We start from the raw sequence: 112,921 nt of genomic DNA, 5'->3' as shown, positions 1-112,921 counted from the left end.
CGCCGCGCGCGGCGGATCGCGGAGCAGCTGAAGCGTTTTGCGGCGATTGGCAGCGGCAGGCATTTTGTGCTGCCGCTGCAACTGAACTCCGACTATCAGCTGCGCGTGCATTCGCATTATCCCGGCATGTCGTCCGCCGCATTCGCGACGATCGAGAGCTTCGCCAGGGCGGGCCCGGCCGACAGCATTCTCGTGATAAAGCGTCATCCGCTCGATACTGGCGTGATCGACTGGCGGCGTATCCTCCGCGGCCAAGCGGAAGCGAACGGGGTTGGCGACCGTGTGCTCTATCTCGAGGGTGGCGATATCGCGCAAATCATCGAGGGGGCGCTGGGTGTCGTGACGATCAACAGCACCGTCGGCACGTTGTCGCTCGGCGCCGGGGTTCCGACCTATGTACTGGGCAGGGCGCTGTACGGCATCGAGGGTCTCGTCCATTCGGGATCGCTCGACAGTTTCTGGCAAGCTCCGACCATTCCCGATCCCGTGCTGTGGGACGCTTTTACCCGCGTATTGCGCGATCGATGCTTGGTCGCCGGCGGCCTGAGCAGTGATCAGGGCGTGGAGATGGTGATCGAGGGATCGGTCGCGCGTCTGACCGGCGCAAACATCCCGATCACGCTCAAGGCCGCAGCGGAGTGAAAGGCGACGACGTCGAGCAAGAAACCGTGCTCAGCCTGTCTCGACTGATGTCGCGGGTCTTGGTCAATCAGCCGAGCGGCGTCGACCGGGTCGAGTTGTCCTATGCGCGCGAGTTGATGCACCAGTTGCCCGACACGCTGTGTTTTTCGGGGTGGAACCCGCTCATCAAGCGATACGGTCGACTTTCGTCGTTCTGGGTAAGGCGCTATCTCGACCGCATCGAGGAACGCTGGACGATCGGGGACCGGCGGCCGCGCATCAGTCGCAAGATCGACGCATTCTGGTGGATGGTCGCGCTGTTTCCTCTGCCGGTTCCGCGCAGGCGTCCGTTTGCGCGGCGGGTACTCATTCAGCCTTCGCCGGACACGCTCGAACGACCGCGGTTGATGGCGCGCATCGTCGCGCGCGAGGGCGGCGCCTTCGTCGCGCTGGTCCATGACCTCATCCCGATCGAGCATCCGGAATATGCACGCCCCGGTGGCGCCGCGATCCATCGCACGCGTATGTCTACGCTGGCGCGACTGGCCGATGGGCTAATCGCCAACTCGCAAGCAACAGCCGACGGCCTGGAAAGGCTGATCCCGAAAGCGCACGCGCCGGCGATACGGGTCGCGCCGCTGGGAACCCACGAGGCGTTGCGTCAGGTGCCGCGCTTTGTGCCGCCGGCCGAGCCGTATTTCGTTTGCCTCGGGACGATCGAACCCCGAAAAAATCATCTTCTGCTGCTCAATATCTGGCGCCGTCTGGCCGATACCGGTAACGCACCTCCGCGGCTGCTGGTCATTGGCAAACGTGGCTGGGAAAACGAGAATATCGTCGACATGCTCGAACGTTGCCCGGCTGTCGCCGCCCACGTCGACGAGATCAACGGCATGGCCGATGCCGACGTTAGCGCCGCGCTAACCGGCGCCCGCGCCCTCCTGATGCCGTCCTTTGCCGAGGGCTTCGGCATGCCTGTTGCCGAAGCATTGATGGTCGGGACTCCCGTTATCTGCAGCGATCTGCCCGCATTGCGCGAGGCCGGGGGCGCGGCGCCGGAGTACCTCGATCCCCTGGACGGCAAGGGCTGGATCGACGCTATCCAAGCCTACGCGGCGAAGCAATCGACGCGACGCGACGCGGCCCATGCGCGGATCCGTGACTGGACAGCCCCGTCGTGGCAGGATCATATCTCGATGGTCCTGGCGCTCGCTCGCGAAGTGGCGCGTTAACGGGCGTGGCGGCGCGCAGCCGGGACGAAACGGCAGGAGTGATCGTCCAGGACCGGGCACCACCGCGAAGGATTTGCGCGCGCCGCGGTCCCGGAATGCGGTCGGGAGTTGGCCCGTCGCAATGCAATGCGCCGCCGCCTGAGACGAGTGCGCCCCGGGTATTGTTGCCATCATCCCGGTCTGCCGGTACATGCAGGATTCAACTACGGCGTCATAACCGCATTCCAGCGGGCGGAACGTTGATAGTCGCAAAGGAACTGGCCGTCTGTGTGTTGGCGCCTGGTGGGATTATGTAAGGGGAATACCACGTGGCGACCATGTTGAGTGGACCGAGCCGGCGGCGTTCTTACTCTGCGGTTACGGACTCGGCGTTGCGGACCTTACGCATCACGCATGACGGGCTTGCCGAACTCGCATCGGGCTTCGACGACGCTGCCTTCTCCACTGTGTTCGACACTCTGGTGCACCAGGTCTTCGACTTGAAAGGCCGCGTGATCATCACCGGCATGGGCAAGAGCGGCATCATCGCCCGCAAGGTGACGGCGACGCTGACGTCGACCGGCACGCCCGCGATGTACCTGCATCCAGCCGAGGCCGGGCACGGCGACCTGGGCATGATCACGGAAAACGATCTGGTCATCATGATCACCCGGTCGGGCGCCAGCGCGGAACTGATACCCATCATCGCGTACTGCAAGCGGTTCGCCATCCCCCTCGCAACGATTACCTCGCATGCCGACAGCGTTGCTGGTTCGGCAGCCGACCTGTGCCTCGCGCTTCCTGCGGTTCGCGAGGCGTGCCCCATCGCGTTGACGCCGACGACGTCGACGACACTCCAGCTTGTACTCGGCGATGCGCTCGCCCTTGCGCTGGTCGAGTTGCGCGGCTTTTCGGCCGACGACTTCTACAAATTCCATCCGAACGGACGCCTCGGTGCACAGTTGCTCAAGGTCGACGACCTGATGGCGACGGGCGACGATATACCGCACGTTGGCGCCGATGCGACGCTGCTCGACGCCACGACGGAAATGACGCGCGCACGCTATGGTAGTACTGCAGTGATCGACGAGAGCAACATGCTGCTCGGCGCGTTTACCGACGGCGACCTGCGTCGGGCGATTACCGGGGGGCACACCATGGAGGCGCGGGTCGGCGACCTTATGACGCGCAACCCCTTGACGGTCGCGCCAGGCGAACTGGCGTCGGAGGCGTTGCGTCGGATGCAGAGCAAGAGCGTCATGATGCTGTTCGTCGCCCAGGCCGGGCGGTTGGAAGGCGTGATCCACATGCACGATACGCTGCGCGCAGGTATCGCCTGAAACTCCTCATCGTCATACCGGCGCGTGCGGCCTCGACGCGGCTGCCGAGGAAGCCGTTGCGGCTGATCGCGGGGCAGAGCCTTCTGCACCGGACGATCGATCTCGCGCGCCGTTCAGTGACAGGCGATCCGCGCATCGTCGTGGCGACAGACGATGCAGGGATCGCCGATCACGCCGCACGGGCCGGCATCGAGGCGGTGATGACCGATCCGACGATTACGTCGGGATCGGGCCGTACGCTCGCCGCGGCGCTTGGTTTGGGCGCCGCCGAGGACTCGATCGTTGTCAACTTGCAGGGGGATGCGCCGTTCCAGCCGGTCGGTGCGCTGCCCGCAGTGATCGCGGCGTTGCGGGACGGAAGTGCGGACGTTGCGACGCCGGTGGTGCGGTTGAGTTGGGCGGCGCTGGATGCGCTACGGCTGCACAAGCAGGCTGCCCCCTTCAGCGGGACGACCTGCGTTCGCGATGGCGCAGGGCGCGCGCTGTGGTTTTCCAAGGCGATCCTGCCGGCGATGCGGGGTGAGGACGGCCTGCGGGCGGCATCCCCGATGTCGCCGGTGCTGCGCCATGTCGGGCTCTACGGCTATCGCCTGCCGGCACTGGAGCAATTCGAGGCGGCGGCGCCGACCGAGCTCGAGCAGCTCGAAGGTCTCGAGCAGTTGCGGTTGCTCGACCTCCATCTGACGATCGACGCGGTCGAGGTCGAGCCTGCGCGGTTCGACATATCGGGGATCGACACCGAAGCCGACATCACGCGCGCCGAGGACCTCATCGCGTTGCACGGCGACCCGTTCGGAACGTGATGTGCCGGATCATCATCGCGCGGCATGGCAACACGTTCGAGCCGGACGAGCCGCCGCGGCGGATCGGTGCGCGCACCGACCTGCCGCTGGTCGCATCGGGTCGCGCCCAGGCCACCGCGCTGGGCGCGCATTTCCGGACGCGCGGGCTGGTGTTCGAGCGATGCCTGACGAGCCCGTTGCTGCGCACGCGGCTGACCGCGGCACTCGTGCTGGACGGCGCCCCCTGCCCGGTCACGGCGGCGGACTGGCTGGTCGAGATCGATCACGGCCCCGACGAGGGACGCACTGAAGACGAAGTGCGCGCGCGGGTCGGGGCGGAGGCGCTCGCGGCGTGGGAGCGGGATGCGACGCCGCCCGTCGACTGGCGCGTCGATGCGGTGCAGCGGCGGGCCGCATGGGCAATGTGGTTCGGCGACGCGGCAGAGATGGGCGGCACGGTTCTGGTCGTCACGAGCAACGGTGCGGCGCGGTTCGCGGCACCGGGTGCGGGTCGGCTGCGGACCGGATCGTACGGCGAGGTGGCGATTTCCGCGGACGCGCCGCCGCGGATCGTCGCCTGGGATGTGCGGCCGTAACCCTCGGTCTCGCCGGACGTGGTGCGGCATACTCCCAACGTACTGGTTTGCGGCACGTTGGACCCCGGACCCCGTCCGGGATGACGCGGGTGGTCAGCCCTACCCCTTCGCCACGGCGTCGATCGCGACCAGCTTCGCCAGCAACGGCGCGATCCAGTCGAGCGGGAGCATGATCGGGCCGTCCGAGGGCGCGTTGTCTGGGTCGTCATGCGCCTCCGCGAACACCGCCGCGACACCCACGGCCACCGCTGCGCGTGCCAGCAGCGGCGCGAACGTCCGGTCGCCACCCGACGACTGGCCGCCCGCGCCGGGCGCCTGCACCGAATGCGTCGCATCGTACATCACTGGGTAGCCGGTCGCCGCCATGATCGGCAGCGCGCGCATGTCGGAGACGAGCGTGTTGTACCCGAAGCTCGCGCCGCGGTCGCACAGGATGATCTGGTCGTTGCCGGTCGACGCGATCTTCGCTGCCACCGCCGCCATATCCCAGGGTGCCAGGAACTGGCCCTTCTTGACGTTGACGACCTTGCCGCTGGCGCCGGCGGCGAGCAGCAGGTCGGTCTGGCGGCTGAGAAACGCCGGGATCTGGATGATGTCGACCGCTTGTGCCACCGCGGAGACCTGGTCGACCGCATGGACGTCGGTCAGCACCGGGCAGCCCAGTGCCTCGCGGACGTCCTCGAGCACGCGCAGTCCCTCGTCCATGCCGATCCCACGCTGCCCGGCGATCGAGGTGCGGTTCGCCTTGTCGTAGGAGCCCTTGAAAACGAACGGGACGCCGGCAGCGCGCGCATCGGCGGCAAGGCGGGTCGCGATCATCAGCGCATGGTCGCGGCTCTCGATCTGGCACGGCCCGCCGACGAACACGAACGGCAGCGCGTTGCCGAAGGTCACGTCGCGCACGGTTATGCCTTTAGCATCGGTCGTCATTGTTGCGCCTTTAAGAAACGGCGGACGAGCTGTCCGCGCCAGAGCCAGCGCCCGGTGTAGTTGAAGAAGAACCAGCCATAGAGCGTGCAGCCGACCAGCGTCAGGACCGCCATCGGATCGCGCTGCGCCCGCATGTGGCGGAACAGCGCCATGTCGGCCGCCCGTCGCTCGCGCTCGCCGCCGCCGCCGTTGATGCCATAGGCGTTGTCATGCAGCCTGCAGCCGATGTTGCGATTGAATTTCCGGTGGTCCAGAAAGTAGCAATAATCGCGCTCGCGCTCGGCCATCAGGTTCGATAGGCCGCGGGCATGACCGAATTCAAGCGCAGAATCTTCTACATCGGCGGGTTCGATCCGCGCGGCGTGCGGTTCTACTACCATCTGTTGAAGGAGCAGGTCGCGCGGTACGCGGCCAAGACCGGCGAGGACGTGAGCGTGTCGCCGCGGCAAAAGGCGTCGACGATCCGCAGCGACTGGAGCGTGCGCAACGCGACGCAGGACGTGACGACGGACTATACCTTCCTCCGCTGGGAGGACATCGTCCAGCAGGCGTGGATCAAGAACCCGTTGCAGCTGGTCACCCGCGGCGCGCGGACGTACCTCGCGCATATCCGGCACCTGGATTTCAAATGGGCCCGCGCGCTGCCCAACGGCCCGCTGGTGACGATGTTCTACCCGCCGATCCTGGCGGTGGTGATCCCGTTGCTCATCGCGGTGCCGCTGGCCCTGATCGGGTCGATCTGGCTCAGCTGGTGGATCGCGCTGCTCGGCGGCCTCGCGATCGGGATCGCCGCGGCGATCCCGATCCTCGGGTTGATCCGCGTGCCGTGGCTGATGCGGTTCTTCATCTTCAACAGCGAGCTGTGCACCGGCGAAGGCACGCCCGAACTGCAGGCCAGGCTCGACGCGTTCGCCGACGCGATGGACGCGGGCATCGACGGCGACGAGGACGAGATCCTGCTCGTCTCGCACAGCAACGGCTCGATCATCGCGATGCTGGCGCTCGACCGGTTGTTCGAACGTCGCGGCGGCACGCTGCCCGCGCAGTTCGCGGTGCTGACCTATGGGCATTCGATCCCGCTCGTTGCCGGGCGCCGCGATGCGACGACCTTTCGCCGGCGACTGGCGAACATTGCGGCACGCGACTTCCACTGGGTCGATGTCGGCTCACCGCCCGACGGGGCCGCGTTCCACGGCGTCAACCCGATGGTCACCGTCGCCATGGATCCGAAGCCGCGCATGGACCTGCTCAACCCACGCTTCTACCGCTTCTACGACGCGGCGAACTACAAGACGGGGTTCGCGAGCAAGTACGAGATCCACTTCGACTATCTGCGCGTCGGCGACCGGGTGAGCCCGATCGACCTGCCGAGCGTCACCGCCAGCCGCCGCCCGATCGCCGCCGCGGTCGCCGCGTTCAGGGACATCCCGTGAGTATCCGCTTCACGCCCCCCTTCCCCGCGCCGCATGCGAGCAAGTCGTCGTTCCTGCTGCGCTTCTGGCGCGGCTGGAATTCGTGGATCCACGTGCTGTTCGAGCGCAGCTACACGATGAAGATGGGCGAGATCCACACGCCCGCGCTCGACTTCTACCTCGCCAACGAGCTGCCGCTGGTACGCCGGATCATGGAGACCGAGTGGAAGCAGTTTCCGAAGCACGAGTTCCAGCGCGACCTGCTGCTGCCGCTGATCGGCAATTCGGTGTTCTCCGCGAACGGCCAGGACTGGGAGGACCAGCGCCAGATGGTCAACCCGGCGTTCGGGCATACCGCGCTCAAGACCGTGTTCCCGATGATGTCCGACGCGGTCGACGACCTGATCGCGCATATCCGCACGATGGACTTGTCGAAGCCGGTGCCGATCGACGTGCTGATCACGCATCTCGCCGCCGACATCATCTATCGGACGCTGTTCTCGGTGGTGCTCGACACCGCGGGGTCGCGCGAAATCTACGATGCGTTCCACGCGTACCAGAAGCATTCGCAGCGGGCCTCGACGCTGCGCATCTACGGGCTGCCGATGCTCGGCTTCCGGCGGCGCGCCGAGGCCGATGCGCGGCGGATCCATGCGGTGTTCGCGCCGATCGTGCACGCACGCTACGCAGCGACGCACGAGCGCGGCGAGCGCGGGCACGACATCGTCCAGTCGCTGATCGACGCGCGTCATCCGCAGACCGGCGCGGCATTCACCGAGGCGGAGGTGATGGAGCAGGTCGCGACGATCTTCCTCGCCGGCCACGAGACCTCGGCGAGTTCGGTCACCTGGGCCTTCTACCTCATCGCCCGCGACCCCGCGCTGCAGGCGGCGCTGCGCGACGAGGTCGAAACCGCATCGGGGGGCGCCCCCCTCGCCTACGAACACCTCCGCCCGATGACCCGCATCAACAACGTGTTTCGCGAGACCTTGCGGCTCTACCCGCCGCTCGCCTTCCTTACGCGCGAGGTGACGTGCCCGGTGCAGATGCGCGACAAGCACCTCGAACCCGGCGCGATGCTCGTCGTTTCCCCCTGGCTGGTCCAGCGCAACCGCGACAATTTTCCCGAGCCGCACGGGTTCGATCCCGACCGGTTCGACGATCCCGACCAGGCCTCGGCCTGCCGCCACGCCTATCTGCCGTTCGGCAAGGGGCCGCGAATCTGCGTCGGTGCGGGGTTTGCGGTGCAGGAGGCGAAGCTCGCCATTGCCGGGTTGCTCCGCACCTTCACGATCGAGACGGTCCCCGGCAAGGTACCCGAACCGGTCAGCCGGCTGACCTTGCGCGCCAAGGATGGCGTGCTCCTGAAACTCACGCCGATCGAGAAGAGGCGCGCATGAAGATCCTGGTCACCGGCGTCGCCGGGTTCATCGGCATGCATGTCGCGCAGGCGCTGCTCGCGCGCGGCGACCGGGTGGTCGGTATCGACAACCTCAACGACTATTATGCGGTCGATCTGAAGCGCGCCCGGCTCGCGCGGCTGGCCGGCGACTTCGCGTTCCACCAGGTCGATTTTGCGGATCACGCCGCGCTCGACAGCGCGATCGGCGGCGAGGACTTCGACCGCATCGTCCATCTGGGAGCCCAGGCGGGCGTGCGCTACTCGATCGACAACCCGCGCGCCTATGTGCAGTCGAACCTGGTCGGGCACGTCAACATCCTCGAGCTCGCGCGGGCCCGCCGCGTCGCGCATCTCGTCTACGCGTCGTCTTCCTCGGTCTATGGCGGCAACGAGACGCTGCCGTTCCGCGTCGAGGACCGCACCGACCACCCCGTCTCGCTCTATGCCGCCACCAAGAAGGCGGACGAGCTGATGAGCGAGACCTATGCGCATCTCTACCGCCTGCCGCAGACCGGCCTGCGCTTCTTCACGGTGTACGGGCCATGGGGCCGGCCCGACATGGCGCTCTGGCTGTTCACGCAGGCGATCCTAGAGGGTCGGCCGATCAGGGTGTTCAACCACGGCCGGATGCAGCGCGATTTCACCTATATCGACGACATCGTCGTGGGGGTCATCGCGGCACTCGACCATCCGCCGGCGGACGACGGCACCGCGAAACCCGGCGGCAGCGTCGCGCCGCACCGGATCTACAATATCGGCAATCACCGGTCCGAGGAGCTCGGCCGGATGATAGACGTGCTCGAGGCGGCGTGCGGCCGCGAGGCCATCCGCGACTATCAGCCGATGCAGGACGGCGACGTGCCCGCGACCTATGCCGACATCTCCGCGATCCAGCGCGACCTGGGCTTCGCCCCGACGACGACGATCGACGCGGGGATACCGAAGTTCGTCGACTGGTATCGAGGGTATGCTCGATCACTCGCCCTGAACCTGTTCCGAGTTTAACGGCGCGGCACGCGCAGTTTACCGCTATCTGCGTCGGCCGGCAATGCGCCGCGCTTTCCTATCGACCTGGGATACGAGGGGACGACTGCATGTGTCAGGGCGCCTTCCATCCATTCAGGACCGCCTTCAATCGATCGATAATTGTCGGTTGTTCGGTCTGGGCGGCATGACTTGCCAGCGTCGCGTCGCGTTGCGCGAGCTCTTGGGTCAGTTCGGCGACGGCATGCCTCAGTTCCGCTTCGACCGCGTCCCGTTGCGTGATCTCAGCCTGCAGCAGGTCCCGGGTTTTCAAAAGCTGCTGCATGGTCGCCTCGCGTTCATCCGCTTGTCCGGCCATAATGGCCATCCCCTCCGCATGCCTGCCCGCCATGTCGTCATTCAGCCGGGTCAGCGCCGCAATTTCCTCTGCCGTGGAGGCGTCGTCTTCGGCCTTGGCCGCATGTGCGGCGTTTATTTGTTGCTGCAGATCTGTAGCGCGGGCGGTTGCGTCGTACTGAGTCCGCACAAGGGCGTCGCGCAGCGTTGCTATTGCCTCATCAGCAAGCCGGGCTGCATCCTGCGCCGTTGCCACCTCTGTGGCCAGAGCAGCCTCCAACTCGGCTTCGCGCGCCTGCGTCGCAGTCAGCAGCGCAGCACGCTCTTCCTCGTGACGCTGTTCAAACTGCGCTAGCGTGGCAGCATATTCGCGCGCCGCGTGCTCACTGGCATCGGCCAGACCGCCTGCATGCTGGACCAGCGCCGTCTCACGACCATGCCAGTCGGCGCGTGCGGCAGCCGCCTCCCCTTTGACTCTTGCGCTCTCGGCTACCTGTGCAGCGAGCGCCGCATTGGCCTCGGCATACTCGCGTTCGAGCTTGGTGTTGGCGTCCGACAGCAGCGCGATGTCCCCCATCTTCGCATGATAATCGGCGTTTAACGCGGCGAGTTCGGCCGTTCGTTGCTCTAGCGACTTGGAGAGGTCAGCCACCACGCGATCGGTCGCATCGAACGCCCCATGGAGCGCCGCTATTTCCGCTTCCCGCTGATCAAGACACGCCTGCGTCGCCAGCCGCACCTGCTCAACCTCCGCCAACCGCTGCTCGGCGTCACGACGATGGATTTCAATTTCTGCGAACTTTGCGTCGCTTTCGGCCTTGGCCGCATTGGCGGCATATATTTGTTGCTGCAGATCGGTAGTGCGGGCGATTGCGTCATTCTGAGCCTGCGCAAGGGCGTTGCGCAGCGTTGCTATCGCCTCATCGGCAAGGCGGGCTGTATCCTGCGCCGTGACCACCTCCGCCGCCAGAGCAGCCTCCAACTCCGCTTCGCGCGCCTGCGCCGCCGTCAGCAGTGCAGTACGCTCTTCCTTATAACGCTGTTCAAACTGCGCTAGTGTGGCAGCATATTCGCGCGCGGCGTGCTCACTGGCGTCGGCCAGACCTCTCGCATGCTGGACCAGCGCCGTCTCGCGATCATGCCAGGCGGCGCGTGCGGCAGCCGCCTCACCTTCGACCCTTGCGCTCTCGGCTACCTGTACAGTGAGCGCCGCATTGGCCTCGCCATACGCGCGTTCGAGATTGGTGTTGGCGTCCGACAGCAGCGCGATTTCCTCCATCTTCGTACTATAATCGGTGTTCAGGGCGGCGAGTTCGGCCGTGCGTTGCTCTAACGACTCGGAAAGGTCAGCCACGACACGATTGGTCCCTTCGAACGACCCGTGGAGCGCCTCTATTTCCGCTTCCCGCTGATCAAGACATGCCTGCGTCGCCAGCCGGACCTGCTCAACCTCCGCCAACCGCTGCTCGGCGTCACGACGATGGGCTTCAATTTCTGCGAACTGCGCGTTCAGCCGCGCAACATCGGCAAGCTGCCCATGATAAAGCGCATTCGCGCGATCGACCTCGAGGCGGTGCGCCTCTACCCGGCCGTTCGCGGCGGCGACTGCCATCTCCTGTTCGTGCTGCAGGCGCTGCTCGATACCTAACATCAACGGCGTGATTGTCTGATCGAGATCGGAAAACCAGGTCTGGAGATCGCGGCTTACGTCGATATTTGGGATCTCTCCGACGATCGACGCATAGATGTAGTCAGATAGCTCGCTGATCGGCCGAAGATGCGGCGGGATCGGCGGGATTGTCATAGCATAGTTGTGCTTCAACGCCGGGCGAACGAATGCGTCCATTGCGGCATGCGCCTGCGCCGTCCGGTGCGGCAACTCGATCCGTAGCTTCGCCTCGATATCGTCGAGTACCGACGCTGGCCGGACGAGCACGTCGTCGTAGCGACAAAAGACCCGGTCGTGCGCGCGAGTCAGTAACTCGGCGCTTGCTACATACGCGCCCCACAGCAACAGTCCCTTGTCGAGCGCGAAGCCGTTTCGCTTGCGCAACGATGCTGCTGCCTCCGTTGGCGGACGGACGGTGATTACGAACTTGCAGCAATATCCCTCGGCCTCTAGCGCCTCTGTCCAGAGGTCGGCGACCAGCGACATGCGTGGCTCCTTCAGGACGATGGGCGAAGCGTCGCCATACTCTTCGCGGATGATGGCACGCGCGCCCTCCACGAACGGCGCCAGCGCAGCACGACGCGTGGCGTTTACGCCCAGTCCGAACGGCGAGTCCCATGTCGCATCAAAGGCCGCGAGCACGACATCGTTATAGTCTGCTACACGCTGAGGTTCCCAGTGGCCGGTTTCGTTGCCGTTTCCTGCGTGCATCAGTCCGTTCGGGAGCGTAGCGCCCGCCAATGACAGCAAGCGCGCCATGGCCGAGCTGCCTGATCGATGCATGCCGACGACGACGATCGCGATACGTTCTGCCATGACAATAGGGTCCCCTAATGCCGGCCTTTTTCGCGATCCCGCGGACTTTGTACACCCCCACCCTCAAAGGATTTTTCCAACCAAATCCATTGTATTCCTCAAATATTTCGGCTGTGCAACACGGATGCCGTCTTGGTCGAGGCATGGCGGTTTTCGAGGAAGGTTAGTTGCTTGAGGAGGCGGCATTGGCCGATCACCGGTGCCAGTACAGTATCGCGATATGAATCCGCATAGCTGTGCCGCCGTGCGACCGATCCTGTGAAGCAGATCGCAGCATTCGTAGTTCTGCGATGCGCTGCAATACCAACAATCATCGTTCGAAGGAGTTCGGCCGACCATAGATTTGCGGGAAGCTGTCTTCGACGGTCGGGCCGATGCCGGGTTCAGGCGACGTTCGGCGCCGCCCGTTTCGCCTTCAGCTTGCGCTTGAGTTCTGCCTTCCAGCCGCGCGCGCGCCACCACATAATGATCCCGGTCACCGCGAGTACCGCCGGCAGGATGCCGCCGGCGAAGATCACGACCTGCCAGACGATGCCCATGTCGGTGCCGTCGTGGATCCGTCGCATCCAGCGTCCGATGCCGCCCTGCGGTCGTGCCGGCGCCGCCGTGGCGTTGCCGGTGTCGTCGGCGATCTTGACCGCGACCGGGCGGCCCTTGGCGGCGAAGGTGACGGTCCAGTCGGGGGTCCGGTCGGTCGGCCAGGCGATGCTCTTGAGCGGCGCTCCCGCCGCCAGCGTGGCAGCGTGCGCGATCACGACGGCGAGCGGCTGCGCGGGAGCCGCCAGCGGTTTTGCCCGCGCCATCGCGGCGCGGTCGGGCATGCCGCCGCCACGACCGCCGCGCGGACGCGATTCGCCGGAAAGGCTGCCGAAGAATTGCGGGAACGAGATCCAGGCGCCGGTCAGCGACAGCACGAACAGCGGCAGCGCGATCCAGAAGCCGAACAGATAATGGAGGTTGGTATCGGTGTTGCGATGCCGGCGATAGCGCAGGCCCCGCGCCCATTTCCCCACCGTCGGCCACCACAGCCACAGCCCGGTGAAGCACGACACCATCATGACAACGCCGATCCAGCCGACGATCTGGCGTCCGACGCCGGGCACCTGCAAGCTGCCGTGGAGGACGTGGAGGAAGCGCACCAGCCCGCCATTGCTGGCCGCGACCTGCAGCACGCGCGCGCTCGGCGGATCGAGATAGACCATGGTGCGCACCGGCGGCCCGCCGCGAGGCGGCCCCGCACGGCCGGCCGGCGTCGCGGCGACGGTGACCGGGCCACCATGCTCGGGCATCGTGATCTGCGCGATCCGCTGGTCGGGCCCCAGGGCCGCCTTGGCCGCGGCGAGATAGACCGCCGGGTCGCGCGTCGTCGTCCCCGTCACCGCGTAGCGCGCCGGGTTGGCGATCCGGTCGAGTCCGTCGTGCCAGACCAAAGCCGCGCCGCTGATCGACAGCGGGATGATCAGGATCGCCAGGATCAGCCCGATCCACTTGTGGACCTGGAACCACGCCTTCCGCATCGCCAATGTGCTCATTGCATTCCCCCTTTTGCGCACCTGTCAGGCATCGGCCCATCGGCGCAGCAGATTGTGATAGACTCCGGTCAGCCTGACGGTGGTCGGATCGCCCTGCCCCTGCGCCGTCGCGACCGCCTGCACGCCCTGGTCGAGATCGAACAGCAGCGCGCGCGCGCCGTCGTCGCGGACCATCGACTGGATCCAGAAGAACGACGCGGTCCGCGTGCCGCGCGTCACCGGCGTCACGCGGTGCAGGCTCGACGCCGGATACAGGACCATGTGCCCGGCGGGCAGCTTCACGGTCTGCGGCCCGAACTGCGTCTCGACGACCAGTTCGCCACCGTCATAGCCGGCGGGATCCTCGAGGAAGAGCGTCGCGGACAGGTCGCTGCGGATGCGGAAATCGCTGCCGCGGCGGATGCGGACCGCGTTGTCGACGTGCAGCCCGAAATCCTGGCCGCCGGCATAGCGATTGAACAGCGGCGGAAACACCTTCAGCGGCAGCGCGGCGGCCACGAACAGCGGCGACCGGCCGAGCGCGTCGAGGATCAACCCGCCCGCCTCGCGCGCGGCGGCCGAGTCCTCGGGCAGCTGGTCGTTGCGCTTGGCGAGCGCGCTTTGCGGCCCGGACGTCACGTTGCCGTCGATCCATTCGGCGGCGTCAATGACGGCGCGGACGCGGGCGACGTCGCTCGCGTCGAGCAGGTCGGGGATGGCGATCAGCATGCGATCGTCCTACCGTCCGCCATCCCTGCCCGCAAATGCGCGCACGCTCCCCTCACAGGCTGTAGAAGAGGGTCAGCCGGAACGACCGCGCCTCGCCCGGCGTCGCCCAGCCATTGTTGCGGATGCCCGTATAGTATTTCTTGTTGGTGAAGTTCTGCACGTTCAACTGCGCGGTCAACCCCGTGCCGATAGTGTAGGACAGGAACGCGCGGTGCGTCAGGTAATCCGCCGAATGGAATACCGGCGTGAGGACCGTCGTCGGCGCGAGCGGCGTCGCCAGCGCGCTGTTGTTGAGCGCGAACGCCCCCTGATAGGTCAGGCCGTAACCGAGCTGCAGCCCGAACGGCAGCGTGTAGGTGGTGAACAGGCTGCCCGAATGCTTCGGCGTGTTGCCCAGCTGCTGGTCGCGCTGCGGATCGGGCACTGCGGCCGAATTGCCGCACGGGTTGGTGATCGTCGTCACCGAGCCGGCCGTCGTGCTGCGCGTACCCGGGTTGGCGAGGCAGAAATCGGACACGCTCTGCAGCACCTTGGCGTCGAGATAGGTGTAGTTGGCGAAGATCGACCACGCCTTCGACACGTTGCCGCTCGCGCCGAGCGCGATGCCGTCGACGCGCGACCGGCCATCGGTGACGCCCAGCGTCGTCACGATCGGGTCGTTGGTCGCGACGCGGTAGTTGGTCCGGTCGTTGCGGAACAGCGCGGCGGTCAGCTGGAGCTTGCGCCCGAACAGGTCGGCCTTCGCCCCGATCTCGTAATTGACCGCCTTCTCGGGCTTCACGGCGCACGGATCGACCGTCCCGGCCGGCGCGCCGCCGATCGCGGGCGTGCCGATCAGCGTCCCGCAGCCGAGCCGCACCGTCGCCGAGGTCGGCGTCGTCGAATTGCCGTAGGAGGCGTAGAGGCTGACGGTCTCGACCGGCTTGAAGTTGATCCCGCCGCGGTACGAAAACAGCGTCTCGTCGCTCGTCTGGTTCAGCCCGCGCGTAAACGCGCCCAGCGTCTCGGGCGCCACCGAGAAGGTGTCCGCGCGGAAGATCCCCTTGGCGTGTTCGTAGCGCAGGCCGAAATTCGCCTCGATCTGCGGGATCAGCTTGATCGTGTCGAACGCATAGATGGCCGCATTGCTCGTGCTGCCCTGCGAGCGCCCCGCCTGGATGAAGTTGAACGGGCCGGTATAATCGGTGTTCGGGTTGGCGAGGTCGATCGGCGGCTGGGCGACCGTCGCGCCCGTGGCGGTGCGCAGCGTGTTGCCGGTGACGATCGTATAGTCCTCCTTCGCGAACGACGCGCCGAGGACGAACGTGTGTTCGAGCCCGGCCGTATCGAAGACCGCACGGAAATCCGTCTGGTTGTAGAGGATCTGGTTCTCCTGGTTGCGGACGAACCCGCGCGGGCCGCTGGGAATATAGGATCCGAGCTGCTGGCCGGGCGCACAGGCCAGCGGTGTCGTGGAGACGCTGGACGTGGCGATCGGCTGGAACCCGTTCGACAGGCAGAACCCGTTCGGGTTCGGAGCCTGCGGCGCGCTGGTCAGCGAATCCTGCTGGACGCGCTGCCACCGGGCGAGATTGCGGATCGACACCGTATCCGAGAAGGCGTGAGCCACCGTCGCGGTCGCTTGGTCGACGGTGATGTCCTGGCTGTCGAGGTTGCGGATGCCGTAATAGCCCGAATTGTCCGCGCCCGGCAACGGCCCGGCATTCACCGCGTTGCGGAAATACGGCACGCCGTAGACCGGCGTGTTGTCGTCCTCCTGGTGCAGATATTGCAGCGTCAGGCTGGTCGGTCCGGAGACCCCGATGATCGCCGACGGGGCGACGGCCCAGCGCTTGTTGCGTTCGACGTCGCGGCCGGGGATGTCGTTCCTGTGCGCGACCGCGTTCAGCCTCACCGCGATCAGGTCGCTCACCCGGACGTTCGAATCGAGCGTGGCGCGGTAATAGTCGTCGGTGCCGATGCCGCCCGACACCACCGTCAGCGTTTCCGCCTGCGGCCGCTTGGTCACCAGGTTGATCGTGCCGCCGACCGACCCGCCGCCGCCGAACACGCTGTTCGCGCCGTTATAGACCTCGACCTGCTGCAGGTTGAACGTCTCGCTGCGGCTGTACTGCGCGCTGTCGCGGACGCCGTCGATCGTGATGTCGTTGTTCGCCGAATAGCCGCGCAGGTTGATGCTGTCGCCATAGCCGCCGCCGCCCTCGCCCGCGCCGAAGGTGATGCCGGGCACGGTCTGCAGCACGTCGCGCAGCGTCAGCAGGTTCTGCTTCCGGATCGTCTGGTCGCCGATCACGGTCACCGTCTGCGTCGTGTCGATCAACGCGCGCGTCGCCTTGGGGCTTTCGAGCGTGTTGGCCGGGATGATCTTGCCGTTGACGATGATGTCGTCGCGCTCGAGCCGGGCCTGCTGGTCGGACGCCGCCGCGCCGGCGCTCGTGGCCTTGGGTGCTTCGGCGGCGGGCTCAGCGGCGAACGCCGGGGCGCTGGCGATGAACCCGATACAGGACAGCGCGAGAAACGCAGGCGCACTGGCAGAGCGCGGCGACGTGGCGCGCGCGGACGATGTCAACATAGTCAAACCCCTTTGATCTGAGGGCTTGCTATTGAGAGTCGTTCGCACTGTCAACGCTATTGATAGCGATTCTCACTAACACGTGACAAACAGCCAGGTGCGGATCGCACTCGCCAGGTTCGGCGGGTCCGTCGCGAGGATACGGAGCGCGTCGATCTCGGCGACGAGCGCCGACAGCGGCAGGGCTTTGCGCGCCGCGGCGGCTTCCAGCGCCTGCCAGAACACGGGTTCGAGGCTGATCGAGGTCTGGTGACCGGCGATCGTGACGGACCGCTTCACGGGCCCGTGGAAGCCGCCGGCGGGGGCCGTGATCATGGCGTGCTCCCGACGATGCCGCTTCGGCGCGATACCGGGGGTTCCCCCGCGAAAGCGGGGGTCCAGGAGTCACGACCGTCTGCGTGCGTTACCCTGGGCTCCCGCGTTCGCGGGAGAACGGACCTAGTCGGCGGGCGCCGCCCGATCATTCGCTGTCGAACAGCGCCGCCAGCTGCTCGATCAGCGTACCGCCCAACTGCTCGACATCCATGATCGTCACCGCGCGCGCATAATAGCGCGTGACGTCGTGGCCGATGCCGATCGCGGACAGTTCGACCGGCGACTTGGTCTCGATCCAGCCGATGACCTGGCGGAGGTGGCGTTCGAGATAGCTGCCCGAGTTCACGCTCAGCGTCGAATCGTCGACCGGCGCGCCGTCGCTGATCACCATCAGGATGCGACGCTCCTCGGGCCGCGCCATCAGCCGGCTGTGCGCCCACATCAGCGCCTCGCCGTCGATATTCTCCTTGAGCAGCCCCTCGCGCATCATCAGCCCGAGCGAATTCCGCGCCCGGCGCCATGGTTCGTCGGCGCGTTTGTAGACGATGTGGCGAATGTCGTTCAGCCGGCCGGGCTGCGGCGGGCGCCCTGCGGCGAGCCAGGTCTCGCGCGACTGCCCGCCCTTCCAGGCGCGGGTGGTGAAACCGAGGATCTCGGTCTTCACGCCGCAGCGTTCCAGCGTCCGTGCGAGAATGTCCGCGCTGATCGCCGCGATCGAGATCGGGCGGCCGCGCATCGATCCCGAATTGTCGATCAGCAACGTGACGACGGTATCGCGAAATTCGGTCTCGCGTTCGATCTTGTAGCTGAGCGACAAGGTCGGGTTGACGACGATGCGCGCAAGCCGCGCGGCGTCGAGGATGCCTTCTTCCTGATCGAAATCCCACGACCGCGACTGCTGCGCCATCAGCCGACGCTGCAGCCGGTTGGCGAGCTTCGACACCGCCGACTGCAGGTGGACGAGCTGCTGGTCGAGATAGCCGCGCAGCCGCGCCAGTTCGTCGGCATCGCACAGCTCGGTGGCGGCGATCACCTCGTCGAACTGCGTCGTCCACGGCTTGTAGTCGAACGCCGTGCCCATATCGCCGAACGGACGATTGGGGCGCACCGGCTGCATCCCCTCCTCGCCGTCGTCGCCGGGTTCGCCGTCGATGTCCTCGGAAGAATCCTCCGAGCTCTCCTGGCTGTCGCTCTGTTCGTTCTGCTGCTCGGACTGTTCGCCGCGCGCCTCGACCTCGCCCTGGCCCTGTTCGCCCTGGTCGTCGCCCTCGTCGCCTTCGTCCTGCTGCTGCTCGTCGGTGCCCTCGTCCTCGGAACCGCCCTCGTCCGAACTTTCGGGGGCCTGCTCGCCCTCGACGAGCTCGAGTTCCTCGAGCATCTTCCGGGCGAGCCCCTGGAACGCCTTCTGGTCGTCGAGCGCGAACGCCAGCGCGTCGAGATCGGTCTTGCTCTCTACCCACTCGCGCACCAGCGCCAGCCCCGGCGCGGCGATCCCCGGCGCCGCCTGTCCCGTCAGCTTCTCGCGGACCAGCAGGCCGAGCGCGGTCGACAGCGGCACCTCGGATTGATTGCGCGCGCGCGTGATCGGATCCGCCCGCAGCCGCACGTCGAGCGCCATGGCCAGATTGTCGGTGATGCCGGCATAGCCGCGCCCACCCAGCGCCTCGACCCGCGCCGTCTCGACCGCATCGAACACCGCACGCGCCACGGCTTCGGTGGGCGCGGCGCGTGCGTGCAGCGCGACGTCGTGATGCTTCAGCCGCAGCGCGAAACCGTCCGAAAAGCCGCGCGCTTCGGCGACCTGATCGGCCGGCAACGAGCGCGCGGGCATCGGCACCTTGATATGCTTGCCCGACTGCACGGGGGCGTCGGCGGTATAGGCGAGCTCGACCTCCGGCTCCTCGGAAATCGCCCGCGCCGTCCCCGCGAGGACGGCCTTGAAACGGTCGAGCGGGGTTTCGTTGGCCAAGGCCTATGCCTTTCCGACGACGCTCTCGGGCAGGTCCTTGCCGAACACGCGCTGGTAGTATTCCGCCACCAGGCTGCGCTCGGCTTCGTCGCACTTGTTGAGGAAGCTCAGGCGGAACGCGAAGCCGACATCGCCGAAGATCAGCGCGTTCTGTGCCCAGGTGATCACCGTGCGCGGGCTCATGACGGTCGAGATGTCGCCGTTGACGAAGCCCTTTCGGGTCATGTCGGCGACGCGGACCATATTCTCGACGGTCTTCTTGCCCTCCGGCTTGTCATACTCGCCCGACTTGGCGAGCACGATCTGCGCCTCGACCACCGCGGGCAGATAGTTGAGCGTGACGACGATGTTCCAGCGGTCCATCTGGCCCTGGTTGATCTGCTGCGTGCCGTGATACAGCCCGCTGGTATCGCCCAGGCCAACCGTGTTGGCAGTCGCGAACAGGCGGAACCACGGGTTCGGGCGGATCACGCGGTTCTGGTCGAGCAGCGTCAGCTTGCCCTCGGCCTCCAGCACGCGCTGGATCACGAACATCACGTCGGGGCGGCCGGCGTCATACTCGTCGAACACCAAGGCGGTCGGGGTCTGCAGCGCCCAGGGGAGCAGGCCTTCGCGGAACTCGGTGATCTGCTGCCCGTCCTTGAGCACGATCGCGTCGCGGCCGATCAGGTCGATGCGGCTGATATGCGCATCGAGGTTGATGCGGATCGACGGCCATTTGAGGCGCGCCGCGACCTGTTCGATATGCGTCGACTTGCCGGTGCCGTGATAGCCCTGGACCATCACCCGGCGGTTGTGCGCGAACCCCGCGAGCACCGCGAGCGTGGTGTCCGCGTCGAACACATAGGCGGGATCGAGATCGGGCACGCGTTCGTCGGCTTCGGAGAAGGCCGGCACTTCCATGTCGGTGTCGATCCCGAACATCTCGCGCACCTTGACCATGCGGTCGGGGGCATCGAGAATCGTCGTCTCGCGGCTGTCGGGCTGGGTATTCGGGATATCGGTCATATGGGCCTCGTGTTCCCGACTGCTCTAGGCCAAGCACGGGGCGTTACTCAACCGCGACCTTCGCTGGCAGCGGGAAGAGTGTGACGAACCGTTCGGCCGGCGCTCGGTTCCCCCGCCCGCCGCAATAGTCCGCCATCGCTCGCTCGCGGGGATGGTATGTAAACGGCCTCTGGTTACTTTTCCTAACTTTGGCGTTGCGCACGGAGCCGCCCCGCGGCATCTTCGGCGGACAGCAAGTCGGAGGAGTCGAGATGGCCAAGATGATCTTCGTCAACCTGCCGGTGGCCGACGTCGCCGCCGCAACCGCCTTCTACGCCGCGATCGGCATGACGAAGGACGCTCGCTTCTCAAACGACGTCGCTTCGGCGATGGTCTGGTCCGATACGATCAGCTTCTTGCTGCTCGACCACGCCTATTTCTCGACCTTCACCGCCAAGCGAATCGTCGACGCGCATGACAGCAGCGAAGTGCTGCTGTGCCTGTCGCAGGAAAGCCGCGATGCGGTCGACGCGATCACCGATGCCGCGCTGGCGGCGGGCGGCACCGAGCCGCGCGCGGTGCAGGATCACGGATTCATGTACGGTCGCACGTTCACCGACCTCGACGGGCATATCTTCGAACCGATGTTCATGGACATGGAGGCGGCGATGGCGGCGATGGGCCAGGCTCGGCCCGACTAGCCCGGAACCCTCAGTCGACCTTGTACAAGCGAAGCGGCGATTTCGCGGGAAGCGGCAAGGGCGTCAGCCACGCCGGAACCTGGTTGCGGGACATCTGCGCGTAGAAGCCGTTCGGACCGCGCGCCTTGTAATTGGTCGATTCGGCGGCGTTGGGGCACAGCATCAGCATCGTCGCGCCGTGCCGCTTGATGATCGCATGTGCGCGATCGGCCGGGCCGTCGAACGCGTGTTGCACGTCGAGGATCGCATCGCCGTTGCGGTGATAGGGTCCCGCGATCGCGTCGTGATGCGTGATCGTGATCAGCCGTGGCCCCAGGTCGACGAAGGTGAAGATCGTCTGCGCCGGATAGCGGTTCAGCTGCGAAAGCACGGTCGTGCGCATGCAGTTGCCGGTCGCGGCATTGACGCGCTTTTCGTACGGCTTGGGGCGGTCGATCGGGAGATACTGGATCGCCAGCCCCGCGAACAGGCCGGAGACGACCAGGAACCCGGCAACGGTGCCGAACACGCGCACGGGAAGCAGCCGGTGGTGAAGCAGCCAGGGCAGCAGCAGCCAGCCGAGCGCGGTCGCGCCCGATACCGCGAGCAGCTGCGCCGCGGGGGCGGCGCGGACCTGCCACAGCAGCATCGCGGCGGCAAAGGCGGCGAACAGCGCGACGCAGACCCAGCCAAGCGCGGCAGGCGAGCGGCGTGCGCGCCAGCTCGCGACGATCGCGCCGATCAGCCCGATGATCGGCAACGTCGCCATCGCGAAGCCGGTGCGGAAGGCGTGCTTGTAGATCGGCTTGGCCTCGCGGACATTGTCCAGCCAGTTGTGCGCGAGCTCGGGCGAGACCTGTTCGGGCCGGCCCAGGCACTGCGGGAACATCCATGCAAAGCCGGCGACGATCGCCCCGCCCGCCGCGATCGCCAGCGCGAGACGCAGCGCGCGCGGTTCGGGACCGAACCGCGCGAGCAGGAACAGCAGCAGGCCCGCCGCGATCATCACGCTCAGCCAGACCGGGGTCAGCGCGTCGCAGCGCATGACCTGGTTCGCGTTCGACGCGAACAGTGCGAAGCCGAGCGCGCTGCCGCCGCCCAGCGACAGCGCATAGACCTGCAGCCGGTCCGCCTCGCCGCGGTCCCAGACCCAGCGCAGCGCGAGGATCGCGCCTGCCATCGCCGCATAGGGCAGCAGTTCGAGCCCGATCGTCAGCGACACGGCGCTCGCGATACCGACCAGCGCGCCGCCGCGCAGCGCCTTCGGATCGCAGAGGCCGGCGAGCGTGAGACTGAGCATCGCGAGCTGCCAGCCGTGATGATCGACCCGCATCGGCGTGAACATCAGCTGCGTCGCGGTCGCCCCGGTCAGGAACACGAGCCCGAGCGGCCAGGCATAAGGGCTGACGAGCCGGCGCACCGTCGCCGCGGTGCCGAGCATCGTGACCGACAGCGGCAGGATCGGCGCGATGCCGCAGGCGAGCCGCTCGGCCCAGCTGTTGCTGGTGAACAGGCGGAAGAACAGGATCAGCCCCGCGATCGGCAGGTCGACCAACCGGCTCCAATGGATGTCGAAGCCGAGCGGCGGGTTGAGCCGATAGTTGCGCAGGTCGTACCAGCCCTGCCCGTTGAGCAGCGCGCGGACCTGCATCAGGCGCATGTTGTCGTCGGTGTCGCCCAGCGACAGCCAGCGGATCTGCCCCCAGCGGTCGACGAGCATCCACGCCGCGATCGCCGCCCAGGCGACCAGCGTGAGCGCCACCCAATGGCGGTCGAGTTCGTCACGCAGACGCGACGGTACGATTTCGTCGCGCAGACGCGACGGTACGGTGTCGTCGTCGCGCAGACGCGACGGGGCCGCGCCATCCGTCATCGGGGCCTGATCCAAAACGCTTTCCTCCGGGCCGCACGCCCTCTAGACGCGCGGAGCTTTCCGCCGCTGTATCGACGCGGGATTAAAGAACAAGGTGGGCATGCAGACGATTCGGCGACAGGTGGAGCAGATGCAGGCGAGCGGGCTGCTCGGCCAGCTATTGCGCTTCGGTATCGCCGGCGGATTGTCCAGCGTGGTCTATTCGCTGGTATACCTGCCGCTGACCGCGTTCGTGTTTCCGCGCGAATATGCCGTGGCGGCGGTGCCGTTCGCGTTCGCGGTGGCGGTGACGTTCGGCTATGTCGTGCACAGTCGCTGGAGCTTCCAGGGCGCCGAGGACCGCGGTGCCAGCCAGCGCGTGAAATTCGTGATCGTGCAGGCCGCCGGGCTGTCGCTCAACGCGGTTATCACCTGGATCGGTACCGCGCTGCTCCATCTGCACCCCTGGGTCCCGCTCGTCCCCGCGATCTTCCTGGCGGCGATCGTGTCCTTCGTGCTCAACCGTTTCTGGGTATTCCACTGATATGGCCAAGATCTGATGGATCGCATCGTCTACGACCGGATGGCCGCGCATGATTCCACGCACTGGTGGTACCGCGCGCGCCGCGACATCCTTGCCGATTACCTGACGCGCTACGCCGCGCTGCCGGCGCAGGCGCAGATCCTCGAGATCGGCTGCGGCACCGGGCACAATCTGCCGATGCTGGCGACGTTCGGCGATGTCGACGCGATCGAGATCGACCCCGCCGCACGCGAGATCGCGAGCGAGCGGCTGGGCAAACCGGTGGGTGCCGCCCCCCTGCCCGCGCTGACCGGCGTGCCGCGGCGGCATTACGATCTGATCGCGGTGCTCGACGTGGTCGAGCATATCGAGGACGACGTCGCCGCGCTGGCCGCGATGCGCGAATGCCTTGCGCCGGGCGGCAAGATTCTGATCGCGGTGCCGGCGCACCAGTGGATGTGGAGCGCGCACGATACCGTGAACCACCACCACCGTCGCTATTCGAAGGCGACGCTCAAGTCGGCGATCGAGCGCGCCGGGCTGAAGCCGGCCAAGCTCGGCTATTTCAACTCGCTGCTGTTCCCGCTCGCCGCCGCCGCGCGGATCGCGGGGCGGATGAGCGGGCGCGACGACAGCGACGATTCGCCGCCGCCGGGTCCGGTCAACGCGCTGTTCGAGCGGATCTTCCGGCTTGAGCGGCATCTGGTCGGGCGCGTCCCGATGACGCCGGGGGTGTCGATCGTCACGCTGGCCCTGCCATGACGGGGGCCATGAGCGACGACCGGGTCACGATCCGCTGCGAGGACGGTATCGCCGACGTCCGGCTGAACCGCGCCGACAAGATGAACGCGATCGATCCGGCGATGTTCACCGGGATCGCCGCCGCCATCGACCGGCTGGCGGCGATGGACGACGTCCGCGTCGTCGTGCTGTCGGGCGAGGGCCGCGCCTTCTGCGCCGGGCTCGACATGGCGTCGATGGCGGACGGCGGGTCGGGGCTCGATCTCGACGCGCGGACGCACGGGCTCGCCAACGGGCCGCAGCAGGTCGCCTGGGGCTGGCGGACGCTGCCGATGCCGGTGATCGCCGCGGTGCACGGCGTCGCGTTCGGCGGGGGCTTCCAGATCATGTCGGGCGCCGACATCCGCATCGCGCGCGCCGACGCGCGGTTCGCGATCCGCGAGACTCATTGGGGGCTGGTGCCGGACATGGCCGGCGTCGCCCTATGGCGGACGCTGGTGCGCGACGACCTGTTGCGCGAGCTGACCTATACCGCGCGCGAGTTCGACGGGACCGAGGCGCTCGAAATGGGCTTCGTCACGCGGCTCGCCGAGGACCCGCTGGCATCGGCGATGGCGATGGCACGCGAGATCGCGGGGAAGAATCCGGGCGCGATCCGCGGGTCGAAGCGGCTCTACAACCTCGCCGCCGATGCGGATGCCGCCGCGGTGCTGATCGCCGAGAGCGAGGAGCAGGCCAGGGTCATCCGCACCCCCAACCAGATCGAACAGGTCCGCGCGAACATCGAACGGCGCCCGGCGGTATTCAAGGACTAGGCTCTCAAGGCCGGTCGTAGGGCACGAAGCGGCGGAAGCGGCAGATGCCCGAGGGGATCGAGAGCCCGGGCGTGACCGTGCGGAACATGTCGTTGCGACACAGCCGCGATCCCTGGACCTCGACGATCAGCGTATCCATCGGGCGAAGCGACGGGCATTCGCCGACCGGCCCGGTGACCCAGATCCGCTTGCCCGACTGGCGATAGAGGATGGTGTTCGCATCGACGATGTCGGGGCCGTTGATCCGCGACAGGTCGATGCAGTCGACCGGCGCCCCCGCGACGCGCCCCGCGAGTGGGTCCGATCGGCCCGCCATGAGCGTCGTCGCCAGCGCGACCAGGGTGATCGTCCGCATCTGCCCATCTCCCGTTCAGCCGCGAAACGAATCCTTGGCCTGGCGCCGTTCGCCGAGTTCCTCCGCCGACATCGCACGCAGGAAGGGGTTGGTCGCGCGTTCCAGACCGATCGTGGTCGGGATCGTCGGCTCGCCCCTCGTACGCAGCGCGTCGACCTCGACCATCCGCGCCGCGATGGCGGCGTTGTCGGGCTCGGCGACCAGCGCGTAGCGGCCGTTGCTCTGCGTATATTCGTGGCCGCAATAGACGCGCGTGTCGTCGGGCAGCGCCGCATAGCGCTGCATGTTGGCGAACATGTCCGCCGGCGTGCCCTCGAACAGCCGGCCGCAGCCCATCGCGAACAGCGTGTCGCCGGTGAAGATCGCCGCGTCGTCGGCGAAGTGGAACGCGATGTGCCCGGCGGTGTGGCCGGGCACCGTCATCACGGTCGCGCTGTGCCCGCCGAGCCGGACGACGTCGCTCTCGCCGACCGCGGTATCGAGCGTCGGAATCTTCGCCGCCTCCGCCGCGGGGCCGGTGACCGTCGCGCCGTACGCCTTCATCGCCTCGTTGCCGCCGGTGTGGTCGCCGTGCCAGTGCGTCGTCCAGACCTGCGCGATCCGCCAGCCACGGGCCTCGGCGGCGGCGATCACCGGCGCCGCCTCGCCCGGGTCGACCGCGACCGTCTCGCCGCTCTGATCGTCATGGACGAGCCAGGCGTAATTGTCGGCGAGCACGGGAACCCGGACGATCTCCAGCATCACCAGTGACCGGTGTTGGGCATCGAGGCCCAGGGCTCGGCCGGATCGAGTACGCCGTCCTGCAGCAGCTCGATCGAGATATTGTCGGGGCTGCGGACGAACGCCATGTGACCGTCGCGCGGAGGGCGGTTGATCGTTACGCCAGCGTCCATCAGTCGCTGGCAGGTCGCGTAGATATCCTGGACGCGGTAGGCGAGATGGCCGAAATTGCGGCCTTCGCCATATTCTTCCGGGTCCCAGTTATAGGTCAGTTCGACCTCGGCATTGGCGCGTTCGCCCGGCGCGTTCATGTCTTCGGGCGTCGCCAGGAAGATCAGCGTAAAGCGGCCCTTCTCGTTCTCGAGCCGGCGGACTTCCTTGAGGCCGAGCAGTTCGAAGAAGCGGATCGTCGCGTCCGGGTCGGCGACGCGGACCATGGTGTGGAGGTATTTCATGCTGGGTCCTCGGGTGTAAGCGGGTCGTCTAACCAAAAGCCGTCACCCCGGACTTGTTCCGGGGTCCATGTCGCCGCGCAATCGATGGTCCGGGGTTTGCGGCACCATGGATGCCGGAACAAGCCCGGCATGACGGGGGGTTATTTGGCGGTATCGAACTGCTTCAGCGCGACGACGGCGCTCTCACCGGCGTCGCTGGTCGGGGCGAGCCGGGCCGCCTGGCCCCAGGCGATGCGCGCGGCGGCCTCGTCGCCGCTCAGCGCGGCAATGTTGCCCGCCTCCAGCTGGACGGTCGCGTCGTCGGACGAGCGCTTGAGCGCCTCGGCGATGTCGGTCTTCGCGCGCCGCAGGTCGCCCGACCGGCGCGCCAGCGTCGCTGAGAGCAGCCAGGCGAGCGGATCGTCGGCTGCGGTTGTCAACGCGAGGTCGATGTCGGTCCGCGCGGCGTCGAGCTCGCCGCCCGCAACCAGCGCCCGCGCATGGTCAAGCTGCGCCTCGCCGAGTGCGAGCCCCTTGAGCGTCCCCGAGGTCAGCGCCGAATCGAGCGCGGTGCGCGCCTTTATCGAGTCGCCCGCGGCGAGCCAGGCGTTGCCGGCCTGCGCCCAATAGGTCGCGCTGCGGACGTTGCGCGCGACCTGCGCGGCGCGCGCCGCCGCCTCGAACTCGGCCGCCGCCGCCGACCAGTTGCGCTCAGTCGACAGCGCAAGCCCGGCGCAGGCGCGCGCATAATGGCCGCCGCCCGACGCCTGCCAGCGCCCGGCTTCCACGCGTGCGGCGGCGGGGTCGCGCTCGGCGGTCGCAGCGCAGCGGTCAAAGCGATCGACCGCCGCGTCGGCAGGGCCGGCCTGTGCGGCGGCGAGAGCGAGGACAAACAACATCATAGGGCGGCGATCACATCCTCGACCGCGCGGATGATCAGCGCGATGTCGGTATCGCGCGACAGGCGGTGGTCGCCGTCCTTGACCAGCACCGTCTGCACATCGGCTGAACGCAGCAGCTCGGCGAGCCGCGCGGTCCGCGCCCAGGGCACGTCGGGATCGCGCTGCCCCTGCACCAGCCGGACCGGGCAGGTCACCGCGATCTCGCCGAACATCAGCCGGTTCGCCTCGCCCGACGACCAGAAGCCGCGGGTATAGACGACGGGTTCGGGCCCGTATTTGCTGACGCGTTCGAGCCGGCCGTCGCTCAGCAGCGTCATCTTCTCCTCGGTGGTGAAGCCCCAATCGGTGAAGTCGGGCGCGGGCGCGATGCCGACCAGGCCGGCGACCTTGTCGGGGTGCGCCTTCGCGACCAGCAGCATCAGCCAGCCGCCGAGCGACGAACCGACGAGCAGCGCCGGGCCCTCGACCAGCGCGTCGAGCATCGCGAGCACGTCGTCGCGCCAGTCCGCCAGCGTCTGGTCCTCGAACGCACCCTCGCTCTGGCCGCAGCCGCCATAGTCGAAGCGGAGGAAGGCGCGGCCCTGCGCCTTGGCCCAGGCTTCGAGTGTGACCGCCTTTGTGCCGGTCATGTCGGAGCCATAGCCCGACAGGAACACGATCGTCGGGCCGGTCCCGGGGGTGTGATGATAGGCCAGGTTGGGGCGCGGTTTGGGCTGGGGGCTCGGTGTGGTCTCGCTCATCCCCCGCCCCTATCGCATTTCGCCCGTCACCGGGAAGGGTGCGGTCGCCCGTTGCGGCTGGCGCTCCGCGACCCTAGACGGGGCCGATGATCCGTCCCGCGCTGTCCGTCGTCGTCCCCTGCTATAACGAGGCCGCGTGCCTCGACATCCTGCATGCCCGTATCTCCGGTGCGGCGAAGGCCGCGGTCGGCGAGGATTACGAGATCGTGCTGATCAACGACGGATCGCGCGACGACAGCTGGGGCGCGATGCAGCGGCTCGCCGCCGCCGATCCCCGGCTGGTCGCGATCAACCTGTCGCGCAACCATGGCCATCAGCTCGCGCTGACCGCGGGCCTCGACCTGTGCGCGGGCGAGCAGATCCTGATCATCGACGCCGACCTGCAGGACCCGCCCGAACTGCTGGCCGAGATGCGCGCGGCGATGGCGGCGCAGAGCGCCGACGTGGTCTATGCGGTACGCCGCCAGCGCGCGGGCGAGACCTTGTTCAAGAAGGCGACCGCGGCGGCGTTCTATCGCCTGCTGACGCGGATGACCGAGACGCCGATTCCGCTCGACACCGGCGATTTCCGGCTGATGAGCCGGCGTGCGCTGGATGCGTTCCTGAGCTTGCCCGAACAGGCACGGTTCATTCGCGGGATGGTGGCGTGGATCGGGTTTCGCCAGGTGCCGTTCCCCTATGACCGCGCCGAGCGGCATGCGGGCGAGACGAACTATCCGCTCGCCAAGATGATCCGGCTGGCGTTCGACGCGGTTACCGGTTTTTCGACCGCGCCGCTGCGGTTCGCGAGCCATGTCGGGCTGGCGCTGACCGCGGCGTCGGTGCTGCTGCTGGTCTATATCGCGTTCGGGTTCCTCACCGGCAGCGCGGTGCAGGGCTGGACTTCGACGATGCTGGTCGTCGTGCTGTTGGGCGCGGTGCAGATGTTCGTGCTGGGGATGATCGGCGAATATATCGGCCGGCTGTACGTCGAATCGAAGCGGCGGCCGCTGTACATCGTCGCCGACGTCGCGGGGCCGATCCAGGGGACGGCGACCCTGGGGTTCCGCGCGGAGCCGGTCGAGGTCGTCCGCCTGGCTGATTAAGTCGGCGGACGACCCGCCGGATCAATAGGCGCGGCCGATCAGGACGCGTTCGACCGCAGGTTCGCCGGTGAAGATGCACAGGCCGTGATCGGCACCGCTCTGGCCGAGCGGAGCGTTGCGGATCGTCAGTTTCAGCGCCTTCAACCGCTCGACGACCGTGTCGAGTGCAGCGCCGGTCGGCTTGGACCAGCGGACGTCGACCCAGCCGGGGTTCTTCACGCTGTCGGCGAAGTGCGTTTCCAGCTCGGCGAACTCGGTGACGGGGACGATGTTGGCCTTGAGGCGGTCCATCGATTCGACGTGCAGCCCGGTCTGGATATCCGCCAGCGTGGCCGAGACCGCGTCGACGAACGCGTCCCGCGCGGTGACGGCGCTGTCGAGCTTGCCGTCCTCGCGGTAGAGCCGGTCGCGGCGGATGACCGAGACGTTGGCGCCGGCGACGTCGCGGCCGCCGACCTCGATGACGATCGGCGCGCCCTTCTTGACCCAGCCCCAGCGCTTGGTCGCGGCCTTGGCGGGCTTGAGGTCGAGCAGCGCGCGGACCGGCTCGCCGAGCGCGGACTGCTTGGCGAGATCGGCCTGGAGCGCCTTGCAATAGTCGACGATCGCGGCGTCGTCGGGATTGTCGCGCAACATCGGCACGATCACGACCTGCCACGGCGCGATCATCGGCGGCACGCGCAGACCGTCGTCGTCGCCGTGCACCATGATGACGCCGCCGATCATCCGCGTCGAAACGCCCCAGCTTGTCGTGTTGGCGAGCTCGAACTCGCCCGCCGCGTTCTGGAAGCGGATGTTCTGTGCAGACGCGAAGTTGGTGCCGAGGAAGTGCGAGGTGCCCGCCTGCAGCGCCTTGCCGTCCTGCATCATCGCCTCGATCGAATAGGTCGAGACCGCACCGGGGAAGCGCTCGTTCTCGGGCTTCTCGCCGGCGATGACGTGAAGGCCGAGACAGGTCTCGGCGAAGTCGCGGTACACTTCGAGCATCTTCAATGTCTCGTCGCGCGCCTCGTCGGCGGTCGCGTGCGCGGTGTGGCCCTCCTGCCAGAGGAACTCGCTGGTGCGCAGGAACATGCGCGTGCGCATTTCCCAGCGGACGACGTTGGCCCATTGGTTGATCAGCACGGGCAGGTCGCGCCACGACTGCACCCAGCGCGCGAACGCGGCGCCGATCACCATCTCGGACGTGGGCCGCACGACCAGCGGCTCCTCGAGCTTGGCTTCGGGATCGGGGACGAGCCGGCCATAGCCGTCGGCCTTCAGCCGGTGGTGCGTGACCACCGCCATTTCCTTGGCGAAGCCCTCGACATGCTCGGCCTCCTTCTCGAAGTAGGAGAGCGGGATGAAGAGCGGGAAATAGCAGTTCTCGTGGCCGGTCGCCTTGATCCGGTCGTCGAGCAGCCGCTGGATGCGCTCCCAGATGCCATAGCCCCAGGGGCGGATGACCATGCAGCCGCGGACGCCCGATTCCTCGGCGAGGTCGGCTTCCGAGATGACGGCCTGGTACCAGGCGGAGAAGTCCGCCTCGCGGGTGACGTTGAGTGCGCGCTTTATCATGGGGTGCGCTTATCGCGAACGCGGCGCTTCGTCACCCCACCCAGCAAGCCTCCCGTCATCCTGACGAAAGTCAGGATCCAGAGCCACGGATGCCGCGCTTGGTACCCTGGGTCCTGACTTTCGTCAGGATGACGGATGTTTCGGGTGGGACGGCGGCGCGTGTTTGCGTAGACGCCCCCCATGTCCACCGACCGCATCCTTCCCGCCATCGGCATGCGGCTTCTATCGGTGGTGATCTTCGCGCTGATGAACACCGCTATCAAGCTGGCCGAGCACCACGGCGCGAGCGTGTCGGAGATCCTGTTCTTCCGCCAGTTCGGCGCGTGCGTGCTGGTATCGGGCGTGATCGCCGCAGGCCCCGGCCTGCCGTCGATCGCGACGAAGCGGCTGCCCGCGCACATCGTCCGCGCAGTCGTCGGACTCTCGGCGATGGCGTTCACCTTCAACGGGATCGTCGCACTCCCGCTCGCCGAGGCGACGACGATCGGGTTCACGGTGCCGGTGTTCGCGACGATCCTGGGGGCGCTGGTGCTGCGCGAGCCGACCGGCTGGCATCGCTGGGCAGCCGTCGGGGCGGGGTTTGCAGGCGTGCTGATCGTCGCGCAGCCCGGCGGCGAGCATTTTCCGCTCTGGGGTGCCGGCTGCGCGCTGGCGGGGGCGTTCGGGACGGCGAGCGTGTCGATCCTGTTGCGCCAGATCGGCAAGACCGAAAGCGCGCTGACCACGGTGTTCTGGTTCTCGGCGCTGTCGCTGGTGCCGCTGTCGCTGGTCTATGCGCGCGCCGTGCAGCCGCATGACGCGGTGACATGGGCCTGCCTGGCAGGGGTCGGGATCCTCGGCGGCCTCGCACAGATCGCGATGACGACGTCGCTGCGGCTGGGGCCGGTGTCGGTCGTGGTGCCGATGGATTATTCGAGCCTGCTCTGGGCGACGCTGCTCGGCTGGCTGGTGTTCGACACGCTGCCCGCGCAGGCGACGTGGGTGGGCGCGCCGGTCATCGTCGCGAGCGGCCTCTACATCGTGTGGCGCGAGCATGTGCGCCGGCAGGACGAAACCGAACAGGCGATTGCCTGACGGTTTGCGTGGCGCGCCCTCCCCGTCATCCCGGGCTCGTCCCGGGATCCGGCGCCACGCAGGACAGCGCCTGTAACCCTGGATCCCGGGACAAGCCCGGGATGACGGAAGGGGGGAAGTCCCTTACTCCGCGGCTTGCGCGAGCGGAGCGGTATCCTTCCAGACTAGGACCGGCTTGCGCGCCGCCAGCGTCTCGTCCAGCCGCGAGCGCGGCGCGAAGTGCGGCGCCGACTTGAGCGCGGCGTCACCGGCCTTGGCGCGTTCGGCGACCGAGCGGAGGGCTGCAATGAACTGGTCGAGCGCCGCCTTCGATTCGGTCTCGGTCGGCTCGACCAGCATCGCGCCGTGGACGACGAGCGGGAAGTACATCGTCATCGGGTGATAGCCCTCGTCGATCAGCCCCTTGGCGATGTCGATCGTCGAGAAGCCCTCGGCGAGGCCGGCGTCCGAGAACAGCGCTTCGTGCATGCACGGCCCCGACGGACCGAACGGCGCGTCGAGCGTGTCGTCGAGGCTGCGCAGGATGTAGTTGGCGTTGAGCACCGCATCCTCGGCGACCTGGCGCAGGCCGTCGGCGCCGTGGCTGAGGATGTAGGTCAGTGCGCGCGTGAACATGCCCATCTGGCCGTGGAACGCGACCATCCGGCCGAAGCTGCCGGCGTGATGCTCGCCCGCGGTCTCTTCCTCGATCAGCGCAAAATGGTCACCCTGCTTCTCGACGAAGGGAAGCGGTGCGAACGGCGTGAGCGCGGCGGAGAACACCACCGGACCCGACCCCGGACCGCCGCCGCCATGCGGCGTCGAGAAGGTCTTGTGCAGGTTGATGTGCATCGCGTCGATGCCGAGATCGCCCGGCCGCACGCGACCGACGATCGCGTTGAAGTTGGCGCCGTCGCAATAGACGAAGCCGCCCGCCGCATGCACCGCGTCCGAAATCTCGCGCATGTCGCGCTCGAACAGCCCGCAGGTGTTGGGATTGGTGATCATCACGCCCGCGACGTCGGGCCCGAGCCGCGCCTTCAGCGCCGCGGTGTCCACGCGGCCTTCGGCGGTCGCGGGGATGTCCTCGACGCTGTAGCCGGCGAACGCCGCGGTCGCGGGGTTGGTGCCGTGCGCCGATTCGGGGACGAGGATGACCTTCCGCGCGCCCTCGCCCTTTGCTTCGAGCGCGGCTCGGATCGCGAGGATGCCGCACAGCTCGCCGTGCGCGCCGGCCTTGGGGCTCATCGCGACGCTGGTCATGCCGGTGAGCGTGACGAGCCAGTGCGCGAGCTGGTGGATGACCTCCAACGCGCCCTGCACCGTGTCGACCGGCTGGAGCGGATGGACGTCGGAGAAGCCGGGCAGCCGCGCCATCTTCTCGTTGAGGCGCGGGTTGTGCTTCATCGTGCACGAACCGAGCGGGAAGAAGCCGAGGTCGATGCCGTAGTTCTGGCGCGACAGGCGCGTGTAGTGGCGAACGGTCTCGGGCTCGGACAGGCCGGGCAGCCCGATCGGCGCCTTTCGGGTCAGGTCGCCGAGCATGTCGTGCGCGACGTCGCCCTCGGCGAAATCGACCCCGGTGGTCCTGGCATCACCAATCTCGAAGATCAGCGCTTCCTCGAGCATCAGCGCCTTGTTGCCGGTGACGCTAGCGGGGACGTTGCCCGACTTGGCTTCGGGCGCGGTCGGACGCCAGCCGCTCTGGTTGATGCTCATGCCAGGATCTCCTCGAGTGCGGCGGCAAGCGTCTCGACGTCCTCCGCGGACGTGGTTTCGGTGACGGCGACGACCAGCCCGTTGGCAAGGTCGTCCTGGCCCGGATAGAGCCGGCCGAGCGACACGCCGGCGAGGATTCCGCGGTCGGCCAGCTGGCGGACGATCGGGCGCGCCTCGGTCGGCAGCTTCAGCGTGAATTCGTTGAAGAAATGCGTGTTGACCAGCTCGACGCCCGGCACCTTCGCGAGGCGCCGCGCGGCATGGACCGCACCCGCATGGTTGATCCCGGCCAACCGGCGCAGGCCAGCCTCACCGAGCAGCGTCATGTGGATCGAGAAGGCGAGCGCGCAGAGCCCCGAATTGGTGCAGATGTTGCTCGTCGCCTTCTCGCGGCGGATATGCTGCTCGCGCGTCGACAGCGTCAGCACGAAGCCGCGGCGGCCATCGGCGTCGACGGTCTCGCCGCAGAGCCGGCCCGGCATCTGGCGGACATATTTGTCCTTGCAGCCGAACAGGCCGACATAGGGGCCGCCGAACTGTAGGCCGACGCCGAGCGACTGGCCCTCGCCGACGACGATGTCCGCGTCCATCTCGCCGGGCGAGGTGATCGCGCCGAGCGCCACCGGCTCGGTGACGACCGCGATCAGCAGCGCCTTCTTTGCGTGGCACGCATCCGCCAGCGGACGCAGGTCGGCGATACGGCCGAGGATGTCGGGATACTGGACGACGACGCACGACGTCGTGTCGTCGATCGCGGCGATCAGCGCGTCGATATCGGTCTCGGCGGTCAGCGTCGGCGCCGACGTTTCGAGCACGTCGCCGGTGAACTTCGCCATCGTCTTCGCGACAGAGACATAATGCGGGTGGAGCCCGCCCGACAGGATCGCCCTGCCCCGCTTGGTCACGCGGCGCGCCATGCCGATCGCTTCCCAGCACGCGGTCGAGCCGTCGTAGATCGACGCGTTGGCGACGTCGGTGCCGAGCAGCCGCGCGACCTGAGTCTGGAACTCGAACAGCATCTGCAGCGTGCCCTGCGCGATTTCCGGCTGGTAGGGCGTGTAGGCGGTCAGGAACTCGCCGCGCTGGATCAGGTGATCGACGCTGGCGGGGAGGTGATGCTTGTACGCGCCGCAGCCGAGGAAGAACGGGCCGTCACTGGCCGCGATGTTTTTCCGGGACAGCGCGGTCATGTGGCGCTCTACCGCCATCTCGGAGGCGTGCATCGGCAGGCCATGGATCGGGCCGTCGAGGCGCGCGGCTTCGGGCACGTCGACGAACAGCGCGTCGATCGAGGGGGCGCCGATGACGGCGAGCATCTCGGACCGGTCGGATGGGGTCAGGGGCAGATAGCGCATTCGACGTCCTTCTCCCCTCCCGCTTGCGGGAGGGGTCGGGGGAGGGCCTGTCACAATGTGGCGCGCTAGGGGGGACAGGCCCTCCCCTAGCCCCTCCCGCGAGCGGGAGGGGAATTCAGGTCAGAGCCCTTCGACGAAGCTCGCATAGGCGGCTTCGTCCATCAGGCTGTCAAGCTCGCTCGGATCGCTGAGCGTCAGCTTGAAGAACCAGCCGTCGGTCTCCGGCGCCGAATTCACCAGGCTCGAATCGTCGGCGAGCGCGGCGTTGCCCTCGGTGACGGTGCCCGAGACCGGCGAATAGACGTCGCTCGCAGCCTTGACGGATTCGACGACCGCGGCGTCGGCGCCTTTAGTCAGCTGCTTGCCCGCCTCGGGAACGTCGACGAACACGACGTCGCCGAGCTGCCCTTGCGCATAGTCGGAAATGCCGACCGTGCCGACGTCACCGGTGACGTCGACCCACTCGTGATCTTTGGTGAAGTAGCGGCTCATATCACTTGCTCCGGACATAACGGTGGGGAACGAAAGGCATCGCGGTGACGGTGGCGGTATGGACCTTGCCGCGCTGCGCGATCTCGATGCGGGTGCCAGGCGCCGACAGCGCGAGCGGCACATAGGCCATCGCGATCGGCTTCCCGAGCGTGGGCGCGAAGCCGCCGCTGGTCAGGCGACCGATCACCGCGCCGCTCTGGTCGATGACGTCGGCCCCCTCGCGCGCGGGCTGGCGGCCCTCGACGATCAATCCGACGCGCTTGCTCGCGGGACCGTGCTCGCGCTCGGACAGGATGCGCGTCGCGCCGGCGAAGTCGGCAGCCTCGCGGCGACGCTTCGACAGCGCGAAGCCGAGATCGGCCATCACCGGCGTGATCTCGGGGTCGAGGTCGTGACCGTAGAGCGGCAGACCGGCCTCGAGCCGCAGCGAGTCGCGTGCGCCCAGACCGATCGGCTTCACCTCTGGCTCGGCAGCGAGCGCATCGGCGAAGGCAGCGACCTGGTCCGCGGGGACCGAAATCTCGAAGCCGTCCTCGCCGGTATAGCCCGAGCGGCTGATCCACAGCGGCACCGACCCCCAGGCGAACGCGCCCGCGGTCATGAAGGTGAGCGCCTCGACGCCGGGCACGAGCCGGGCGAGCGCGTCGACCGCCTTGGGCCCCTGCAGCGCGAGCAGCGCCTGGTCCTCGAGCAGGTTGAGCGTGACGTCGTCCGAGACCTGGTCGAGCAGGTAGGCAACGTCGTCGTACTTGGTGGCGCCGTTGACGACGACGTAGAAGCTGCCGGTCGGCGCCTCGCCGGTCGCGCGCAGCGGGTCGTAGCCCGCGGGCTCGGCATCCTCGCTCGCAAACGGGTTCTCGGCCGGCAGGCGGGTCGCCATCAAGTCGTCGAGGATGCCGCCATCTTCCGCCAGCAGCAGCGAGTAGCGCATCTTGCCCGCTGCCAGTCCGGCGATGTCGCCCGGCAGCACGGTTTCGAGCGCGGCGGCGACATCGCCGCCGGTAAGGACGAGCTGGCCCATATGGCTGACGTCGAACAACCCTGCGCTCTCGCGGGTCCAGGCGTGCTCGGCCATGATGCCGTCATACTGGATCGGCATCAGATAGCCGGCGAACTCGACCATCCGCGCGCCGTGCGCCCGGTGCCAGGCGTCGAGCGGCAAGGCCTGAGGCTCGAGCGCGACATAGTCGTCGGCGTGATCGATGATGCTGGATTGATCGCTCATGGCCGGTTCCGATTCGACGAGGGACGCAAGGCCGCGATGCGCGACCCGTTGCATACCCCCTCTGTCACGGAACCTGAGAGCTTTGACCGGCCCGCGTTGCCAGGGGACCGGCTTACACCTTCGGTGGCCCGTCCCGCAGGACGTGCGCTTTCCAGAGTATCGATCAGCCCCGCGCGGTCCCTTGTGCCTGAGAGATTCCGGGGTGGTTGCTCCTTCGGCGGCTCGCCGGCCCTCAAAGGACCGGGTCACGCTCTCCCGCGCGGTGCCATGCCGGTTGCCCGGCATCGACGGTCAATCTGTGGCGGGAGGGCCGGACCAAGTCAATCGGCTTTGCCGGCCTTTTGTGCTCCTGCGAAGGCAGGAGCCCAGGGTAACGGAGGGCGGCACTTTTAACCCTGGGCTCCTGCCTTCGCAGGAGCACAAAAGATTACCGCGTCGCGTTGTACTTGAGCTGCTCGTCAGTCAGCTGGAACCCGACCAGCGCCTCGAAGCTCGCGCGGAGCACCGCTTGGCGGACGTCAGGCTGGCTGAGCGGGTCGACCGCGGCGTCCTGGTCGCCGGCCTTGCGCTTGCGGGTCAGCTTCTCGCGGACGTCGGCGGACAGCGTGGCGGCGGCGCGCGACACGGTGGCGGTGGCCTGGCCCTGCGCCTGGGCGAGCGGCTGGCCGGCGTCGAAATGCAGCGACACACGGCCGATGCGCTTGGCGACGACCGCGCTGCCGCCGCGCACGACCGTGATGAAATAGGGCAGCTGCACGTCGCGCGCGCCGTCGGTGCGGGTGCGTCGCGCACGGACGTCGAACGTCACCGTGGTCCCGATCTGGTCGGTCGCGTCGGAGCAGCTCGAGCGCACGTTGGTCATCAGCGCGGCGACGTCGATCGAACCCTGGTCGCGGCCGGCGCCCTGGAACAGCGTCACGTCGCCGGTGGCGGCGGGAATCGCGACCGACGGGCAGACCGAGCGCACCGCGGTGATGCCGCCGGTGGCGTCCACTTCGCCCTTGCTGGCGCATCCGCCGAGGACGAGCAGAAGGGTGGACGCAGCTAGGATGGGGGCTTTCACGGAAACGCGTACCTTCTCGAACGAGCGTAAGGACGCCGTCGTGCGGCACCCTCGGGTCGGCGGGCACCATAACCGGCTTTCGTGGAGCCAAGCAATCGCGTAGAGCGCGAGGCATCATGATCGCACCCGACAAGCCGCCGCTCGCCCTGCTGATCGCCGCCCCGCGCGGCTTCTGTGCCGGGGTCGACCGCGCCATCCGGATCGTCGAGCTGGCGATCGAGAAGCATGGCGCACCCGTCTATGTCCGCCACGAGATCGTCCACAACAAGTTCGTCGTCGACACGCTGAAGGCGCAGGGCGCGGTGTTCGTCGAGGATCTCGACGCGGTGCCCGACGGCGCACCGGTGGTGTTCTCGGCGCACGGCGTGCCCAAATCGGTCCCGGCCGAGGCGCAGGACCGCGGGCTCGACTATCTCGACGCGACCTGCCCGCTCGTGTCGAAGGTCCACCGCCAGGCCGAGCGGCTGGTCGCGGCGGGGCGGCACATCGTCTTCATCGGCCATGCCGGCCACCCGGAAGTGATCGGCACGTTCGGGCAGGTTCCCGAGGGCACGATGTCGCTGGTCGAGACGGTCGACGATGCCGAGGCGTTCACGCCGCCCGACCCGACCAACATGGCGTTCCTGACGCAGACCACGCTGTCGGTCGACGACACCGCCGCGGTCGTCGCGGTCCTGCAGCGCCGCTTCCCGATGATGCAGCCGCCGCGCGGCGAGGACATCTGCTACGCCACGTCGAACCGCCAGGCGGCGGTCAAGGCGATCGCGCGCGAATGCGATGCGATGCTGGTGATCGGTGCCCCCAATTCGTCCAACTCGGTCCGGCTGGTCGAGGTCGCGGAGCGCGAGGGCGTGCGCGCGATGCTGATCCAGCGCGCCGACGTGCTCGACTTCGCGTTCCTCGACGGGGTGACCACGCTGGGCATCACCGCGGGCGCGTCGGCACCCGAGCTGCTGGTGCGCGAACTGGTCGCGAAGCTGTCCGAGCGGTTCACCGTCACCGAGCGCGAGATCGAGACGACCCGCGAGACGATCACCTTCAAGCTGCCCCGCGGCCTCGACGCGGCCGCCTGATGGCGGTCTATACGGCGGTATCGGCCGAGGCGCTGGGCGACTTCCTGCGCGGGTTCGATCACGGCGAACTGGTGTCGCTCAAGGGCATCGCCGAGGGGGTCGAGAACAGCAACTATCTGGTCGACACGACGACCGGGCGGTTCATCCTGACGCTGTACGAGAAGCGCGTCTCGGCGGACGACCTGCCGTTCTTCATGAGCGTGCTCGATCATCTGGCGAGCGACGGCAACCCGGTGCCGCGCGCGCTGCCCGATCGTACGGGCACGCTGATCCACGAGCTGTGCGGGCGCCCGGCGTGCCTGATCGAATTCCTGTCGGGCGTGTCGGTATCGCATCCGACCGCGGCACAGGCGCGCGCCGCGGGGGCGGCGATGGGCGCGATGCACGAGAGCCTCGCCGGGGTCGCGCTCGAGCGGCCGAACACGCTTGGGCCCGAGGGCTGGCAGGCGTTGCTGGCGCGGTGCGGGCATGACCTCGACGCGATCGAGCCGGGGCTGTTCGCGCGGGTGACGCAGGCGGCCGACGACGTCGTCGCAGGCTGGCCCCACGACCTGCCCCGCGCGGTGATCCATGCCGACCTGTTTCCCGACAACGTGCTGATGCTGGGCGACCGTGTAAGCGGGCTGATCGACTTCTATTTCGCGTGCACCGACATCCGCGCCTACGACCTCGCGATCATGCACACCGCCTGGGCGTTCGATGCACGCGGCGAAGCGTATGACGCGGCGGTCGGCACCGCGCTGATCGCGGGCTATGCCGACCGCCACCGCCTATCCGACGCCGAGCGGGCGGCGCTGCCGATCCTGGCCCAGGGGGCGTGCCTGCGCTTCCTGGCGACGCGGGCGTGGGACTGGCTCAACACACCCGCCGATGCGCTGGTGACGCGCAAGGATCCGCTCGCCTATTGGCGGCGGTTCGAGGCGTATCGACAAGGATTGTTCGCGTGACCGATGAGCCTGCCACCAAGGTGGAAATCTACACGGACGGCGCCTGCAAGGGCAATCCGGGTCCCGGCGGCTGGGGTGCGGTGATCCGCATGGGCGCGCACGAGAAGGAGCTGTCGGGCGGCGACGCGCAGACGACCAACAACCGGATGGAAATGACCGCGGCGATCGAAGCGCTCAACGCGCTGACGCGGCCGTGCGTCGTGACTCTCTACACCGACAGCAAGTATGTGATGGACGGCCTGACCAAGTGGGTGAAGGGCTGGCAGCGCAACGGCTGGAAGACCGCGGACAAGAAGCCGGTCAAGAATGCCGAGCTGTGGCACGCGCTGCTCGCCGCGGTCGCGCGGCACCGGATCGAATGGCAATGGGTCAAGGGCCATGCCGGCCACCCGGAGAACGAGCGCGCCGATCGGCTCGCGAGCGATGCCGCGGTGGCGGCCGGGCGGCGATAGGCCACCGCCGTCCTGACGGGCGCCAGGGTGACGGCTGGAATGCGGCGGCGAGAAGTCTAGTCTTCCTCGACGGGTGCACCGGGGCCGTTCTTCAGGATCGAATCGATTGCATTCCGGGCACCGGCCTTGCTCGAATAGCCTTCGGTCCAGAACATGATCTCGCTGTTATACTTGAACTTGGCGACATACTCGCCCTTCTTATTCTGCTCGATCACGAACTTGTGCGCCATGACACGTCCTCCTGTGTGAGGCGCGAAGGCTAGCCTAGAAGCGGTTCGGTGAATAGCGGGCGAAATCGATTCCGGCGACGGCGGGATCGGCCGCAGTGCCGAGCAGCAGCGCCGCGGCGATCAGCGCGCCGGCGGGGGCGGTCTGGATGCCGAACCCACCCTGCCCCGCATACCAGAAGAAGCCGGGCGTGGCGGCGTCGAAGCCGTACACCGGCAGCCGGTCGGCGGCGAAGGTACGCAGGCCCGCCCAGCGCCGCTCGACCGCATCGACGCGCCAGTCGACGACGCCTTCGAGACGGTCGATCGCGATCGCGACGTCGATGTCCTCGGGCGCCGCGTCGCAAGGATCGGTCTCGGTCTCGTCATGCGGGGTCAGCCAGAGCCGGCCGCCGGGTTCGGGCTTGAAGTAGAAACCGCCCGACAAGTCGACGACATGCGGCAGGTCGGCGGGCGCGCCGGGATCGGTCCGCAACTGCACCATAGTCCGGCGATAGGCCTGCAGCCCGAGCGGGCGGACGCCTGCGCGCGCCGCGACGATATCCGCCCAGGCGCCGGCGGCATCGACCAGGATCCGCGACCGCACCGTGCCCGCAGCCGTCTCGATCGTCCAGACGTCGCCCGCGCGCGATGCGACGCGCAGCGCGGCGTCGGTCCTAATCTCGACCCCCGCATGGCGGGCCCGCGCGATCTCGGCGGCGTGGAGCGCGCCGACGTCGATATAGGCGCAGCTCGGCTCCAGCACGCCGATCGTCCACGCATCGCGCAGGCCGGGAACGAACGCGGCGGGGTCGACCCGCTCGAGCGCCACGCCGGTATCGGCGAACGCGCGCAGGACCGCCTCCGCCTTCGCCGCATCCTCGGCCCGCCCGATATGCAGCGACCCGAGCGGCGTCAGATACGCCTCCAGCAACGGCCCCGACGCGGTGGTCAGCGGCTGGATCCCGGGGCCGCCATAGGTTTCCGACCAGAACGCGGCAGACCGGCCGGTGGCGTGGTAGCCGGGCGCCGACTCGGCCTCGAGCAACACAACCCGGGCCGACGGTCCGATCGCCGCGGCCAGGCTGGCGCCCGCCATCCCCGCACCGACGATCGCGACGTCATACATCACCGCGGGCAATGCGCATCCAGGAACGCGTCGATCGCGGCATAGGCGCGTTTGCGCACGCCGTCGGCCTCGCGCAGGACCTCGTGTGCCGACTCGCGACCGAAGCGGACGACCTGCGCATCGGGCAGCCTCGCGGCGAGCCGCAGCGCCGCGTGGGGATCGACCAGCCGGTCGGCCTCGGCGACGATCATCAGCACCGGCGTGTCGACCGCTTCGATCCGCCGATCGGCCGCCAACGCCAGCGCGCCGTCGAACGCCTGCGACAGCCACGCCCAGCTCGGCGGCCCGAGCTTCAGCTCCGGATGCTGCGCCTGCCACCAGCGCTCGTCGTCGTAGCGCGCATCGTCGTGAGTCAGCAGGCTCTTGCGCGACGACGTCGTGGCGGGCCGCTCGTTGCTGCCCCAGGCCGCGCGCGCCGGATCGCCGGTGCGGATCTTGAACCGCGCGACCAATGCGCCGAACCACGCCCCCAGCGGCGCGCGCAGGCCGATCATCGGCGCGACCAGGATCGCGGCGTCGGGCCGGATCGACCGATTCGCCAGCGCGCGCATCACCAGCATCCCGCCCATCGAATGGCCCAGGATCGCGGTCGGGCCGTCGCCTTCGGCCACCCAGGCCGACCAGAATGCCGCAAGATCGTCGTCGAACACGCCGAAATCGCTCGCATGGCCGACCCGGGCATCCGCCGAGAGCCGCCCCGACCCGCCCTGCCCGCGCCAATCGAACGCCGTGACCGACCAGCCCTGCGCATGGAGATGCGCGAAGGATTCCAGATACTTCTCGAAGATGTCGCCACGACCCGCCTGAAACAGCAGCCGTCCGCGCGGACGAACGGCCGGCCAGTCGAAGCGACGTAGCGGCCAGCCGTCGGGCGCAGCCCACATCGTGACCCGCGCATCGCCGGGAATCGCGCGACGCACCCGTTCTGGGGCGATTGTCGCGCGGACGGTTACTTTTTCGAAAGCCATGCCGGTTAGGGACTAGCGGATGGGGTGGGACATTGCTCTTCCAATTTTGATTTTCGTGCTCGGCGGCCTGTTGGTCTCGGCGGGCATCGAGGACGCACGGACGCGCGAGATCGCCAACTGGAAGACCGCGGCGGTCGCGCTACTGGCGCCCGCCTGGTGGTTGGCGAACGGCCTGCACGTCTGGCCCGACATGGCCATGCAGGTCGGTATCGCGCTGGCGGTGTTCGCGGTGTTCCTGGCGATCTTCCATTTCGGATTGATGGGCGGCGGCGACGTGAAGCTGATCGTCGCGCTGTCGTTGTGGCTGCCGTTCGGCGCGTTCGTTTCCATGTTGATGGTGATGTCGATCGCAGGCGGCATAGTCACGATCGTGATGATGATCGAACGCCGGCTCGCGCGCGACAACAAGCAGATCGAGATACCTTACGGAGTCGCCATCGCGGTCGCGGGAATACTCGCCCTTCGCGAACCACTCCTTAACCAGTTCCAGTAGATACTTAATGCCGGAAGAACCAGCCGGCGCCCGAAAGGCACGATGAGTCATGGATAGTCGCAAGATCGTTTTGCTGGTGGGCGCGCTGATCGTCGCTGCCGTCACGGCATTCTTCGCTCGAACGCTCATTGCGGGCAGTTCGGCGCCGATGGCCGGTGCGGTGGTGATGCAGGCACCGATCGACGGCCCCGAGGTGCTCGTCGCCACGCGCGCGCTGCCGATCGGCACGATCCTCGACGCGACCGCGCTGAAGTTCCAGCCCTGGCCCAAGGAGCTGGTCGACAACGCCTATTACCTCAAGGACAAGACCGACCTGCAGTCGCTGCTGGGGACCGTGGTCCGCAGCGAGGTCACCGCGGGTCAGCCGGTCACGCAGGGCGCGCTGGTCAAGCCCGGCGATCGCGGCTTCCTGGCCGCCGCTCTCGGGCCCGGCATGCGCGCGGTGACGGTGCCGGTGTCGGCCCAGGCCGCGGTCGCGGGCTTCGTGTTCCCGGGCGACCGGATCGACCTGATGCTGACGCAGACGGTTCCCGGCGGGGGCGACGGCGAGCCGCTGAAAGTGTCCGAGACCATCATGCGCAACATCCGCGTGCTCGCGACCGACCAGCGCACCGACAATCTGGTCGGCGAGGACGGCAAGACGCAGGTCCGCACCTTTTCCAACGTGACGGTCGAGGCGACGCCGAAGATGGCCGAGCAGATCGCGGTGGCGCAGACGCTGGGATCGCTGTCGCTGTCGCTGCGCTCGATCGCGGACAATTCGCAGGAACTGGAGGAAGCGATCGCGTCCGGCGCGGTGAAGGTGCCGAACGGCAACGATCCGAAGGCCGAGAAGGCGATGATGCTACAGCTCGCGAGCCAGCCGTCGACGGCGAAGTCGAGCTTCCAGACCGGGGCCGACGTGTCGCGCTACCAGCGCAGCACCGTCCCGGGCAAGCCGGCGGTAGCCGCCGGTCAGGGGATGTCCGGGATGCCGATCCCGGCGGCGGGCGGTGCGCCCGTCGTGATCCAGGGACCCGTCGTGCGCGTCGCGCGCGGCACCACAGTCACCGCCGTTCCGGTCGGGGGGAAGAACTAAGATGCGCATTTCGATGATGCCGATCGGCTGGCCGCTGGCCGCCGCCCTGGCCGCGGCGAGCGCCGCACCCTCCGCCCCCGCTGCCGCACAGCGGACCACCGTGGCGCCCGCGGGTGTCGTCCAGGTCAATATCGGCCGCGGTCGGCTGGTGACGCTGGCACGGCCGATGAGCGACCTGTTCGTCGCCGACGATTCGATCGCCGACGTCCAGGTCCGCTCCCCCACCCAGCTCTACATCTTCGGCAAGAAGACCGGCGAGACGACGATCTCGGCGACGACCAAGTCGGGCGCCGTTGTCTATGGCAGCACGGTCCGGGTCGGGAACAATCTCGATTCGATCTCGCAGATGCTGGGGCTCGCGATGCCCGAGGCGCACGTTGTCGCGACACCGATGAACGGCCTTGTCCTGCTGACCGGAACGGTCGCCGCGCCCGAGGACGCCGCGGAAGCCGAGCGCCTGGTCCAGGCCTATGTCGGCGACGCGACCAAGGTGCTGTCGCGGCTGAAGACCGCGACGCCATTGCAGGTCAACCTGCAGGTCCGGATCGCCGAGGTCAGCCGCCAGTTCGTCAAGAACATCGGCGTCAACGTGCAGTCGTTCGACGGCACCGGCGGCTTCAAGTTCGGGTTAGGCCAGGGACGCGGAGCCGGTACGCAATACGCACCCAAGAGTGGCCCCGCCACCAATTCCGGCCTCTTCACCGGGGGCACGCAAGCGTCGACCGGGAGCAGTCTGCTGACGCAGGTTGCGAACGGCACCACCTTCGGTCTGGCCGGCAAGCTTCTCGGCCTCGACCTGCTGGGCGCGATCGATCTCGGCGAGACGACCGGCCAGGTCACGACGCTCGCCAACCCGAACCTGACCGCGTTGTCGGGCGAGACGGGTACGTTCCTCGCCGGTGGCGAAATCCCGATCCCGCTCTCGCAGGGGCTGGGTGCGGTTTCGGTGGAGTTCAAGCAGTACGGTGTGGGCCTGGCCTATACGCCGACCGTGCTGTCCGACGGCCGCATCTCGCTGCGGGTCCGCCCGGAGGTATCGCAGCTCGATTACTCGAATGCGGTGACGCTCAACGGCACGCGCGTTCCCGGCCTGACGACGCGCCGCACCGAAACCACGGTGGAGCTTGGGTCGGGTCAGAGCATGATGATCAGCGGCCTGCTGTCCAACAGCAACAACAACTCGTTCCAGAAGACGCCGGGCCTTGCCAACCTGCCGATCATCGGTGCGCTGTTCCGCTCCAACGGGTTCCAGCGCAACGAGACCGAGCTGGTCGTGATCATCACGCCCTACCTCGTCAAGCCGGTCAACAACGCCCGCGACATCGCGCTGCCGACCGACGGTGCCCGCGCGCCGAGCGATATCGACCGCGTGCTGCTCGGCACGCTCAGCGGCAGGGGGGGCGGTCCGCGCCCGGTGCCGACGGTCGCACCCTCGCCCTATGCCACGCCGTCCGTCGGAGCGGTCGCGCCGGTGCTGCCCGCGCCGCAGCCGGACCTGCGTCGCGACAAGGCGGATGCGCGCTCGACCAAATCGACCAAGGGCATCGTGCCCGCCCCCGGCTTTTCGAACTGAGCCCCGCGGTCAACCCAAGGATTCCTTCGCGATGATCACCAAGACCATCCTGCTCGCCTCGCTTGCACCCGCCCTGCTGCTCGGCGGGTGCATGGGGACGCAGAACCAGGGCCTCGAATCGGTGCACCAGCCGGTCGTCGCGCAGACCGACTATGCGTTCGACGTGGCGACGTCGGGCGGCGCGCTCGCCGCTGGCGAAGACCGTCGGCTGGCCGGCTGGATGGCAACGATGCGGCTCGGCTATGGCGACCGCGTCGCGATCGACGATCCCTCGCCCTATGGCAACCAGGCGCGTGCGCAGGTCGCCGGGCTCGTCGCCAGCTACGGCCTGTTGCTGAGCGACGACGCACCGGTCACCCCTGCCCCGGTCACCGCGGGGACGATCCGCATCGTGGTCAGCCGGATGCGCGCGAGCGTGCCGGGATGCCCCGACTGGTCGCTCGATTCGAGCAACGATTTCAATTCCAACACCTCGTCCAACTATGGCTGCGCGACCAACGTCAACCTGGCGGCGATGGTCGCCAATCCGGCGGACCTGGTGCGCGGCGCGGTCGCCAACGAGACCAACGACGCCGCCGCTTCGTACAAGGCGATCGACACCTATCGCAAGAAGGCGCCGACCGGCGCAGCTGGCCTCACGGCCGCGGGCACGGGAGCAAAGTAATGAACGCACCCTGGAAGCCATCAAGCATCGCACACCGCGATCCCTTCACCGCCTATGTCTGCGACGAGACGACCGCGGAGACGCTGCGGCCGATCGCGACCGAGCTCGGCTGGTCGATCGACAAGATCTACAAGGGTGGCCTGCGCAACGCGATCCAGTCGCTGTCGGTCTCGGCGAGCCCGCAGATACTGTTCGTCGATCTCGCCGAATCGGGCGACCCGCTGAACGACATTAACGCGCTCGCCGAAGTGTGCGAGCCCGGCACCGTCGTGATCGCCGCGGGGCAGGTCAATGATGTCCGGCTGTACCGCGACCTGGTCGCCAGCGGCATCCAGGACTATCTGCTCAAGCCGCTCCAGCCCGACATGCTGCGCGAGGCCTTCGGCCATGCGCAGACGATGCTGAACGCCCCCAAGCATGTCGAGGCGGCGGTCGATCGGCAGCATTGCTCGATCGCGGTCGTCGGCGCCCGCGGCGGTGTCGGCGCATCAACGATCGCCACATCCATAGCCTGGCTCCTCGCCGACAAGGAGAAGCGGTCGACCGCGCTGCTCGACCTCGACGTACATTTTGGCACGGGCGCACTGAGCCTGGATCTCGAACCCGGGCGCGGCTTGATCGACGCGATCGACAATCCCAGCCGCATCGACGGACTGTTCATCGAGCGCGCGATGGTCAAGGCGTCGGACAAGCTGTCGGTGCTGAGCGCCGAGGCCCCGATCAACACCCCGCTGATCACCGACGGCGCCGCCTTCTACCAGCTGCAGGAGGAGATGCGCGCCGCGTTCGAGTGCACGATCGTCGACCTGCCGCGCAACATGCTGGTCCAGCATTCGCATCTGGTCACGGACGTCCAGATCGCGGTGATCGTCACCGAACTGACGCTGGCCGCGGCGCGCGACACGATCCGCCTGCTGTCGTGGATGAAGGCGAACGCGTCGCAGGCGCACGTGTTCGTCATCGCCAACCGCATGCATGCCGGCGGACAGCTCGAGATCAATCGCAAGGATTTCGAGGGGTCGATCGAACGCAAGCTCGATTACATCGTACCGTTCGACCAGAAGCTGGCAGCGCAGGCGGCCAAGCTGGGCAAGCCGCTGGTCGAGGCCGGCAAGAACAGCAAGACCGTCGCGCCGATCGTCTCGCTCGTCGGCGAGATCGCGACCTCGGTCGACGAAGGCGCTGCCGACGCCGCGCCGAAGCCGCGCAAGGGGTCTTCGCTGATCGGCAAGTTCGGCGAGCTGAAGGGCCTCATCCCGAAGCGCGCGGCGAAGACGAAATGACGATGATCCGCCGTGTCCGGGCCCACATGATCGAAAGGTCGTAGCCGCGATGCAGATGATGCCGCTGATGTTCGTCCTGATCGGCGCCTGCGTGGTGCTGGGGATGATTGCGTTCGCCTTTGCCGGGCCGTCGAGCGCGAAGACGCAGACGCGTCGCGTCGCGTCGCTGCGCGAGCGTCACGGCGATGCGCTGGTCGTTGCCGAAGCGCAGATGCGGCGCATCGCGAACAAGCGCGACACCAAGATGGACCTCGCCTTCGGTCGGATCCTGCCGAACCCGGTCCTGCTCGCCAAGCGGCTGGCGATGACGGGAAAGACCTGGACCGTCGGCCAGTACGGCATGGCAACGGGCATCGTCGCGCTGGTCGTCGCGGTACTGTTGTTGCTGAAGGGCATGCCGCTGCTGCTCGCGCTGTTCGTCGGGCTGTTCCTCGGCGTCGGGATTCCACATTACGTCGTGGGTCGCACGATCAAGAAGCGCATCGGCAAGTTCACCGCGAAGTTTCCCGACGCGATCGAACTGCTGGTCCGCGGCCTGCGCTCCGGCCTGCCGATCACCGAGACGATCGGCGTCGTCGGTCACGAACTCGACGGCCCGATCGGTGAGGAATTCCGGGCGGTCAGTGACAAGATGAAGATCGGCCGGACGATGGACGCTGCGCTGCAGGAAACCGCGGACCGGCTGGGCACGCCCGAATTCCAGTTTTTCGTCATCACCATCGCGATCCAGCGCGAGACCGGCGGCAACCTGGCCGAGACGCTCGCCAACCTGGCGACCGTGCTGCGCCTGCGCGGCCAGATGCGGTTGAAGATCAAGGCGATGTCGTCGGAATCCAAGGCGTCTGCCTATATCATCGGCGCGCTGCCGTTCATCGTGTTCGGGCTGATCTGGTTCATCAACGGCACGTACATGCAGCGATTCTTCACCGACGAGCGGCTGATGATGATCGGCGGCGGCGGCATGATCTGGATGGCGATCGGCGCCTTCATCATGTCCAAGATGATCAACTTCGAGATCTAGGACGCATTCGATGGGCGAGACCCCCGGACCTACCATCATGGGAATCGACGTCCTGTGGGTCGCGACGCTGCTGGCCGGCGTCGCTGCCTTCGCGGTGATGCTCGCCATCTATGCGGTGATGACCGTGCGCGACCCGATGGCGAAGCGCGTCAAGGCGCTCAACGACCGGCGCGAACAGCTGAAGGCGGGCATCACCGCCTCGACCAAGCGGCGTGCCAAGCTTGTCCAGCGCAACGACACCGCGGACAAGATGCGCACGGTCCTGTCGTCGCTGAAGGTGCTGCAGGACAGCCAGCTGAAGGTCGTGCAGACCAAGCTGATGCAGGCCGGCATCCGGTCGAAGGAATGGGCACCCGCAGTCATCTTCGGCCGGCTCGTGCTGCCGATCGTGATCGGCGGCGCGATGCTCTACTGGGTCTATGGCACCGACGGCTTCGCGACCTGGGGGCCGCTCAAGAAATACGGGCTCGTCGCGATGAGCTTCATCATGAGCTACAAGGCGCCCGACCTGTATCTCGACAACAAGATCAACAAGCGCTCCGACGCGATCCGCAAGGGGCTGCCGGACGCGCTCGACCTGCTGGTGATCTGCGCCGAGGCGGGTCTGACCGTCGACGCCGCATTCCACCGCGTCGCGCGCGAACTGGGCCGCGCCTATCCCGAGCTGGGCGAGGAGTTCACGCTGACCGGGATCGAGCTGGGCTTCCTGACCGAGCGTCGCCAGGCGTTCGAGAACCTCGCGTCGCGCGTGAAGCTGGACGCCGTGAAGGGCGTCGTCACGACGATGGTCCAGACCGAGAAATACGGCACGCCGCTCGCGTCGGCGCTGCGCGTGCTGTCGGGCGAATTCCGCAACGAACGCATGATGCGCGCCGAGGAAAAGGCCGCGCGCCTACCTGCCATCATGACCGTACCGCTCATCCTGTTCATTCTGCCGGTGCTGTTCGTGGTCATCCTCGGCCCCGCGGCCTGCTCGATCTCGGATGCGCTGCTGAAAGGCTGACGGGCCGTCCTCCCGGGTCGAACCCGGGATGGGCACGGCGCAACCCTAGACCCGGTCGATCGTTATGCCCCCGTAACAGGAGGGTTTCCCGATGCCGTTGTTTTCTACGCCCACGCAGTTCGCGGTGCTCGCGCTGCTCTTCATCGCCGGCTGGCTGTTCGGGCTCGCCAGCCATCCCGGCGGCCGCAAGTGGAAGACGCGCTATCTGGCCGAGCGCGACGCGCATGTGCTGGCCCGCAAGGACCGCGACGGGCGCATTACCGCGTCGGATGCGCGGGTCGCGGAACTGGAGCGCGAGAATGCGCGGCTGGTGAAGGCGCAGCCGGTCGTCGCTCCGGTAACGACGACTGCGGCGCCGATCGCGACGCGGACCGTCGGGGACCGCGTGGCGACGCGCCGTAGCTACGCAGCCGGCGAACGTCGCAGCTGGTTCGACTTCAACCGGTAAGTCGCTCGAACCACACCGTTGCCACACCACACCGTCACCCCAGCGGAGGCTGGGGTCTCCCCGGCGGAGGCTGGGGTCTCCCCGAGCGTGTGTTGCGGCCCGAACGGGGAGATGCCAGCCTGCGCTGGCATGACGGGGTTTGCGGCGCCCGCTTACTTCTTCTCGAGCGCCGCCTGTGCCGCAGCCAGCCGAGCGATCGGCACGCGGTACGGGCTGGCCGAGACGTAATCCAACCCGATCGTTTCGCAGAACGCGATGCTTGCCGGGTCGCCGCCATGCTCGCCGCAGATGCCGAGCTTGATGTCGGGCCGCGTCGCACGACCGCGATCCGCCGCGATCTGGATGAGTTCGCCGACGCCGTCGACGTCGATGCTGACGAACGGGTCCTTCGCGTAGATGCCCTTGTCGACATAGACGCCCAGGAACCGCGCCGCGTCGTCGCGGCTGACGCCGAGCGTGGTCTGCGTCAGGTCGTTGGTGCCGAAGCTGAAGAACTCAGCCCCCTCGGCGATGTCGCCGGCCCGCAAGGCTGCGCGCGGCAGCTCGATCATCGTGCCGACCAGATAGTCGAGCGTCCGGCCCTTCTCGGCGAACACGGCCTTGGCGGCGGCGTCGACGACCGCCTTCATCAGGTCGAGCTCGCGTGCGGTGGCGACCAGCGGGATCATCACCTCAGGGATCGGCGCCGCTCCGGTCTTGTCGGCGACGTCGCACGCTGCCTCAAAGATCGCTCTAGCCTGGATCTCGTAAATCTCCGGGTACGTCACGCCGAGGCGGCAGCCGCGATGGCCGAGCATCGGGTTGAACTCGTGCAGTTCGGCCGCGCGGCGCTTGAGCACGTCGACCGACACGCCCGCCGCGGTCGCGACGTCGGCGAAGTCGGCTTCCTCGGTCGGCAGGAATTCGTGGAGCGGCGGGTCGAGCAGGCGGATCGTCACGGGCAGGCCCGCCATCACCTCAAGGATCTCAGTGAAGTCCTTGCGCTGTTCAGGGAGAAGCTTCGCGAGCGCCTCGCGACGCCCCTTCTCGTCGGTCGCGAGGATCATCTGGCGGACGTTGGTGATGCGGCTGCTCTCGAAGAACATGTGCTCGGTGCGGCACAGCCCGACGCCCTCGGCGCCGAACTCGCGCGCGACGCGGCAGTCCTCGGGAGTCTCGGCATTGGCGCGGACCTTCAGGCGACGCACGCCGTCGGCCCATTCCATCAGCGTCGCGAAGTCGCCCGACAGCTCGGGCTGCACGGTCGCGACCGCGCCGATCATGACCTCGCCGGTGGTGCCGTCGATGGTGAGCAGATCGCCCTCCTTCACCTCACGGCCGCCGCAGCGCAGGATCTTCGCCTTCGCGTCGATCGACAGCGAACCGGCGCCCGAGACGCAAGGCCGGCCCATGCCGCGGGCGACGACCGCCGCGTGGCTCGTCATCCCGCCGCGCGCGGTCAGGATGCCGCGCGCCGCGTGCATGCCGTGGATGTCCTCCGGCGACGTCTCGGTGCGGACGAGGATGACCGCGATGTTGTCGGCGGCCTTCTTCTCGGCGGTGTCGGCGTCGAACACCACGGTGCCGGACGCGGCGCCGGGGCTGGCGGGCAGCCCCTTGGTGAGCACGTCGCGCGTCGCGTTCGGATCGAGCGTCGGGTGGAGCAGCTGGTCGAGCGCGGCAGGATCGACGCGCGCGATGGCCTCCTCGCGGGTGATCAGCCCTTCGTTCGCCATATCGACCGCGATCTTGAGCGCGGCCTTGGCGGTGCGCTTGCCGGCGCGGGTCTGGAGCATCCAGAGCTTGGTCTTCTCGACCGTGAACTCGATGTCCTGCATGTCGCGATAGTGGTTCTCGAGCGTGTCGAACACGCCGGCGAGCTGCGCGTACACCTCGGGCATCGCCTCTTCCATCGACGCGGGCTTGGCGTTGGCCTCCTCGCGCGCTGTCTTGGTGAGATACTGGGGCGTGCGGATGCCGGCGACGACGTCCTCGCCCTGCGCATTGATCAGGAACTCGCCATAATAGGCGCGGTCGCCCTTCGACGGGTCGCGCGTGAAGGCGACACCGGTGGCCGAGGTGTCGCCCATGTTGCCGAACACCATCGCCTGGATGTTGACCGCGGTGCCCCAGGCGGCGGGGATGTCGTTGAGGCGGCGATAGACCTTCGCACGCTCGGACTGCCACGAGCCGAAGACTGCGCCGACCGCGCCCCAGAGCTGGTCGTGGACGTCCTGCGGGAACGGCTTGTTCCACTGCTTCTCGACGAGCGCCTTGTATTCGGCGACCAGCGCGCGGAGGTCGTCGGCGCTCAGTTCGGTGTCGAGCGTGAAGCCCTGGTCTTCCTTGGCGATCTCGAGCGCTTCCTCGAACGCGCCGTGGTCGAGTTCGAGCACCACGTCGGCGTACATCTGGATGAAGCGGCGATAGCTGTCCCAGGCGAAGCGCGCGTCGCCGGAGGTGGCGGAGAGCCCCTCGACGGTCTGGTCGTTGAGCCCGAGGTTGAGGACGGTGTCCATCATCCCCGGCATCGACGCGCGCGCGCCGCTGCGGACCGAGACGAGCAGCGGGTCGGCGGGGTTGCCGAAGGTCTTGCCGGTGACGCCCTCGATATGCGCGATACCGGTCGCGACCTCGTCGCGCAGCCCCTGCGGGAAGCTGCCGCCCTCGTCATAATAGACCGCGCAGAATTCGGTCGAGATGGTGAAGCCCGGCGGCACCGGCAGGCCGATCGACGCCATCTCGGCGAGGTTCGCGCCCTTCCCGCCGAGCAGGTTGCGGTCGCCCTTGCCGCCGTCCGAAACACCACCACCAAATCGATATACGTACTGCGTCATCCCCGGTCCTCTTAAGTCGCTGCCCTTGTGGACAATCAAAAACGAATGTTGAGAATGTTGAGACCGGAGCGCGGTTTTCGCGTCAGCCCTCAACCTTCGAAAAGTCTGCCACGTTGTGCACTGCAGCACGGACCCGTTCAAGCAAGGCGAGACGTGCCGTGCGCTTGACGGGGTCGGGGTCGTTCACGGTCACGCTGTCAAAGAACGCATCGATCGGCGCACGCAAGCTGGCGAGCGCCGCCATCGCCCCGGCGAAATCCTCCGCGGTGACGGAGGACGCGGCGCGGGGTTCGGCAGAGTCGAGCGCGGCGATGAGGGCAGCTTCTGCCGGTTCGGGCGTGTAGGACAGAGGAATCTGCGAGGCACCCGCCCCTTCCGTTCCCCCGCGCAGGCGGGGGTCCAGGTCCGTACTCTCCCGGGACTCGTCGCTCGTCGGTCCCTGGGCCCCCGCCTTCGCGGGGGAACCGGGAGCGGCTTCCTTCTTCAGGATGTTCGCGGCGCGCTTGTACCCGGCGAGCAGGTTCGTACCGTCTTCGGTCGCGACGAACGCCTGCAGCGCATGGACGCGCGCGAGGAGGCGGACGAGATCGTCCTCGCCGCCGAGCGCGAACACAGCGTCGATCAGGTCGTGGCGGACACCGGCTTCGCGTTGCTGGACCTTGAGGCGGTCGGCGAAGAAGTCGAGCAAGCGCGCCGCCGTCTTCGGCCAATGGTCCTGCATACGAAACGCACGCACGACCTCACTCATGCCGTCGTCAGCCAGCGTGAGCCGTGCAGGCCCGACATCAATCGCTAGTGCTTCCTTAAGCCGATCCATCCATTCATCGCCGGCACGCTTTCCAGTAAGCCCATCTTCAATGAATTTCTTGAGCTCAGGGCGATGTTCGACAGCCGCGTCCATGATTTGATCGAACCTTCCCTGCCCTGCTTGAAACAGTGCCTGCCGAAGATCGCATCGAATAAGATTAGTCGTGATAAGTGCTATCACACCTAGCGCTTGACGCCGCAACGCGAACGGATCCTTTGATCCGGTCGGGACATCTCCAGTCTCGAAAAAATTATAGATCGTATCCAGCTTGTCCGCCAAGCTCACCGCTACCGTCACCGAGTCGGTGGGGACGTCGTCGCCTTGCCCGACCGGCTTGTAATGGTCGCGGATCGCGGCGGCGACCTGGGGGTCTTCGCCCTGCGCGGCGGCGTAATAGCCGCCCATCAGGCCCTGCAGTTCGGGGAACTCGCCGACCATGCCGGTGACGAGGTCAGCCTTGGCGAGGCGCGCGGCGCGGTCTGCAAGGTCTGCCAAAGCTCCCCTCCCGCCTGCGGGAGGGGCTGGGGGAGGGCTTGTCACGGACGGCGCGTCGTTTGCGGACACGCCCTCCCCTAGCCCCTCCCGCAGGCGGGAGGGGGATTGTGTGACGATCCCCTCCTCCACCAGCCAGCGCGCGAGCTTCGCGACGCGGTCGACCTTGTCCGCCAGCGTGCCGAGTTTCTCGTGGAAGACGATCTTCGACAGCTTCTCCGCCTGCTCGGCGAGCGGCACCTTCAGGTCGGTGTCGTAGAAGAATTTCGCATCCGACAGCCGCGCCGCGAGAACCTTGCGATTGCCCTCGACGATCTTCGCGCCGCCATCCGCCGCGTCGATGTTCGCAGTGCAGACGAAGGCGTTGGCGAGGCTCCCGTCACCTGCACGGCAGACGAAGTACTTCTGGTTCACACGCGCGGTGAGCTGGATCACTTCGGGCGGCACGTCGAGGAAGGCGGGGTCGAACTGGCCGAGCAGCGGCACCGGCCATTCGGTGAGGCCAGCATTCTCGGCGACCAGCCCCTCGTCCTCGACGAGTTCGAGCCCGGCCTGCGCGGCGGCTTCGCGCGCGCGGTCGCGGATCAGCGTGGCGCGTTCGTCCTGGTCGACCAGGACATGCGCCATGCGGAGCTTGTCGACATAGTCGTGCGCGCCGCCGAGCGTGATCGGACCGGCATGGTGGAATCGGTGGCCGAGCGTCGCGGCACCGCTTTCGATCCCGGCGATCTCGAACGGCACGATCATCTCGCCGAACAAGGCGACGATGCCCTGCAGCGGGCGGACCCATTTCAAGCTTTCGGTGGTGGTCGACGCATCGCCCCAGCGCATCGACTTCGGCCACGGGAAGCCGCGGACGATCGCGGGGATCGCCTCTGCCAGCACCGCGGCGGTGGCGCGGCCGGGCTTCTCCGTAACGGCGAAGAGGACGCCGTCGCGTTCGGTCAGCTGCTCGCGGGTGAGGCCGGTTTTCCGCAGGAAGCCTTCGAGCGCCTGCGGGGGCGCGGAGGCCTTGGGGCCCTTCACTTCCTCGGACACCGCGGCGGTCTCGACGGGGAGGTCGCGGGCGATCAGCGCGAGGCGGCGGGGGGTGGCGTAGGTGACGAGCTCGCCGGTGGCGATGCCGGCCTTGGCGAGTTCGGCGGTGAACAGCCGCGCGAGATCGTCACGCGCCTTCGCCTGCATGCGGGCAGGGATTTCCTCGGAGCGGAGCTCCAGCAGAAAGTCGGTCATGCAGGCACCATGTCTACGATCGGGGCGAACGCTCTTTGCGGCTTCGCGGCTTCGCGTGAAAAAGAAATTGGGTTCACGCAAAGGCGCGAAGACGCGACGGGCTCTTCTGCTCTGCGTCCTCTGCGCCTCTGCGCGCATGATTCTTCGCGCAGAGGCGCAGAGGACGCAGAGAGAAAGAAGCTCAGGTTCGTCACCCCAGCGAAGGCTGGGGTCTCGTGCGGCACGGCCGCGGCCGACAACGGGAAGATCTCAGCCTTCGCTGGGATGACGGACTGGGCGGCGGAGCGACGGTTTCCCAAACCGTAGGTCACGCCGTCCATCCGTGCTTTTCCATCCAGGCGCCGCACGCGCCCTTCGCGAGGTCGCGGACGCGGCCCATGTAGGCCTGGCGTTCGGCTACCGAGATGACGCCGCGCGCCTGCAGCAGGTTGAAGATGTGGCTCGCCTTGATCGCCTGTTCGTAGGCGGGGATCGGAAGCTTTGCGTCGAGCGAGTTCTCGCATTCGGCGACGTGCTTGCGGAACTGGTCGAACAGGCTGTCGGTGTCGGCGACCTCGAAGTTCCACTTCGACATCTCCTGCTCGTTTTCGAGGAAGACGTCGCCGTAAGTCACGCCCGCGTCGTTGAACGCCAGGTCGTAGACCGAATCCTTATCCTGGATGTACATCGCGAGCCGCTCCAACCCGTAGGTGAGTTCGCCCGCGACGGGCTTCATGTCGTAGCCGCCCATCTGCTGGAAATAGGTGAACTGGGTCACCTCCATGCCGTCGCACCAGACTTCCCAGCCGAGCCCCCAGGCGCCGAGCGTCGGCGACTCCCAGTCGTCCTCGACGAAGCGGATGTCGTGCTTCAGCATGTCGATGCCGATCGCTGCGAGGCTGCCGAGATACAGGTCCTGCAGGTCGGCGGGCGACGGCTTCAGGATCACCTGATACTGGTAATAGTGCTGCAGCCGGTTGGGGTTCTCGCCGTAGCGGCCGTCCGTAGGCCGGCGGCACGGCTGGACGAAGGCGGCGTTCCACGGCTTGGGGCCCAGCGCGCGCAGCGTGGTCGCGGTGTGGAACGTCCCTGCCCCCATCTCCATGTCATAGGGCTGGAGGATCAGGCATCCGCGATCGCTCCAATAGTCATGGAGCGTCAGGATCATTCGCTGGAAAGAGAGGCCGGTCACGAGCGCGGCTTTGGCGGATGAGGGCATTTCAGGCAAGTGGTGCGTTGCGCGTCGGCATCCTACATGGGGCGTCACACCGATTCCAAGGATGCCGTACTTGACGCTCAAAGCCCTGCGCGCCGCGCTCTCCGCGTTCGTGATGACCCTCGCGCTTCCCGCCTGCGCCCAAGGCCCGGAGTCGCCGAAGGCGCGCGCCGCCAACGATGCCGATCCGGCGCTGTGGGTGGTGAAGGACAAGGACACGACGATCTATCTGTTCGGCACGATCCACGTGCTGAAACCCGGCATGACCTGGTTCGACGAGGCGGTGAAGACCGCGTTCGACCGCTCGCAACAGGTGGTGCTCGAATTGGTGATGCCCGATCCGGCCAAGATGCAGAGCCTGGTGATGGCGACCGGCGTGTCGCCGAGCGGGCCGACGCTGACCGAGCAGCTGCCCGCGCCCAAGCGGGCGGCCTATGCCAAGGCGGTGTCCGACCTGGGGCTGCCGGCGAACGCGTTCGACCGGTTCAAGCCGTGGCTCGCCGCGACCAACCTGTCGATCGCGCCGCTGTCGAAGCTCGGCTATGATTCGGCGAACGGGCCGGAGCAGGTGATCACCGCAGCGGCGAAGGCAGCGGGCAAGCCGGTGATCGGGCTGGAGACCGCGGAGCAGCAGCTGGGCTATTTCGGCAGCCTGTCGCAACAGGCGCAGATCGCGTTCCTGAGCAGCACGATCGACGAACTGCCCAAGCTCGAGACGACGATGGCGACGATGGTCGACGAATGGGCACGCGGCGACCCCGAGGCGCTGGCCAAGGACATGAACGACAGCCTGAAGGATTCGCCCGAAGTGGCCAAGGTGCTGCTGATCGACCGCAACAAGCACTGGGCGAACTGGGTCGCGGAGCGGATGAAGACGCCGGGGACGGTGTTCGTCGCGGTGGGTGCGGGTCATCTGGCGGGGACCGACAGCGTGCAGGCGCAGCTCGCGAAGCTCGGGGTGACGGCGCAGCGGGTGAAGTACTGAGCGTCACCCTGAACGTGTTTCAGGGTCCACCCCGCCACGCGCGATAGCGCTGTTCGTCGGGTGGATGCTGAAACGAGTTCAGCATGACGGGGCGGGATGCGTTGCACTTTCGGCGAATCCCCGCTATGCGCGCCCGCTTCCGGTCCATGGTCATCCCTGGAGGCGTGGGCGCGGGAAAGACAACGAGTTTCGGAGAATAACGATGAGCGACCAATTGACGCTCGCAGCCGAGACGCGTGACCGGGTTGGCAAGGGAGCCTCCCGGGCGCTGCGTCGTGATGGCCGCGTGCCTGCCGTGATCTACGGCCTGAACAAGGAGCCGGATTCGGTTCACCTCGAGGAAAAGGCGCTGATGAAGGCGCTGATGACCGGTCATTTCATGAACTCGGTCGTGATGGTCAACGGCGTGCGCACGCTCCCCAAGGACGTGTCGTTCCACCCCGTCACGGATCGCCCGATCCATGTCGACTTCCTGCGCATCAGCGAGCATTCGACCGTCACCGTCGCGGTGCCGATCGTGTTCACCGATGAGGACGATGCCCCCGGCATCAAGCGCGGCAACGGCGTGCTGAACATCACGCGCCACGAGATCGAGCTGGTCGTCGACGCGTCGGACATCCCGAGCGAGATCACGATTTCGCTCGCCGGCAAGGAAATTGGCGACTCGATCCACATCAGCGACGTCGAGCTTCCCAAGGGCGCGACGCCGGCGATCGACGACCGCGACTTCGCGATCGCCACGATCGTGCCGCCGACCGTCCCGACCGTCGAGGACGAGGCTCTCGAGGCCGAAGTCGCCGAGGCGCAGGCTGCAGAGGCCGCTGCCGAGGACGAGACCCCGGTCGAGCCGAACGACGACAACAACGACGACGACAAGATCACCACCCAGAAGAACGACTAAGAGGGCATCCTCTTCGTCTTCGGATGATCTGGCGGGCGGGACGGCGACAAGCTTTCCCGCCCGTTTTCGTCAGCCGTTCCGTCCTTTGCCATCCGTCACCCCGGACTTGTTCCGGGGTCCACCGTGCCGCAAACCAACCGCTCAGCGAGTATGCGGGACCGTGGATGCCGGAACGAGTCCGGCATGACGAAATTTTGAAGGTTTACGATGCAGATCTGGGCGGGCCTGGGCAATCCGGGCGCACAATATGCGATGCAGCGACACAATGTCGGCTTCATGGCGGTCGACGCGATCGCCGAGGTGCACGGCTTCGGCGCGGTTCGGAAGCAGTTCCAGGGCTGGACGCAGGAAGGCCGGATCGGGTCGCAGAAGATCATCCTGCTCAAACCCGCGACCTTCATGAACGAGAGCGGCCGCGCAATCGGCGAGGCGTTGCGCTTCTACAAGCTCGGCGTCGAGGCGCTGACGGTGTTCCACGACGAGCTCGACATCGCCCCGTTCCGCGTCAAGGTGAAGACCGGCGGCGGCACCGCGGGGCATAACGGACTGCGTTCGACAGACGCGCATCTCGGCCCCGACTTCCGCCGCGTGCGATTGGGCATCGGCCATCCCGGGCACAAGGACCGCGTGACGGGCTATGTACTCGGCAACTATGCCAAGGCGGAGATTGATCCGCTGTCCGACATGCTCGGCGCGGTCGCGGCGGAGGCGAAATGGCTGGCGGAGGGCGACGACGTGCGATTCATGAACGACGTGGCGCTGAGGCTCGCGGCGTGACGACGCGCAGCCTGTTCGCGACGCGCTTCTACGAGGCGGACCTCGGCGACGCCGATCTGGTTGAAGAGCTGGAGGACGCCGCCTTGGAGCTCTCCAAGGCGGACCGCGCTGGGATCAACTGGTCGAAGGCGCACGGCTATCGCGGCTATACGTCCTACGCCTCGCTGAACGACCTGCCCCTGCGCGATCCCCGCTTCGGCGACCTGGTCAAACTGCTCAACAAGCATGTCGCCGCGTTCGTCAGGGACTGTGCGTTCGACCTCGGCGGGCGGAAGCTGAAGCTCGACAGCCTGTGGGTCAACGTCCTGAAACCCGGCGGTGCGCATTCGGGGCACATCCATCCGCACAGCGTCGTCTCCGGCACGATGTACGTGACCGTGCCCGAGGGCGCCGGCGCGCTGAAGCTCGAGGACCCGCGCCTCCCGATGCTGATGGCCGCCCCCCCTCGCCTGCACGACGCGCCGGAGGACCTCGCGACCTTCGTCTACGCCGTGCCCCAGCCCGGCAGCGTCTTCCTCTGGGAAAGCTGGCTGCGCCACGAGGTCGTCCCCAACGCTGCCAAGGGCGAACGGATCAGCATCAGCTTCAACTATCGCTGGTAAGGCTACGCGCTAGCCTTCCCCCTCGCGCTCGCCTAAAGCGCGCGCTTCACCGTACCAAGGGCATATCATGGGTTTCCGCTGCGGCATCGTTGGACTTCCGAACGTCGGCAAGTCCACCCTCTTCAACGCGCTGACGCAGACCGCGGCGGCGCAGGCGGCGAACTATCCGTTCTGCACGATCGAGCCGAACGTCGGCAATGTCGGCGTCCCCGACAATCGCCTCGACCAGCTCGCGAAGATCGCCGGCTCGCAGAAGATCATCGAGACGCAGCTGGGCTTCGTCGACATCGCCGGGCTGGTGCGCGGCGCGTCGAAGGGCGAAGGGCTCGGCAACCAGTTCCTCGGCAACATCCGCGAGGTCGACGCGATCGTCCATGTGCTGCGCTGCTTCGAGAATGACGACATCCAGCATGTCGACAACAAAGTCGATCCGATCGCCGATGCCGAGACGGTCGAGACCGAGCTGATGCTCAGCGACCTCGAAAGCCTGGAAAAGCGCGTCCCCAACCTCGCCAAGAAGGGCATGCAGGGCGACAAGGAAGCCAAGATCGGCGCCGCCGTGCTCGGCCAGGCGCTCGAGCTGCTCCGCGACGGCAAGCCCGCGCGGCTGACCGTGCCCAAGGACGAGGACGAGGCGCGCGTGTTCGCGCAGGCACAGCTGATCACCGCCAAGCCGGTCCTCTACGTCTGCAACGTCAACGAGGAAGACGCCGCGAACGGCAACGCGCTGTCCGCGAAAGTGTTCGAGAAGGCGAAGGCCGAGGGCGCCGAGGCGGTCGTCGTGTCGGCAGCGATCGAGGCCGAGATCGCGACGATGGCCGCGGACGAGCGCGGCGAGTTCCTCGGCGAGCTGGGTCTGAGCGAGACCGGCCTCACGCGCGTCATCACTGCAGGGTACAGCCTGCTGCACCTCCTCACCTTCTTCACCGTCGGGCCGAAGGAAGCGCGCGCCTGGACCGTGCACAAGGGCGCCACCGCCCCGAACGCCGCGGGCGAAATCCACACCGATTTCGAGAAGGGCTTCATCCGCGCGGAGACGATCGCGTTCGACGATTACGTCACGCTGCGCGGCGAATCGAAGGCGCGCGAGGCGGGCAAGCTACGCGCCGAGGGGAAGACGTATGTCGTCCAGGACGGCGACGTGATGCACTTCCTGCACAGCTGAGGCGGCGCATCGTCCTCCTTCGCAAGGGGAGGATTGCCGGGCCAGGGCGTGCCCCCTATTATGTGAAGATGCTCGCCCGTCTGATCCTGGCCCTGCTTCTTGCCGCCTTCGCGCTTCCCGCGTCGGCGCCGGCGGCGTGCCATGATGCGCAGGTCATGCATGCGATGCCGATGGCGATGCCCGGGGCGATGCCGGCGGCGATGGATCATGCGCCAGAGCAGAAGGCGACTCCGCCGCATGGGTGCATCGGCTGCGTGCCGCCGTCGAACTGGAGCGCGGCGCGACTGGTCGGCCCTGCGCCCCGGACCTTGGCGGCGATGATCGAACGGGCGGCAGTGCTCGACCTCCGCGACGGCCTGGCACCAGCGCTGAGACCTCCCCGACTGGCATGATCGCGCAGGGCATCCGCCCTGTCGTTCCTGCCTTTCACCGGAGTGTCCCGATGTACCGACCTATTCTGCTCGCCGGCGTTGCCGCGAGCCTGTTGCCGCATGCCGCCATGGCCCAGACGGCCGCCGCCCCCTCCGGCATGATTCCCGGCATGACCATGCCGATGGATCATTCCCAAATGGACCATTCCAAGATGGACCATTTGAAGATGGGTCATGCCGTAAAGGACCAGCCAAAGTCCGACCGCATCATGCCCGACCCCGTGACACCGCCCGCGGCGCATCACGACATGTCGGCCATGCCAGACATGCCCGGCACGGGCCAGATGACCGGCATGGCCGACATGCCGGCGATGACGATGGGCATGGGCGGCACATCGTACCAGATGGGCAGCGGCACTGCGCGATTGCCCGCCGCTGAAGGCATGATGCGCGGCAAGATGATCCATGCCGGGGACTGGATGCTGATGGCGCATGGCTATGCGTGGGGCGTCTATACCGATCAGGGCGGGCCGCGCGGGAGCGACAAGGCGTTCGTCGCGTCGATGGCGATGCTGATGGCCGACCGCGACCTGGGCGAGCGCTTGCATCTGCAGCTGCGCGGGATGGGCAGCCTGGAGCCGGCAATGGGCGCGCGCGGCTATCCCAACCTGTTCGCGACCGGCGAGGTCGCGAACGGCCGGCCGCTGGTCGATCGCCAGCATCCGCACGACCTGTTCATGGAGCTGTCCGCGCGACTCGACTACCGGATCGGCGACGGCAGCGTGTTCGTCTATGCCGCCCCGGTCGGCGAACCCGCGCTGGGGCCGAGCGCGTTCATGCACCGCGGATCGGCGCGCTATCAGCCGCTGTCGCCGATCACGCATCACTGGTTCGATTCCACCCACATCACCTATGGCGTGGTGACCGCGGGATACCAGACCGGCGCGTTCCAGCTCGAGGGATCGGCGTTCAAGGGCCGCGAGCCCGACGAGCATCGCTGGGGAATCGAGAGCCCCAAGCTCGATTCCTGGAGCGTCCGGGGTACATGGACGCCGACCGCGAACGTAGCGGTGCAGCTGAGCCACGGCCGGCTGGAGAGCCCCGAGGAGAGCCATCCCGGCGAGGACGAGAACCGCACCACCGCGAGTCTGCAATATGCGCGCGGCGGCGTGACGACGACCTTTGCCTATGCGCTGAAGGACCGCGCGCCGGGGCCGGCGCTGAGCGCGTTCCTGGCCGAGGCGACGTGGGAGATCGACCGGCATCATGCGATCTTCGGCCGGGTCGAGAATGTCGCGAACGACGAACTCTTCCCCGACCATGACGACCCGCTGCACGACCGGAAATTCCGGGTGACGAAGGCGGAGGCCGGGTATGCCTATCGCATTCCCATCTTGGGGCCGTTCGGCGTCGCGCTGGGGGGTACGGTCGCGGCGTATGACAAGCCCGCGGCGCTCGACGCGGCCTATGGCAAGGCGCCGGTGTCCTGGTCGCTGTTCACCAAGTTTGCGCTCGGGTTGTGAGCCCTATCGTCTTCCCGGGCTTGTCCCGGGATCCAGGGTTCCGGGCGGCAGCGTTCGTTACCCTGGATCCCGGGACGAGCCCGGGATGACGGAGTAGGATGCTACTGCCTTTCACTTGTCATCGCCGCGGTTTAGGGGGCGGCTTCGGTACTGAGGTGAGGCGGGTATGCGTAGAGTCGTCGCGGCGTTGGCATTGCTTCTTGGCGGTTGCGCCTATCCCTATACCCCCCCTGCCCTCGCCCCGATCACGGCGCCCCCCAGCGCCGCGGCAAGCGGCACGATCTCTGCACCAGCAGCGACCCCCGGATCGCGTACGCCGGTGACGATCCTCGTCTCGATCGATGGGTTCCGCGCCGACTATCTCGAGCGCGGTGCGACGCCGAACCTGTCGCGGCTCGCCGCGGGCGGGGTGCAGGCGGCGATGCGGCCGTCCTTCCCGAGCGTCACCTTCCCCAACCACTGGACGCTCGTCACCGGCCTGCGCCCCGATCGCAGCGGGATCGTCGGCAACAGGATGGAGGATCCGCGCCGCCCGGACGAGCGCTTCACCATGGCCAGCGATGATCCGTTCTGGTGGAGCGAGAGCACGCCGATCTGGGTCGACGCCGAGCGTGCCGGGATCCGCACCGCGACGATGTTCTGGCCCGGCGCCAATGTCGCGGTCGGCGGCACACCGGTACCCAATTCGCACGGGCGGATCGACGGCGGCACGCGGCCCGAGGATTGGCAGCAGTTCAACCAGCAGGTCAGCGGCACGCAGCGCGTCAACGCGGTGATCGACTGGCTGCGGCGCCCGGCGGCGATCCGCCCGAAGCTGGTCACGCTGTATTTCGACGCGGTCGACATCGCCGGGCACGATTATGGTCCCGACAACGCGCGGACGACCGCGGCGGCGGCGGACGTCGATGCGAGCATCGGCCTGCTCGTGCGCGGGCTGGCGGACCTCGGGCAGCCGGCGAACCTCGTCATCGTCGCCGATCACGGCATGGCGGCGACGAGCAGCGCGCGCACGATCGCGCTCGATTCGATGCTCGACGCCAAGGACTATCATCTGGTCGACAGCGGCGCCTATGCGACGCTGCGCGCGACGCCGGGGCGCGAGGCGGTCGTCGAGAAGGCGTTGCTGCGTCGCCACGATCACCTGCAATGCTGGCGCAAGAGCGAGATCCCGGCGCGGTTCCATTATGGCCGCAACCCACGCGTGCCCGCCTATCTCTGCCTGGCGGATGTCGGCTGGCTGGTGCTGCAGAGCGCGCCAAGGGAACAGAAGCTCGGCGGCACGCACGGCTATGACAATATCGCGCCCGAGATGCGCGCGCTGTTCGTCGCCAACGGGCCGGCCTTCGCGCCGGGCAAGCAGATCGCGCCGTTCGACAATGTCGACGTGACGCCCCTGTTGCGCGACCTGATCGGGCTGCCGGCCGCGACGGGACTGGACGGCGACGATGCGCCGTTCAAGACTGTCCGCAGGCAGTGAGGAGCAAGGCGTTGCGCTATTTCGAGGATATCGCGGTCGGCGAGACGGCGTCGTTCGGCCACTATCCGGTGACCCGCGACGACGTCATCGCGTTCGCGCAGAAGTACGACCCGCAGCCGTTCCATCTGTCCGACGAAGCCGCCGCGGCGACGCATTTCGGGCGGCTCGCGGCAAGCGGCTGGCATACCGCGGCGATGACGATGGCGATGCTGGTCGAGCAAGGCACGGTCGATCCGCAGGCCAGTCTCGGCTCGCCAGGGATCGACGAACTGCGCTGGGTAAAGCCGGTCTATCCGGGCGACACGCTCCGCTGCGAGACCGAGATACTGGAGAAGCGCGCGTCCGCGTCGCGACCCGAGATGGGACTGTTCAAGAGCCGGGTGTCGGTATTCAACCAGGACGACGTGATGGTCATGACGTTCGTGTCGAACGTCATGATCGCCACGCGCCCCTGACCGGTCCCCCGTGAGGGGGGACCGGATGCGGTATTACCGCGAGGGACGACCGCCGCCGCCCCGGCCGCCACGATAGCCGCCGCCGCCACGGGGGCCGCCGCCGCGATAGCCCTGGCTCGCGCCGCTCGGGCGGTTGCCGCCATAGCTGCCGCGCACGGTCGGCTGGCCGCCCTGGAACGAGGGCCGCTGCCCCGCCTGCGCACCGTCGGGCCGGGGCCCCCGCTGTCCGCGATAGTCGCCGCGCGAACCGCCGCGGTTGCCGTAGTAATTGCCGGGAATACCGTCGCCGCGGCCGCCGCGAATGCCATCGCGGCCCCCACGATCGCCACGGTCGAAGCCTCCCCAGTTTCCGCCGTTCCCGCCGCCATTGCCGCGGTAACGCTGGCGACCCTGCCAATAGCGCTGCTGGTTGCCGTTCCAGCGATGCGGACGGCGATAGCGGTCGTACACGAAGCCGCCCGAGCCCGGATAATAATAGTCGCCGTACCAGCCGTAATAGGAGCCGAGGCCACCGTAACCGAGGCCGCCATAGCCGAGCCCGTCGCCATAGCCGGCGCCGTAATAGCTGCCGCCGCCATAATAGGGATCGCTGGCATAGCCGATCCCGGCGCCGCCATAGCCATAGCCGTCGGTACAAGCGCCGAGGCCGAGGCCCATGCCGACGGCGAGCGCCACGGCGCTGAAGCGAGTGAGGGTCATCGATAGTCTCCCGTACGATGGAGAGCGGACAAAACGCGCCGCCATTGATCGTAAAACGAGCGCGGTCTGTCGATGTTCCAATCGCACGGGAGTCGACGTCGAACCCGAAGAGCCTGCCGCGCCTGATACGTCCCCCGTCGTGCCGGAGCGGCGTCGAGCCGTCCGGTACCACAGGATGCGGCGATCACATCGCGGCGATCAAGCCGGACCCCAAACGCAAAACGCCGGGCACAGAGCCCGGCGTTTCGTTCGATCGGGAAAGCCCGGTCCAGCTACAGGTCGTCTCAGTGCTTCACGTCGCGCCAGACGTTGCGGTACGCGCCCCAAGCCAGCCCGCAGAAGATCAGGATGAACAGGATCGACGCGAACCCGGCGGCATGGCGTGCCTCGAGGTTCGGCTCGGCGGTCCAGGTCAGGAACGCCGACACGTCCGCGGACATCTGCTCGACGCTTGCCTTGGTGCCGTCGGCATAGGTCACCTGGCCGTCCGACGTCAGCGGCGGCGGCATCGCGATGTTGAGGTTCGCGAAATACGGGTTGTAGTGCAGCCCCTCGGGCGTCTTCGCATCGGGGAACGCCTTGAGCATCGCCGGCGACTGGGCGCGGTAGCCGGTCAGCAGCGAGTGGACATAGGCGGTGCCTTCCTCGCGGGCCTTGGTGATCAGCGACAGGTCGGGCGGCAGCGCGTTGTTGTTGGCGGCGCGGGCGGCGACCTCGTTGGCGAAGGGCGACGGGAAATGGTCGCTCGGGATGTTCTTGCGGGTCGCGGCCTCGCCGGTCTCCGGGTTGATCGTCGGCTGCTCGATCACCCACTGGTTGGCGATCGCCTTAACCTCGGGCTCGCTATAGCCGATCTTCTGCAGGTCGCGGAACGCGACGAGGCGCAGCGAGTGGCAGGCCGAGCAGACTTCCTTGTAGACCTGGAAGCCGCGCTGGACCTGGCGACGGTCGAACTTGCCGAACACGCCGTTCGACGCGAGCTCCAGCTCCTTGGGGTGGAGATGATAGACGCTCTCCGCGGTCGGCGCGACGGGGTCGGTGATGGCCCCCGACACGCTGCCGAAGAGCGCGATGCCCAGCACCAGCACGAACGCGGCGCCGACCAGGGATGCAATGAGACGAACCATGTGTGTGTCCTCGAGTTCGTATCAGTGCGCGGGCGCGGTGGAGAGCGCCGTCTTAGCCGGGCTCGTGCCGCCATGCTTGTTCAGCACCGCCTCGGTGATCGAGTTGGGCAACGGCGCCGGACGCTCGAGCCGCGAGATGATCGGCAGGATGATCAGGAAGTGCGCGAAATAATAGGCCGCGCAGATCTGGCTGAGGATCACGTAGAACGCCGTTGCCGGAGCCCCGCCGCAATAGCCGAGCACGAAGATGTCGACGACCAGCACCCAGAACGCGATCCGTGCCTTGGGCCGGAAATTGTTCGACCGCACCGGCGAGCTGTCCAGCCAGGGCAGGAAGAACAGCAGCAGGATCGACCCGAACATCGCGAGCACGCCCCACAGCTTCGCTGGCAGGATGAAGTCCGCGGTGAAGGCGCGCAGAATCGCGTAGAACGGCCAGAAATACCATTCGGGGACGATGTGCGCGGGCGTCGAGAGCGGGTTCGCCGGGATGTAGTTGTCCGGGTGGCCCAGATAGTTCGGGAAGAAGAACAGCAGCGACGCGAACACCAGCAGGAAGACGCCGAGCCCGAAGCCGTCCTTCGCGGTGTAATAGGGATGGAACGGGACGGTATCCTGTTCGCCCTTCACCTCGACGCCGGTCGGGTTGTTCGACCCCGGGATGTGCAGCGCCCAGATGTGCAGGACGATGACGCCCGCGATCACGAACGGCAGCAGATAGTGGAGCGAGAAGAAGCGGTTGAGCGCGGCGTCGTCGGGCGCGAACCCGCCGAGCAGCCACACCCGGATGGTCTCGCCGACCAGCGGGATCGCCGAGAAGAAGCCGGTGATGACCTGCGCGCCCCAGAAGCTCATCTGCCCCCAGGGGAGGACGTAGCCCATGAACGCGGTCGCCATCATCAGCAGGAAGATCGTGACGCCGAGCAGCCAGACCATCTCACGCGGCGCCTTGTACGAGCCGTAATAGAGCCCGCGGAAGATGTGCGTGTAGACGACGATGAAGAACATCGACGCGCCGTTCGCGTGCGCATAGCGCAGGAACCAGCCGGCGTTGACGTCGCGCATGATGTGTTCGACCGAGTCGAACGCGACCCCGCCATTCGCGGCGTAATGCATCGCCAGCACGATGCCGGTGATGATCTGGATCGCGAGCGCGGCCCCGGCGAGGACGCCGAAGTTCCAGAAGTAATTCAGGTTGCGCGGCACCGGATAGCCGGCGCCGACGGCGCTGTAGACCAGACGCGGAAGCGGGAGCTTCTCGTCCAGCCACCGCATCAGCGGGGCTTTCGGTTCGTACTGCTTGGCCCAGGGAAAGCTCATGGTCGTTTCCTCAGCCTACCGTGACGACGGTGTCGGAGTTGAAGGCGTAGTCGGGCACGTGCAGGTTGGTCGGCGCCGGGCCTTTGCGGATGCGCGCGGCGGTGTCGTAGGCCGACCCGTGGCACGGGCAGAAATAGCCGCCGAACGGCCCCTTGTTCTCGCCCTCGCCCGCGCCCAGCGGCACGCAGCCGAGGTGGGTGCAGACGCCCAGGGTGATCAGCCAGTTCTTCTTGCCCGCCTTGGTGCGCTCCTCGAGCGTCTGGGGGTCGCGCAGCGTCGAGATGTCGACGGCGTCGGCCTCCTGGATTTCCTTCGGCGTCAGGTTGCGCACGAACAGGGGCTGCTTGCGGAAGCTGGTCTTGATCGCCTGGCCGGGGAGGATCTTCGACAGGTCGATCTCGGTGGTCGCCTGCGCGAGCACGTCGGCGCTCGGGTTCATCTGGTTGACCAGCGGCAGCACGATCGCGACCGCGCCGACGCCTGCGAACGAGACGGCGGCGATGTTGATGAAGTCGCGACGGCGCGGGTCGTGCGAGTCGTCGAGCGTCGGCCGGGCCGCATCGAGTCCGGGCCCTGAGCCGGGGGGAACCATGTCGTCGACAGTCGCCATCAAGTCTCGCCCTTGCACCTAATTCTTATCGTGACATGCCACGCGCGTGATCGGGAATCCCTGCGCCGCCATGCCCAACCGTCCCCACGGAGGCTGGTGTCTGATAGACGGCGGCATCGCGTTTTGCCAACAGCATTTTGTTCCGGCGGGCGCTCGCGGTAGGGGAATGGCCATGCGCATCGCCCTGTACGAACCCGACATCGCCGCCAATGTCGGCGCCATCCTGCGGACCGCGACCTGCTTCGGGGTGCCGGTCGATCTGATCGAGCCGATGGGGTTTCCCTGGAGCCGCCAGGCGATGGCGCGCTCGGGCATGGACTATGCCGATGCGGCGCAGGTCGAGCGGCACGTCGACTGGGACGCGTTCGCCGGGAGCGCGCGAGGGCGCATCGTGCTGCTGACGACCAAGGGCGCGGTGCCGCTGTGGGACGCGGCGTTCCGCGAGGACGACGTGCTGCTGCTGGGGTCGGAGGGGCGCGGCGTGCCGGAGCATGTCCATGCGCGGGCGGACGTGCGCGTGGTGATCCCGATGCGGCCGGGGTTCCGGTCGCTGAACATCGGCGTGTCCGCGGCGATGGTGCTGGGCGAGGCGATGCGGCAGACGGGGTGGCAGATTACCTCATAATTGGCCGTCATCCCGGGCTCGTCCCGGGATCCAGGGTAACAGGCGCAACGATTGTGGCCCTGGATCCCGGGACAGGCCCGGGATGACGGGTGACCGCGTTAAGCCCTTCCCCGTACCCACGCCGGTTTGATACACCCCCGTCATGACCCCGCTCGATCCCCAGCAAGCCGCCGCCCGAACCTGGTTCGAATCGCTCCGCGACCGCATCTGCGCCGAGTTCGAGGCGATCGAGCGCGAGGCCGGGTCGGATGCGTCGTTCGACTACACGCCGTGGGACCGGATCGACCCGTCGGGCGCGCCCGGCGGCGGCGGGGTGCGCGGCGTGATGAAGGGCAAGGTGTTCGAGAAGGTCGGCGTCAACGTCTCGACCGTCGGCGGCACGTTCGAGGGCGAGTTCGCGAAATCGATCAACGGCGCGGGCGAGGATCCGCGCTTTTCCGCGACGGGGATCAGCCTGGTCGCGCACATGGCCAATCCGAACGTTCCCGCGGTGCACATGAACACCCGCTTCCTGACCACGACCAAGCGCTGGTTCGGCGGCGGGGCCGACCTCAACCCGCCGCTGCCGATCGCGGAGGATACCGACTATTTCCACGCGACGATGAAGGCGGCGTGCGACGCGCACGACCCGGGCTATTATCCGCGGTTCAAGGAGTGGGCGGACACCTATTTCTACATCCCGCACCGCAAGGTCCACCGCGGCGTCGGCGGCATCTTCTACGATCATCTCGACGGCGATTTCGACGCGGACTTCGCGCTGACCCGCGATGTCGGCGAGGCGTTCCTGACCGCCTATCCGACCATCGTGCGGCGGCGGATGGACATGCCGTTCGATGCAGCCGACATGGCCACGATGCTCGCCTGGCGCGGCCGCTATGCCGAGTTCAACCTGGTGTACGACCGCGGCACGTCGTTCGGGCTGCGCACCGGGGGCAATGTGGATGCGATCCTGATGAGCCTGCCGCCGGTCGCGACCTGGGCCTGAGCCGGTGGCGTTGATCCCGGTCGCGGACGACCAGCTGGCCACCATCGTCACGACGCTGGAGATGCGGCAGCGGCCGCCGCTCCGCCCGGTGCCGGCGTCGCGGTTCCGGCTGGTGCGCTGGGACCGGCCCGCGCTCGACCGGTACCGGGCGCTGTTCGCGCGCGTCGGGGCGCCGTGGCTGTGGTTTTCGCGGCTGACGATGACCGATGCGGCGCTCGCCGCGATCGTCCACGACGACGGCATCCTGGTCCATGCGGTGGTCGACGCCGCGGGGATCGAGATCGGCATGGTCGAACTCGATGTCCGTACGCCGGGGGTCTGCGAGATCTCGTATTTTGGGCTCGTCCCCGAGCTTGCCGGGCAGGGGCATGGGCGCTGGCTGATGGCCGAGACGCTGGCGCGCGCCTGGGGCAAGGGTATCGAGCGGGTGTGGCTGCATACCTGCACGCTCGACCACACGTCCGCGCTCGGCTTCTATCGCGCGCAGGGGTTCGCGGCGATCAGGCGGACGATCGAGACCTTCCCCGATCCGCGCGCGCTGGGCCTGCTGCCGATGGAATCGGCGCCGCAGATTCCTTATCTGGCGAGCCGCCGATAGGCGCTGACCGCGATCAGCGCCATCGCCAACCCCGCCGCCATCGCCGCCGCAGCAGCCCCCGCATCGACCAGCGCGAGTACCACCGGGTTCTCCTGCCCGCTGGTCCGCATCCAGCGGTCGACCAGCATGAACGGCTGCCCGATCAGCCACCCGCTGATATAGCTGAACGCCGCCAGCCCCATCAGCGGCAGACCCGACCCGCGTGTCAAAGTAAGGCTGCGGCGGATCGCGGCGAATGCGCCGATCGGCGCCTCGGCGAACAGCGCCGGGCCGGTCAGCATGGTGCGGCCGAGGATGTAGAGGCCGGGGATCGCATAGAGCAGCAACCCGGCACCCGCCGGGAGCGACACCAAGATCATCGCCAGCAGATACCGCGGGAACTGCGCCGCCGACCGCTTTATCGCGCCGGCGACGTCGAGCCCCTGCCGCCCCGCCTGCCCGTCGAGATAGAGCGCGTAGAACAGCGACGTCCCGAAAAAGCTGATCGCATAGGCGAGCCCGTACCAGCCGCCGTTCGTGCTGGCCCAAGCGGTGACCTGGTCTGCCCAGGCCAGCGCCTGCGCCTCGCCGCCCCCGGCGCCGTCGGGCGGCATCGGCGGATCGGGGACGACCAGTGCGAGCGCGAACGCGGGCAGGAACAGGAACGGCGCGGCGGTGCGCAGCAACAGGTCGCGGTCGCGCTTGAACAGCGCCCAGGCGTCGGTCAGGACGGTCGCGAAGTCGAGTTTCATTCGGATGTCGGTGTCCCAGCGGTCGCGACGTAGAGCTGGGCAGTGAAGACCGCGGCGAGCGCCGAGAAGCCGGTCGTGACGAGCGTCCCGGCGACGTCGGCGAGGAATGCGGCGAGCCCCTTGCCGCTCGCACCCAGCACCAAGCGGAAGATCACGCCGGTGACCGCCTGCGCCGCGGCGGTCGCGACGACGAGGACGATCGCGAACAGCACGACGACGCCGATGATCCGCCAGGTCAGGCCGCGCGTCAGCGCGAACGACCGCCGGATAGCGCCGACCCCGAGGCGTTCGTTAAGGATCACCGCGTTGAGCAGCGCGAGCCGCGCCACGGCCCAGATCACGAACAGCCCGTAGACGAGGAAATAGAGCGAGACGAACACCGCGGTGCCGGCCGATGGCGGCGTCATCGTCGCAGCGCCGCGCGACGCGGCCGCGAAGTCGAACCCCGACAGCACCAGCCCGATCATCGGCGGCAATGCCGCAAGCCCGGCGATCAGCCCGAGCAGCATCGTGATCCCGAACGCCGGCCCCAGCCGCGCCCGCCCCTGGTGCGCCGCGTCCGCGCGCATGGTCGAGGGGTGCGTCGCGACCGCGATGATCGCGAGCTGCGCCCAGATCATCGCCAGCAAGGCTATCATGCTCAGCGTCAGGCCGATCAGCGCGAAGCCGATCGTTCCCGGCGTGCCGGCCGCGACATAGGCGTCGCGCATCACCGAGGGCAGGAACAGCCCGAGCAGCGCAAAACTGCCGATCATCCCGGTCCGGCCGTTCAGGACCTCGACCGTACGATCCCAGACGTTCCCCATCTTTACCATGCGCCACGTTCCCCGGTTGCCGACGGTCGCGGGGTTAGCCGAAGCCTCGCCGCTTGACCACATGGTTGCAACCGCGCGCGGGGATGCGCAATTGAGGACGGTGACGCAGTCCCACCCCCCCCTTCCCGACACTGTCGAATGGCGCGTCAGCGCCGGCCTGACCCCCTATGCCGCCGCGCTGGCCGAGATGGAGGCGCGCGCGGCCGCGGTCACCGACGGGTCGGCGGGCGAACTCGTCTGGCTGCTCGAACATCCCCCCGTCTACACCGCAGGGACCAGCGCTGATCCGGTCGACCTGATCGACGCGCGCTTCCCGGTGATCGCGACCGGGCGCGGCGGGAAGTACACCTATCACGGCCCCGGCCAGCGGATCGGCTATGTCGTGTTCGACCTGACCAAGCGCGGGCGCGACGTGCGCCACTATGTCCATACGCTGGAGGCGTGGGTGATCGCGGCGCTGGGCGAGATCGGGGTCGAGGCGTTCGCGATTCCCGGGCGTGTCGGCATCTGGACGCTCGACCACCGCAATTTCGGGGGCCGCGAGGCGAAGATCGGCGCGATCGGCGTCCGCGTGCGGCGCTGGGTCACGCTGCACGGCTTTGCGGTCAACGTCGCGCCCGACCTGTCCCATTTCGGCGGGATCGTCCCCTGCGGGCTGCCGGACCCGGTTACCAGCCTGAAAGCGCTGGGCATTTCGACCAATCTTGCAACCTTCGACGCCGCCTTGGCGTTGACGGCGGGAGCATTCGCTGAAACACTTTCTTTGGCGTCCGAAAACGGCGCTTGAGACCAAGGCGTTATCGGATTAATGTCCACTGTGATTTGGGTATTAAGGTCAATCAGGCCCTACCAGATCCTCTATCTAGGGAGCTTCCACATGCGCGCAATTTCCAAGGTTCTGACCGGTTCGATGATCGCTGCCGCAGCACTCGCTGTTTCGGCTTGCGGTCCGAAGACCGAGACGACCACCGACAACACGATGGTCACCGACATGAACGCCACCGAGGGCATGGACACCATGACCGACAACATGACCGCCGTCGACGGCGCGTCGAACGGTGGCATGATGGCCAACGACACGATGATGGCGAACGACACGATGATGTCGAACGACACCACGACCAACGCGATGTAATTTTTCCGGTTTCGGAAAAACTACGACGTGAAGGGCCGTCCGGGCAACCGGGCGGCCCTTTCGCGTTGGGGTTCTTCGCACGGGCGATCCGTCCCAGCGGCGACCCTCCATGGCAGCGCCGATCGTTTCGGCTGCGACTGAAATGCGCGTTGCGGGGGGTGCGTACCGGCTTCCACCAGACGGCGATCTTGGTTAAATGGCGTTGGGAACGGGCGCAAAACGCGGTAGTTTCCCGCGCTTGGGATTGCCCCCGGGGAGGTTTCAAAATGAAGGTGTTGCGTATCGCGCTCGCGGTCTGTGCCGGGTCGGGCGCGTTGGCCCTCGGCACTCCTGCGTCCGCGCAGTTCTTCATGCAGTCGCATGATTTCTCGGCCGCCGCGGTCAACGGGACCGAAGAGGGCCTGGGCCAGGCGATGCCGGGCGCTACCGCCGCCGAGCAGCGCGCCGCCTTGGTGTGGCACATGCGCGCGGCGCTGAACGTCGCTGCGCTGCAATGCCAGTTCGAGCCGACGCTGCTGACCGTCGACAATTACAACGGCACGATCGCCGACCATGCGGTCGAGCTGAAGGGCGCGTTCGACACGCTCGGCAAATATTTCACGCGGATCAACAAGACCCCCAAGGCCGGCCAGACCGCGCTCGACCAGTTCGGCACGCGGACCTATTCGAGCTTCGCGACGGTCGCCGCGCAGTTCGGCTTCTGCCAGACCGCGGCCTCGATCGGCCGCGACGCATTGTTTACGCCGCGCGGCAGCTTCGGCGACCTTGCGCTGGCGCGTTCGCGCGAGCTGCGGAACAGCCTGGTTCCCTGGGGCGAGCAGCGTTTCCCGCGCTATATCGGCCGCGACACCACCGCGAAACCGCGGCTCGACCCGATCTGCTGGAACAAGAAGGGCGAATGGGTCGAGAAGAAGTGCGGCGCACAGAACTGGCCGCCCGCCGGCGTCGGCATCGCGCAGCGCTGAGCGTCGCTTAAATCCACGGTCATCCCGGGCTCGTCCCGGGATCCAGGGTTACGGAACGCAGCGCTTGGGGCTCTGGATGCCGGGACGAGCCCGGCATGACGGGGTCGGGATCAGCGCAAGCCGAGCAGTTTGTGCGTCTGCAGCGACAGCCGCCACGCCGGGCGCTGCATTACCATCGCCACACACGCCTCGCGGTTCGCGTCCGCGCGCGGATCGTCGAGCGGCTGCAGCAGGCGGTGCGCGAAGTCCCAGGTCTCGATATCGGCGATGTCGGTCCCCGGCTGCGGCCAGACCAGCTTCAGTTCGTCGCCGGTCCGTTGCACGACGACGCTGCCCGCCTTGGGACTGACGCAGACCCAGTCGATCCCGGGATGCGCGGCGATCGTCCCGTTGCTCTCCATCGCGATCGAGAAGCCGCGCGCGTGCAGCGCGTCGACGACCGCGTCGTCGATCTGCAGCATCGGCTCGCCCCCGGTCAGCACGACGAAGCGGTCCGCCGCCCCCTCGCCCCAGAATCCCTCGACCGCCGCCGCCAGCGCGTCCGCATCGGCAAACTTGCCGCCGCCCAGCCCATCGGTGCCGACGAAGTCCGTGTCGCAGAATCGGCACACCGCGGTGGCGCGGTCCTGCTCGCGCCCCGACCAGAGGTTGCAGCCGGCGAAGCGCACGAACACCGCCCGGCGACCGGCGTTGACGCCCTCGCCCTGCAGCGTCAGGAACATCTCCTTGACGGCGTAGCTCATGACCCTTCGGTGATCGCCGAAACGCCCGGGACCGTCGCGTAGATCGTCGGATCGGCGATGCCGGCGTCCTCGAACCCTTTCGAGCGCAGCCGGCAGCTGTCGCACTGCCCGCAATGCACGCCGCCGGGCGCCGGATCGTAGCACGACCAGCTCATCCCCATGTCGAGCCCGAGGCGCGTGCCTTCGCGGACGATGTCGGCCTTGGTCATGTGCTGCAGCGGCGCGCGGATGCGGAAGGGTTCGCCCTCGACCCCGGCCTTGGTCGCGAGCTCGGCGAGCCCCTCGAACGCCTGGATGAATTCGGGGCGGCAATCGGGATAGCCCGAATAATCGAGCGCGTTGACGCCGATGAACAGGTCGCGCGCACCCGCCGCCTCGGCCCAGCCGAGCGCGAGGCTGAGAAAGATGGTATTGCGCGCGGGGACGTAGGTAACGGGAATGCCGCCGCCGTCCTCGGTCCCGACGCCGTCCTTGGGCACGGCGATGTCCGCGGTCAGCGCGGAGCCGCCGAACGCGGAGAGGTCGAGCGGCAGGACGATATGGCGCTCGGCGCCGAGCGCGTCGGCGATCCGGCGCGCGGCGGCGAGCTCGACGCGGTGGCGCTGGTTATAGTCGACCGACAGCGCGAGCAGCCGATATCCGGCTTCGCGCGCGGCGGCGGCGGATACCATCGAGTCCAGCCCGCCGGAGACCAGCGCGACCGCAATTGGGGAGGATGTCATAATGCGCCACGCGCTAGGCCTTCGGCGGACAAAAAGAAAGGGCCGCTCCTGCGAGCGGCCCCAGGTTGGCGCTTGCAGCGCCTAAAGGGAGAAACGTGCTGAAGTAAAAGAAGCACCCGGGTGGCTTAGCGCGGAAGGTATGAAGATCGCGTTAAGGGTGCGTCTCGTGTCACCAACGTTCCGTCACCCCAGCGCAGGCTGGGGTGACGAAGGGGCTGACGAAAGGGGACGCGGCGACGCCCTCCTCGCATCACACCACCGCTTCGGCCGCCACCGGAAACTTCCGCGCGCAGAACGCGCAGTCGACGACGATCATCCCGGCCTCGTCCGCCATCTCGCGGCGTTCCTCGACCGGAAACTTCGACAGCACACCGGCGATATAGTCGGCGTCGCAGCGGCAGCCACGGACGATCGGGATGTCGGCATGGATGCGGACGTCAGTCTCCTCGTTGAACAGCCGCCAGATCACCGTCTCGAGCGGCAGTTCGGGATCGGTCAGCTCGTCGGCGGCGATCGTCCCGCCGAGGATCGCTACATGCTCCCATTCGGGATGGTCGAGCTTGGTGTGCAGCCGCTCGCGGCCATCCTCGCCTTCGGGGAGATGCTGGAGGAACAGCCCGCCCGCGACGCAGGCGCCGTCCGGCCCCTTGCGCATCGCGACGCGGATCAGCGTCGGGATCTGTTCGGACTGGAGGAAATAGCTCTGCGCGGCCTCGGCCAGCGTCTCGCCGTCGAGCGGCACGATGCCCTGATAGCGTTCGCCGGTCGTCGCGAGGTCGAAGGTGATGGCCAGATAGCCCTGGCCGAACAGCGCGAACAGGCTCGGCTGCGCGGGCGCCTCGGCCAGCTTCTCGGCGTCGTATTCGACATAGCCGCGCACCTCGCCGCCGCGATAGTCGCAGACCAGCAGCTGGACGACACCGGTCTCGGTGCGGGTCTGCATCGTCAGCTGGCCGCTGGCGTCCTTGAGCGTCGCGCCGATCAGCGCGGCGAGCGTCAGCGCCTCGGCGAGCAGCGCCTCGATCGCGGGGGGATAGGCGTGCGCCGAGAGCACGCGGTCGAGCGTCGGCCCGAGGCGGACGATACGGCCGCGGGCGTTGCGCTCGGGGATCGCGAACGCGAGTGCGCGATCGAGGTCGGTGGTGTTGGGGTCGGTGGTCATCCGAGCAAAGATGGGGAGTGGCTAGTGTTGGTCAACCGCGCCCGTCCCAACCATCACCGTGAACGCGTTTCAAGGTCCATCTCTCCACAGGCGTTGTCGCTCGTGGAGAGGTGGATGCTGAAACGAGTTCAGCATGGCGGGTGGCTAGCCGATCTGCCCGAAGCACCAGCGCAGCACCGACTTCTGCGCGTGGAGCCGGTTCTCCGCTTCCGCCCAGATCAGCGACTGCGGGCCGTCGATCACCTCCGTCGACACTTCCTCGCCCCGGTGCGCGGGGAGACAGTGGAGGAACTTCGCGTCGGGCTTGGCGTCCGCCATCAACGCAGAAGTGACCTGGTATGGGGTCAGCGCCTTGAGCTTGGTCTCGGCATTCGCCTGCCCCATGGAGATCCAGGTGTCGGTGACGACGATGTCCGCGCCCTCGACCGCCTCGCGCGGATCCGACACGACGCGTGCACGGCCCGACGCGCGGACGATCGCCTCCTCCTCGGGCTGGAACCCCTGCGGGCAGGCTGCGACGACGTCGAACTGCATCAGCCCGGCGGCCTCGACGATCGAGGCGAGCACGTTGTTGCCGTCGCCGAGCCACGCGACCTTGAGCCCAGGCAGCGCCTTGCCGCTCTCGAGGATCGTCAGCAGGTCGGCCATGATCTGGCACGGGTGCGACGCGTCGGTCAGGCCGTTGATGACCGGGACGCTCGCATAATGCGCCATCTCCTCGACCTTGGCGTGATCGTCGGTGCGGATCATGATCGCGTCGATATAGGAGGACAGCACGCGCGCGGTATCGGCGATGCTCTCACCGCGGCCGAGCTGCATCGAGCCCGACTCCGCGACGATCGAGGTGCCGCCGAGCTGGCGGATCGCCATGTCGAAGCTGAACCGCGTGCGCGTCGAATTCTTCTCGAAGATCATCGCGAGCGTGTGCCCGGCGAGCGGCGCGTCGCTGTCGGCGCGGCCCTTCGGGAAGCCGGCGCGCGCGGCCTTGCGGTCGAGCGCATCGGCCAGCATCGCGGCGATGCCGTCGGCGCCGGCGTCGGTAAGATTCAGGAAATGGCGCATTGGTCGTTCCCCAATATCCCTCTCCCTGTGGGAGAGGGAGGGAGCCGCGGAGCGGCGGAAGGGTGAGGACAGGGTTCGGACAATGCTGCCCTCACCCTTCCCACTGCCTGCGGCAGCGGGCCCCTTCCCTCTCCCAAAGGGAGAGGGAGATCAGGTCAGTCGTCGCTCGCCGGCACGTACACACGCGCCGCCGCCGACAGCTTCTCGATGCACTCGGCGATGTGGCTCTCGTCGATCACCAGCGGCGGCAGGATGCGGACGACGTTCTCGCCCGCCGACACGAGCAGCAGGTTGTGCTCGTCGCGCGCGAACGCCACGAACGCGCGGCTGTCGCTCTTGAGCTTGAGCCCGAGCATCAGCCCGGTGCCGCGGACGCTGTCGAACAGGTGATCGTGATTGGGGATCATCTGTTCGAGCCCCTGCCGCAGCCGGTCCCCCATCTTGGTGACATTCTCGAGGAAGCCGTCCGCGAGCATCACGTCGAGCACCGCCTCGCCCGCCGCCATCGCGAGCGGGTTGCCGCCATAGGTCGAACCGTGCGTGCCTGCGACCATGCCCTTGGCGGCTTCCTCGGTCGCGAGGCATGCGCCGAGCGGGAAGCCGCCGCCGATCCCCTTGGCCACCGCCATGATGTCGGGCGTGATGCCGTAGAGTTCGTGCGCGAAGAACTTGCCGGTCCGGCCATAGCCGCACTGGACCTCGTCGAGCACGAGCAGCAAGCCATGCTCGTCGCATGCCTTGCGCAGCCCCTGCAGGAACTCCGGCGTCGCCTGACGGATGCCGCCCTCGCCCTGGATCGGCTCGACCAGGAAGCCGGCCGTGTTGTCGTCGATCAGCCCGAGCGCGCCTTCGAGGTCGTTGAACGTCGCATAGGTGAAGCCCGGCAGCAGCGGCTCGAACCCGTCGCGCATCTTGGACTGGTTGGTCGCCGAGATCGTGCCGAGCGTCCGGCCGTGGAACGCGGTGTCGAAGGTGATCAGCGTGTTGCGCTGCGGATTGCCGTTCGCGAAATGATAGCGGCGCGCGGTCTTGATCGCGCACTCCACGGCTTCCGCCCCCGAATTGGTGAAGAACACCGTGTCGGCAAACGTGTTGTCCGCCAGCCGCTGCGCGAGATGCTCGCCCTGCGGACTGCCGTACAGGTTCGACACGTGCATCAGCGTCGCAGCCTGATCGGCGATCGCCTTGACCAGCACGGGGTGGCCGTGGCCAAGCGCGTTGACCGCGATGCCGCTGGCGAAATCGAGAAACTGCTGGCCGTCCTCACCGAAGAGGTACGCACCCTCGCCTCGGACCGGACGCACCCCACACCGCGGGTAGACGGGCATGAGCGGGGTGATGGTCACGAGGCGCTTCCTTTACGAAACGAGAAGGGCGGCCCCGATGGACCGCCCGGAAGGCCTAATACGGGCGCGCAGGGAGACGCGTCAACCATCACCGCAATGCTGCGGCGTCACACCTTGGCCTGTCGCAGCGCCTCGTTCATCCGCGACTGCCAGCCGGGGCCGGTGGACCTGAACTTGTCGAGGACGTCGGGATCGAGGCGGAGCGTTACCGCCTTCTTGGTCGGCGCCGTTTGCGGCCCGCGGCGGCGGACCAGCAGCGCGGCGACTTCGGGAGGCAGGACCTCGGATGCGGGGCGGGCTTCGGCGATCATCTCATCGGTCCATTCCGGATTCTCGTCATAATCCGGCGGCAGCGGTTCCTTACTCATAGCGCCTCATCTCCTTCTCATGCGCTCGACGGAAGCTGATGACGCGCGTCACGGTGCCAACGACCGTGAAGACGACGCAATATCCGCGTCCGCCGATCCGGCCTCTCGCCAACAGCCTGACCTCGCCATAGTCATGCCGGTCGTCGACATAGATGTTCGGATCGGTATCGAACCCGCGAAAATCGGCGAGCGACAGGCCGTGCTTGGCGATGTTCGCCGCGTCCTTCGCAGGATCGAACGTAAGGTCCATCTAAGCTCTCCCACTCAGATTGTCAATACGATTTACCTCATGCGTCGATCGCGTCCTCGTCCATCCGGCCGGCATTTTCCTGGATGAAGGCGAAGCGGTGCGCGGGGTTGTTGCCCATCAGACGGTCGACCAGGTCCTTCACCCCTGCCCGCTCCTCATATTCCTGCGGCAGCGTGATGCGCAGCATGCCGCGCGTCGCGGGATCCATCGTCGTCTCGCGCAGCTGCATCGGGTTCATCTCGCCGAGACCCTTGAAGCGCGCGACGTCGACCTTCTTGCCCTTGAACGCGGTCCGCTCCAGCTCGGCGCGGTGCGCATCGTCTCGCGCGTACAGGCTCTTGGTGCCGGCGGTCAGGCGGTAGAGCGGCGGCTGTGCGAGATACAGATGCCCGCGGCGGACGAGATCGGGCATCTCCTGGAAGAAGAACGTCATCAGCAGCGTCGCGATATGCGCGCCGTCGACGTCTGCGTCGGTCATGATCACCACGCGCTCGTAGCGCAGCGTTTCGACCGTGCAGTCCTTCCGCGTCCCGCAGCCGAGCGCCAGCGTCAGGTCGGCGATCTCCTGGTTCGCGAAGATCTTTGCGCTGGTCGCCGAGGCGACGTTCAGGATCTTGCCGCGGATCGGCAGGATCGCCTGGGTCTTGCGGTCGCGCGCCTGTTTCGCCGAGCCGCCGGCCGAATCGCCCTCGACGATGAACAGCTCGGTGCCCTCGGGCGAGTTCGCCGAACAGTCGGTCAGCTTGCCCGGCAGCCGGAGTTTACGCGCGGAGGTCGCGGTCTTGCGCTTGACGTCGCGCTCCTGCTTGCGGCGCAACCGCTCGTCCATCCGCTCGAGCACATAGTTGAGCAGCGCCTTGCCGCGCTCCATGTTGTGGCTGAGGAAATGGTCGAAATGGTCGCGCATTGCCTTGTCGACGAGCGCGGCGGCCTCGGGGCTGGTCAGCCGGTCCTTGGTCTGGCTCTGGAACTGCGGCTCCCGGATGAACACCGACAGCATCAGCTCGCTGCCGACCATCACGTCGTCCGCCGTAATGTCCTTGGCCTTCTTCTGCCCGACCAGGTCGCCGAACGCGCGCATGCCGCGCACCAACGCCTGGCGCAGTCCCTGTTCATGCGTGCCACCATCGGGCGTCGGGATTGTGTTGCAGTACCAGCTGTACGATCCGTCGCTCCACAGCGGCCAGGCGACCGCCCATTCGACACGGCCCTGGTCCTCACCCGGGAACGCCTGCGACCCGGCGAAGAACTCCGCGGTCGCGCATTCGCGGCCGGCGATCTGGTCGCGCAGATGGTCGGCAAGACCGCCGGGGAACTGGAACACCGCGTCGGCCGGCGTGTCGTCGGCGAGCAGTTCGGGTGCGCATTTCCAGCGGATCTCGACGCCCGCGAACAGATACGCCTTCGACCGCGCGAGCTTGTAGAGTCGCGCCGGCTTGAAGGCCAGCTCGGGGCCGAAGATCTCGGTATCGGGCGTGAACGCGACGCTGGTGCCGCGGCGGTTGGGCGTCGGTCCCAACGCCTCGATCGGCCCCAGCGTGATCCCGCGCGCGAAGCGCTGGCGATAGAGCTGGCGGTCGCGCGCGACCTCGACCACCGTATCCGACGACAGCGCGTTGACGACGCTGATGCCGACGCCGTGCAGGCCGCCGCTGGTCGCATAGGCCTTGCCCGCGAACTTGCCGCCCGAATGCAGCGTCGACAGGATGACCTCGAGCGCGGACTTGCCGGGAAATTTCGGATGCGGGTCGACCGGGATGCCGCGGCCATTGTCGACGATCGTCAGCCGGTTGCCGGGTTCGAGGTGAATCTCGATCCGCGTCGCATGTCCCGCGACGGCTTCGTCCATCGCGTTGTCGAGCACTTCGGCGGCGAGATGGTGGAGCGCGCGTTCGTCGGTGCCGCCGACATACATGCCCGGCCGGCGGCGAACCGGTTCGAGCCCCTCCAGCACCTCGATCGACGAGGCGTCGTAGGCGGGGGCGGATTTTGCGCCGGGCGCGGTGGATGCCGCGAAAAGATCGTCTGCCATGTGCCGTCGATATAGGGCGCCGCGCGCGACAAAGCCAAGCGCGCCGACAGCGCCGCCGGATCCCGCAGACCTTGATCTGTGTTGCGACAAAGCCACACCCATGAACAACTTGTCATGAACGGGATATTTTCGCGCGGGAATGACGTTACTGGAGCGACACGCAACCAAGATAAGGGGAATTATCGATGAGCAAGATTTTGTTCGCCGGCCTGATCGGCGCTGCCGCACTCGCAGCAACGCCGGCATTCGCGCAGGAAACCACCGCGGACGCACCGTTCAGCGGCCTGTACGCCGGCGGTTCGTTCGGCTTTGACGTCCAGCCGAACGACGTTGGCGAGAACATCAAGTTCGACCGCGACCTGAACGGCAGCTTCGGCGACACGATCTCGACTGCGACCGCAGCAAACGCCTTCTCGCCCGGCTTCTGCAACGGCGCCGCGACCAGCAACACCGCCCCCGCAGCCGGCGGCCGTGGTTGCAACAACGATCGCAACGACATCGCCTATTACGGTCGCCTCGGCTTCGACGCACAGCGCGGCAACATCGTCGTCGGCGTCGTCGGCGAGTTCGGCAAGTCCGAGATCAAGGACAGCGTCAGCGCCTTCTCGACCACGCCCGCCTTCTACACCATGTCGCGCGAGCTGAACTGGGAAGCATCGATCCGCGGCCGCGTCGGCTACGCGGTCGACACCACGCTGTTCTACGGCGCGTTCGGCCCTGGCTATGCCAGCATCGACAACAGCTTCACGACCGGCAACACCGCCAACACGTTCACCTCGAACGGCAACAAGAAGCAGTGGGGCATCACCGGCGGCGGTGGCGTCGAGCAGAAGATCGGCAAGAACTTCTCGATCGGCATGGAATACATGTTCCATCGCTACGAGGACAACGACTACCGCGTCCGCGCATCGGGCGGCCCGGCTGGTGGTCCCTTCACGCGCGGCAACGCGGCAGGCACCGACTTCCGTCGCGGCTTCGACTATTTCCGCTGGCACAGCATCCGCGGCGTCGCAGCGTTCCGCTTCTGATGCGCAGAGACTGTTCGGCGCGAGCGCGCCGAGCAGTCTCGAGCACGGCCGGCGCTGCACAGCAGCGACCGACGACGCGGCTTCGCCGCGGCGCGACGTAAAAAAGGGCGCGGCTTCCACACCGGAAGCCGCGCCCTTTTTTGTCTGCCGTCCAACCCAACGATAGAAAATCAAAAACCCGGTCTGCTGGAAGGACGGCGGAAGGTACGTTGCCGTCCTTCCGCCTTATCCCCTCTCCAAGCCTTGGCCGCTTCGGCGCCCTGTGCGTCCTCGAAGCGAAACTGAATATCGGGTACGGCGCTGCCAATGGCACGGATCGCGCCGGAATGCAAAGCCTGTTGTACGCGGCGCGCCGCCACACCATCTGCCGCGCACCCACCGAGGAGCTCCGGAATGATCGACCTGCATTACTGGCCCACGCCGAACGGCCACAAGATCACGATGATGCTGGAGGAAACCGGGCTCGATTACACGATCCGCCCGGTCGACATCGGCAAGGGCGAGCAGTTCGCGCCCGAGTTCCTGAAGATCGCGCCGAACAACCGGATGCCCGCGATCGTCGACCATGACCCTGCCGTCGGCAACGCGCCGATTACCGTGTTCGAATCGGGCGCGATCCTGCTGTACCTCGCCGGGAAGACCGGGCGGTTCGGCGGCGATTCGCTTCGCGAGCGCACCGAGGTGAACCAGTGGCTGATGTGGCAGATGGGGGGCTTGGGGCCGATGCTGGGCCAGAACCATCATTTCAACATCTACGCGCCCGAAAAGATTCCCTACGCGATGGACCGCTACGTCAAGGAGACGAACCGGCTGTACGGCGTGCTCGACCGGCGGCTGACGGACCGCGCATTCGTGGCGGGCGCCTATTCGGTCGCCGACATGGCGGCCTATCCGTGGATCGTGCCGCACGAGGCGCAGGGCCAGACGCTCGCCGACTTCCCGAACGTGAAGCGCTGGTTCGAGACGATCGCCAAACGCCCCGCGACGATCACCGCCTATGAGAAGGGCAAGGCGATCAACGATTCGCGCACGCCGATGACCGACGAGCAGAAAAAGATGCTGTTCGGACAGACGGCCGCGACGCGGTGATGACGACCCTCAAGCAGGCGATCGACGCGCTGGTTCCGATCGAGGGCGGCTGGCGCGGGTCGGTGCCCGAGACCTGGCTGCAGGGGCGCACCGCCTATGGCGGCTTCTCGGCCGCGCTCGCGCTGCATGCGGCGCAGGTGTCGGACGTCGACCTGCCGCCGCTGCGATCGGCGCAGGTGTCGTTCATCGGGCCGCTGTCTGGCGACATTGCGATCCGCGCGACCAGGCTCAGGCGCGGGCGCAACGCGGCGTTCGTGCAGGTCGATGTCGAGAGCGACGCGGGCCTCGGGCTGCGCGCGACGTTCGTGTTCATGGGGCCGGTCGAGTCGCGGCTCGATCATCACGTCGGAGCGGCGCCCGAATTTCCGGTCCCCGGCCCCGAGACGACGACCTACCGCGGTACTGCGGCTGTGCCGTTCACGCAGAATTTCGAATTCGTCGACCAGCGCGACGGACCGAAATCGGAATGGTTGCGCTGGGTACGGCTTGCCGAGCGCGACGGGCTGGACCCGATGGTCGAGCTGATGTGCATCGCCGACTGCCTGCCCCCGGCCGCGCTCAAGCTGATCGGCGCGGTCGTGCCGATCAGTTCGATGACGTGGCTGTTCAATGTGCTGGGGTCGCAGCCGCTGACGCGCGACGGCTGGTGGCTGCTGCGCGCGACGACCGACTATGCGCGCGAGGGGAGTTCGAGCCAGCAGATGGCGATCTGGAACGCGGACGGCGTGGGCGTCGGCGAGCAAATGCAGAGCGTCGCGGTCTTCGGATGAGCATCCGACATGATTTGCGACAATTGCCACGTCGACCGGCACATCTACGCGACAGGGTGCGGCCATAGCGGCACCATCGCACCGGGGATCGTGCCCCGGGGCCAAGCCAAGGATGCTATCATGAGGAAGGTCATCGTCTCGCTCGCGCTCGGCGCCAGCGTGTTTACCGCCACCGCTGCCGGCGCGCAGGACGGTCCGCCGCGCGGCCCCGGTGCCGCGATGATGCGCGCCGACGCCAATGGCGACGGTATCGTCACGCGCGCCGAGGCGCTGGCCGAGGCCGGCGTGCGGTTCGACCGCATGGATGCGAACCGCGACGGCAAGATCGACCAGGCCGAACTGACAGCGATGGCGGAAATGCGACGTGCGCGGCGCGGCGACATGGGCCCTGCCCGACAGCCGGCGCCGGCCCCCACCCCCGCCCCCGCGCAGGTCAAGTGAACCGAGCGCCGGGCGCGATGCCGTCCGGCGCTTCCCCCGGGGCCCGGTCATGCTAGACGCAGACCCCATGGGGGATCTTCCACATCTGCTGCTCGTCGATGACGAGCGCTCGATCCGCGAACCGCTGGCGGCGTATCTCACCAAGCAGGGGTTCCGCGTCACCCAGTGCGGCGACGCGGAAAGCGCGCGGACGCGGCTGGCGGCCTATGCGATCGACCTCGTCATCCTCGACATCATGATGCCGGGCGAGGACGGGCTGTCGCTGTGCCGCCACATCGCCGCGACCAGCGACGTCCCGGTGATCCTGCTCACAGCGCGCGCGGAGGAGACCGACCGGATCGTCGGGCTCGAGATGGGCGCGGACGATTATGTCGTGAAGCCGTTCTCGCCGCGCGAGCTGGCGACGCGCGTCAAGGTCGTGCTGCGCCGTGCGACCGCGGGCGGCGCGCGCCACCATGCGCCCGAGAGCAGCTCGTACGGCTTTGCCGGATGGGTGCTGAAATCGGGCGAACGCGCGCTGGTCGATCGCGAGGGCGTGTCGGTGCCGCTGTCGACGGGCGAGTACAACCTGCTGCTCGCGCTGGTGACCCGGCCGCGCCAGGTGCTGACGCGCGACCAGCTGCTCGACCTGACGCAGGGCCGCGAGGCCGCGGCGTTCGACCGCGCGATCGACAACCAGGTCAGCCGGTTGCGCCGGAAGATCGAGGCCGATGCGAAGAATCCCGAGCTGATCAAGACGGTCTGGGGCGGCGGTTATACGCTGGCGGCGGAGGTCACGCGGCTGTGATGCGGCCCTGGCCGCGCAGCTTGGCTGGGCAGATGGCGCTGCTGATCGCGCTGGCGCTGTTCGTTGCGCAGGCGATCAATTTCGGGCTCGCACTGCGCGACCGCACCGAGTTCCGGCTGGGTCAGGCGACTCGTCCCGCCGCGACGCGGATCGCAGACGCGCTGGAACGCGAGGCGCGCGATCGCCGGCCGCTCGCCGCCGATCGCGGACGCGTTCGCCGGGTCGCTGCCGATCCGATTCCCGCCGGGCTCGAACGCCATCCCGAGGTTGCCAGCGAGATGCGGCGCCAGCTGCTCGAACTCGGGCTGAAGCCCGGGCGGATCGACACCGGCTTTCGCCCCGCGGTGGAAAGCGCGGTCGAGGAGACCGACACCGCACGCCGTGGCGCCCGGCGGCGGCGCGGGCGTGACGGCGACATCCTGCTGATCGCAGTCGAACAGCCGGACGGGTGGCTGACGGTGATGTCGCCCTGGCCACGAACCGAATCGCGGCTGTTGTGGACGCTGCTCGGCCAGACCGGGATCCTCTACGTCATCGTGCTGCTGCCGGTGCTGTGGATCGTTCGGCGGATGTCGCGCCCGTTGCGCGACCTGCGCGCTGCGGCCGAGAGCTTCGGTCCCGGCGACCCGAGCACCCCGTTGTTGCCGCGCGGCCCCGACGACGTCGCCGCGCTGATCGTCGCGTTCAATGCGCTGCGGCTGCGCGTCGGCGGCATGCTCGACGAGAAGGACCGGATGCTCGGCGCGATCGGCCACGACCTGCGCACCCCGCTCGCGGCGCTGCGGGTCCGGATCGAATCGGTGGAGGACGAGGCCGATCGCGCGAAGATGGTCGACACGATCGCGGAGATGAACCGGACGCTCGACGACATCCTGTCGCTAGCGCGTCTGGGGCGCCCCAGCGAGCCGCTGACCGACGTCGACCTGTCGGCGCTGGTCGATGCGGTGGTCGAGGATTTCCGCGACATCGGCCACGCGGTCGAGTTCGTCGAGGCCGACCGGCTGCCGATGCGGCTGCGCCCTTCGCTGATCCGCCGCGCAGTGCGCAACCTGATCGAGAACGCCGTGAAATACGGCCATTCGGCGGAAGTACGCGTGGAGGCACGGGCGAAGACCGTGGCGATCGTCGTCGCGGACCAGGGGCCCGGGATTCCCGAGGCGCGTATGGGCGACGTGTTCGATGCGTTCACCCGGCTGGAGAGTTCGCGCAATCGCGAGACCGGGGGCATCGGCCTGGGGCTGGCGCTGGCACGCGCGATCGTGCGCGAGGCGGGCGGCGAGATCCGGCTGGCGAACCGGGCGGGCGGCGGGCTGGATGCGGTGATCGAATTGCCGCGCTAGGCTGCGCAGCGGGTATCGTGCCCCGTGCGGGGCGCTGCTAGGGGATCTGCGTGGACGTCGGCGAACTCAGACAGATTGCGGTGCGCGCGATGCGCGAGGCGCGCGTTGATGACGGCATCGCGGCGTATCGCCAGCTGCTCGCGATCGGGCCGGAGTCGACCGAGGCGTGGTACAATCTCGGCTATCTGCTACGCTGCGCGCGGTCGTTCGAGGCGGCGCTGGAGGCCTATGGCGAGGCGCTGGCGCGCGGCATCGACCGGCCCGAGGACGTTCATCTCAACCGCGCGGTGATCCTGTCCGAGTTTCTCGCGCGCGACGGCGACGCCGAACGCGAGCTGCGCGCCGCGATCGCGCGCAACCCGCGGTTCGCGACCGGCTGGCTGAACCTCGGGATGCTCTACGAGGATCGCGGCGATGCTCGGGCAGCGCGGGACAGTTATGCGCGCGTGCTCGCGCTCGATCCGCGTCACCCCCGTGCGCTGGCGCGGACGAGTGCGATCGACGTGTTCGAGGGCAAGGCACGCGCGGTGCCGGCGCGGCTGACCCCAGTGCTCGCCAACCCCCGCCTGCCCGCCGCCGATGCCGCCGAGATCGGGTTCGCGCTGGGCGGCGCGCTCGATGCGCTCGGGCGCTACGACGATGCGTTCGCGGTATTCCAGCGCGCCAACCAGGCCGCGAAGGCCGCTGCGCCCCCTGCCCTGCGATACGACCGGGCCGCGCACGAACGCCTCGTCGACGCCCTCATCGCGCTGCCGCCGGCACCACCGGCCATGTCGGCCGACTGGTCGCCGGTGTTCGTCTGCGGGCTGTTCCGATCGGGATCGACGCTGGTCGAACAGATGCTGTCGCGCCACAGCCGGGTCACCAAGGGCGGCGAGCTCGAGATTCTGCCGGCCCTCGTCGAGACACAGCTGCAGCCCTATCCCGACCGGCTCGCCGCGGCGACGCCCGAGCAGATCGCGGCGATGCGCGACGCCTATCTGGCCGAGGTCCGCGCGCTCTATCCCGATGCGGACATGCTTACCGACAAGCGGCCCGACAATTTCCTGCATATCGGGCTGATCAAGCGCCTGTTTCCCGCCGCGCGGATCGTCCACACCACGCGCTCGCTGCGCGACACGATGCTGTCGGTCTGGTTCCAGCATTTCGACGACAGCGTGCGCTATGGCTATGCGCTCGACGATATCGTGCACTGGTTCGGGCAATACACGCGGCTGATGGCGCATTGGCGATCGCTGTACGGCGACGATATCCATGACGTGGCCTATGAGGATGTCGTGGCGGCCCCGCGCGAGACGATCGCGGCGTTGCTCGGCTTGTGCGGGCTCGACTGGCAGGATGCGGTACTCGCGGGCCAGGGCGCGGGCGTGGTGCGGACCGCCAGCGTGTGGCAGGTCCGCCAGCCGCTCCACGGTCGATCGGCGGGGCGCTGGCGGAATTATGCGCGACATGTCGCGCCTTATGTTGGGTCGCTCGACGAGTCCTAGGGCGCGACGCCGCCCTGCCCGGTGAGGTGGAAGACGTCACGCAGCAGGCGTTGCTCGTCCGGTGTGAGGTGCGGGTTCCAGACGTCGAAGATCAACACGATGCGCGGCGCGTTGCTGGTGTTCCAGGCCTCGTGCTCGATGGTGTCGTCGAACGCGAACGCCTCGCCCTCGCGCCAGGCGCGCGTTTCGCCGCCGACGCGGAAGCTGCAGCCTTCGGGGACGACCAAGGGCAGATGGACGATAGTCCGCGCATTGGTCACGCCGGTATGCGCGGGGATGTGCGCGTGCGGGCGGAGGATCGAGAAGAACGCGGTCGGCGCCTTGCCGGGAATGTCGGTCTGCGGCACCGCGGCCAGCGCCGCGGCGGTCGCCGGGCAACGGTCGCAGGCCTCGTCGTTGCGCACCCCATATTCCCACAGGAAGCACGCGCTCCAGTCGGCGCTGTTGTCGAGCGCGGACCATTTGTTCCTGGGCGTGCCCTGGTCGAGCCGGACATAGGGCCGGATCGGTGCGTCGCCTGATGCGACCAGCGCCAGCGCCTCCGCGCGGATCGCGTCGGTATGCGCCTCCAGATCGGCGAACCACGGGAAGGCCGCGCGTTCGAAGAACTCGTCGGCGGGGAGGAACGGGACGTGCAGCCCCGAACACTGGTTCGCATAGATCGCGCGCCGCCCCAGCATGTGATCGATGCACGCCGAAATCCGCCGCGCCCCGCCGCCCAGGTCCGCCATCGCGGGGCCGAGCTCGTCGGTCAGCACACGCGCCATCGTCGCAGTGTGGCCGGCGAGGAAGGCGCGGCCGCGGACCAGCGCGTCCTCGATCCCCGGCGACCGCTCGGTCATGCCGGTCGCCATCTGCACGACGCCGGACCAGCCGAGCGCGGCGGCGACCGCATCGCCGCGGCGCTCGTGCAGCTCCGCCATGCGCAGCTGCGCAGTGAAATTGAGGCGGTCGATCGCCAGCGCGGCCTCGAGCGCGGCGCGCTCGCCGGCGTCGTCGCCGCGCCGGCGATGGACCGTCGCCTGGTTGATCCGCAGCACGGGCTGCCCCGGGTCGGCGGCCGCCGCGCCGGTGAAGCAGCGGAGCGCGAGGTCGAGGTCATCGTCCGAAAGCGCGCGCATCCCGCGCGCGTTGAGGATCTGGGGATGATCGGGCGCGGCGCGCAGGGCGTCGTCGAGCAGCCGGCGCTCGCCGGTTGCGTCGCCGCGTTGCCGTGCGGCGATCGCCGCGCTGACGAGCGCGGTTGCGGCTGGGGGAAGCGTTGCCATCGGTGTTTTCCTGTTCGCGCTGCGCCCGATTAAGCACGCGCGCCTGCATCGGTGCCACGAAAAAAGGGGGCAGCCTTTCGGCCACCCCCTCCGATCGTTGCGGGATCGTCGCGCTTAGAAGCGCAGCTTGCCCGACACGCTGAACAGACGACCGATGGTGTCGTAGGTCGCGGGGTAGGTGTTGCCGCCGTTATAGGCGGTCGACCCGGCCGACGAACCGACGAGCGGCGGCTTCTTGCCCGTCAGGTTACGCAGGTTGCCGGTCAGCGTCAGGTTGTCGTTGACCTCTAGCTGGATCGAGGCGTCGAGATAGTTGTACGCTTCGATCTTGTTGAAGTTGTAGCGGCCCCCGGCCAGCGGCGACGGACCGGTCACCGTGCCAATGAACAGGTTGCGCGACGTCGCGGTGAAGCCACGAGCCGCGAAGTCGTCGGCCTGGCCCTCATACTGGACCGCGCCGAGGTGACGCCACAGCAGCGACGCGGTGGCCGGCCCGTAGGACAGGCTGGTCCGCTGGTTCCACTGGAACTCCGGCTGGATCGAGGTGCAGTTGGTGCTGTAATAGCCAACGCAGTCGCGATTGTAGCCGGTCGACGACGCCTGGAAGTAGCGATGCGCGGTCCAGGTGCCCTGGAAGCCCAGGTTCAGGCCGAAATCGCCGAATTCACGCGCGTAGTTCGCGTTCAGGTCGATACCGTCGGTCTTCAGGCGGCCGCGGTTGGTCAGCGGCTGCGGCAGGCCGGGGATGGTTGCGCTCGAACCGCTGAGGCGGCCCGTCGTCGCACCGCGGCGGATCGAGGTACATGCAGCCGAGGCCGCCTGTGCCGCGGTGATCGCGGTCGGCGTCGCTCCGAAGCACTCCGACAGGATGTCGCTCGGCTGCGCCGACGTGATCGCGTCCTTCACCTTGATGTTGAAGTAGTCGACCGCGATGCTCAGGCCGGGCACCAGCCCGCGCGGCTGGATGATGACGCCGAGCGTGTAGGTATCGGCCTTTTCCGGACGGATGGTGGGGCTGCCACCACCGGTGACGTTGACCTGTCCGGCCGACGGCTCCTGGATCGTGCCGATGACCGCAGCGGGTGCGCCCTGGTTGCGGCAGGCCAGCGTGAGGTTGGCGTTGCCGACCGGCCGTGCGCCCACGCAGGGGTCGAGACCCGGTGCGAGGTTGTCGAGCGCGGTGACGACGGGCGAGAACAGCTCGTCGATGTTCGGGGCACGCACCGCGCGCTGGTAGTTGCCGCGGAACTTGATTTCCTCGACCGGCTCGAAGCTCGCACCGCCCTTGTAGGTCCAGGCGCTGAAGCTCGGGTTGTTCGCCGCCTGCACCTTGTAGTCCGAATAGCGGAAGCCGCCTTCGAGCGTCAGCGAGTGGAAGAACGGACGCCCGGTGACGAGCGGCGCGATGACTTCGCCGAACGCCTCGCGTACGTCGTAGCTGCCCGTGAACGGCAGGACCGCGCCACCGGCGCCGCCCAGCTCGCCCGGCGACAGCGCATACGCGTCGGGGCTGCGCTGATAGCTGTACTTGCGATACTCGCCGCCGAGCGCGAAGCCGATCGGCTCATCCGCGAACGGCGAGGTGGTGCCGAAGTCGCCGTTGAGGACGGCCTTGGCCTGCGACAGCGCGGTCTTGATCCGGATCGAGCTTTCGCCGTTCAGGAACGCGGCCTGTGCCGACGTGATCGAGCCGGCTTCGCCGAACAGGTTGAGCGGCACGCAGTTGTTGGTCGTGACCGCGCAGGTCGTCGTGTTGTTCGCGTTCAGCGCCTGCTGGACGCGGCTGCGCAGCACGTAGCCCGACTGGACCTGAAGCAGGTCGCTCTCGCCATAGGCGCCCGACACGTCGAGCTTGGCATGGTCGGAGAAGCGCAGGCGGAGCCCCGCCTTATAGTCGAACATCGTCGTGGTGTAGTCGGACACGCGCGGCCCGAGTTCGACCGAGCGACGATAGACCGCAGGCAGCGGGATCGCGGTGTTGGTGTTGCACGCAGCACCCAGCGCGATGCCGTTGAGCGTGCAGAGCTGGTCGCGGATGCCCGCGGTCAGATACGGGTTGTTCGCCGGAATGGTCAGCGCTTCGCCGAACACGCCCGACGGCGCGATGATCGTGCTGATCGTGTTCTTCGAGAACATGCCGCGCGAATAGACTTCGAGATTGTCGCTGATCTCGTAGTTCGCCTGCGCGAAGATGTTGTACCGCTTGAACGGCGTCTGGAAGATATTGTACGGGTTGAAGTTGAAGCCCGCATACTGACGGACGAGCGAGGTGCCGGTCGGGCTGACCTGGAAGTCGCCGCTCGAGAACGACACCGTCGTCGGCACGCTGGTGAAGGACGAGCCCGAGGCGACGCCGGTGGCCGAGCTGATGCCGAAGATCGAGACGTTGCGATCGCCCTGGTAGAGCGGATCGGCTTCCTGGTAGCCCAGGCTCAGCACCGCGTTACCGCGACCGTCGTCGAAGTTCGCACCGATCGTCAGGTCCGACCGGAAATAGTTGGAGTCGCCGTTCGACGAGATCTGCTGGCTGGCCGATGCCTCCATGCCCGCGAAGTTCTTCTTGGTGATGAAGTTCGCGACGCCCGACACCGCGTCCGCGCCATAGGTGGTCGATGCACCGCCGGTCAGGATGTCGACGCGCTGCAGCAGCGCGACGGGGATGTTGTTCAGATCGACCGTGCCGCCCTGCTGCGCGGGGACGATGCGGTCGCCGTCGATCAGTACGAGGTTGCGCTGCGAGCCGAGGTTGCGCTGCGAGCCGAGGTTGCGGAGGTTGATGGTGGCGAAACCGCCATTGCCGTTGTTCGTCGCGGAGCCCAGGCCGGCGACCGCACCCGGCAGTTCGCGGATGACCTGTTCGACGTTGTTGATGTTGCGCAGCGCGAGTTCGTTCTCGGAGACCACGGCGACCGGGCTCGACGAAACGAGGTTCGGGTTGCTGATCAGCGTACCCGTGACGACGATGTCCTGGCCTTCCTCGGCGGGCGGCGGCGTGTTCGGATCCTGCGAAACCTGCTGGGTTTCCTTGGTGGCGGGCGCGGTCTGCGCGGTCGCCTGCGACGCGATCATCGCCGCACCGGCGAACAGCGTCGACGCGAGCAGTCGCGATCGTACGGTCATCTGCATTGGATACCCCTTGTCTGAGCCTGACGGCAGCTCGGCAGGATTGACCTTTACCGAACGCCTCGGATTTCATTCGTAGGGTATGTGCCGGATCGGTCGCAATCGCCTGTATCTGCTTTGGTCACGTTTGAAGGGGGGCTGTGTCCTGTGCGTCACAAAAGAGAAGTAATACTGTCATTGAATAGGCAAGTAATGCTGCCGTTGAATATGGCCCGCTCCCTCTCTAGGATCGGCCGGGTGCTTGGGGGACTGATATGACACGGCGTGTGATGATCGTAACGATTGCAATGATGCTTGCGGGACCGGCTCTCGCGCGCGATCGCGACGCCACGACGCCGTCCAAGGCGCTGGACGAACTCACCAAATGCACCGCGATCGCAGCCGATACGGACCGTCTCGCCTGCTTCGATCGCGCGGTGAAGACCGTCGTCGAGGGGCAACGGTCGAAGGCATTCGTCGTGGTGGACAAGGCCGAGGTGCAGCGCGCGAAGCGCTCGCTGTTCGGCTTCTCGCTGCCGTCGATCAAATTGTTCGGAAGCGGCGACGACGAGCAGGCGCTGAAGGAGCTGACCGCGGTGATGCGCAGCTCGGTACAGCTGCCCGGCGGGCTGATTCGGTTCGAGCTCGACGATGGCGGCGTCTGGGAGACCACGGAGCAGGTGATGCTCGCGCCGCGCAAGGGCGACCGCGTGACGATCAAGGCGGGTACGCTCGGCAGTTATGTCGCGACCGCGCCCGGGCGGCGCTCGGCACGCGTGCGACGCCTCCGCTAGGCGTGGCGCGCAAGCGGCGATACCTCACCGCGACACTGCCCGACGGCTATGTGAAGACGATCGGTCCGACGACCGATGCGTTCACGCATTACTGGCGGATCGTCGCGGTGCTGGAGAACGGCAAGACCGAAGTGTTCTGGGGCCATACGCGGTCGCTCGCCGAGGCGAAGCGGAAACGAACGGCGACCGATGAAGCGTCGCGGATGCGCGGCTGGAAAAGCCACGCGTTCGAGATCGTCGAGCTGGTCGAGACCAGCGGCTGACCGGTGGGCCCGACCGGCGCGCGTCAGTCGATGCGGTACTGGATCGGCTTGAACGACCCGCCGTTCGACTGGAGCGCGGAACAGGCGGTCATCCCGATGATCAGGTCCATCTCCGCGCGGAACACGATCGTGTCGCCGGCCTTGCTGAGCGGCGGCTCGACGGTGAAGGTGCCCGTCGCGCCGTCGATCGGCACGTTCATGAAGCAGTTGAACGCCACCGGGATCATGTCCGGCTCGACGCCCCACGGCGCCAGCGCCTCCGCGAGATTGCCGAAACAGCCGCGATGCGGATCGGTGTCGCCATAGATGATCGCGAACGTTTCCTTCGAACACGGCGTCAGCAGGAAGTCGTGCCGGCCGACATCGTCGGACACGATATCGAGCATGACGTTGCTGCGGTTCGAATAGAGCCGGTCGCCGGTCGTGAGGTAGAGCCGGCTCGCATAATCGAGCGTTCGCCCCGACGAGATACCCTCGCGGATGTCGGCGCGGTTGAACGCGAGCAGGTCGGACACCTGCCGCCCCTCAGGATCGATCACGGTCAGCGTCTGTCCGCGGTCGAGCGTGAACCCGGCCCCCGATCGCGGCGCGATGGTCTGCACATCACCCATGCGCTTGACCCCGCTTGAACGGGCATTTCCATGAATCGTCAACGACCCGGCCGCTATACTGCCGCGCCTCGCTCGACTCCCCGTGGCGCGCGAGCATCGGGTTCTCGCTGCCGGCGAACACCAGGTCGCGCGCGAGGATCGAGGACCGCAGCTTGTCGTAGCGCTGCTGCGTGCGCAGCACCTCGAACTGGTCGTGAAGGTTGAACACCATCGCCGGCGACTGGAACCAGCGCGCCGGACGGCTGGCATGCGGGTGAAGCCCGACCACGAAGAACGCCTCGCCCGAGAAGCTCAGCGAGAAATGCGGATCGTCGGGATCGCTGCTGACGCTGGGGTCGGGCCGGTAGCCGAGCCATTCGTCCTTGTCGCTGAGCGACTGCGCACGCGCCCACAGATGCGCCTCGAACTGCTCCTCGCTGAGCAGGGCCGGCGCCTCGAACAGGATGACGAGCGTGCGGAAGATCGCGCGGTCCTCGCGATACTTGCGGACCGTCTCGCCGAGCGCGGGCAGGATGCGCATGTCGTCCCAGGCGGAGCGCACGTCGCGGGCGACGAGAATATCCATCTGCCCCCGTCCCAGCGCGGACTTCGCGCCGACACAGGGGAATTGCGGGGCCTCTACCGTGGCGATAAAGGCCTGGGCTAGGGGATGGTCATTCTGGAATATCGGGCGATACATGGTCGCGAGGGAACACCCCGGGTACGGGGAATGTTTCATCGGGGGCCGACCGATTGACGTGCATCAATACGAAACTCTGCGCGCAGCCTAGGGCTGGCGCGAGACGCGAACGACGGGAAGAGGGGGAGGCCATGCAGACCGAAAAGTTTTTGCTGGGGCGCGGCCGCGAGGACCTGAGCGACGACGAGAAGCGCGTGATCGAGGACAGCATCGCCACCGTGCGCACGCTGCCCGGCCGCACGCGGCTGATCCGCGCGGGCGAGCGGGTCGAACACAGCACGTTGCTGCTGGAAGGGTTCATCTGCCGCTACATGGACGATCGCGAGGGCCAGCGGCAGCTCGTCGCGGTGCACGTGCCGGGGGATTTCGTCGACCTGCACGGCTTTCCGATGAAGTATCTCGATCACGACATCGCGACGCTGGGGCCGGTCAAGGTCGCGACGTTCGAGCATGATACGCTGACGACGATCACCGAACGCTTCCCGCACCTCACGCGGATGCTGTGGTTCAGCACGCTGCTCGACGCCGCGATGCACCGCGAATGGATTTTTCGGCTCGGCCGCCTGGGCGCCGAGGGGCGGCTCGCGCACCTGTTCTGCGAACTGAACGTCCGGCTGGGGATGGTCGGGCTGGCGCGCGACGGCGTGTTCGCGCTGCCGATGACGCAGCCCGACCTGGCCGAGGCGTGCGGGATCACCGGCGTGCACGTCAACCGCGTGCTGCGGGGCCTTCGCGAGCGTGGCGCGTTGACGTTCAAGGCGAACGAGGTCCGGATCCTGGACCGCAAGGCGCTGGAGGCGATCGGCGAGTTCGAGTCCGACTATCTCTACGTCAATCGTACCGCGTGAACGACCAAGGAGCGATCCCGATGCTGATGCCCGAGACGAAGCCGGGACTTGCCACCGCCGAGCACGGGCTGGTGACGCTTGACGGACCCGACGGCGTCGCGGTCACGATGACGCCCGATGCGGCGCGCGAGACCGGCCTCCGGCTGATCGCGGCGGCGGACGAGGCGAAGGGGCAGTCGACGGACGTGGTGTTTCCGCCGCTGTAGCGCCGGACCGCGGGGACGCTTGGCGTGGCCGCCGATCGCTGCTCTAACGCGGTGATGCGCATCCTCCTCCCGCTCGCGCTCGTCGCGTCGCCGCTCGCTGCCCAGACCACCGCGCCCTATGACGCGGTCGACCCGTTCATCGGTACGGGCGGCGAGGGACACACCTATCCCGGGGCGACGGCACCGTTCGGCATGGTGCAGCTTAGCCCGGATACCGACACGTCGTGCGAGATCCGCAAATGCTACGGCCACGCCGCCGGCTATCGCTACGACGACCCGACGATCCAGGGGTTCAGCCACACGCATTTCTCGGGCGCGGGGCATTCCGACCTGGGCGACGTGCTGGTCATGCCGGTGTCGGGCGAGGTCCGGATGGATCCCGGCGACCCGGCGGTGCCTGGGTCCGGCTACCGCTCGCGCTTCGCGCATGCCGACGAGGTCGCGCATCCGGGCTATTACGCGGTGACGCTCAGCGACGCGAAGGTGCGCGCGGAGATGACCGCGGGCGCGCGGGTCGGCGTGCATCGCTACAGCTTCGCGAAGGGTGCGGACGCGCATCTCGTCCTCGACCTGCGCAGTTCGCTCTACAATTATCCCGGCAAGATCCTCTGGTCGTCGCTGCGCCTGTCGCCCGACGGCGTGCTGACCGGATCGCGCGAGACGCGCGGCTGGGCGCCGGGGCGGAAACTGTTCTTCGCGATGCGCTTCTCCGCGCCGCTCACCGGCCACGCGTTCGTCGATCGCGACACCGCGGTGGCGTACAAGGGCTTCCAGGGACCGAACCGCGGGTCCGATGCGGTGCCGGAGAAACTCGGCAAGGCGCTCGAGGCGCGGCTTGATTTCGGTCGGCTGGCGACGCCGCTCGAGGTCAAGGTGGCACTGTCCGGCGTCGACGAAGCGGGCGCGCGCGCCAACCTGGAGGCCGAGCCCGGCGATTTCGACGCGGTCCGCGCGGCGACGCGCACCGCCTGGGACAAGGCGCTCGGCGCCGTCGCGATCGACGCGGCCAAGCCGATCCGCACCAGCGTCTACACCGCGCTTTACCACAGCCTGCTCGCGCCGAGCATCTGGAGCGACGTCGACGGCCGCTATCGTGGGCCGGACGATCAGGTGCAGAGCGCGGTCGGCTATACGCAGCGGTCGACCTTCTCGCTGTGGGACACGTTCCGCGCCGAGCATCCGCTGCTGACGCTGATCCAGCCCCAAGCCACCACGAGCGACGTCGTCCAGTCGCTCGTCGCCAGCCGGCGTCACAGCCCCGACGGCATCCTCCCCGTCTGGCAGTTCGCGGGGCGCGAGACCTGGACGATGATCGGCTATCACGCCGTCCCGGTGATCGCCGACGCCTATACCAAGGGGATCAGGGGATATGACGCCGGCGCGGCGCTCGACGCGATGGTCGCGAGCGCCGACTACGCGCCCTATGGCGGGCTCGGCGCGTACATCAAGCGCGGCTATGTGCCCATCGACGCAGAGCCGGAGGCCGCGTCCAAGACCGTCGAATATGCCTATGACGACTGGACGATCGCGCGGATGGCGCGCGGCCTGGGGCGGTCCGACATCGCGGCGCGGTTCGAGAAGCGCGCGGCCAACTGGCGCAACAGCTTCGACGTGAAGACCGGGTTCCTGCGCGCGCGCAAGAGCGACGGCAGCTTCCGCACGCCGTTCGACCCGACCGCGATCAACTATGGCTCCGACTATACCGAGGGCAATGCGTGGCAATATAGCTGGTTCATGCCACACGATCAGGGCGGGCTGATCCGCCTGCTCGGCGGCGACGCGAAGACGGTGACCAAGCTCGACGCGATGTTCGACTATGACAATTCGAAGATCGACTACAGCCATGCCGAGGACATTGCCGGGCTGATCGGGCAATATATCCATGGCAACGAGCCGAGCCATCATGTCGCCTATCTCTACGATTATGCCGGGCGGCCCTGGCGGACGCAGGAGCGGCTGAAGCAGATCGTCGACAGCCAGTACAAGCCGACCCCGGACGGCCTGTCGGGCAATGACGACCTCGGCCAGATGTCGGCGTGGCTCGTCTTCACCGCGCTCGGCTTCTATCCGGTCGCGCCGGGCACGGGGGAATATGTCATCGGCCGCCCGTTCCTCGACCGCGCGGTGCTGAACCTGCCGAACGGCAAGACCTTCGCGGTCGTCGCCGACGGGCTGTCGGACGCGAACCGCTATGTCGGCCGCGTGACGCTGAACGGCACCCCGCTCGACAGGAGCGTCGTCACGCACGCGCAGATCGAAGCGGGCGGAGAACTGCGCTTCACGATGCAGGCGACGCCCAACACGCGCTGGGCGACAGCGAAGGCGGCGCGGCCCTATTCGATGACGCCCTACTGATCCTCGCCGTCAGGGCAGGATCGGGGCGGTCCGACGCTACGGGTTCCGCCGCGTAACATTATGTCTATGATGCGGAGCACATCGACCGGGAGTTCCATGTGCAGTTTCTCTACCTCGCCGCCAGTGCCGCAGCGCTGATGGCTTCGACCTCGACGATCGCCCAGGGCCAGACGGCCCCCGCCCCTGCCGCCGCGGCCAATCCGCTGCTGGCCGACTGGACCGGCCCCGACGGCGGCGTACCCCCCTGGGACAAGGTGCGCCCCGAGCTGTTCCCGCCGGCGTTCGCCGCGACGCTCGCCGAACGCGCCGCCGAGTATCGGAAAATCGCCGACAACCCGGCCAAGCCGAGCTTCGACAACACGATCGTGCCGATGCAGCTGGCCGGCAAGCGCTATGGCCGCGTGATGACGCTGTTCGGCGTGATGACGGGCAACATGAACACGCCCGCCTATCAGGCGATCGACCGCGAATGGTCGCCGAAATTCTCCGCCGCATCGGATGCGATCACGTTCGACAAGGCATTGTTCGCGCGGATCCAGGCGATCTACGACGCGCGCGCTTCGAGCGGGCTGACCGCGCAGCAGATCCGGCTTGTGACGCGGATGTACGACAGCTCGGTGCGCCAGGGCGCCAAGCTCGACGATGCGCAGAAGGCCCAGCTGTCGCAGTACAACCAGCAGCTCGCGACCGAATTCTCGACCTTCGGCGAGAAGCTGCTGGCGGACGAGAGCACGGCGATCGCGGTCACCGACGAGGCGCAGCTCGCCGGGCTTCCCGACAGCGTGAAGGCGGTTGCCAAAGCGGCGGCGGCGGAGCGCAAGCTGCCGGGCTTCGCGATCGTCAACACGCGCTCGGCGGTCGATCCGGTGCTGACCTACGCCACCGACCGCGCGCTGCGCGAAAAGGTGTGGCGGGCGTTCGTCAACCGCGGCGACAATGGGGACGCCAACGACACCAACGCGACGATCGCGCGGATCGTCAAGTTGCGCGCCGACCGTGCGCACCTGCTCGGGTTCAAGACGCATGCCGACTGGCGGATGCAGGACACGATGGCCAAGACGCCCGCCGCGGCGATGGACCTGATGATGCGCGTCTGGCCCGCCGCCCGCGCGCGCGTCGGCGAGGAAGTCGCGGACATGCAGAAGATCGCCGGCACCGGGCTGACGATCGAGCCCTGGGATTACCGCTTCTACCAGGAGAAGGTCCGGAAAAGCCGGTATGACCTCGATCAGGCGCAGCTGAAGCCGTATTTCGAACTCGGCAACATCATCCAGGGATCGCTCTACGCCGCCAACCGGCTGTACGGGCTGAACTTCAAGGAGATCACCGGCACCGTCCCCGTGTTCGAGCCGAACATGCGCGTGTGGAGCGTGACCGACCGGGCCGGCAAGGATGTCGGCCTGTTCTACCGCGACGATTTTGCGCGCACGGGCAAGCGATCGGGCGCCTGGGCGAACACCTATCGCGGCCAGCGGGGCCTCGCGCCGGCACAGCTGGTGCTGTCGTCGAACAACAACAATTTTGCCAAGGGCGCACCCGGCGAGCCGATCCTGATCAGCCTCGACGATGCGCAGACGCTGTTCCACGAGTTCGGCCATGCGATCCACGCGATGCTGCAGAACGTCCAGTATCCCGGGCTCGCGGGCACGCCACGCGACTTCGTGGAGTATCCGAGCCAGGTGAACGAGCATTGGCTGCTCACCCGCGACGTGCTCGACAAATACGCGCGGCACTACCAGACCAAGGCCGCGATGCCGCAGGACCTGCTCGACAAGATCGAGAAGTCGCGCACCTTCAACCAGGGGTTCGCGACCGCGGAATATCTGTCGTCGGCGATCGTCGACATGAAGATCCACACTGTCCCCGACGGCGTGATCGATCCGGACAAGTTCGAGGCCGCGACGCTCGCCGAGATCGGCATGCCCAGGCAGCTGGTGATGCGTCACCGCGTGCCGCAGTTCCAGCACCTGTTCGCGTCGGACAGCTATTCGGCGGGCTATTACAGCTATCTCTGGTCCGAGACGATGGACGCCGACACCTTCGCCGCGTTCGAGGAGGCCGGCAGTCCGTGGGACAAACCGACCGCGGACAGGTTCGCGCGCGTCCTGCTGTCGACCGGCAACGAGACCGACCGTGCCGAGGCGTACCGCGCATTCCGCGGTCGCGACCCCGACGTGAACGCGCTGCTCAAGAAGCGCGGTTTCCCGACCACCGCAAAGGCGAACTGACATGGCCCCCGACCAGAAAACCCGCCTGAAGGCGATCATCGGCGGATCGACCGGCAACCTCGTCGAATGGTTCGACTGGTATGTCTATTCGGCGTTCACGCTGTATTTCGCGCCGCATTTCTTCCCGTCGGAGGACCGCACTGCGCAGCTGCTGAGCGCGGCGGCGATCTTCGCGGTCGGCTTCCTGATGCGGCCGATCGGCGCCTGGATCATGGGCATCTATGCCGATCGCCACGGCCGCAAGGCGGGGCTGACGGTGTCGGTGACGCTGATGTGCGCAGGCTCGCTGATCATCGCGTGCACGCCGGGATACGAGACGATCGGCGTCTTCGCACCGATCATGCTGGTGATCGCACGGCTGATGCAGGGGCTGTCGGTGGGCGGCGAATATGGCGCGTCGGCGACCTATCTGACCGAGATGGCCGGCAAGGACCGACGCGGGTTCTTCTCGTCGTTCCAGTATGTCACGCTGATCTCGGGCCAGCTGCTCGCGATCTGCGTGCTGCTGATCCTGCAGTCGACGATGACCGAGGCGGCGCTGGATTCCTGGGGCTGGCGCATTCCGTTCGCGATCGGTGCGGTGCTCGCGATCGTCGTGTTCTACATCCGCCGCGGGCTCGCCGAGACGCAGAGCTTCGAGAATGCGAAGCGCGACACCAAGGCCGGCGAAGCGCCCAAGTCGGGCTTTATCGCGCTGCTCAAGAATCACCCGCGCGAGACCGCGGTGGTCATGCTGCTGACTGCCGGCGGCACGCTCGCCTTCTACGCCTATTCGATCTACATGCAGAAGTTCCTGGTCAACACCAGCGGCTTCAGCCGTGAGGTCGCGAGCCAGATCAATGCCGCGACCTTGTTCGTGTTCATGCTGTTGCAGCCGATCGCGGGCGGCCTGTCGGACCGGATCGGGCGCAAGCCGCTGATGGTCGGGTTCGGCGTCGCGGGCATGCTGTTCACCTATCCGATCTTCACCGCGCTCGAGACCGCGACGAACCCGATCTATGCCGGGCTGCTCGTCATGGCGGCGCTGGTGATCGTGACCGGCTACACCTCGATCAACGCGGTGGTGAAGGCGGAACTGTTCCCCGCGCACATCCGCGCGCTCGGCGTCGCCCTGCCCTATGCGCTGGCGAACACGCTGTTCGGTGGCACCGCCGAGTTCGTCGCGCTGAAGTTCAAGGGCGCAGGGTTCGAGCGCGGCTTCTACTGGTACGTCACCGCGATGATCGGCATCTCGCTGGTCGTCTACCTCCGCATGAAGGACACGCGGACGAACAGCCGGATCGTGGAGGATTGACGCGTCCGGCGCCCCCGGGCGCCGGTTCTCGCATCGCCGGGCACTTCGCGCCGCGGCCGGCTACGCGCCGACCGCGGCGCGGGGGTGTCAGGACGGCGGGCTGGCGACCTTGTCCAGCGCCAGGCTGTCGCTCTGCGTACAACCCGACGAGGTGAACCAGGCATAGTCCGCCACCGCCGAACTGTAGACGAAGCGCAGCGGCGATTCGATATCCTGGCCGGCCTGGACCCACAGATACATCCAGACCGTATCGCCCTCCTTCAGCGGAGAGCCGCTCAGCGCGAAGTCGACACAGGCCTTCTTCTCGTCCTGCCCGACCATGAGCTTGCTGCTCCACACCCATTTGTCGGGCGTCGACCCCTTTTTCGGCTGAACCTGACCGTTATCGACCCAGTACATCGTGAATTCGCAATTATAGCTTCCCTTGTTGTTCAGGTAGAAGCCCGAGATCGTCCCCTGCGACGACGCGTAGCTGCCGGCCGCCTGAGTCAGCGCCTCTGCGTGCGCATCGATTCCCCTCACGCCACGCAACGTGTTGGCGGCCGTGAACGGGTCCTCCTGCGCCTTCGCGACCAGTCTCGCGCGGTCGGCGGGGTCGATATTGGGGATATTGGTGAGCGCGTAGAACGCCCATTCCGGCGGGCCCGCCAACACCGCGTCGATCACCTCGCCCGATCGAAGGTAGCGCCCCGCCGCCGCGAATATCGCACTGTAATCCGCGGTCCTGTCCCCGATCACGCCTTGCAGCGCGTCAGCCCCATAATTTTGCGCGAGCTTCATCCCGAGTTCGCGTTGCGCCAGAATGTCCATAATCACTCGTGACCTGCTCCCCGTTTTCAGGCCGCTGATAACTTAGCTTCGGTATCCATATGCCCTTGGCGGGGGCGGTTCGTAAACTCGGCGGGTGCCAACCCGCCAAGACTGCTGTGCGGACGCACGGTATTGTAGTCCGTACGCCACGCCTCGATGATCCGTCTGGCCGCAGCCAGCGTTGGGAACAGGTGCTCGTTCAGGCACTCGTCGCGCAAGCGACCATTAAAGCTTTCGACGAAGCCGTTCTGCTGCGGCTTGCCGGGCGCGATGTAATGCCACTCGACCCCGGTGTCCTGGCACCAGGCAAGGACGGCGTGACTGGTCAGCTCGGTCCCATTATCGCTGACCACCATGCACGGCAGCCCGCGACGTTCGGCGCCCCATGCATTCCCGGCTGTAGTCGTCGATGACGTTGAGCATACGGAACCGCCGGCCGCAGGCCAATGCATCCGACACGAAGTCGAGCGACCAGCGCTGGTCTCGTTCCTGCGGGATTGCCATCGGCGCCCGCGTGCCCAGCGCGCGCTTGCGGCCGCCACGCTTGCGCACCGTCAGCCGCTCCTCGCAATACAGCCGGTAAACCTTCTTCAGGTTCATGCCCTTGCCCTCACGCCGCAACAGGATCGCCAGCCGTCGATAGCCGAAGCGACGACGTTCGTTCGCGATCTCGCGCATCCGTACGCGAACAGCGTCGTCCTTCCCGCGAAGCGGCTCATATTGCCACGCCGACCGGTTGACCCCGATCAACCTGCAGGCGCGACGCTCGGAAAAGCTGTGGTCGGCCATCAGCTTCTCCACCGCAGCGTAGCGCTCTGCAGACCGGGTCAGTTTTTTCCCAGCAAATCCTTCAGCGCCGACACGTCGAGCATCGACTCCGCCGGCAGCTTCTTCAGCCGGCGGTTCTCGTCCTCGAGCGCCCGCAACCGCGCCGCCTCCGACACGGTCATCCCGCCGTACTTCGCCTTCCAGTTGTAGAACGTCGCGTCACTGATCCCATGCTTCCGGCACAGCTCGGCAGTCTTCACGCCGGCCTCATGCTCGCGCAGCACGCCAATGATCTGATCCTCGTTAAATCGGCCTCGCCGCATTACTCGTCTCCATCTGACGAGCTAACTTACCAATGGCATGATGTCTGGGGAGCAGGTCAAGTCTTCCTCAGCATGTTTCTGAAAGACGCAGCAATTCTATCCCGGCCGGCCACGGGCTGCCGGGGTCGAATTTCTACGAGCGATGAACGAGTTTTGAGGTAGTTATTTTACGCAATGACGCTTTTTATACATAGTATTGGCGTACGGGTCCCAAACTTCGGACAGGAACTACATAGCTATCCGCGCCTTCAAAGCTGGCGCTAGCATGCCTAACGGATCGAAATATAGACACCAGTTGTCGGCACCACAATGGCAGCTTACAGACTTCGATGATGTAACTCCACAAGAGAATCCTAGATCTTGTTAGCGGCGCGAACTTCCATCGCCCACAGGAGAATGCGCAGATTCGGTGGAGAACCCGCCGTCCGCTTCGTGCGAACCGAGATCGGACATCCGTAGAAAGGAAGACGATCCTCACCAAACCGGATCGGCCGCAATGGTCGATGCCACGGCAGCGGTCGCAGCTGCCGCTGAGCGAACTAAAGATCGAAGCTCCGCCCAGTTCGCACACCACAACGACGACGACGCGATACTCGCCAAGTCGACGATAGACCTAGCGCACAAACTCGGCTTCATGGTCGTCGAAGGCGTCGAGAATACAGCCTGCCTCGCGTCCCGCGAAGAGTGCGACTGTGACATGATCCAGGGGCGTGTCGATGGTGCGCTTATAGGACCCACAAAGCATACCCATCGATACGATTTCCGTGGATACTTTATGTCTGCTTCTCACTAGGCCCCCAAAATGGCCCATACCATCAATTTTGGCGGAGGTTCGAGTCCGTCTGACCGTATCGACCCGAAGGCCGCTGCTTCCTTCGCCTTTCGCTTCTCCAACTCCCGACGGTCAATAATCGGCGCGCGATCAACAACAGCGCCGCTTGAATGGCGAATCGGGAGGAAGTTGTCGTTCGTAGAGGCGCCGCAGAATGGCAGCTCCAGCTTAAAGCGGTTATTTTCGGGTGAAGGCAAGCCGTACCAATAATCGGAAAAGCTGGTGAAGTTTTGCCCGAGGGATTTTTGCGCCAAAAAGGCAAGGCCGTCGGTCTGGTTGGCCGCCCGTCGACGCAATCGACCAAAGTTCATTGTTATGCCGCCAGTGCGAGTATCACATCCAGCGCCGTGCGTACCAATCGTACCGGGAGGCCGGTTGCCACGATGCCAATGCTTGCCAGCGCCCGCCAAGGCATGGTCGCCCGATTCCAGTCGGTCGCCTAAATGCGCCACCCTCACTCAAATCAATATATAACATTACGTATCAACAAAACTATGAATATAGAAAGACTTTCCGTACCAGCTTAAACGTCCGAACCTTTGGGCTTGATGATGCAGCAATTTCTGCCATCATCTTATCGACACAACGGGGAGCGCGGAACATAGAGTATAGACGGGCGTGGCCCGCAGCGCTTCTACTTGCCGGTTGCGCTGTTAATCCGTCTGTACGCTATGGTGTCGCGCTGGACGCGGATTCGATCAATTCGGGTTTTTCAAATGTGATCGATGCGTTCTACTTTCAACGGAACGCCATTCGGATGGAACTCAAGAACAGCGCAGCTGCCGGGACGCCGGAGAACCTCGATCTGGTGGTGACTAATCGTCGGGTCGAGGATAGGCGCAACCGCATATTGCTTCTGCGCGATGATACGCTGTGGAAGCGCACGACAATCAACCTCGCCAAGGTCGAGAATACAGATCTCATCCAGACCGCCGGCGTCGAGGTCGAAGACCGCCGAGCCGCGTTCATTCAGACTACGGGTGGCATTGTCAAGGTCGTGATCCCGCTCGTCGCGGGCATGGCAGGCGCAGCCGACCTCGGAGCGAAATGCAAAGCATTTCCGACACAACCATGCGATCTCGACCCCGTACGCGATCTCGCGATGAGCAAGCAGGGCGGCACGAAAACGAGCGGCACGACGACGCTGTCATGGACGGAGGTCCCGCGAAGCGCGCTGCCGGCGGTTAGTTTTTATGGAGGTGTGATGTCGCAGCCGTCCCGCGGCCTTTATTACGCGGCTTGCCGGGGCATCGATATCATTCTTGTGACGCCAACGACGACCTACCGGTGGACCGGGAAGATCGCCGATCCGCGCTGGCTCGACTTCGTTGCGTTCCCGAGGAAAGGCAATCTGCGCATGCACGACCAGTGCGGCGTCTCCACCACGAGCGAGAAGGATCCGACCCAGCCGCTCGACACAGTGATCAGTGCGGCGGTCACGCAGGCTATTGCGATCAAGGATGCGATCGAGAAGGCGGACAAGGGCGATGCGAAATAGACTTGCGTTCCTTGCCACCTTCGCCGGGGCAGTGGCGCTCGGCGCTCATGCCGACGCCTGTGCGCAGAGCGTGAGGGGACCGCCCGTGGAAAACCCGGCCGCCGACTTGGCGGTCCCGCTCTTCACGCCGGGCGCCCCTCCAGCGCCCTCCGAGCGGGTCCGTCATTTCGTCTCGGTCCCGCTCAAGTTCGGCGGTGCCAAAATCCAGCTATCCAATGCCAACGTGCAGATCGATCCGACCGAGTGGAAGACGGTCGCCATCGCGGACAATCAGATCGGAGAACCATGCACACTGAGCCTGATCGGTCCCTCGGTCGTGCTGCTGGCAGCGCATTGCGTCGACGCGGGATCGCCCGCGGGAACTAAAAACGGCGCAACAATCGGCGCTGACGTGAAATTCGGCTCTGGTACCTACGGTATGCGTTGCGCGATCAGCGACTTTTACACCGCGCGAAAAACAAACGCCGCGGGCGCCCCCCGCTCCAGCGACGATTATGCGCTGTGCGATCTCAGCCAGCGCGTCTCTGGGCTCGACGCCGAAGTGCTGGATTTATCCACGTTTACGCCGTTGACGACCCAAATCCGCCTCATGGGCTATGGCTGTACGGATCTCGGGATCACCGACGACGGCTACTACACCTACACCCCGTCAGACAAAGCGCTTAGGATGGGGCAGGAGCCGATCGAGGCGACCGGAATCTCGATCTACCCCGATCAGCTGGGCACCTACATCCGGACGACGTCGGAGGGCGCCAAGCAGTCCGTGCTCTGCTATGGCGACTCTGGCGGTCCGGTGATGATCGTCAACGCGACCGGCCGGCGACGCGTGATCGGCGTCAACTCGGCGATGGGGAAGAAGCCGGGTGCCACCCATCTGACCCCTGCCTTTTATTTCTATCTTTCTCCGCTTAATACCGTCTCATTTCGCGTCTTCGTCGCGGCTTGGGTTGCACAGTCCGAGGTGCCGCCTCAGTTGCGCAAGGAGCGGCGCGTGTGCGGATTCAACCTCAGTCCCGGCATCGGCGGTTGCAGAAAGTAGCCCGATGCGGATCGCTTCCCAACTCATCACCATTGCGGCGATCTGCGACCTAGCTCCCGCCGGGCGGGCGCCTGCCGCCGACCATCTCGTCATCGCGCGTGCCATCGGCACTACCCCCAAACAGCCCGTGGTCGAGTTCGTCGCACGCCACGCCAGGCCGATCCCGGTCACCGAAGCCGAACGTCCCACGTTGAAAGACAAGTCCGTGCGGGAGACCGTTGAAGAGCTGTGCGGCGCGCTTTCAGAGGGATATCTCGACGTATTAAACGTGACGAACCCGGGATTGAACGCGGCTGCCGAGACGAAGCTCGGTGCGGCAGCTTATGGCGCTGTCTGGCCCGCCTGTCTGGCGATACACACGGACGTGACCGTGACGGTGCGGAAAGGCGACACGCTGTCCGGAATCCGCCTGCAAGCCACTGGCAAGCTTGCCGTCGACGCTTTGTTCGACCATTATTTTGCGTCGAGCGGCCTCACCAAGACGTCCACGCTGACCGTGGGACGCGTTCTCCACCTCCCTTTTGAGACCCTGCCAACGCGTCTGTCGGTGTCCGATGCCGAATTGCCGAAGTTCGCGATCGACCTAAGGTCCGCGGGTGGCCATGGGGTGGACGTCGATGACAGGCCGGTAGCGAAAGGCGCGATCATCGGCGCATACCAGCCGCCCGCCGGAACGACCTCCGGCACCGCCGACGATTGCGACGGTGACGAGGACGTGCCGTGGCCCTTCAATGCGACGGAGGTGGCCGAAGCTTACGCGCGCAACAGGCGCGCACCGCAGTCGGTTGTGGTCGTGATCGTCGACAACGGCTTCTTCGGCGTCCCATGTTCGGAAGCAGGGTGCCCCCCGTCCGGCCCCGGGGAGGAGGGGTTCTCAACTCGCTTCCCGCGTGGATTTTTTGCTGAAGCAGACGATTATCTGAGCCATGCGACCCCCTACGGGCCAAAGACTCCCCTCACCCCCCTCAACTATGGAGCGGATGACTCGCTTCAAATTAACCCGGTGAGCGGTCACGGTACGCACGTCGCTGGACTTGCGCTCGGAGGACCCGCTTTCGAGGCTTTCCGCAGCGGCATTACCGATGCTCCTTCAGGCTAAGGCAGGATCGCGATTTCGATCCTTGCTGTGGCGCGGGGAACCGCGTCGCTTTATTCGGATGCTGAGACGCTATTGCGCAGCGGACTCGCTTCGCTCCGCCCCGTCGACGTGGTTAATATGAGCATTGCGTTCAACAAACATGAGTCGCCAGAAGCGCAGGCCACGCTCAGCAATGTGTTCACCAACTACCCGAATACTCTTTTTGTCAGCGCAGCGGGAAACGCGACCGACGGCACCCTCCAGCCGACGTGGACAAGTTCGTATACTTTCCAGCAGCGCTGGGTGGTCCGCACGCCGCAAACGTACTAATCCGACAGCATCGCGCACCGTCAAAGGCGTCGCATATCTCGCCAGCGCCGGCGACGTCGAGGCGGGCGATGACAGCAAGATCGTCACCCCCGCGCTGCTGGTCGCGCAGCTGCGCATGTACGTCAGCGAGGATCGGCTTGGCGTGGCGAATGGCGTCGCGACGCTGGGCAGCGACGGCCGGCTGCGCCCCGATCAGATTCCCGCCTACGACGTCGCCGATATCCCGCGCTGGCGCTCGACGATGATCTGCGGTGGCTTGCCGCGCGCATGCGCGTGTACGACGATCTGCAGCTGGGCAGCGCTGTCGCCAGCGGTGCGGAGGGCTCGATGCCCTTCGCGATCACCGACGCCGATGGTTATGCACTGCTCGCAATGGACCTGCGGCGCCGCTGGCATATGGCGGGCGCGCTGTTCGCGGGTGATCTGGAGATGGCGGCGGGTACAATCGTCAGCGATCAGCCAGCATCTTCACCCTGGTCGGTCACCGACGAGGACGGGCATGCATACGCAGCGCTGGTCGATGGCGACATCGCATTCATGCACGCCGGATCCAGCGCGGATCTTGGCATGCTTTACAAGGATGCCCGGAACCGCGCGCGCACCGCCTCGATCATGGGGGCGCCGCACAATTTGCAGGTTGCCACTCTCGACGCAACGCGGGCGCTGATCCTGCTGTACAGCCAGTCGCTCGGTAACGGGCAGGAGGCGCACCCGGCGGTGACGATGGCGCCGCTGTCGCCGTCTGCCTTCATGATCGGCCTCAGCGTGCGCCCCGGGTGGTTCTACGGGCCGGGCTGGTTCCCGCGGGATGGCGACGCCACGCTTCACCCGCTCAAGGCGACCGTCGAGCTGGGGATCAACGACCCGTCGCCGACGGATCACGTCCGCCGGCCGCTGACTGCCCAGGAGATCGCCGCGCTCGACCCGCACGATCCCGCCGAGGGGGAAAGCCCCGTGGTCGCGATTGCCAACCGGGTCGCTCGTCAATGGGACGATGCCGGCTATCGCCCTGCGCGCAAGATCATCGCGATGGCCTGCGGCGTCGGGGGGCGGACGCTCGAGCCGCTCTACCCGCTCGAGATCAAGCGGGTCGGCCGCGCGATCTACGTCCATCATCACCTCCCCTGCGGTCCGCTTCCGATCAAGCCGCTGTGCGATGGTGCGGCCTCCACGCTGTACGACGACGCGGGCTACCGTGTGGTCGACGCGCAGGGCGACGTTCCGATCAAATCGGTGACGATCATCGGGTCGACGATAGCCAAGATCCTGTGTGCCCGCGTACCAGGCGAAGGCGCCGAGCTGCTGTACGCGGACAAGGCGCGCCACAACGGTGGCGGCAATATCTTCGACAGCGATCCGGCGCGCTCGGACAGCGTCTCGACGCGCACTGGCCTCCCTTACGACCTCTCAAACGCCTGTTCACCCTACCGCCTGGCCATTGGCTGGAAGCGGCCTGTCATGGAGCAACAATAAGATGGCCTTCAGCATCATGGTCCCCGGCGTCTCGGCACGCGGCAGCGGCCTGCCGATCGTCGGGCAGTATCTCGACGGCATGGGCACCTTCCCCGCCCGCAATCTTCTCGCGCTCTATCTCCTTCAGGATGGCGCGATCGGCGAAGCTTTCGCCGGCCCGCTCGCCGATCGTGGCCTGTTCGGCCGCCACGGCACGCTGATCGCGGGCTCAATGCCAAAGCGCACCGCGGCCGGGATGGACAGTTACGGCGCAGGCGACAAGGGCTGGATGGTCGACACGAACGTGCCGATGGACGGCAGCTTCACGATCGGCATCGTGGCCAAGTCCAGCCAGGTGCAGCCGGCGAGCGGGTTCCCGACCTTCTGGGGTCCACGCGCGCATATCGCGTCCGTGCCGCTTCTGGATGGCGGGGTAACCACTGGGCCGATCCTCGACTTCGGTGTGCAGGCGGCGGACAAGTTCAATGCTGCGTTGTACCGGGCCGGTGGCTGGGCGCCCGACGCGGGTGTGCTGAAGGATTTGCTCCACCCCGTGGCGTCGACCACCCGCACCGCGACCGGCGTATCGTACAAGGCCGAGACCGGCCGCTGGGTGATGGCCAACGCGACGCACAGCACGGAATGGACCGACAAGCCCGCCGGCGATGCGCTGATCGCACTTGGCACGACGCACGCCTTCGGCGCGACCCGCTTCTACGATGGTACGCCCTCGGGTGAGCTGAATCTCGCTGTCGTTTACCGTCGCGCTAAGACGGCCGACGAGATGCAGCCGATGCTCGCGGCGATGCGCGCGACCGTCGCCGCGCGCGGCGTCCAGGTCGCCTAACCGGCATATCCTATATGGCAAGCGGCGCCGCAGTGCTTGGTGTAGTCGACATTGGCGGTATCACGCATGATTAGGCAAGTCTGGGCACAAAGGTCGCCGTAGGCATTGCCGGAGGTAGCGAAGGTCGTGTTCCCGGCGGTCAAGCCGAGTATCCTAACATCTTGACGATCATAACCCGCACGATCAGATCAAATTTAGAAGGCCGTAAGCCGACGGAGATCTCGCCCCTCCGGCTTTCGACATATCAGGACTTCAATGAATTCCGCTACAATGCCGTGGGAACGAGAATTGGCGCGGTAACACTCCACATCAAACGGCGTCCACGACGCGATCAAATCGACCAGGTCGTAACCAAAATGATATGTAACAAGGGCACCATCGCCGTTGATCGGGTTACCGTGATATTCGGGATCAAATAAGTGTTCAATAGTACCATCATCATGCAGCTTTGCACGAGCATGTGTATGCGTCAGATCTTTATACATTGGTGTAGTATGAATATAATAACCGCCCGGTCGCAGCGTTCGAAACGTTTCCTTATAGGCCTTCTCGATATCAAAAACGTGTTCCATCACGTCCTGCGTTACGACCAAGTCGAAACTTTCGGAGGCAAAGGTTTGAGCTTCAAGATTCTCGCATCGCACCCCGTCTACCAGTGCACCAGGCGTAGTATCAGGGAAAAACTGCGTCGCGATGTAACCTGGCGCGTCCTTCCGCAGCAAAGTCGACAGGCCCCGAATAGTTGGAGAACTTTCGTGAATGTCCATATCAGCGTAACCCGGTAGGCAACGCCGAACCGCTAGCATGAGCGCACGCTCACGAGGGATTGATCCGTCGATGCAGCTCTCGCAATTGAGTTGATCGCGAAACCATGGGCCACTTGCTACGAACGTCGTGTCCTTCAGACATATGGGGCAAAAACCTTCCCACCGCCGTTGTTCATGCGTCACAACGCCCCCCGGACCGATTCGCTAAGCCAATTATTGAAATCATATGTTTAGGTATGATCCGGCACAAGTACCTTAGTTGCTCGGATGATCGGTCTAGACTCGGTATAATCAGTTGCGAGTACCGTAAGATTGAGGTCACATTGGTTTTATTTAAATAGGTCTACCGATCTGGGCTACCTAGGACGAGTCGCAAGTTTTGCCATGCCCCCCCCCTATCGAGAAGCAGTTCGCCGTAATGGTTGGCAGGCCGAAGAACATGGGCCAAAAAGCGCCATCAGCGGTACCCAGGACCGTATGCGGGGCGTCCTCGTAATCCTCTCGGCATTCCCTGCGCTTGTAGAAAGCCATTCTACAAGAGCGAGGCCTCGCCTCTCGGCTGCGCCCGCGCATGGTCGCGTCCATGGCCAATCCCGCCGACATTCAGCACCTCATCGGCGATCTTGCGCGCGAAGGCGTCGTCGTGTCGGTCGACCCAGCC

The 112,921-nt window shown here is 66.9% G+C and carries 109 protein-coding genes, 1 pseudogene and 2 riboswitches (2 of these 112 running past the window's edge); of the genes and pseudogenes, 61 read left to right on the top strand and 49 right to left on the bottom strand.

The window, feature by feature from the left end:
* From FSB78_RS02070 to FSB78_RS02050, 5 genes are all read left to right on the top strand, one after another.
* Positions 1-642: the 3' portion of a capsular polysaccharide export protein, LipB/KpsS family gene (locus FSB78_RS02070; protein ID WP_242008394.1), read on the top strand. It extends 318 nt beyond the left edge of the window; the window shows 642 of its 960 coding nt (coding positions 319-960); its start codon lies off the left edge, out of view; its stop codon occupies positions 640-642.
* Positions 639-1,853, top strand: coding sequence for a glycosyltransferase family 4 protein (locus tag FSB78_RS02065; RefSeq protein ID WP_242007934.1), 1,215 nt, complete (start codon positions 639-641; stop codon positions 1,851-1,853). The genes FSB78_RS02070 and FSB78_RS02065 overlap by 4 nt, the downstream gene beginning before the upstream one ends.
* A gap of 317 nt (positions 1,854-2,170) precedes the next feature.
* Positions 2,171-3,172: a KpsF/GutQ family sugar-phosphate isomerase gene (locus FSB78_RS02060; protein ID WP_147083955.1), complete on the top strand. Its 1,002-nt coding sequence runs from the start codon at positions 2,171-2,173 to the stop codon at positions 3,170-3,172.
* 8 nt (positions 3,173-3,180) lie between these two features.
* Entirely contained in the window at positions 3,181-3,975 is a 795-nt protein-coding gene (locus FSB78_RS02055) for a 3-deoxy-manno-octulosonate cytidylyltransferase (RefSeq protein WP_147079551.1), read from the top strand.
* A complete protein-coding gene (locus FSB78_RS02050; protein WP_147079549.1) occupies positions 3,975-4,550 on the top strand; it encodes a histidine phosphatase family protein in 576 nt (191 codons plus the stop codon). The genes FSB78_RS02055 and FSB78_RS02050 overlap by 1 nt, the downstream gene beginning before the upstream one ends.
* A 99-nt stretch (positions 4,551-4,649) precedes the next feature.
* On the opposite strand, the gene kdsA is transcribed toward FSB78_RS02050, so the two are convergent.
* Positions 4,650-5,480 carry a 3-deoxy-8-phosphooctulonate synthase gene (gene kdsA / locus FSB78_RS02045; protein ID WP_147079547.1) on the bottom strand — a complete coding sequence of 277 codons (831 nt, stop codon included), beginning with the start codon at positions 5,478-5,480 and terminating at the stop codon, positions 4,650-4,652.
* Positions 5,477-5,767 (bottom strand): hypothetical protein, encoded by a 291-nt coding sequence (locus tag FSB78_RS02040; RefSeq protein ID WP_147079545.1) that lies wholly within the window; start codon positions 5,765-5,767, stop codon positions 5,477-5,479. The genes kdsA and FSB78_RS02040 overlap by 4 nt, the downstream gene beginning before the upstream one ends.
* Before the next feature lie 21 nt (positions 5,768-5,788).
* On the opposite strand from FSB78_RS02040, the gene FSB78_RS02035 reads away from it, so the two are divergent.
* The 3 genes from FSB78_RS02035 to FSB78_RS02025 are packed head-to-tail and all read left to right on the top strand — an operon-like array spanning position 5,789 to position 9,299.
* Positions 5,789-6,913 (top strand): hypothetical protein, encoded by a 1,125-nt coding sequence (locus FSB78_RS02035; protein WP_147079543.1) that lies wholly within the window; start codon positions 5,789-5,791, stop codon positions 6,911-6,913.
* Positions 6,910-8,292: a cytochrome P450 gene (locus tag FSB78_RS02030; protein WP_147079541.1), complete on the top strand. Its 1,383-nt coding sequence runs from the start codon at positions 6,910-6,912 to the stop codon at positions 8,290-8,292. Before FSB78_RS02035 ends, FSB78_RS02030 begins: the two co-directional genes overlap by 4 nt.
* Positions 8,289-9,299: an NAD-dependent epimerase gene (locus FSB78_RS02025; RefSeq protein ID WP_147079539.1), complete on the top strand. Its 1,011-nt coding sequence runs from the start codon at positions 8,289-8,291 to the stop codon at positions 9,297-9,299. Before FSB78_RS02030 ends, FSB78_RS02025 begins: the two co-directional genes overlap by 4 nt.
* 94 nt (positions 9,300-9,393) lie before the next feature.
* On the opposite strand, the gene FSB78_RS02020 is transcribed toward FSB78_RS02025, so the two are convergent.
* From FSB78_RS02020 to cobS, 7 genes are all read right to left on the bottom strand, one after another.
* A complete protein-coding gene (locus FSB78_RS02020) occupies positions 9,394-12,099 on the bottom strand; it encodes a hypothetical protein (RefSeq protein WP_147079537.1) in 2,706 nt (901 codons plus the stop codon).
* 383 nt (positions 12,100-12,482) lie between these two features.
* Positions 12,483-13,631: a PepSY-associated TM helix domain-containing protein gene (locus tag FSB78_RS02015; RefSeq protein ID WP_147079535.1), complete on the bottom strand. Its 1,149-nt coding sequence runs from the start codon at positions 13,629-13,631 to the stop codon at positions 12,483-12,485.
* 24 nt (positions 13,632-13,655) lie between these two features.
* A complete protein-coding gene (locus tag FSB78_RS02010; protein WP_147079533.1) occupies positions 13,656-14,339 on the bottom strand; it encodes a Fe2+-dependent dioxygenase in 684 nt (227 codons plus the stop codon).
* A 52-nt stretch (positions 14,340-14,391) separates the two neighbouring features.
* Positions 14,392-16,911, bottom strand: coding sequence for a TonB-dependent receptor (locus FSB78_RS02005; RefSeq protein ID WP_147079531.1), 2,520 nt, complete (start codon positions 16,909-16,911; stop codon positions 14,392-14,394).
* Positions 16,912-16,986: 75 nt separating this feature from the next.
* Positions 16,987-17,226, bottom strand: coding sequence for a ribbon-helix-helix domain-containing protein (locus FSB78_RS02000; RefSeq protein ID WP_147079529.1), 240 nt, complete (start codon positions 17,224-17,226; stop codon positions 16,987-16,989).
* Positions 17,227-17,371: 145 nt separating this feature from the next.
* A complete protein-coding gene (gene cobT, locus FSB78_RS01995) occupies positions 17,372-19,195 on the bottom strand; it encodes a cobaltochelatase subunit CobT (protein WP_147079527.1) in 1,824 nt (607 codons plus the stop codon).
* 3 nt (positions 19,196-19,198) lie between these two features.
* Entirely contained in the window at positions 19,199-20,203 is a 1,005-nt protein-coding gene (gene cobS / locus FSB78_RS01990; protein WP_147079525.1) for a cobaltochelatase subunit CobS, read from the bottom strand.
* 251 nt (positions 20,204-20,454) lie between these two features.
* On the opposite strand from cobS, the gene FSB78_RS01985 reads away from it, so the two are divergent.
* Entirely contained in the window at positions 20,455-20,883 is a 429-nt protein-coding gene (locus FSB78_RS01985) for a VOC family protein (RefSeq protein ID WP_147079523.1), read from the top strand.
* A gap of 10 nt (positions 20,884-20,893) precedes the next feature.
* On the opposite strand, the gene FSB78_RS01980 is transcribed toward FSB78_RS01985, so the two are convergent.
* On the bottom strand, positions 20,894-22,735 hold the full coding sequence (locus FSB78_RS01980; RefSeq protein WP_242007932.1) for an AcrB/AcrD/AcrF family protein: 1,842 nt from the start codon (positions 22,733-22,735) through the stop codon (positions 20,894-20,896).
* 100 nt (positions 22,736-22,835) lie between these two features.
* Here FSB78_RS01980 and FSB78_RS01975 point away from each other — a divergent pair, with 100 nt between their 5' ends.
* From FSB78_RS01975 to FSB78_RS01965, 3 genes are read left to right on the top strand one after another with little or no spacing between them, the layout of a single operon-like run.
* Positions 22,836-23,258, top strand: a complete 423-nt coding sequence (locus FSB78_RS01975; protein WP_147079521.1) for a GtrA family protein — start codon at positions 22,836-22,838, stop codon at positions 23,256-23,258.
* Between the two features lie 15 nt (positions 23,259-23,273).
* Positions 23,274-23,999 carry a class I SAM-dependent methyltransferase gene (locus tag FSB78_RS01970; protein WP_147079519.1) on the top strand — a complete coding sequence of 242 codons (726 nt, stop codon included), beginning with the start codon at positions 23,274-23,276 and terminating at the stop codon, positions 23,997-23,999.
* A gap of 8 nt (positions 24,000-24,007) precedes the next feature.
* Positions 24,008-24,793 carry a crotonase/enoyl-CoA hydratase family protein gene (locus FSB78_RS01965; protein ID WP_242007930.1) on the top strand — a complete coding sequence of 262 codons (786 nt, stop codon included), beginning with the start codon at positions 24,008-24,010 and terminating at the stop codon, positions 24,791-24,793.
* 4 nt (positions 24,794-24,797) lie between these two features.
* Here the strand turns inward: FSB78_RS01965 and FSB78_RS01960 are convergent, their stop codons facing one another.
* From FSB78_RS01960 to FSB78_RS01940, 5 genes are all read right to left on the bottom strand, one after another.
* Positions 24,798-25,148 carry a hypothetical protein gene (locus FSB78_RS01960; protein ID WP_147079515.1) on the bottom strand — a complete coding sequence of 117 codons (351 nt, stop codon included), beginning with the start codon at positions 25,146-25,148 and terminating at the stop codon, positions 24,798-24,800.
* Positions 25,149-25,163: 15 nt separating this feature from the next.
* The gene (gloB, locus tag FSB78_RS01955) at positions 25,164-25,889 is read right to left on the bottom strand and encodes a hydroxyacylglutathione hydrolase (RefSeq protein WP_147083953.1); all 726 of its coding nucleotides are present in this window, start codon (positions 25,887-25,889) and stop codon (positions 25,164-25,166) included.
* The gene (locus FSB78_RS01950; RefSeq protein WP_147079513.1) at positions 25,889-26,323 is read right to left on the bottom strand and encodes a VOC family protein; all 435 of its coding nucleotides are present in this window, start codon (positions 26,321-26,323) and stop codon (positions 25,889-25,891) included. The genes gloB and FSB78_RS01950 overlap by 1 nt, the downstream gene beginning before the upstream one ends.
* A 140-nt stretch (positions 26,324-26,463) precedes the next feature.
* Entirely contained in the window at positions 26,464-27,204 is a 741-nt protein-coding gene (locus tag FSB78_RS01945; RefSeq protein WP_147079511.1) for a tetratricopeptide repeat protein, read from the bottom strand.
* On the bottom strand, positions 27,201-27,944 hold the full coding sequence (locus tag FSB78_RS01940; protein ID WP_147079508.1) for an alpha/beta fold hydrolase: 744 nt from the start codon (positions 27,942-27,944) through the stop codon (positions 27,201-27,203). Before FSB78_RS01940 ends, FSB78_RS01945 begins: the two co-directional genes overlap by 4 nt.
* Positions 27,945-28,030: 86 nt before the next feature.
* Between FSB78_RS01940 and FSB78_RS01935 the strand changes: the two genes are divergently transcribed.
* A complete protein-coding gene (locus tag FSB78_RS01935) occupies positions 28,031-29,029 on the top strand; it encodes a glycosyltransferase family 2 protein (protein WP_147079506.1) in 999 nt (332 codons plus the stop codon).
* Between the two features lie 21 nt (positions 29,030-29,050).
* Here FSB78_RS01935 and FSB78_RS01930 read toward each other — a convergent pair whose 3' ends face one another.
* Positions 29,051-30,586, bottom strand: a complete 1,536-nt coding sequence (locus FSB78_RS01930) for an aminoacyl--tRNA ligase-related protein (protein WP_147079504.1) — start codon at positions 30,584-30,586, stop codon at positions 29,051-29,053.
* 180 nt (positions 30,587-30,766) lie between these two features.
* Between FSB78_RS01930 and FSB78_RS01925 the strand changes: the two genes are divergently transcribed.
* The gene (locus FSB78_RS01925) at positions 30,767-31,660 is read left to right on the top strand and encodes a DMT family transporter (protein WP_147079502.1); all 894 of its coding nucleotides are present in this window, start codon (positions 30,767-30,769) and stop codon (positions 31,658-31,660) included.
* Between the two features lie 123 nt (positions 31,661-31,783).
* Here the strand turns inward: FSB78_RS01925 and gcvPB are convergent, their stop codons facing one another.
* From gcvPB to FSB78_RS01900, 5 genes are all read right to left on the bottom strand, one after another.
* Positions 31,784-33,358 (bottom strand): aminomethyl-transferring glycine dehydrogenase subunit GcvPB, encoded by a 1,575-nt coding sequence (gcvPB, locus tag FSB78_RS01920; protein ID WP_147079500.1) that lies wholly within the window; start codon positions 33,356-33,358, stop codon positions 31,784-31,786.
* Entirely contained in the window at positions 33,355-34,713 is a 1,359-nt protein-coding gene (gene gcvPA / locus FSB78_RS01915) for an aminomethyl-transferring glycine dehydrogenase subunit GcvPA (protein WP_147079498.1), read from the bottom strand. Before gcvPA ends, gcvPB begins: the two co-directional genes overlap by 4 nt.
* Before the next feature lie 120 nt (positions 34,714-34,833).
* Positions 34,834-35,205: a glycine cleavage system protein GcvH gene (gcvH, locus tag FSB78_RS01910; protein WP_147079496.1), complete on the bottom strand. Its 372-nt coding sequence runs from the start codon at positions 35,203-35,205 to the stop codon at positions 34,834-34,836.
* A 1-nt stretch (position 35,206) separates the two neighbouring features.
* Positions 35,207-36,430, bottom strand: coding sequence for a glycine cleavage system aminomethyltransferase GcvT (gene gcvT / locus FSB78_RS01905; protein ID WP_147079494.1), 1,224 nt, complete (start codon positions 36,428-36,430; stop codon positions 35,207-35,209).
* 51 nt (positions 36,431-36,481) lie between these two features.
* A riboswitch (glycine riboswitch) is annotated at positions 36,482-36,594 on the bottom strand.
* Positions 36,595-36,698: riboswitch (glycine riboswitch) on the bottom strand. It abuts the riboswitch before it with no gap.
* 159 nt (positions 36,699-36,857) lie between these two features.
* Positions 36,858-37,493 (bottom strand): hypothetical protein, encoded by a 636-nt coding sequence (locus tag FSB78_RS01900; protein WP_242007927.1) that lies wholly within the window; start codon positions 37,491-37,493, stop codon positions 36,858-36,860.
* 116 nt (positions 37,494-37,609) lie between these two features.
* Between FSB78_RS01900 and ispH the strand changes: the two genes are divergently transcribed.
* Genes ispH through rnhA form a run of 3 tightly spaced genes read left to right on the top strand, consistent with a single transcriptional unit; the run spans position 37,610 to position 39,965 of the window.
* Positions 37,610-38,566, top strand: a complete 957-nt coding sequence (ispH, locus tag FSB78_RS01895; protein WP_147079492.1) for a 4-hydroxy-3-methylbut-2-enyl diphosphate reductase — start codon at positions 37,610-37,612, stop codon at positions 38,564-38,566.
* Positions 38,566-39,513, top strand: a complete 948-nt coding sequence (gene thrB / locus FSB78_RS01890; protein WP_147079490.1) for a homoserine kinase — start codon at positions 38,566-38,568, stop codon at positions 39,511-39,513. Before ispH ends, thrB begins: the two co-directional genes overlap by 1 nt.
* Complete coding sequence (gene rnhA, locus FSB78_RS01885) at positions 39,510-39,965, top strand: ribonuclease HI (protein ID WP_147079488.1); 456 nt, start codon at positions 39,510-39,512, stop codon at positions 39,963-39,965. The genes thrB and rnhA overlap by 4 nt, the downstream gene beginning before the upstream one ends.
* A gap of 56 nt (positions 39,966-40,021) precedes the next feature.
* On the opposite strand, the gene FSB78_RS01880 is transcribed toward rnhA, so the two are convergent.
* The 3 genes from FSB78_RS01880 to FSB78_RS01870 are packed head-to-tail and all read right to left on the bottom strand — an operon-like array spanning position 40,022 to position 42,268.
* Complete coding sequence (locus FSB78_RS01880; protein ID WP_147079486.1) at positions 40,022-40,195, bottom strand: YegP family protein; 174 nt, start codon at positions 40,193-40,195, stop codon at positions 40,022-40,024.
* 34 nt (positions 40,196-40,229) lie between these two features.
* The gene (locus FSB78_RS01875; RefSeq protein ID WP_147083951.1) at positions 40,230-41,303 is read right to left on the bottom strand and encodes an NAD(P)/FAD-dependent oxidoreductase; all 1,074 of its coding nucleotides are present in this window, start codon (positions 41,301-41,303) and stop codon (positions 40,230-40,232) included.
* On the bottom strand, positions 41,300-42,268 hold the full coding sequence (locus FSB78_RS01870; RefSeq protein WP_147079484.1) for an alpha/beta hydrolase: 969 nt from the start codon (positions 42,266-42,268) through the stop codon (positions 41,300-41,302). Before FSB78_RS01870 ends, FSB78_RS01875 begins: the two co-directional genes overlap by 4 nt.
* Positions 42,269-42,287: 19 nt before the next feature.
* On the opposite strand from FSB78_RS01870, the gene FSB78_RS01865 reads away from it, so the two are divergent.
* The 8 genes from FSB78_RS01865 to FSB78_RS01830 all read left to right on the top strand — a co-directional run bounded on the left by FSB78_RS01865 (position 42,288) and on the right by FSB78_RS01830 (position 49,831).
* Positions 42,288-42,761: an A24 family peptidase gene (locus tag FSB78_RS01865; protein WP_147079482.1), complete on the top strand. Its 474-nt coding sequence runs from the start codon at positions 42,288-42,290 to the stop codon at positions 42,759-42,761.
* Between the two features lie 49 nt (positions 42,762-42,810).
* A complete protein-coding gene (cpaB, locus tag FSB78_RS01860; protein ID WP_147079480.1) occupies positions 42,811-43,839 on the top strand; it encodes a Flp pilus assembly protein CpaB in 1,029 nt (342 codons plus the stop codon).
* A 1-nt stretch (position 43,840) separates the two neighbouring features.
* On the top strand, positions 43,841-45,412 hold the full coding sequence (locus FSB78_RS01855; protein ID WP_147079478.1) for a type II and III secretion system protein family protein: 1,572 nt from the start codon (positions 43,841-43,843) through the stop codon (positions 45,410-45,412).
* Between the two features lie 31 nt (positions 45,413-45,443).
* Positions 45,444-46,076, top strand: coding sequence for a CpaD family pilus assembly protein (locus tag FSB78_RS01850; RefSeq protein WP_147079477.1), 633 nt, complete (start codon positions 45,444-45,446; stop codon positions 46,074-46,076).
* Positions 46,076-47,359 (top strand): CpaE/TadZ family protein, encoded by a 1,284-nt coding sequence (locus FSB78_RS01845; RefSeq protein WP_147079475.1) that lies wholly within the window; start codon positions 46,076-46,078, stop codon positions 47,357-47,359. The genes FSB78_RS01850 and FSB78_RS01845 overlap by 1 nt, the downstream gene beginning before the upstream one ends.
* A gap of 49 nt (positions 47,360-47,408) precedes the next feature.
* On the top strand, positions 47,409-48,380 hold the full coding sequence (locus tag FSB78_RS01840; protein ID WP_147079473.1) for a type II secretion system F family protein: 972 nt from the start codon (positions 47,409-47,411) through the stop codon (positions 48,378-48,380).
* Positions 48,381-48,390: 10 nt separating this feature from the next.
* Complete coding sequence (locus FSB78_RS01835; protein WP_199743098.1) at positions 48,391-49,383, top strand: type II secretion system F family protein; 993 nt, start codon at positions 48,391-48,393, stop codon at positions 49,381-49,383.
* 91 nt (positions 49,384-49,474) lie between these two features.
* A complete protein-coding gene (locus FSB78_RS01830) occupies positions 49,475-49,831 on the top strand; it encodes a hypothetical protein (RefSeq protein WP_147079471.1) in 357 nt (118 codons plus the stop codon).
* 152 nt (positions 49,832-49,983) lie between these two features.
* Here the strand turns inward: FSB78_RS01830 and ppdK are convergent, their stop codons facing one another.
* From ppdK to FSB78_RS01815, 3 genes are all read right to left on the bottom strand, one after another.
* Positions 49,984-52,647, bottom strand: a complete 2,664-nt coding sequence (gene ppdK / locus FSB78_RS01825; RefSeq protein ID WP_147079469.1) for a pyruvate, phosphate dikinase — start codon at positions 52,645-52,647, stop codon at positions 49,984-49,986.
* An 82-nt stretch (positions 52,648-52,729) separates the two neighbouring features.
* On the bottom strand, positions 52,730-55,180 hold the full coding sequence (gene glyS / locus FSB78_RS01820; protein WP_147079467.1) for a glycine--tRNA ligase subunit beta: 2,451 nt from the start codon (positions 55,178-55,180) through the stop codon (positions 52,730-52,732).
* Between the two features lie 307 nt (positions 55,181-55,487).
* On the bottom strand, positions 55,488-56,378 hold the full coding sequence (locus FSB78_RS01815; RefSeq protein ID WP_199743097.1) for a glycine--tRNA ligase subunit alpha: 891 nt from the start codon (positions 56,376-56,378) through the stop codon (positions 55,488-55,490).
* A 61-nt stretch (positions 56,379-56,439) separates the two neighbouring features.
* Here FSB78_RS01815 and FSB78_RS01810 point away from each other — a divergent pair, with 61 nt between their 5' ends.
* The 9 genes from FSB78_RS01810 to FSB78_RS01770 all read left to right on the top strand — a co-directional run bounded on the left by FSB78_RS01810 (position 56,440) and on the right by FSB78_RS01770 (position 64,631).
* Entirely contained in the window at positions 56,440-57,360 is a 921-nt protein-coding gene (locus FSB78_RS01810; RefSeq protein ID WP_422396663.1) for a TraB/GumN family protein, read from the top strand.
* 202 nt (positions 57,361-57,562) lie between these two features.
* Positions 57,563-58,261 carry a 50S ribosomal protein L25/general stress protein Ctc gene (locus FSB78_RS01805; protein ID WP_147079465.1) on the top strand — a complete coding sequence of 233 codons (699 nt, stop codon included), beginning with the start codon at positions 57,563-57,565 and terminating at the stop codon, positions 58,259-58,261.
* 207 nt (positions 58,262-58,468) lie between these two features.
* Entirely contained in the window at positions 58,469-59,038 is a 570-nt protein-coding gene (pth, locus tag FSB78_RS01800) for an aminoacyl-tRNA hydrolase (RefSeq protein ID WP_147079463.1), read from the top strand.
* On the top strand, positions 59,035-59,640 hold the full coding sequence (locus FSB78_RS01795) for a TIGR02466 family protein (RefSeq protein WP_147079462.1): 606 nt from the start codon (positions 59,035-59,037) through the stop codon (positions 59,638-59,640). Before pth ends, FSB78_RS01795 begins: the two co-directional genes overlap by 4 nt.
* Before the next feature lie 67 nt (positions 59,641-59,707).
* Complete coding sequence (gene ychF / locus FSB78_RS01790) at positions 59,708-60,805, top strand: redox-regulated ATPase YchF (protein ID WP_147079460.1); 1,098 nt, start codon at positions 59,708-59,710, stop codon at positions 60,803-60,805.
* 68 nt (positions 60,806-60,873) lie between these two features.
* Positions 60,874-61,197, top strand: coding sequence for a hypothetical protein (locus tag FSB78_RS01785; protein WP_147079458.1), 324 nt, complete (start codon positions 60,874-60,876; stop codon positions 61,195-61,197).
* 50 nt (positions 61,198-61,247) lie between these two features.
* The gene (locus tag FSB78_RS01780) at positions 61,248-62,699 is read left to right on the top strand and encodes a hypothetical protein (protein ID WP_242007924.1); all 1,452 of its coding nucleotides are present in this window, start codon (positions 61,248-61,250) and stop codon (positions 62,697-62,699) included.
* A 166-nt stretch (positions 62,700-62,865) separates the two neighbouring features.
* Complete coding sequence (locus FSB78_RS01775) at positions 62,866-64,176, top strand: alkaline phosphatase family protein (protein WP_147079456.1); 1,311 nt, start codon at positions 62,866-62,868, stop codon at positions 64,174-64,176.
* An 11-nt stretch (positions 64,177-64,187) separates the two neighbouring features.
* A complete protein-coding gene (locus tag FSB78_RS01770) occupies positions 64,188-64,631 on the top strand; it encodes a MaoC family dehydratase (protein ID WP_147079454.1) in 444 nt (147 codons plus the stop codon).
* Positions 64,632-64,664: 33 nt separating this feature from the next.
* Here FSB78_RS01770 and FSB78_RS01765 read toward each other — a convergent pair whose 3' ends face one another.
* From FSB78_RS01765 to petA, 4 genes are all read right to left on the bottom strand, one after another.
* Entirely contained in the window at positions 64,665-65,330 is a 666-nt protein-coding gene (locus tag FSB78_RS01765; RefSeq protein ID WP_147079452.1) for a hypothetical protein, read from the bottom strand.
* Positions 65,331-65,614: 284 nt separating this feature from the next.
* On the bottom strand, positions 65,615-66,457 hold the full coding sequence (locus FSB78_RS01760; protein WP_147079450.1) for a cytochrome c1: 843 nt from the start codon (positions 66,455-66,457) through the stop codon (positions 65,615-65,617).
* Between the two features lie 21 nt (positions 66,458-66,478).
* Complete coding sequence (locus FSB78_RS01755) at positions 66,479-67,777, bottom strand: cytochrome b (RefSeq protein WP_147079448.1); 1,299 nt, start codon at positions 67,775-67,777, stop codon at positions 66,479-66,481.
* A gap of 10 nt (positions 67,778-67,787) precedes the next feature.
* The gene (gene petA, locus FSB78_RS01750) at positions 67,788-68,387 is read right to left on the bottom strand and encodes a ubiquinol-cytochrome c reductase iron-sulfur subunit (RefSeq protein ID WP_147079446.1); all 600 of its coding nucleotides are present in this window, start codon (positions 68,385-68,387) and stop codon (positions 67,788-67,790) included.
* Between the two features lie 172 nt (positions 68,388-68,559).
* Between petA and FSB78_RS01745 the strand changes: the two genes are divergently transcribed.
* The 3 genes from FSB78_RS01745 to FSB78_RS01735 all read left to right on the top strand — a co-directional run bounded on the left by FSB78_RS01745 (position 68,560) and on the right by FSB78_RS01735 (position 70,595).
* Positions 68,560-69,012 (top strand): tRNA (cytidine(34)-2'-O)-methyltransferase, encoded by a 453-nt coding sequence (locus FSB78_RS01745; RefSeq protein WP_147079444.1) that lies wholly within the window; start codon positions 68,560-68,562, stop codon positions 69,010-69,012.
* A 142-nt stretch (positions 69,013-69,154) separates the two neighbouring features.
* Complete coding sequence (gene hemF, locus FSB78_RS01740) at positions 69,155-69,997, top strand: oxygen-dependent coproporphyrinogen oxidase (RefSeq protein ID WP_147079442.1); 843 nt, start codon at positions 69,155-69,157, stop codon at positions 69,995-69,997.
* A gap of 4 nt (positions 69,998-70,001) precedes the next feature.
* A complete protein-coding gene (locus FSB78_RS01735; RefSeq protein WP_147079440.1) occupies positions 70,002-70,595 on the top strand; it encodes a GNAT family N-acetyltransferase in 594 nt (197 codons plus the stop codon).
* Here FSB78_RS01735 and FSB78_RS01730 read toward each other — a convergent pair.
* Together FSB78_RS01730 and FSB78_RS01725 are read right to left on the bottom strand one after the other, a co-directional pair.
* Complete coding sequence (locus FSB78_RS01730; RefSeq protein ID WP_147079438.1) at positions 70,574-71,326, bottom strand: hypothetical protein; 753 nt, start codon at positions 71,324-71,326, stop codon at positions 70,574-70,576. The genes FSB78_RS01735 and FSB78_RS01730 overlap by 22 nt on opposite strands.
* Entirely contained in the window at positions 71,323-72,141 is an 819-nt protein-coding gene (locus FSB78_RS01725) for a hypothetical protein (RefSeq protein WP_147079436.1), read from the bottom strand. The genes FSB78_RS01730 and FSB78_RS01725 overlap by 4 nt, the downstream gene beginning before the upstream one ends.
* Positions 72,142-72,202: 61 nt before the next feature.
* Between FSB78_RS01725 and lipB the strand changes: the two genes are divergently transcribed.
* The 3 genes from lipB to FSB78_RS01710 all read left to right on the top strand — a co-directional run bounded on the left by lipB (position 72,203) and on the right by FSB78_RS01710 (position 74,241).
* Positions 72,203-72,928 (top strand): lipoyl(octanoyl) transferase LipB, encoded by a 726-nt coding sequence (lipB, locus tag FSB78_RS01720; RefSeq protein WP_147083946.1) that lies wholly within the window; start codon positions 72,203-72,205, stop codon positions 72,926-72,928.
* 90 nt (positions 72,929-73,018) lie between these two features.
* On the top strand, positions 73,019-73,276 hold the full coding sequence (locus tag FSB78_RS01715; protein WP_147079434.1) for a hypothetical protein: 258 nt from the start codon (positions 73,019-73,021) through the stop codon (positions 73,274-73,276).
* Positions 73,277-73,542: 266 nt separating this feature from the next.
* The gene (locus tag FSB78_RS01710; RefSeq protein ID WP_147079432.1) at positions 73,543-74,241 is read left to right on the top strand and encodes a hypothetical protein; all 699 of its coding nucleotides are present in this window, start codon (positions 73,543-73,545) and stop codon (positions 74,239-74,241) included.
* A 110-nt stretch (positions 74,242-74,351) separates the two neighbouring features.
* Here FSB78_RS01710 and queE read toward each other — a convergent pair whose 3' ends face one another.
* From queE to parE, 8 genes are all read right to left on the bottom strand, one after another.
* On the bottom strand, positions 74,352-74,984 hold the full coding sequence (gene queE / locus FSB78_RS01705; RefSeq protein WP_147079430.1) for a 7-carboxy-7-deazaguanine synthase: 633 nt from the start codon (positions 74,982-74,984) through the stop codon (positions 74,352-74,354).
* On the bottom strand, positions 74,981-75,706 hold the full coding sequence (gene queC, locus FSB78_RS01700) for a 7-cyano-7-deazaguanine synthase QueC (protein ID WP_147079427.1): 726 nt from the start codon (positions 75,704-75,706) through the stop codon (positions 74,981-74,983). Before queC ends, queE begins: the two co-directional genes overlap by 4 nt.
* Positions 75,707-75,956: 250 nt before the next feature.
* A complete protein-coding gene (hslO, locus tag FSB78_RS01695; protein ID WP_147079425.1) occupies positions 75,957-76,868 on the bottom strand; it encodes an Hsp33 family molecular chaperone HslO in 912 nt (303 codons plus the stop codon).
* A gap of 144 nt (positions 76,869-77,012) precedes the next feature.
* Positions 77,013-77,930 (bottom strand): ornithine carbamoyltransferase, encoded by a 918-nt coding sequence (gene argF, locus FSB78_RS01690; RefSeq protein WP_147079423.1) that lies wholly within the window; start codon positions 77,928-77,930, stop codon positions 77,013-77,015.
* Positions 77,931-78,085: 155 nt separating this feature from the next.
* Positions 78,086-79,276, bottom strand: coding sequence for an aspartate aminotransferase family protein (locus FSB78_RS01685; protein WP_147079421.1), 1,191 nt, complete (start codon positions 79,274-79,276; stop codon positions 78,086-78,088).
* Positions 79,277-79,383: 107 nt separating this feature from the next.
* Positions 79,384-79,644 (bottom strand): BrnA antitoxin family protein, encoded by a 261-nt coding sequence (locus tag FSB78_RS01680; RefSeq protein WP_147079419.1) that lies wholly within the window; start codon positions 79,642-79,644, stop codon positions 79,384-79,386.
* Positions 79,637-79,894 carry a BrnT family toxin gene (locus tag FSB78_RS01675; protein WP_147079417.1) on the bottom strand — a complete coding sequence of 86 codons (258 nt, stop codon included), beginning with the start codon at positions 79,892-79,894 and terminating at the stop codon, positions 79,637-79,639. Before FSB78_RS01675 ends, FSB78_RS01680 begins: the two co-directional genes overlap by 8 nt.
* A 37-nt stretch (positions 79,895-79,931) precedes the next feature.
* Positions 79,932-81,926, bottom strand: a complete 1,995-nt coding sequence (parE, locus tag FSB78_RS01670) for a DNA topoisomerase IV subunit B (protein ID WP_147079415.1) — start codon at positions 81,924-81,926, stop codon at positions 79,932-79,934.
* 185 nt (positions 81,927-82,111) lie between these two features.
* On the opposite strand from parE, the gene FSB78_RS01665 reads away from it, so the two are divergent.
* The 7 genes from FSB78_RS01665 (at position 82,112) to FSB78_RS01635 (ending at position 88,868) form a co-directional block, all read left to right on the top strand.
* Positions 82,112-82,954: an outer membrane protein gene (locus FSB78_RS01665; RefSeq protein ID WP_147079413.1), complete on the top strand. Its 843-nt coding sequence runs from the start codon at positions 82,112-82,114 to the stop codon at positions 82,952-82,954.
* 393 nt (positions 82,955-83,347) lie between these two features.
* On the top strand, positions 83,348-84,043 hold the full coding sequence (locus tag FSB78_RS01660) for a glutathione binding-like protein (RefSeq protein WP_147079411.1): 696 nt from the start codon (positions 83,348-83,350) through the stop codon (positions 84,041-84,043).
* Positions 84,043-84,813: a thioesterase family protein gene (locus tag FSB78_RS01655; protein ID WP_147079409.1), complete on the top strand. Its 771-nt coding sequence runs from the start codon at positions 84,043-84,045 to the stop codon at positions 84,811-84,813. The genes FSB78_RS01660 and FSB78_RS01655 overlap by 1 nt, the downstream gene beginning before the upstream one ends.
* A 120-nt stretch (positions 84,814-84,933) precedes the next feature.
* Positions 84,934-85,254, top strand: a complete 321-nt coding sequence (locus FSB78_RS01650) for an EF-hand domain-containing protein (protein WP_199743096.1) — start codon at positions 84,934-84,936, stop codon at positions 85,252-85,254.
* Positions 85,255-85,321: 67 nt separating this feature from the next.
* The gene (locus FSB78_RS01645; RefSeq protein ID WP_147079406.1) at positions 85,322-86,041 is read left to right on the top strand and encodes a response regulator; all 720 of its coding nucleotides are present in this window, start codon (positions 85,322-85,324) and stop codon (positions 86,039-86,041) included.
* Positions 86,041-87,381, top strand: a complete 1,341-nt coding sequence (locus tag FSB78_RS01640) for a sensor histidine kinase (RefSeq protein WP_242007920.1) — start codon at positions 86,041-86,043, stop codon at positions 87,379-87,381. Before FSB78_RS01645 ends, FSB78_RS01640 begins: the two co-directional genes overlap by 1 nt.
* A 50-nt stretch (positions 87,382-87,431) precedes the next feature.
* On the top strand, positions 87,432-88,868 hold the full coding sequence (locus FSB78_RS01635) for a tetratricopeptide repeat-containing sulfotransferase family protein (protein ID WP_147079402.1): 1,437 nt from the start codon (positions 87,432-87,434) through the stop codon (positions 88,866-88,868).
* Here FSB78_RS01635 and FSB78_RS01630 read toward each other — a convergent pair.
* Positions 88,865-90,136: an aspartyl/asparaginyl beta-hydroxylase domain-containing protein gene (locus FSB78_RS01630; RefSeq protein WP_147079400.1), complete on the bottom strand. Its 1,272-nt coding sequence runs from the start codon at positions 90,134-90,136 to the stop codon at positions 88,865-88,867. The two genes, FSB78_RS01635 and FSB78_RS01630, sit on opposite strands and share 4 nt — an antisense overlap.
* A 114-nt stretch (positions 90,137-90,250) precedes the next feature.
* The gene (locus FSB78_RS01625; protein WP_338419948.1) at positions 90,251-93,256 is read right to left on the bottom strand and encodes a TonB-dependent receptor domain-containing protein; all 3,006 of its coding nucleotides are present in this window, start codon (positions 93,254-93,256) and stop codon (positions 90,251-90,253) included.
* Between the two features lie 272 nt (positions 93,257-93,528).
* Here FSB78_RS01625 and FSB78_RS01620 point away from each other — a divergent pair, with 272 nt between their 5' ends.
* On the top strand, positions 93,529-94,032 hold the full coding sequence (locus tag FSB78_RS01620; RefSeq protein WP_147079396.1) for a hypothetical protein: 504 nt from the start codon (positions 93,529-93,531) through the stop codon (positions 94,030-94,032).
* 2 nt (positions 94,033-94,034) lie between these two features.
* Positions 94,035-94,295 (top strand): hypothetical protein, encoded by a 261-nt coding sequence (locus FSB78_RS01615; protein ID WP_147079394.1) that lies wholly within the window; start codon positions 94,035-94,037, stop codon positions 94,293-94,295.
* Positions 94,296-94,318: 23 nt separating this feature from the next.
* Here the strand turns inward: FSB78_RS01615 and FSB78_RS01610 are convergent, their stop codons facing one another.
* A complete protein-coding gene (locus FSB78_RS01610; protein WP_147079392.1) occupies positions 94,319-94,906 on the bottom strand; it encodes a DUF1989 domain-containing protein in 588 nt (195 codons plus the stop codon).
* Positions 94,899-95,585: a guanitoxin biosynthesis heme-dependent pre-guanitoxin N-hydroxylase GntA gene (gene gntA, locus FSB78_RS01605; RefSeq protein WP_147079390.1), complete on the bottom strand. Its 687-nt coding sequence runs from the start codon at positions 95,583-95,585 to the stop codon at positions 94,899-94,901. Before gntA ends, FSB78_RS01610 begins: the two co-directional genes overlap by 8 nt.
* 131 nt (positions 95,586-95,716) lie before the next feature.
* Between gntA and FSB78_RS01600 the strand changes: the two genes are divergently transcribed.
* The 5 genes from FSB78_RS01600 to FSB78_RS01580 all read left to right on the top strand — a co-directional run bounded on the left by FSB78_RS01600 (position 95,717) and on the right by FSB78_RS01580 (position 102,516).
* Positions 95,717-96,433: a Crp/Fnr family transcriptional regulator gene (locus FSB78_RS01600; RefSeq protein WP_147079388.1), complete on the top strand. Its 717-nt coding sequence runs from the start codon at positions 95,717-95,719 to the stop codon at positions 96,431-96,433.
* Positions 96,430-96,639, top strand: coding sequence for a hypothetical protein (locus FSB78_RS01595; RefSeq protein ID WP_422396660.1), 210 nt, complete (start codon positions 96,430-96,432; stop codon positions 96,637-96,639). Before FSB78_RS01600 ends, FSB78_RS01595 begins: the two co-directional genes overlap by 4 nt.
* 54 nt (positions 96,640-96,693) lie before the next feature.
* Positions 96,694-98,994 (top strand): GH92 family glycosyl hydrolase, encoded by a 2,301-nt coding sequence (locus FSB78_RS01590; protein WP_147079387.1) that lies wholly within the window; start codon positions 96,694-96,696, stop codon positions 98,992-98,994.
* Positions 98,995-99,092: 98 nt separating this feature from the next.
* Positions 99,093-101,222 carry a M3 family metallopeptidase gene (locus tag FSB78_RS01585; RefSeq protein ID WP_147079385.1) on the top strand — a complete coding sequence of 710 codons (2,130 nt, stop codon included), beginning with the start codon at positions 99,093-99,095 and terminating at the stop codon, positions 101,220-101,222.
* 1 nt (position 101,223) lies between these two features.
* Entirely contained in the window at positions 101,224-102,516 is a 1,293-nt protein-coding gene (locus FSB78_RS01580) for an MFS transporter (protein ID WP_147079383.1), read from the top strand.
* Positions 102,517-102,603: 87 nt separating this feature from the next.
* On the opposite strand, the gene FSB78_RS01575 is transcribed toward FSB78_RS01580, so the two are convergent.
* The 3 genes and pseudogenes from FSB78_RS01575 to FSB78_RS01560 all read right to left on the bottom strand — a co-directional run bounded on the left by FSB78_RS01575 (position 102,604) and on the right by FSB78_RS01560 (position 105,707).
* Complete coding sequence (locus tag FSB78_RS01575) at positions 102,604-103,326, bottom strand: hypothetical protein (protein WP_147079381.1); 723 nt, start codon at positions 103,324-103,326, stop codon at positions 102,604-102,606.
* A 26-nt stretch (positions 103,327-103,352) separates the two neighbouring features.
* Positions 103,353-104,417: pseudogene (locus FSB78_RS01570) on the bottom strand (IS3 family transposase).
* Between the two features lie 789 nt (positions 104,418-105,206).
* On the bottom strand, positions 105,207-105,707 hold the full coding sequence (locus tag FSB78_RS01560) for a hypothetical protein (protein WP_147079377.1): 501 nt from the start codon (positions 105,705-105,707) through the stop codon (positions 105,207-105,209).
* A gap of 260 nt (positions 105,708-105,967) precedes the next feature.
* Between FSB78_RS01560 and FSB78_RS01555 the strand changes: the two genes are divergently transcribed.
* From FSB78_RS01555 to FSB78_RS01530, 6 genes are all read left to right on the top strand, one after another.
* On the top strand, positions 105,968-106,747 hold the full coding sequence (locus FSB78_RS01555; RefSeq protein ID WP_147079375.1) for a hypothetical protein: 780 nt from the start codon (positions 105,968-105,970) through the stop codon (positions 106,745-106,747).
* The gene (locus tag FSB78_RS01550; RefSeq protein WP_158637949.1) at positions 106,737-107,786 is read left to right on the top strand and encodes a trypsin-like serine protease; all 1,050 of its coding nucleotides are present in this window, start codon (positions 106,737-106,739) and stop codon (positions 107,784-107,786) included. The genes FSB78_RS01555 and FSB78_RS01550 overlap by 11 nt, the downstream gene beginning before the upstream one ends.
* A gap of 4 nt (positions 107,787-107,790) precedes the next feature.
* Complete coding sequence (locus FSB78_RS01545) at positions 107,791-108,885, top strand: hypothetical protein (RefSeq protein ID WP_147079370.1); 1,095 nt, start codon at positions 107,791-107,793, stop codon at positions 108,883-108,885.
* A gap of 117 nt (positions 108,886-109,002) precedes the next feature.
* Complete coding sequence (locus FSB78_RS01540; protein ID WP_147079368.1) at positions 109,003-109,194, top strand: hypothetical protein; 192 nt, start codon at positions 109,003-109,005, stop codon at positions 109,192-109,194.
* 267 nt (positions 109,195-109,461) lie between these two features.
* Positions 109,462-110,667: a hypothetical protein gene (locus tag FSB78_RS01535; RefSeq protein ID WP_147079366.1), complete on the top strand. Its 1,206-nt coding sequence runs from the start codon at positions 109,462-109,464 to the stop codon at positions 110,665-110,667.
* Position 110,668: 1 nt separating this feature from the next.
* Complete coding sequence (locus FSB78_RS01530) at positions 110,669-111,493, top strand: hypothetical protein (protein WP_147079364.1); 825 nt, start codon at positions 110,669-110,671, stop codon at positions 111,491-111,493.
* A 194-nt stretch (positions 111,494-111,687) separates the two neighbouring features.
* Here the strand turns inward: FSB78_RS01530 and FSB78_RS01525 are convergent, their stop codons facing one another.
* Positions 111,688-112,260 (bottom strand): methyltransferase domain-containing protein, encoded by a 573-nt coding sequence (locus FSB78_RS01525; RefSeq protein ID WP_158637948.1) that lies wholly within the window; start codon positions 112,258-112,260, stop codon positions 111,688-111,690.
* 583 nt (positions 112,261-112,843) lie between these two features.
* On the opposite strand from FSB78_RS01525, the gene FSB78_RS01520 reads away from it, so the two are divergent.
* Positions 112,844-112,921 carry the 5' end (the start) of a phage baseplate assembly protein V gene (locus FSB78_RS01520; RefSeq protein WP_147079360.1) on the top strand. 477 nt of this gene lie beyond the right edge of the window, so the window shows 78 of its 555 coding nt (coding positions 1-78); the start codon lies at positions 112,844-112,846; the stop codon falls past the right edge of the window.

This window comes from Sphingomonas ginsenosidivorax (assembly GCF_007995065.1).
GTDB classification, from domain to species: Bacteria; Pseudomonadota; Alphaproteobacteria; order Sphingomonadales; family Sphingomonadaceae; genus Sphingomonas; species Sphingomonas ginsenosidivorax.
The sequence above is the reverse complement of the archived record's forward strand: the minus strand, read 5'-3'. Positions and strand labels throughout refer to the sequence as shown.

Coding starts and splice junctions, on each gene's coding strand:
- FSB78_RS01525 (WP_158637948.1), bottom strand. CDS start 112,260: ATGGACATTCACGAAAGTTCTCCAACTATTCGGGGCCTGTCGACTTTG.
- FSB78_RS01755 (WP_147079448.1), bottom strand. CDS start 67,777: ATGAGCTTTCCCTGGGCCAAGCAGTACGAACCGAAAGCCCCGCTGATG.
- FSB78_RS01945 (WP_147079511.1), bottom strand. CDS start 27,204: ATGATGTTGTTTGTCCTCGCTCTCGCCGCCGCACAGGCCGGCCCTGCC.
- FSB78_RS01870 (WP_147079484.1), bottom strand. CDS start 42,268: ATGGCTTTCGAAAAAGTAACCGTCCGCGCGACAATCGCCCCAGAACGG.
- gcvT (WP_147079494.1), bottom strand. CDS start 36,430: ATGAGCGATCAATCCAGCATCATCGATCACGCCGACGACTATGTCGCG.
- ispH (WP_147079492.1), top strand. CDS start 37,610: ATGATCGCACCCGACAAGCCGCCGCTCGCCCTGCTGATCGCCGCCCCG.
- FSB78_RS01760 (WP_147079450.1), bottom strand. CDS start 66,457: ATGGTTCGTCTCATTGCATCCCTGGTCGGCGCCGCGTTCGTGCTGGTG.
- FSB78_RS01785 (WP_147079458.1), top strand. CDS start 60,874: ATGCTCGCCCGTCTGATCCTGGCCCTGCTTCTTGCCGCCTTCGCGCTT.
- FSB78_RS02060 (WP_147083955.1), top strand. CDS start 2,171: ATGTTGAGTGGACCGAGCCGGCGGCGTTCTTACTCTGCGGTTACGGAC.
- FSB78_RS02005 (WP_147079531.1), bottom strand. CDS start 16,911: ATGTTGACATCGTCCGCGCGCGCCACGTCGCCGCGCTCTGCCAGTGCG.
- petA (WP_147079446.1), bottom strand. CDS start 68,387: ATGGCGACTGTCGACGACATGGTTCCCCCCGGCTCAGGGCCCGGACTC.
- FSB78_RS01965 (WP_242007930.1), top strand. CDS start 24,008: ATGAGCGACGACCGGGTCACGATCCGCTGCGAGGACGGTATCGCCGAC.
- FSB78_RS01960 (WP_147079515.1), bottom strand. CDS start 25,148: ATGCGGACGATCACCCTGGTCGCGCTGGCGACGACGCTCATGGCGGGC.
- glyS (WP_147079467.1), bottom strand. CDS start 55,180: ATGACCGACTTTCTGCTGGAGCTCCGCTCCGAGGAAATCCCTGCCCGC.
- FSB78_RS01850 (WP_147079477.1), top strand. CDS start 45,444: ATGATCACCAAGACCATCCTGCTCGCCTCGCTTGCACCCGCCCTGCTG.
- FSB78_RS01660 (WP_147079411.1), top strand. CDS start 83,348: ATGATCGACCTGCATTACTGGCCCACGCCGAACGGCCACAAGATCACG.
- FSB78_RS01680 (WP_147079419.1), bottom strand. CDS start 79,644: ATGAGTAAGGAACCGCTGCCGCCGGATTATGACGAGAATCCGGAATGG.
- FSB78_RS01530 (WP_147079364.1), top strand. CDS start 110,669: ATGGCCTTCAGCATCATGGTCCCCGGCGTCTCGGCACGCGGCAGCGGC.
- argF (WP_147079423.1), bottom strand. CDS start 77,930: ATGCGCCATTTCCTGAATCTTACCGACGCCGGCGCCGACGGCATCGCC.
- FSB78_RS01830 (WP_147079471.1), top strand. CDS start 49,475: ATGCCGTTGTTTTCTACGCCCACGCAGTTCGCGGTGCTCGCGCTGCTC.
- kdsA (WP_147079547.1), bottom strand. CDS start 5,480: ATGACGACCGATGCTAAAGGCATAACCGTGCGCGACGTGACCTTCGGC.
- hemF (WP_147079442.1), top strand. CDS start 69,155: ATGACCCCGCTCGATCCCCAGCAAGCCGCCGCCCGAACCTGGTTCGAA.
- gloB (WP_147083953.1), bottom strand. CDS start 25,889: ATGCTGGAGATCGTCCGGGTTCCCGTGCTCGCCGACAATTACGCCTGG.
- FSB78_RS01775 (WP_147079456.1), top strand. CDS start 62,866: ATGCGTAGAGTCGTCGCGGCGTTGGCATTGCTTCTTGGCGGTTGCGCC.
- FSB78_RS01580 (WP_147079383.1), top strand. CDS start 101,224: ATGGCCCCCGACCAGAAAACCCGCCTGAAGGCGATCATCGGCGGATCG.
- FSB78_RS01980 (WP_242007932.1), bottom strand. CDS start 22,735: ATGACGGATGGCGCGGCCCCGTCGCGTCTGCGCGACGACGACACCGTA.
- FSB78_RS01710 (WP_147079432.1), top strand. CDS start 73,543: ATGAAGGTGTTGCGTATCGCGCTCGCGGTCTGTGCCGGGTCGGGCGCG.
- FSB78_RS01600 (WP_147079388.1), top strand. CDS start 95,717: ATGCAGACCGAAAAGTTTTTGCTGGGGCGCGGCCGCGAGGACCTGAGC.
- queC (WP_147079427.1), bottom strand. CDS start 75,706: ATGACATCCTCCCCAATTGCGGTCGCGCTGGTCTCCGGCGGGCTGGAC.
- FSB78_RS01935 (WP_147079506.1), top strand. CDS start 28,031: ATGATCCGTCCCGCGCTGTCCGTCGTCGTCCCCTGCTATAACGAGGCC.
- FSB78_RS01815 (WP_199743097.1), bottom strand. CDS start 56,378: ATGCCCTCATCCGCCAAAGCCGCGCTCGTGACCGGCCTCTCTTTCCAG.
- FSB78_RS01835 (WP_199743098.1), top strand. CDS start 48,391: ATGGGCGAGACCCCCGGACCTACCATCATGGGAATCGACGTCCTGTGG.
- FSB78_RS01640 (WP_242007920.1), top strand. CDS start 86,041: ATGCGGCCCTGGCCGCGCAGCTTGGCTGGGCAGATGGCGCTGCTGATC.
- thrB (WP_147079490.1), top strand. CDS start 38,566: ATGGCGGTCTATACGGCGGTATCGGCCGAGGCGCTGGGCGACTTCCTG.
- FSB78_RS01880 (WP_147079486.1), bottom strand. CDS start 40,195: ATGGCGCACAAGTTCGTGATCGAGCAGAATAAGAAGGGCGAGTATGTC.
- parE (WP_147079415.1), bottom strand. CDS start 81,926: ATGGCAGACGATCTTTTCGCGGCATCCACCGCGCCCGGCGCAAAATCC.
- gntA (WP_147079390.1), bottom strand. CDS start 95,585: ATGTATCGCCCGATATTCCAGAATGACCATCCCCTAGCCCAGGCCTTT.
- ychF (WP_147079460.1), top strand. CDS start 59,708: ATGGGTTTCCGCTGCGGCATCGTTGGACTTCCGAACGTCGGCAAGTCC.
- FSB78_RS01545 (WP_147079370.1), top strand. CDS start 107,791: ATGCGGATCGCTTCCCAACTCATCACCATTGCGGCGATCTGCGACCTA.
- FSB78_RS01665 (WP_147079413.1), top strand. CDS start 82,112: ATGAGCAAGATTTTGTTCGCCGGCCTGATCGGCGCTGCCGCACTCGCA.
- FSB78_RS02000 (WP_147079529.1), bottom strand. CDS start 17,226: ATGATCACGGCCCCCGCCGGCGGCTTCCACGGGCCCGTGAAGCGGTCC.
- gcvPA (WP_147079498.1), bottom strand. CDS start 34,713: ATGCGCTATCTGCCCCTGACCCCATCCGACCGGTCCGAGATGCTCGCC.
- FSB78_RS01780 (WP_242007924.1), top strand. CDS start 61,248: ATGTACCGACCTATTCTGCTCGCCGGCGTTGCCGCGAGCCTGTTGCCG.
- FSB78_RS01975 (WP_147079521.1), top strand. CDS start 22,836: ATGCAGACGATTCGGCGACAGGTGGAGCAGATGCAGGCGAGCGGGCTG.
- ppdK (WP_147079469.1), bottom strand. CDS start 52,647: ATGACGCAGTACGTATATCGATTTGGTGGTGGTGTTTCGGACGGCGGC.
- pth (WP_147079463.1), top strand. CDS start 58,469: ATGCAGATCTGGGCGGGCCTGGGCAATCCGGGCGCACAATATGCGATG.
- FSB78_RS01925 (WP_147079502.1), top strand. CDS start 30,767: ATGTCCACCGACCGCATCCTTCCCGCCATCGGCATGCGGCTTCTATCG.
- FSB78_RS01930 (WP_147079504.1), bottom strand. CDS start 30,586: ATGATAAAGCGCGCACTCAACGTCACCCGCGAGGCGGACTTCTCCGCC.
- FSB78_RS01630 (WP_147079400.1), bottom strand. CDS start 90,136: ATGGCAACGCTTCCCCCAGCCGCAACCGCGCTCGTCAGCGCGGCGATC.
- FSB78_RS02050 (WP_147079549.1), top strand. CDS start 3,975: ATGTGCCGGATCATCATCGCGCGGCATGGCAACACGTTCGAGCCGGAC.
- FSB78_RS01550 (WP_158637949.1), top strand. CDS start 106,737: ATGCGAAATAGACTTGCGTTCCTTGCCACCTTCGCCGGGGCAGTGGCG.
- FSB78_RS01715 (WP_147079434.1), top strand. CDS start 73,019: ATGCGCGCAATTTCCAAGGTTCTGACCGGTTCGATGATCGCTGCCGCA.
- FSB78_RS01535 (WP_147079366.1), top strand. CDS start 109,462: ATGCGCGTGTACGACGATCTGCAGCTGGGCAGCGCTGTCGCCAGCGGT.
- FSB78_RS01650 (WP_199743096.1), top strand. CDS start 84,934: ATGAGGAAGGTCATCGTCTCGCTCGCGCTCGGCGCCAGCGTGTTTACC.
- FSB78_RS01950 (WP_147079513.1), bottom strand. CDS start 26,323: ATGAAATACCTCCACACCATGGTCCGCGTCGCCGACCCGGACGCGACG.
- lipB (WP_147083946.1), top strand. CDS start 72,203: ATGGTTGCAACCGCGCGCGGGGATGCGCAATTGAGGACGGTGACGCAG.
- FSB78_RS01675 (WP_147079417.1), bottom strand. CDS start 79,894: ATGGACCTTACGTTCGATCCTGCGAAGGACGCGGCGAACATCGCCAAG.
- gcvPB (WP_147079500.1), bottom strand. CDS start 33,358: ATGAGCATCAACCAGAGCGGCTGGCGTCCGACCGCGCCCGAAGCCAAG.
- FSB78_RS02035 (WP_147079543.1), top strand. CDS start 5,789: ATGACCGAATTCAAGCGCAGAATCTTCTACATCGGCGGGTTCGATCCG.
- FSB78_RS01730 (WP_147079438.1), bottom strand. CDS start 71,326: ATGAAACTCGACTTCGCGACCGTCCTGACCGACGCCTGGGCGCTGTTC.
- cobS (WP_147079525.1), bottom strand. CDS start 20,203: ATGACCGATATCCCGAATACCCAGCCCGACAGCCGCGAGACGACGATT.
- FSB78_RS01540 (WP_147079368.1), top strand. CDS start 109,003: ATGAGCATTGCGTTCAACAAACATGAGTCGCCAGAAGCGCAGGCCACG.
- FSB78_RS01610 (WP_147079392.1), bottom strand. CDS start 94,906: ATGGGTGATGTGCAGACCATCGCGCCGCGATCGGGGGCCGGGTTCACG.
- FSB78_RS02015 (WP_147079535.1), bottom strand. CDS start 13,631: ATGAGCACATTGGCGATGCGGAAGGCGTGGTTCCAGGTCCACAAGTGG.
- FSB78_RS02020 (WP_147079537.1), bottom strand. CDS start 12,099: ATGGCAGAACGTATCGCGATCGTCGTCGTCGGCATGCATCGATCAGGC.
- FSB78_RS01625 (WP_338419948.1), bottom strand. CDS start 93,256: ATGACCGTACGATCGCGACTGCTCGCGTCGACGCTGTTCGCCGGTGCG.
- FSB78_RS01645 (WP_147079406.1), top strand. CDS start 85,322: ATGGGGGATCTTCCACATCTGCTGCTCGTCGATGACGAGCGCTCGATC.
- gcvH (WP_147079496.1), bottom strand. CDS start 35,205: ATGAGCCGCTACTTCACCAAAGATCACGAGTGGGTCGACGTCACCGGT.
- FSB78_RS01840 (WP_147079473.1), top strand. CDS start 47,409: ATGCAGATGATGCCGCTGATGTTCGTCCTGATCGGCGCCTGCGTGGTG.
- hslO (WP_147079425.1), bottom strand. CDS start 76,868: ATGACCACCGACCCCAACACCACCGACCTCGATCGCGCACTCGCGTTC.
- FSB78_RS01655 (WP_147079409.1), top strand. CDS start 84,043: ATGACGACCCTCAAGCAGGCGATCGACGCGCTGGTTCCGATCGAGGGC.
- FSB78_RS01745 (WP_147079444.1), top strand. CDS start 68,560: ATGCGCATCGCCCTGTACGAACCCGACATCGCCGCCAATGTCGGCGCC.
- FSB78_RS01845 (WP_147079475.1), top strand. CDS start 46,076: ATGAACGCACCCTGGAAGCCATCAAGCATCGCACACCGCGATCCCTTC.
- FSB78_RS01765 (WP_147079452.1), bottom strand. CDS start 65,330: ATGACCCTCACTCGCTTCAGCGCCGTGGCGCTCGCCGTCGGCATGGGC.
- FSB78_RS02040 (WP_147079545.1), bottom strand. CDS start 5,767: ATGGCCGAGCGCGAGCGCGATTATTGCTACTTTCTGGACCACCGGAAA.
- FSB78_RS01865 (WP_147079482.1), top strand. CDS start 42,288: ATGGGGTGGGACATTGCTCTTCCAATTTTGATTTTCGTGCTCGGCGGC.
- FSB78_RS01805 (WP_147079465.1), top strand. CDS start 57,563: ATGAGCGACCAATTGACGCTCGCAGCCGAGACGCGTGACCGGGTTGGC.
- FSB78_RS02025 (WP_147079539.1), top strand. CDS start 8,289: ATGAAGATCCTGGTCACCGGCGTCGCCGGGTTCATCGGCATGCATGTC.
- FSB78_RS01855 (WP_147079478.1), top strand. CDS start 43,841: ATGCGCATTTCGATGATGCCGATCGGCTGGCCGCTGGCCGCCGCCCTG.
- FSB78_RS01940 (WP_147079508.1), bottom strand. CDS start 27,944: ATGAGCGAGACCACACCGAGCCCCCAGCCCAAACCGCGCCCCAACCTG.
- FSB78_RS01970 (WP_147079519.1), top strand. CDS start 23,274: ATGGATCGCATCGTCTACGACCGGATGGCCGCGCATGATTCCACGCAC.
- FSB78_RS01985 (WP_147079523.1), top strand. CDS start 20,455: ATGGCCAAGATGATCTTCGTCAACCTGCCGGTGGCCGACGTCGCCGCC.
- FSB78_RS01590 (WP_147079387.1), top strand. CDS start 96,694: ATGCGCATCCTCCTCCCGCTCGCGCTCGTCGCGTCGCCGCTCGCTGCC.
- FSB78_RS01725 (WP_147079436.1), bottom strand. CDS start 72,141: ATGGTAAAGATGGGGAACGTCTGGGATCGTACGGTCGAGGTCCTGAAC.
- FSB78_RS01575 (WP_147079381.1), bottom strand. CDS start 103,326: ATGGACATTCTGGCGCAACGCGAACTCGGGATGAAGCTCGCGCAAAAT.
- queE (WP_147079430.1), bottom strand. CDS start 74,984: ATGAGCTACGCCGTCAAGGAGATGTTCCTGACGCTGCAGGGCGAGGGC.
- FSB78_RS01620 (WP_147079396.1), top strand. CDS start 93,529: ATGATCGTAACGATTGCAATGATGCTTGCGGGACCGGCTCTCGCGCGC.
- FSB78_RS01810 (WP_422396663.1), top strand. CDS start 56,440: ATGCCGTACTTGACGCTCAAAGCCCTGCGCGCCGCGCTCTCCGCGTTC.
- cpaB (WP_147079480.1), top strand. CDS start 42,811: ATGGATAGTCGCAAGATCGTTTTGCTGGTGGGCGCGCTGATCGTCGCT.
- FSB78_RS02010 (WP_147079533.1), bottom strand. CDS start 14,339: ATGCTGATCGCCATCCCCGACCTGCTCGACGCGAGCGACGTCGCCCGC.